The sequence below is a fragment of the Eubacterium sp. BL-380-WT-2B genome (assembly GCF_009696115.1).
Lineage (GTDB): Bacteria > Bacillota > Clostridia > Eubacteriales > Eubacteriaceae > Eubacterium > Eubacterium callanderi.
Map to the genome: position 1 here is coordinate 1 of NZ_VUMP01000011.1, position 111225 is coordinate 111225.

Sequence of the window (111225 nt, forward strand, 5' to 3'; positions counted from 1 at the left end):
ACAGCCGCGGCTCCTTCACCGAGTTCATAAGAACCCCCGACCGGGGCCAGGTATCCATCAACATCTCAAAGCCCGGCATCACCAAAGGCCAGCATTGGCACCACACCAAAAACGAAAAGTTTCTGGTCGTGAGGGGAAAAGGACAGATCCAGTTCCGGAAAGTCATCAACGACCAGGAAGATGGAGAAAAAATGAAAAGAGAATCTGTCATCAGCTATCACGTCACCGGTGACAAGCTCGAAGTCATCGACATTCCCACAGGCTATACCCATAACATCATCAACGAAGGCGAAGAGGACATGATCACCGTCATGTGGGCCAGCGAAGCCTTCGACCCCAAAAAACCTGACACCTATTTTTTAGAAGTGTAAAGACCAAAAAAAGAAGTATAAAAGTAAGTTTAGCTCAACAGAAACAAATAAAAAAGAAAGCAAAAAGAAAAGATGGAAAAACTCAAACTCATGACCATTTTAGGCACACGGCCCGAGATCATAAGACTCTCCGCCACCATCAAAAAATGTGATCAGTACTTTAACCATATCCTCGTCCATACCGGGCAGAACTGGGACTACACCCTAAACCAGGTCTTCTTTGAAAACCTGGGCCTGAGAGCCCCCGACCACTACCTGGACAGCGTGGGCAAAGACCTGGGCGAGACCATGGGAGGCATCATCGCCAAGTCCTATGACATCCTGAAAAAAGAAAAGCCCGACGCCCTGTTAGTCCTCGGTGACACCAACTCCGCCCTGTCCGCCATCAGCGCCAAGCGCCTCAAGATCCCCATCTTCCACATGGAAGCCGGCAACCGGTGCTGGGACTGGAACGTGCCCGAAATGGTCAACCGCACCATCGTGGACCACATCGCCGACATCAACCTGCCCTACACCGAGCACTCCAGACGCTATCTCCTAAGCGAAGGCATGGACGGAAAGACTATCTTCGTGACCGGCAGCCCCATGCGCGAAGTGCTCAGAGACCATGAGCAGGAGATTGAGCAATCAAATGTCCTGAAAGAATTAAACTTAAAGCCTAAAGGATACTTCCTGCTCTCCGCCCACCGGGAAGAGAACATTGACAATGAAGACAACTTTATGTCCCTCATGGAAGCCGTCAACCATATCGCCGAAAAGTATCAGAAGCCTGTCATCTACTCCACCCACCCGCGGAGCCAGAAGATCATCAAAAAAAGAAACTTCAAGTTTCATCCCCTGGTCACTAACATGAAACCCTTCGGCTTCTTCGACTATAACAAGCTTCAGAAGAACGCCTACTGCGTGCTCTCCGATTCCGGCACCCTGTCCGAGGAGAGCGCCATGCTGGATTTCCCAGGGGTACTCATCAGAACATCCACTGAGCGCCCAGAAGTCTTAGACAAAGGGACCATCGTCATCGGCGGAATCACCGGAAGAGAAGTGGAGCAGGCCGTGGAGCTGGCGGTACAGATGGATGAAAACCAGGAAGAGACCGTGATGGCCGAGGATTATGCGGACACCAACGTGAGTGTGAAGGTGGTGAAGGTGATCCAGAGTTATGCGGGGATTGTGAAGAAGACGACATGGAAAAAATAGGAGAAAACATAAATGTTCTGGTAATCAGTAATAATTGTTTTAGTAAAACCAAAAATAATGGCAAAACGTTGGCATCTTTTTTTAGAGATTGGGATTCCATAAATATATCCCAGTTATACTTTAGTTCTGAGATACCTGATGATGAGTATTATATGAATTATTTTAGGATATCAGATAAAGATGTATTATACAACTGTATAACAAAAAGAAAAACTTGCGGCAAAAGAGTTGATTTAAAAAAGCAGGAAGCATATTCTCAAGATAAAAAAAAAATTATTGTAATCAATGAGTTAACACGTTTAATTAGAGAATATTTTTGGAGAAAATGTGAATGGGAAACGAAAGAATTAAATGATTGGATCTTATATAATCAGCCTAATATAGTGTTTTTTTGTGCAGGTGATTCGATTTTTGCATATAACATAGCGATGAGGATAGTAGATAAATATCATTTAAAATTAGCGATTTATTTTACAGATGATTATATTATATCAAAAAAATCAACTTCTCCCTTCTTTAAGGTGCGTAGAAGTTTATTAAAAGATAAAATGAGTGAGTCAATAAAAACTTGCGATGCATTTTTTACGATATCACCTAAAATGAGAGAAGCTTATAAAAAAGTATTTAATAAAGAAAGTCATTTGTTACTTAATTCCACAAATTTACATTCCGAAAATAAAAATGATCAATCTAAAGAAGATTTTATATTGGTTTATGCTGGAAATTTGTGCTATGGAAGAGAAAGAATTATAGCTTATTTAGCAAGAGCAATAAAGGAATATAATAATAAGTATTATCCTCGAAAAGTAAAACTAAAGATTTTTTCTGGTGAAAAAGTATCTAAAAAAACCATAAGAAGAATAACGGTAAATGATACTAGTGAATTTTGCGGATCGTTAGATAAAGATGAATTAAAAAAACAATTAAACAATTGTAATATGGTAGTTCATGTCGAATCCTTTTCAAAAAGAGAAAAAAATATAACGAGATTTTCACTTTCAACGAAAATTTCAGAATTAATGTCTTTAGAGAAGTGTATTTTAGCTATTGGACCTGAAGATATTGGGTCTATGGAGTATTTAGCTTCATCTGCATATTGTATAAATGATTTAAAATTTTTAAAACAAAAAATTGAGAATATTTTAAACAATACAGAAGAACAAAATATTTTAGCACATAAGGCATATAAAAAATATCTGACTGATTTAGAAAACAAAAAAAATGAATTTAAAACTCTTTTGACTAAAATAGTTAATTAAAAAATGAATAATAGGTTAAGGCGTGGTTTGATTGCCAATTTTTAATGTTTGTTTTACTAAAGGTTAAGATGGTTTTATTTGAGTGTAAATTAAGTGAAAATATATTAAAAATTGATTATTGAGTAGGGAAGTTTATATGAAGATATTATTTATAAATCATAGTAGCAATTTTATATACGGAGGGACGAAAAGCTTAGTCCAAATGTTAAATAATTTATATAAAGAGATAGAGTATGATTTAGTGTTACCAAAAAGTCTGAAAACTATTGATGAAACTCAAAATATTGAGGATTTTATAAAAAAAAGACCTGGAAAACTTTTTCGATGTTGGCTTCCCTATAAAAAATGCTATTTAAGTCATAAATCAATGTCTTTAAAAGGTAAAGTAGCTACTTCTATTCAAACGGCAATGTATTATTTAAATAAAACAAAAATAAATAAAATTATTAAAACTGGATCTTATGATATTATATATATTAATTCATTGATAATGTATCCGATTGTAGATAATAAAAATCGTTATTTTATACATATTAGAGAAATTTTTGAAGGAGATCATAGAGAGTATAGACATATTTTAAAAAAGCTAAAAAATGCGGTAGGTGTTATTTTTATTGACACCGGAACTGAAAAACCATTTATTGGTAAATTAAAAAATTATATTGTGCTAAATAATCCCTTTGATATGAGCGGTGTCATAGATATAGATGAAAATTTAGTGGAAGATGAACTCGGAATAAAGACAAAAGATAAAATTGTTTTTTCAGTGATTGGTATGATTACAGAAGGTAAAGGGATTGAGTTCATTATTAAGGTTTTTATGAAAATAAATAATCCGGATTTATTATTATTAATAGTAGGAAATGAAAAAAATAAATATGCACAAAATTGTATTAAAAATGCTAAGCGCGATAAAAGAATTAAATTTATTGGAGAGATCAAAGATATAAATAAAATTTATAAAATTACTGATTGTGTCTTAAGAGGTGATGAAAAATTTGGTATTGGAAGAACTATATATGAAGGATTATATTCTGGGTGTAATGTCATCTTACCAGGAGATAAAAATAAAGACACAATATTTGATGAAGAACTTTTTTTAAATAGAGTTGGATTTTATTCGCCACGGGACGAGGAAGAGTTATTTTTGAAAATAAATATGTTTGCATTTAAAGTTCGAGAGAGGAGTTGCAAATCCAATATAGATAAATATTTAAAGGGATGGAGTAATTATGTTTATTCAATCGAATAGTAGAAGTATTAGGAATGAAAAATATAAAGAGTTATTGGTTTTAGTTACGCTACTGTTTTCATTCGGTTTATTTATAATAGGAATTTTATATCAAAATTCCGTTTTGCTTTTTTATGCAATATTAGCTATATTTTTTCATAATATATTATATACATTTACAGGCAATAAAGTGCGAATTGTATTTTTAGCTTTTCATATAACATTTTTTACTTTTTTGTTAGGGAAACTAGTTTTTTCTTATTTTGGAGGTAAAGGATTTGGATTGATTTTTTCTGAGAAATCAATGGAAAACCATGTTTTTGTATTATTATTTATTAGTTTGGTATTTTTGTTGTTGGGGAATGTCTTAGCTTATAAAAAAGATTTTAATCTTTTGGTTAAAATAAGAGGGAATAGTATTGAAGCTGTAAAAAAAGTTCGAAAAGTCAGTAAAATTTTCTTTTTTATAGCCTACATCCCTTACTTTATCCGGTTATTTGAGAGAATCGTTTTTGTGAATAATAATCAATATATAGATTATTATTCAAGTTTTAAAAGTCATCTACCATCACTATTTGTAATGATATCTGAAATGGCAATGATCAGTTTTTTTGTATTTTTAGGGACAAAACCGTCTAAAAAAGAATGTAGGGTTCCAGTTTTTTTGTATTTGCTTTATGGAGTATGTTCACTTGGTTTTGGTCAAAGAAACATTTTTGTTCTTAATTTTTTAATAGTTTTAATTTATTATTTTTTAAGAAATTCTGAGGATAAAAAAGAAAAATGGTTAAGGAAAAAAAGTCTTTTGCTTTTTTTAGTGCTAATACCATTTATGATTAGCTTTTTAGAAATTTACTCCTACACCAGAGCAGGAATAAATACATATAATTATTCGATTACTAAAAATATTTCGGATTTCTTTGAATCACAAGGAGGAAGTATCCATATAATAGAATATGCTGAACATTTTAAAAAAAATTTTCCGACAGGAATTAAGTATACATTTGGACCCTTAGCGCTTATTTTTAAAAATAATGCACTTGTTTCAATGATTTTTTCAAGCAATATATACACGAATAATACGGTCGCAATGGCGTTAAATGGTGAGATTTTTGGACAAACAATTTCTTATTTAATCGATTCTAGAATTTATTTGTCAGGAGGAGGGTTTGGATCTTGCTATATTGCAGAAATATTCCATGATTTCAGTTATATAGGAGTAATTATAATTAATTTTGTTTATGGATTTTTAATTGAAAAAATTCCTGATGTATTGGCTAAGAGTAAAAATGTTTGGGTTTCAGCGATTTTTTTAATGTTTACCCATGGTATATTATATGCACCACGTGATTTAGCGTTGAATTTTTTATCAAGTACATTTACAATAATTAATTTATTAACGCTTCTTTTGATATATATAACAAGTAAAATAAGGTTTAAATATGAAAAATCTGAATAAAAAAAAGCGTTCTTTAGTTGTATTAACAAATTCTTTTCCTTATGGAGATGGAGAAAAATTTTTGGATACGGAAAAAATGTATTTTAAAGATCGGTTTGACGAAATATACTATTTACCATGTTGTTGTTTGCAAGAATTTTATTTACACAAACAAGAAAACACCCTCTTACCGGATAAACCCATTTTAAAATATTTAGAATTTTTCAGAGTACCTTTTAAAAGAGAGTTTTATAAGGAAATAAAATTTTTATTTAAAATGGGTAAACTTGAATTAAAAACCATAAAAAGCTTAGCTGCATATATCATTACAGGCAGCTATAACTTTCGATGTGTAAATAATAAATTAAAAAAATTAGAAATTAGCAGAAATGATTTGGTTTTTTATTCTTATTGGATGACTATTCCTGCGTATACGGCAACTCTTTTTAAAAGAGAATATAAAAATTGTAAATGTATAACAAGATGTCATGGAATAGATTTATATGAGTTTCGTCATCGGAAAAATTATTTACCATTACGGAGACATGTCTTTCAAAATTTAGATGAAATATATTGTATTTCATGTGATGGAATAAGATATCTAGAGGAAAAGTATCCAGAATTTAGAGAAAAGTTTAAATTATCAAGATTAGGGACGATCAATACTAATGACTTTAATAATAAACGAGGAAATAGAGATACTTTTAAAATCGTTTCTTGCTCAAGCGTCATAGAGATAAAACGCATTGATAGAATAATTGACGCGCTTTCTGAAATTAGAGAAGTTAATTTAGAATGGACTCATTTTGGAGACGGGAAACTTTTATGTCAGATACAAAATTATGCTGAAGAAAAACTTCCCGCAAATATAAGATATAATTTTATGGGGTTTTTTAGTAATACCGAAGTGATGGAATTTTATAAGACAAATGAATATGATCTTTTTATTAATACAAGCGAAACAGAAGGAATCCCTGTTTCGATTATGGAAGCGATGTCCTTTGGAATTCCAGTTGTCGCAACGGATGTTGGTGGTACAAAAGAAATTGTTATAGACCGATATAATGGAAGATTATTGAAAAAAAATTTTCAAATTCGAGAGCTTAACGACTTGATTTTTTTCTTTTTGGAAATGAATAAAATTACTTATCAACAGTATGCTCGAAATGCTTATTCTTTCTGGTTGAAATATTTTAATGCCGAAAGGAATTATAAAAAGTTTATAAGAGATATAAGTGAGAATAAATGTGAAAGTAGTAAGAATTAAAACTTTACTTCAAAAAGCGAATAAAAGAGGTTTTTTTCATATCGTTATAAGTTCTATAATTGTAAAAATAGTAAGCTTTTTATCAGCAATTTTCTTGCCTAGATTTTTATCCAAGTACGATTATGGTGTTCTAACATATATTGATACGATCCGAAATTATGTCCTGTTACTTAATGGGTTTGGAATTTCTACCGCAACACTTCGATATTGTGCTCAAGATGCAGAAGATTCAAGAAAAAAAGGATGGTTTATAACTACTTTAGCTATAGGAACAATCGTGGATTTAATATTGATTATTGTCAGCATTGTGTTTTTTGCTACGGTTCCTTTACAGTTTTCAGAAGCCAGAGAGCTTCTAATTTTATCATCTTTATTACCGATCTTTCTTTTCTTTTTTGAGGATATGCAGGTGTTTTTAAGAGCATGTTTTGAAAATGGAGCATATGCAATTGTTTCGTTAATATATTCTGTACTACTGGTATTGCTGCAAATTATTTTTGTTATCTTTTGGAACCTTAAAGGTGTTATTTTTGCACGCTATATTGCTACAATTGTATCTGTTATGATAACATGGCTATTTATAAAAAATTTAAAAACATATAAAAATACTATTCTTCTACCTGAAAAAGAAGAAATCATAAAAATAATTAAATTTGGTATTGTCATGATGTTTACAAATGCGGCTTCATTAATTATGCAGTTGAACGAAACATTTATTGTAAGTCTCGTTTTAAATAATGCAGAAACTTTAGCGGATTACAAAATAGCTACATATATATTGCAAATATCCTTACTTCTATTTCAGACTTTATTAATTTTTATTATGCCATATTTTATTAAACATATTGGTCAAAAACAATGGATTTGGAATAAATTCAAACAAATTTCATTTATAAATGCTTTAGTTATGATACCTTTACATGTTGTTTTAATTATTTTTTCAGCACCTATTATAAATTTTGCATTTGGGGAACAGTATGCATCGGCTACAGAAATCATGCAGGTTTTATTGGTTGCCTCACTTATACAAGCTGTTTTAAGGGGGATTCCGGGCAATATATTAGGAGGAATAGGCGATGAAAAGTTCAATTTTAAAGTAAATCTTATTTTTGTTGTCGTTCATTTTGTATTGGACTTATGGTCAGTAAAAACATATGGCATTATGGGAGCGGCAATGGCATTGGCGTGTGTATACTTTTTGTCGGGAACAATTACAATTATTCGTTTATATAAAATATGTCATTCAGTTTAAAAAGGAAAATCATAATGACGAAATTATCAAATAGGGACAGGCAATCAAATATTGAATTACTAAGAATAATTTGTTTATTTATGGTAATAGTTATTCATGTTTTTGGGTCCTCGATAGCAGCTGATAATGGATGGAGTATCAATAAAATGTGGATGTTGACATTTTATTCTTTTTCACGTGGAAGTGTAAATGTATTTATTATAATTAGCGGATACTTTTTGTTTAAAAAAGAAAAGAGAGGTATTCGTGATCTATTTAATAGAGTATTACTTCCTGTTTTACAGTATTTGCCAATGATTTTAATCGTAGTAATTGTTTTTTTCAATCTTAAAATGCATGAAATAGCAAAATTACTGTATTCTTTTATATCACTTACAGGTTTATTCTTCCATTTATGGTATTTAGTCGGTTATGTATTTATGTTTTTACTCATGCCATATATGAATATTATTATTAAAAAGATTAATAAAAAGCAGAGTTTGATACTCATTATTATTTTAGGGTCAATATTAATTTTTTTATCCAGCATTGATGATATAGTAGGCTTTCGACTTTTTTATGGATACACAGGAAGGTCTTTTACTGAGATAGGCGCCTTCAATATTGTCAATTTTGTTCCCTTATATTTTGTTGGTGCAACAATAGGCAAATATGAAATTAAGATTAGACATACTTTAATTAAATTTATCTTTGTAGGTATAATAGTTGTGTTATTAACATCTTTATATAGTAATGGGTATTTACCGGTAGCCTTTTTAAAAGCTTTTTTAACAAATTCTTTATTTGGAAGTGAATTTTTCTTTTTACGAAGCTATTCTGAAGTATAATAATATTTTTATTATTATGATGTCAATATATTTATTTTGCTTTTTTAAAGATATGCCTTTGAAATATTCTAAAAAAATTAATAAAATAGCAGGGTTTGTAGAGGGTGGATATATTACTCACACAACTATTTTATCAATATTATTTTTTTTGCTTTTAAACGGAGCGGCATTTTTTCCTTATTTTGGGAAGACAACAGATTCTATACCTTTACTGATAGCTATAAGTTTTATTACGTTTGGTACATCTATTGGCATTGATTATTTATATAGAGAAATTATAGTTAATAATACAATAAATAAATATTTTGAAAGGATAAAAAATAATGAAAAATAATATTTTGTCTGCTGTAGTGGATAGGGATATTAGCGTCGCCGTCATAGGCCTCGGCTACGTAGGTCTCCCCCTGGCCGTCGAAAAAGCCAAAGCCGGCTTCAAAACCATCGGCTTCGATGTTCAGGAAGAAAAAGTAAAAATGGTTAATGAAGGCCACAACTACATAGGTGATGTCATCGACGATGACTTAAAGGAATTAGTCAATACCGGAATGCTTTCTGCAACAACCGACTTTTATTTCATCAAAGACGCAGATTTTATCGCAATCTGCGTGCCAACACCCTTGGATGAATACCAGCAGCCGGACATCAGCTACGTCAAGTCATCAACGGAAGAAGTCGCCAAATATCTGAAAAAGGGAACCATGGTGGTGCTTGAATCGACGACCTATCCGGGGACAACGGAAGAACTGATCAAACCCATCCTCGAACAGGGTTCAGGTTTAAAATGCGGTGAAGATTTTTATTTAGGCTTTTCCCCGGAGCGGGTTGACCCAGGTAATGCTATTTATAAAACAAAGAACACGCCTAAGGTGGTTGGCGGTATTGGGAGAGACGCTACCGAGGTCATCGCGGCGATGTACCGGGCAGTGCTGGACGGCGACGTCTATGAAGTATCCTCGCCGGCCATCGCTGAGATGGAAAAGATTCTGGAGAACACTTACCGAAATGTCAATATTGGTTTAATCAATGAACTGGCCATCTTATGTGACCGCATGAAGATCAATATCTGGGAAGTGGTGGACGCGGCCAAGACAAAGCCTTATGGCTTCCAGGCCTTTTATCCAGGCCCGGGCCTGGGCGGGCATTGCATCCCGCTCGATCCCTATTATCTGTCGTGGAAGGCCCGTGAGTATGGCTTTCACACCTCCATGATTGAGAGTTCTATGATGATCAATGACCGGATGCCAGAGTACTGCATTGACCGGGCTTCGCGTATTTTAAACAGAGACAAAAAAGCCTTAAACGGCGCGAAGGTCCTTGCGCTTGGTGTGGCCTATAAACAGGATATTGACGACTACCGGGAGAGCCCGGCGTTAAAGGTCATTGAAAACTTTGAAAAAGTGGGGGCGCAGATTGATTTTTATGATCCCTTTATCCAGGAATATAAGTATAAAGGTAAAATTTACAAAGGAATTGAAAAGATCAATCCTGAAATTCTCAGAGGATATGACTTAATTGTCGTGACAGCATCGCACACAAATGTTGATTATGAGATGATTCAGCAGAATGCCAAAGCTATTTTTGACACAAAAAATGCGATGAAGAATGTCGAAAATCGCGATAACATTGAATTGTTGTAATAGATGAGTTTTAATAAAAACTATAATAAACAAACAGGAGTAAACCCATGAACTACGCACTCATCGGCTGCGGCCGCATCGCGACCAACCATATCACAGCCGTAATGAATAACAACCTGAACCTCGTGGCCGTTTGTGACGTGATCCCCGAGCACATGGAAAGCCTGCTGGCTAAGCACGGCCTCGAGAAAGACACCAGCATTGCGCGTTACACGGATTATAAGAAAATGATCGAAGAAAACGATCTGGACTTAATCGGCATTGCCACTGAAAGCGGCCTGCATGAGGAGATCGCTCTGTACTGTATCCACCACGGCATTCACGTGATCATCGAAAAGCCCATGGCCATGAGTATTGCCGGGGCTGACGCCATCATTAAAGCGGCCGAAGAAAACAACGTAAAAGTATCCGCCTGCCATCAGAACCGGTTTAACATCGCTGTCCAGAAAATGCGGGGCGCGGTGGAGGCAGGGCGCTTTGGCCGGATCTCCCACGGGTCCATCCATGTGCGCTGGAACCGAAATGAGGACTACTACACTCAGGCGCCCTGGCGCGGCACCTGGGCCCAGGACGGAGGCTGCCTGATGAACCAGTGCATTCACGGCATCGACCTGCTGCGCTGGATGATGGGGGATGCGATCGACACGGTTTACGGCGTGACCAGGCAGCAGCTTCATGATTATCTGGAGGCAGAGGACATGGGCATGGCCGTGGTCCAGTTTAAAAATGGTGCCGTGGCAACCGTTGAAGGCACCACCAACGTTTACCCCCAGAATCTGGAAGAGACCCTGTACCTCTTTGGAGAAAAGGGCACCGTGAAGCTTGGCGGCAAGTCCACCAACGCCATTGACGTCTGGGATCTGGCCGACGCCGATGATCATGAAAGCACTGAAAACAACGGCTTTCATGAAGCGACCAGCAATGTCTACGGCAACGGGCACACCAGCCTGTACCGGGATGTGATGGAAGCCATCGAGCAGGACCGGGCCCCCTATGTGGATGCCCAGGCCGGCAAAAACGCCCTGGAGCTGGTGCTGGCCATCTACCAGTCCGCGGCAGAGGGCAAGCCCGTGAAGCTGCCTTTGGATGCCTGCGCCAGCACCGACTTTATAGGAAGGTTTGAACGCTGATGGCCGATTATTTCGTACATGAAAGCAGTTACATCGATGATGAGGTCACCATTGGCAAGGGGACGAAAATCTGGCATTTCTGCCACATCCAAAGCGGCGCTGCCATCGGGGAGCGCTGCTCCTTTGGCCAGAACGTCAATGTTTCAAACCAGGTGAAAATTGGAAATGGCGTCAAGGTGCAGAACAATGTCTCCATCTACGAGGGTGTGGAGCTGGAAGACGCCGTATTCTGCGGCCCCTCCATGGTGTTTACCAACGACCAGACGCCCCGGGCTGAGTATCCCAAGGGAAGCGCCGGATATAAAAGGACTTTGGTTCAAAAAGGCGCTACCATCGGCGCCAACGCCACCATTGTCTGCGGCCATACCATTGGCCGCTATGCCCTCATCGCCGCAGGGGCAGTCGTCACCCGTGATGTGCCCGATCACGCCCTGATGGCAGGCGTTCCGGCCCAGCAGGTCGGCTGGGTCTGCGAGTGCGGTGCGGTTTTAGAGAAAGCCCTCAGTTGTCCAAAATGTGGACGCAGCTATATAGAGAACGAAAACGGATTAAGTGAGAAACAGAGGTAACCCATGCAATTCAGAGACCTGAAAACCCAATATCACCACCTGAAAAAAGACATCGACGCCGCCATCCAAACGGTGCTTGACAACACGAATTTCATCTCCGGCGCCCCCGTCACCGAGCTGGAGGAGCAGATGGCCGCCTACGTGGGCGTGAAACACTGCGAGACCTGCGGCAACGGCACTGACGCGTTATCCCTGGTGCTCATGGCCTGGGGCATCGGCCCGGGTGACGCGGTGTTCGTGCCGGATTTCACCTTTTTTGCCTCCGGCGAGGTCGTTGCCCACCAGGGCGCGGTGCCCGTGTTTGTGGACGTGGACGCGGACACCTTCAACCTGGACCCCGAAAGGCTGGAGGAGGCCATTAAGGCTGTGCTCAAGGAAGGCAGGCTTAAGCCAAAAGTGATCATCGCAGTGGATCTTTTTGGCCTGCCGGCCGATTATCCCAGGATACAGGCCATTGCGGATAAATATGGCCTCAAGGTGCTGGAGGACGGCGCCCAGGGCTTTGGTGGGGCCATTAACGGCAGACGGGCCTGCAGCTTTGGCGACGCGGCCACCACCTCCTTTTTCCCGGCCAAGCCTTTAGGCTGCTACGGCGACGGCGGCGCTGTCTTTACTGACGACGCAGAGTTGGCGGCCCTCATCCAGTCCTACAAGATTCATGGCAAGGGCAGCTTTAAGTACGACAACGTGCGCATCGGGGTCAACTCCCGGCTGGACACCCTCCAGGCCGCCATCCTTCAGGTCAAGCTCAGAGCCTTTGTCGATATGGAGCTGGAGGCAGTGAACGCTGTGGCGGCACAGTACACCGAGGCCTTGGGCGGCAGGGTCAAAACCCCGGCTGTTCCAGAAGGTTTTTCATCCAGCTGGGCCCAGTACACCATCACGCTGCCAGAGGTAGACCAGCGGGACGCCTTACAGGCAGCGCTAAAAGCCCAGGGGATTCCGACCATGGTCTATTATCCCAAGCCCATGCATGAGCAGACTGCTTTTGAGGACGTGCCCTTTACAAAAGGCAGCTGTCCAGTGACTGAATCGCTCTGTAAGCGGGTGCTGGCCCTGCCCATGCATCCTTACCTGACAGAAGAAAGTGCAGGCACAGTTGTTTCTGAAATAAAAAAATCATTGTAATCCCCACAACTTAACATGGTTTCCGGGACACATCCCAATCAACCGGTACGCGAAGCGTAAAAGCTTCGCGTACCGGTTTTTTTATTACTTTAAATCAGCGGCAAGGAGGATTTTATGTCGAAGTGCGCAGAGCCTGGCACGTTTGAGCTGGAGGTTTTGATTGAGGAGAATGAGGATTTTGGCACAGCTTTTGAGAAAACGAGGAGCAGGGTTTTAAAGGCGCTGCTCGCAGAGATTAAGGAACGGTTTGGATACTCGCCGGAGGTCTGCAAGACCAAGCTCCTGGAGGAATTTTTTTGTGAGAACATCATTGACTGGGCATCGGATGTGCTGGGAGCAAAAAAGTCTGGGCTGGATTGGAAACGTCCTCATACGTCTGGAGAGACTGATGAGCCCAAAAAATGCGGGAAGCGGCTGAATAAAAACGGGTTTGCCATCCGGATGCTCATCGACCTCATGGATCACATCCGCATCTTTCTGGTGCCGGTGCTGCTGTGCCCGGACTGTCAGGAGCGGCGGGCCCTGGACGAGGCCTTTAACGCCCAGTACTGCCACCGGATTCTGCCGGAGGAGATGGTCAAGGGGTGTCAGTATGCGTCAGAGGTCTATGAAGCCCTGATCTGCGAGGGTTTTGAGCAGCGGTATCGGGAGGTGGAGGTCTATTTCAGCGAGGAGCGGGCAGTGGCCGTCAAACGGGATTTCAGGAAAATGGCCGGCCAAGCCGAGGCCAGGCTGTCCGGGCCTCTATCGGAGCGGGTGATCCCATTGGATATCCGTCTTTGGCTGCGCAGAGGTGAGAAGCCCAGCTGGAAGGACCGTTTGTTAACAAGGCTTGCGCGGATGGTGGTTTGGGTAAGGGAGCTGGTGCGGCGCCCAGACGAGGCAGAGCCGGTCAAAAACTGGTACAGCCGGCTACGCCGGTTATGCTCGGATGAAAACGGAGACCCCTGTTGGTAAAAAATGATCCCAACAAAAGCAAATCCAACGCAAAGTAGATGGTTTCAGGGTTAAAACGGGAATATAATAATCCCAACGTCAGCGATAACAACCGCGGCGTTAATAAACAATGAGGAGGTACTGATTTAATGAAAGAACAATCGGTACAAAAGGGTTTTTCCAAAAAATCGGCATGGGAGGCTCTGGTTTCCTGCGGCCAAAATCAGAAAACCGAGCAAAAGGTAAACCGGGAGCAGTGCATGTGTCCGAACTGCTTTTACAGAGACATGGGTGAGGACGGGGGCTGCCTGTTCACCGCCACCCTCGAGAACCATGAGGGCCTGTGCATGAACTACCGGGGCGATACGGGCTGCTTTCCCTGGGCGCTGCACTACAGCGATGTGGATGAAGACAATGTGAAGGAACGGCTTTTTATCTGGCGCCACAAAGAGATCGGTGAGCTTGAGTGTATCCTGAAAGGCAAAAACCAGGCGCTTTTCAGCTGTGAAGGGCTGGCGGCGCTGATGGGGATTAAGTTTTTCGGCTTCCTGAAACGCTATTTTAACCTGCTGAAGCCTGTGCGGCTCCAGGTACCCGATGACACCTGCGCCGAGGGCTGCCGCGATGTTTTTTTTCTGGACTATCTGGGGCTGGAGCGCGCCCTGCTGCTGGAGACAGCCGTAAACCCGCGGCTGCGCTGGAAGCTCAGTGAGGAGCTGATGTTCGTCGGCGTCAATATCGAAAGGCTGCTCGGGGGAAATCAGGCCCTGCGGGTCGGCGTCGATGTGAAACTGGATTATGAATGGTAGGCCCTGTGATGAAAAGAGATTATTTACTCAAGCGCGTCTTTAAATTTGACGGCGTTACCAGCCTGCGCACACTGGTGATTGAATGGCCGGTTTACGACAAGCTGGGCGCGGCCATCCACGATGCCTTCGGAAACCCCGTCACCCGGCGGGATGTGGGCTTTGTGGGCAAGGACGCGGCGGATATTCTGGAGTACCGCAACGCCTCCCACGCCATCATGCGCCACGTGGCTCCCGGCGACCGTACGAAACGGACGGTCGTCGATGGCGCCGGGCGCAGCCAGAGAATGTGGGTCATCAATGAGCCGGGCCTTTACGGGCTCATCTTCAGCAGCAAAATGGAGGATGCCAGACGTCTGGGCGATTTTGTGAAGCGGGTGGTGCTGCCCTCCATCCAGCGCTACGGGGCCTATATGGAGCCCGAAGTGCTGGCGCAGGCCGAGACCGACGACGCGGCCAGAGACGCGCTGTTTGAGGCGCTGAGAAAGGAGAAAGCCCACAGCTGCGCCCTGCTGGACGAGCTGACCGAGGCCCAGCCTAAAATCGAATTTTACGACACCATCGGCGGCGCTGAGAATGCCTGCTCCATGGGCGACACGGCCAAAATGCTGGCCAATGCGGGCTTTTTAAACGAGGATAATGACTGTCCCCTTGGCCGGAACAACCTGTACCGCCTGCTGCGCCGCTGGGGTTACCTCTGCTCCCAGCCCAGCAGCTTTAACACGCCCTATGCCTGGTGCATGGCCAGAGGCTGGTTTAAGGTAAAAGAGAAGCGCCGCATCCTGGGCGGTGTTTCAGTGCTCGAGACCATGGTGCTGGTGACCGGCAGCGGCCAGGCCGAGCTTTTAAGGCTTTTCCACGAAAAGGCCCGTCTGGGAGAGGTGGCTGTCCATCCCTGCAGGTACCAGGCGCCGGCCCAGACCGGGCAGGTGTGATTGAATTACCTGACCGAGCTTCTGGCCTTTTACCACTGGCTTTCGGCCCATCCCATGCCCGGGCTGCTTCAGGCCTACTGGCATCTGCTCATGTATTTTAACAACAAGAGCGCCCTGCCCGATGTGTCCGGCGTCTGGCACTGGCCTGTAGCCTTCAAGGCGCCCAACTCCGTCATCATGGCCCGTCTTGGCCTTGATGACCGGCGCAAGGTCATGCGACAGAGAAGCAAACTCATTGAGGCCGGACGGGTGACCTATGAAAAGGACACCGGCAACCGGGCAGGCTGGTACCGCATGATCCCCTTTGACAAGGGCCTTGCGCCAGGATGGGCACAGCTCGAGAAACAAAAGCAGCCGACACAGGTGTGGACACAAACCAGTACCCAGAACGGACACACAGGCGGACTGTTTATAAACAATGCTTTAAACAATAAGCATGCGTCTCTATACAATCGTATTCCTGACGGCGGCGTGGCCCCCAGTCCGGAGGCAGCCATGGAAGCCATGAAGCGCAATGTGAACAGCGTATTTGGAACCGATATTTTTAAGCTTTACGAGGAATGAGGTGAAAGAATGAACCGATATGGCAGGGGCAGGCCAGTGGTAAAAACGCGCCGCCCCTATTACGCCCGCGCAGACTGCCGGGCAGGGCTGACGCTCTGGGCCCGAGACCCGGAGGATGCCGAGACCCAGTTTCAGGAATTTGCGGCCCAGGTGGAGGACCGCTTTCCGGAAATTGTTCTGGAGGTGCGAGAGCTCCGGGAGGAGGATGTTTTATTTTGAGAGGGGGCTTTATTTGCAGAAAAATAAAAAGACAGTGGATTACACCGCTTTGGACGCTTTGGTTAAACGCGGCCAGCAGGGAGACAAGACAGCCGTGGAAGCGCTGCTGATGGCTTTTAAACCCATGCTCTGGTCAGTGGTCAGCCGCTATGTCTACAACCGGGAGGAGCTCGAGGACGCGTACCAGGAGGCCTGCGCGGTGTTTGTTGAGGGGGTACGGGATTTTGCCCTGGACGCCAGGGTCTACTTCCAGACCTTTATGCAAGGGCGGCTGGTCCACTATTTTTTAAAAAGGCGGGAGGGGCGCTTCAGCACATCGCTTGCCGGGACCCTGTCCCTGGATATGCCGGTGGAGGGCGCCGATGGCGCCGTGGCCCTGGCCGAGCTGATCCTGGATGAAAAGGCCGATGTCGAGGGAGCCTGCGTGGCGGCAGAGCAGCAAAAGGCACTCCTGCGCGCCTACAGGAAGCTTTCACCCGGGCAGCGGGAGGTGCTGCGTTTTCAGTATCTGGAAAAAGGAACCCTCTCAGAGCTGGCAGCCCAGAAGGGGGTGAGCCCAGCCGCCATCACCCAGACCCATAAACGGGCTCTGGCAGCCCTGAAACGGCATTTATGACCGGTGTTAAAAAAATTTTTTAAAGAGGGGGTTAAAAATCGAGCCAAAACCGGATTGTATTAGTGTAAGGCAGCGATGCCAAAACGCAAATACAGGAGGTAAGAAAAATGGCAAGCATTCAGAAAAACACCGAGTCCATCGGGATGAAGATCACCGTCAACCATGGCGAAAGAGAGGGGAAGATCGTCAAATCCTCAAAAACCTACGGCGACATCAAGGAGAGCGTGACCGACGAGGCCTTTGTGGCCACCGCCAAGGCCATCGCCGGCATGCAGGAGCCCATCCGGGAAAAGCAGGTGAAGGTGACGGCGGAAGAACTGGTTGAAATCGCATAACGATTTCAACAATGGAGAATGAAGAATTGAGAATTGAGAATTAAAGGGCCAAACCGGCAGAGCCGGTTTGATTTTCATCAAAATCGCATCGCGATTTTGTTCCGAAATTCTCCATTCTGCATTCTCAATTCTCCATTAAAAAAGAATACAGGTAAACCAGAACCACAAAATTAAAAATAAGAAGGAGACTACAAAAATGCCAACAACCAGCAAAGATTTAACCATCACGTTCCAGCGGACAGATGGAAACCCGCACAAAATCACAATCCCGGATTACAGGGATGGGATCACCGACGCCGAGATCAAGACCGGGGCCCAAGCCATTGTGGACCAGGGCGCCTTTGAGCCCGACGGGTTTGCGCTGGCCAAGGTGGTCAGCGCGGTGAAGGTCGACACCACCAAAACCGAGGTGGTCATTGAGGAAACAGCTTAAAAAAAGGGGCGAAAGGCCCCTTTTTTAAATGGAGAATGAAGAATTGAGAATGGAGAATTATCGGTACAAATTCGCAAAGCGAATTTGATATAGATCAAATCGGCAAAGCCGATTTGGCCTTTTAATTCTCCATTCTCAATTAAATTAAAAAGGGAGAAACCATGAAAAACATTTATAAAACCATCAGTCAAAGATTCATCCTATCAGTCCTCCTCCTCGTTTCCTGCGTCTTTCTCATAGGTCTGAGCCTTAGGGAGGAGGAGGAGCCTGTGCCGACGGCGGAGCAGGCAGTGGGGGAGCCAGAGCAGGAGCTGCCCGCTGAGCCGGAAGCACCGGCCGGGGTGCCGGAGGACGCGCCGCCGCCCGCGGAGGAAGTGCCAGAGGCTGAAACACCAGTACTCATGGCCACTGCCCATTTTGCCATGGAGGAGTACCGCTGTGACTGCGGTGGCTACTGCGGCGGCTGGCCCTGTCCCATGAACCCCGCGCTCCTCGATAAGATTGAGGCCCTGCGCGGTGTTTTTGGACAGCCCGTGATCATTACCTCCGGTGTGCGCTGTGAGGCGCGCAACGCAGAGGTGGGCGGGGTGGCGTGGTCTTTTCACATGCGGGGCTGCGCCGCAGATCTTTACTGCCCCGGTGTGGCGGTGGGAGAGCTGGCCGGGGCGGCAAAGGATGTGGGCTTAAACGTCCTGCCTTATTATGCGCACGGTTATATTCATGTTGAAATTTAAAAATTTAGCGAAATGGAAAGCGATGTATTTTAAAAATCGCCTTAAACACAAGGCCTTTCCCAAAAGTGTGTATAAATGACACAAATGTCGTTTATTACATAATAAAATCAGAGCATTTAAAAAAGACTGTTCAAAAAATGAACAGTCTTTTTAGTATCAGTGAAATTTAAGGTCCCAGTTGCGCATTTCCTCACTCTTAAAGGCCACGCGGCCTCCAAGGGCCTCGTGAAGCTCTGCGAGCATCCGGGGCTTGTCCTGGTTCAGGGTACCGGACAGGTTGATATAGTTTGAGATATGGTTGGAACGGAATACCGAGCCGGGGCTGTCCAGGTGCTCCATCATCAGCAGGGTCTCCCGGGCCACCTCGATGGGGGTGAGCATCTGGAAATCACCGCGCTCTACCTCGGGGATCATGGGCGCCTGGCCTTCCAGCCGGAAGGTGAGCAGACCGATGTACTCGGGGTTCATAGCGTTCAGTGCTTCTGCCGTTTTGACTGCGTGCTCCTGCCAGCGGGCTTTGCCGCCAAGGCCGGAGATGGCCGTGACCGACAGCTTCATCCCCGCTTCACGCACCATCCGGCCGGCTTTTATGATCTCGGCGGCGGTCTCACCCTTGTTCACATGGGAGAGAATGGCGTCGCTGCCCGATTCCAGACCCATGTAAATCATCTTAAGCCCCAGGGCTCTGAGCCTTCTAAGCTGCTCCGGTGTCTTAATCAGGATACTTCTGGGCGAGCCGTAGCTGGTGACCCGGCCGCACTCCGGAAAGATTTCCTGGATGGCGCCCAGAATGGCCTCCAGATCCGAAAAACGGCGGACCAGGGCGTCCCCATCGGCCAGAAAAATCCTGTTTACAGGGCCATAGGCCTCCCGGGCCTGCTTCAGGTCCCCAATGACGTCCTCGAGAGGGGGGACATGGAAGCTTTTTTCTTTATACATATCGCAGAAACGGCATTTGTTATGGCTGCACCCCACGGTAGCCTGGATAATCAGGCTGTAGGCCTCGCTGGGCGGCCGGAATACGCGTCCTTCATAGCGCATGGCTGTCAACTCCTTTGCGTGCTAATTATTTTGTTTAAATAATTATAACACGCTTTTGCCAAAAAGGCCAGGCGAAACTTTGGTTTGCATTTTCTTTAAGGCTGTGTTAAAATTTATTAGTCCGAAACCGGACTAATTTGGTGAGGTGAAAAATGAAAGCGCAAGCGGTTGATAAAAAGTTTTTTAAGTTTGTCCTGCCCTCCATGTTTACCATGTTTTTAAGCGGGCTTTATACCATTGTAGACGGCTTTTTTGTGGGGCATGCTGTCGGTGATGTGGGCTTGGCGGGCATTGGCCTTGTATGGCCTATTACAGCGGTGCTCATCGCCCTGGGCATGGGCATCGGTGTCGGCGGCTCTGTGCTCATGTCCACAGCGCGGGGCGCGGGGTGTGACGAAAACGCCAACGCGGCCCGGGCCAATACCCTGATGCTGCTGGTGGCAGCCAGCGCGCTGCTCACCTTGTTCCTGGTCTTTATGAACCCAGTGCTCGTATATGCCCTGGGGGCAAGGGGCGAGGTGTACGACGCGGCCATGGCCTATATCCGGATCATTTCCATTGGCGGCAGCATGCAGATACTGGCCTCTGGCCTGATCCCCATGATCCGGAACAGCCACAAGACCATCCAGGCCATGGTGATCATGAGCACAGGTCTTGTCTGTAATATTATTCTGGACGCCTGCTTAACCATGGTGGTCCCCATGGGGCTGGCCGGCGCGGCGCTGGCCACCATTATCGCCCAGTCGCTGACAGTGGCCGGAAGCCTGATCTGCCTTTTCCGGGACCGGGAGCACCCTGTCCGCAGGCGCCATTTCCGGCTTCAAAAGCGGATGATGGTCAAGATGCTGAGAATTGGCGTGTCCCCCTTTGGCCTGTCGCTGATGCCGTCGGTGATCACGGTCTATAACAATCTGCAGTGCCTGGCCTACGGCGGTGATCTGGCAGTATCGGCCTACGCGGTCATCAATTATTTTATCGGCTCAGTCCTGCTGCTGCTGGAGGGCGTGGGTGAGGGCATGCAGCCCCTGATCAGCTATGCGAGCGGTGCCGGGGACTATGCGGCCATGAGGCGGCTGAAAAACAGAGGGCTGATGACTGTGCTCGTCTTTTCGGCGCTGTTTTTGATCGCCTGCGTGCCGGCAGTGGACCTGCTGCCCGGTTTTTTTGGCACCTCGGCCGGGACGGCGGCGGTCATCCGGTCAGCGCTGCCCATTTTGGGACTGGCCTTTCCGATGATGGGGCTGGGCAAGCTGTTCACCTCCTATTTTTATGCCTGCGGCGAGACGCTGTACTCCACCCTGCTGGTCTATCTGGACCCGGTACTGTTTACGCCGCTGTGCATTTTTATCCTGCCCAGGCTCTTTGGCCTCAAGGGGGTGTGGATGGCGCTGCCAGGCGCCCAGGCCCTGATCATGGCAGTGCTCGTGGTTCTGTGGGGGCTGCACAAAAGTACACTCAGAAGCAAGGAGGCAGAATATGCAGGATAGTATTCAGAACACGCTTAGAGCCTACTATGATTTCTGGTTCAGCTGCAACGCCCTGTACGAAAAATGGGCCAAGCGGCAGGGCATCACGGTCAATACCCTGTTTGTGATCTACACAGTGAACGCGTATCAGGAGACCTGTAACCAGCGGCTGATCTGCGAGAAGCTGATGCTGCCTAAGCAGACAGTGAACACCATCCTGGAAGCGCTGACCCGGAAAGGGATCGTCGAAAAAAAGGCCGACCCATCAGATAAACGCAACAAGCGTATTGCTTTTACCAAGACAGGTGCAGACTATGCGGGACAGCTGTTAAAAAGCCTGAGCGCTTTTGAGGAAAAGGCCCTGGGCACCATGACACAGGAGGAGCGGGAGGCCTTTACCCGCACCAGCCAGATCATGCTGGCGCGTCTGGAGGAGGCCCTCGGGACAGATTCTTGAAGGAACAGAGTGAAATTTTATCACACAGACAGCTCCAAAAATGATATAATGAAGCGAATACCTTCAAATGGAGAACAGAATGAGTGATAAAAAGCAAACAGTGCAGCCATGCAGCAAGCTGGTTCTGACCATTCTGATTCTGGCCATTGTTTTTCTGGAGGGGCTGGCCGCCTATGATTTTGTATCCGGCGGTGCCCTGGCCTATGAGAACTGGTCCAGAAGCTTCAGAGAGCTGGAGGAATTGACACAAGCCCGGGAGATTACCGTAACGGCCCGGAACGACATCCAGTCTTTTGGCCTTGACACGGCGGCAGAGGACTGTATTCTAAACTATATGACCCTGTATTTTGACAGTGTGGCCTCCCTGGAGGAACAGGACCTCACGGCCCTTTATGACACCGCAGAGGCATCGGCAGCCAAAGCCGCCGCCATCGACCAGACCGCGCTTTCCTACCTGATCGGGGTGAGAAAGCTGCAGCCAAACGACCTTAAAATGGATGCCTGCAGCATCGGCGTCACCTATGTAAACGCAGCCCCGCAGCCCGGCGGCGACGTGCAGATCGAGTTGTTGGAGGACCAGATCGTCAATTTTGCCTTTATCCCAGAGGTCGATGCCAGCAGCAGCGGCATCCGGCATCAGTTCACACTCCGGAAAAGCGGCGATGCCTACCGCATTGTGGCGCATGAAAAGGAGGAGGACGGCTACCTGCTCATCGAGGAATGCTTTGAACAGGAAACCGAGGGTGAAGGTCCCAAAAATGTCCAGGAGGTTCTGGACCAGATCCGGGATTCGCTGCTTGAAAACGCCAGGGCCGCGGTCGATTACCAGAACGCCCAGCGCTTTACAGCGGCAGACAGCCCGGCAGCCGATAAGCCCCACAGCCATCCCTATGACCGGGACGCGGCAGTGGCCTACGCCATGGAGTGGGTCGATCCCCTCACCGTAAAGCGCAACCCGGACTGGTTTCTCTATGACGGCTACGGCGGCAACTGCAATAATTTTATTTCGCAGTGCCTGTATGCGGGCGGCATCCCCATGGATTGGGACGGCTATGCCCAGTGGAAATGGTTTGACGATGAGGTGGATACCTGGAACCAGCCAAACGGCCGGTCGCCGGCGTGGGCAGGGGTCGATGAGTTCTATAACTACGCCGAAAACAACAGTGGCTTCGGCCTGGTGGCAGAGGTTCATCCAAACCTGTATACCGGCGAGCCCGGAGATGTCCTGCAATACGGCGCCACCGGCGAATGGCGGCACTCGGTGATCATCACCGATGTGATCTACGGCGAGGACGGCAGGGTTCAGGACTATCTGATCAATTCCAACACAACCGACAGAATCAGCTATCCGGCCAGCGCGTATGCCTACTATGATTTCAGGCTCATACACGTGCTGGGCTGGAATGATTAAAAAGACGGCCGTCCGAAACGGGCGGTCGTCTTTTGGCGTCAAAAAACGTTAGCCTTAGGAGGTAAAGCGTTCAGTAGAGGTTTGTTAATGGAGAACGAAGAATTGAGAATGGAGAATTACAGGAACAAAATGCCTGCGCATTTTGAGTTTAATTGCGGCCATAGGCCGCTGCTTTAATCGCTTTTTCGTTAGAAAAAGGGCACGTGAATTCTCCATTTTCCATTCTCAATTCTCCATTGAAATACCTTTTACTTGAACCTTAAATCAAACTTGCGATTTTTTTCACACGCCCGGCCGCGGGTCCTGTACAGCTTCTCCGATTTAAAGCTTGACAATTGAAAAGGATTAGCATATAATGTAAACAATTAATCATCAGTTTAAGGACTTGAGTCTAAGAGTTGTCCGTATTATACCTTGTTACACCGTGTAACGTCTGTTTGTTGTGCGATGAGGTATGATACGGATTTTTTATACCTAAAATTAGGAGGGATTGTTTTGGAAACGTCTAAACTGGAGCGGCTGCTCGCCGGCTCACGGATCATCCCGTCAGTCAATTCGGCCGAGGGCCTGAAATGTGTGCTCACAAAGACCAGCCTGCCCTGCGTCATGCTCAAGCTGGGGGATGTCAATACCCTGCCCAAAATTGTCAGGCTGATTCACCAGTATGGCCGCAAGGCAGTGGTGCACCAGGATTCCATCAAGGGGCTGGCCCGGGACCGCACCAGCATTGATTTTCTGTCAAAGCTGGGGGTGGATGCTGTCATCACCATGAAGCCCCAGTGTGTGCGGTGGATAAAGGAGGAAGAAATGCTCTCGATTCTGGGGCTGTTCCTCATTGATACCAACGCCATGGCCACAGGCGTCCAGAGCATTAATGAGAGCCGGCCCGACGCGGGGCTGGTCATGCCCATGACCATACCGGGCAGCATTTATGACGCCATCCTCCGCCAGATCCGGGTGCCGCTTCTGGCAGGCGGGCTGGGCATGGAGGAGGAGCTGGTGACAGCAGCTCTTGATAACGGCGCCCTGGCGGCGGCTGTCACCAAGCCGGCGCTGTGGCAGACCATTGGTTAATGAGCCTTCTGGGCTTAAAATATATTTTAGTGGAGGTAATCGAATGAAAAAAACTGTTTTGATTTTTGGGGATTCAAACACCTGGGGCTGGAAGCCCTCAAACGACATGATCAAGCCGCTGGAACGCTGGGATGACGATGTGCGCTGGCCAGGCGTGCTGCAGGCCGGCCTGGGGGACGGGTACAAGGTTATCGCCGATGGGCTCAACGGCCGCACCACGGTCTGGAACGACCCCATCGAGGAATACCGCTGCGGCAAGGACCAGATCATTCCAACCATGGATGCCCAGGCGCCCTTTGACATGATCATCATCTTTGTGGGCACCAATGACCTTAAGGTGCGCTACACCGTATCCCCGCAGGATATCGCCAACGGCGTGGGTATTCTGGTGGATAAGGCCCTGCATCAGGTCGGAGACTATACCGGCGAGCCCAAGGTGCTGCTGGTAGGCCCGCCGCCGCTGGGGCCAATCGCAGACGGCGTGTTCAAGTACATGTTTGCAGGGAACGAAGAAAAATCCAAGGATGTTGCCCAGTTCTATAAGGGCGTGGCCGAAGCCTACGGGGTCGAGTTCTTTGACGCTGGAACCGTTGTCAAGAGCAGCGACGAGGATGGGCTCCACCTTCAGGCAGACCAGCACGAGCTGCTTGGTAAAGCCATGGTAAAGGAAGTTAAACGCATTATCGGATAGTGAAAATAAAAAGCGGACAGGCCAGAGGGCCTGCCCGCTTTTGTGCTTTTACCGGGTCATATCATCAATGGATGGGTGGCTCGTGTGCTCACGGCTGTTGTGCTCACTGATGTTTACCGCCGCTTCTGAATTCAGGTCAATTTCTTCTGAAATCACATCCTCCACGTCCAGCTCTTTGGGACGCTCGGTTTTATCCTTGCGGTGCAGCTTGTTTTTTATCTTATCAAATTCGCCTGCAATGGTGTGTTTGGTCATTTTGTTTTCCTCCTCATAATAAACAGCATAAATGCCTTTCTGCTTCATTTATACCCAGGGTGGGGAGGGAGTATCAAAAAAGATGACCGCCCGTTTTGGACGGTCATCTTTTTGGTTATACGTGATCACTTCACAGCTTGCGCCACCCGTAAGTGCGCAGCTTTCGGATAAAGCTGTCGATATGGGAAGCGGCAAAACAGCCCGCGATGCCGGCAAAAATTAGTATTAAGAGTAAAATGATATCTGCCATAGTTTCCACCTTCTTTAAGCACAGCATATCACGTTGCGCGTGAAGGTGGTGTTAAGGCTTGGCGGATCGTATAAATATTTTATAAAGACGCGCTCTGGGGCCTTTATTTTTTGTCGTCCATCAGATTGAGCTCAGACATATAGGCGCTCTTGGTCGCCAGTTTTTCATCGGCTTCCTTCTGGAACTTGGTAACCGCTGTGACGGCTTTCTTAATCGGCATGAGCGTGCCGGCGCCGCCAATACAGCCGCCCGGACAGGCCATGCCCTCTAGCAGGTAGCCGTCACGTTTGCCGGCCTGGGCCAGCTTCAGCATTTTCTGGCATTCCTTCAGGCCCTCGGCGCGGTCGATCTTGACATCCACGTCCGGGTAGAGGTCATGGACTGCGTTGCAGATGGCGTCTGCCACACCACCGGCCACAGAGTAGCCGCGGCCAGCCGCGGTTGCGTCGTCCAGCCTGCCGTCATCCTCAAGGTCGCCGAACTCAATGCCCTTGGCCACGAACATACCCATGAGCTCCTCAAAGGTAATGACAAAGTCCACGTCGCTGCGGACACTCTTTCTGGAGGCCTCCAGCTTTTTAGCTGCGCAGGGGCCGATAAAGACAATCCGGGATTTGGGGTGTTCTTTTTTGATAATGCGGGCAGTGGCGACCATTGGGGTCAGCTCACCGGAAATGCAGTGGGCAATCTCCGGAAATTTGGTCTTGGCCATGACAGACCAGGACGGGCAGCAGGAGGTGCCGATAAAGGGATCGTCCCCCTTAACGACTTTGTTGACATAGTGGTGGGCCTCCTCAACAGCGCCCAGGTCAGCGCCCAGGGCCACCTCGACCACATCGGCAAAGCCCAGCGCCTTAATGGCTTCTTTGATCTTTTCTGGCGTTGCCAGAGGGCCAAACTGGCCTACAAAGGCCGGGGCGATCTCAGCGATGACCTCATCGCCCTCCTTGATGGCGTGGATCAGCTGAAAAATCTGGGTTTTATCTGCGATGGCGCCAAAGGGGCAGTTGACCAGGCACATGCCGCAGGAAACACACTTGTCATAATTGATCTTGGCGCGTCCCAGCTCGTCGCTCTCAATGGCGTCGACGCCGCAGGCCGCCGCGCAGGGCCGGTCATATTTTACGATGGCCTCGTAAGGGCAGGCCTCGCGGCAGCGCCCGCACCGCACGCATTTTTCCTTGTCAATATGGGATTTGCCATCCTTCATGTAGACGGCGTTTACCGGACAGACTGATACGCAGGGGTGTGCCAGACAGCCCCGGCAGTTGTCCGTCACCATAAAGGCTTTAGGCTCACAGGCGTCACAGGCAAAAGGAATAACATTGACCAGAGGTGGATCATAGACCTTTTCTGCGATGGCGCTTTCCTCCACATCTCTGGAGATGGGGGAGGGCTGATCGACCGGGTATAAGGGCAGGCCAATGGCGAGACGCAGGCGCTCACCGATAATGGCTCTTTCCTTAAAGACACTGTCGCGGTAGTTTGCGACCTCGCCCGGTATAATTTCAAAAGGGATTTCTTCCACTCTACTGGCGTAATCGCCGCCCTCATAGGCCATCTTGGCGATGGCGGCAAAAACCTGACGGCGGATTTTGGTCACAGGTGTGTAGATTCCTCTCATTTACAAATTCACTTCCTTCTTGATTATTTTGTCATTTCAAGAATTTGTGCCATAACAGTTTCCGTATTTGCCTTTTCGATCACAACATTTCCGACAGAAACAATAGGGGATTTCATTCCATGCTTTGCCTCGCCGATACATTTAACCGTTTCGATATAAATACCGCGTGAGAGCTCAAGGACATCCTTAACATCGTTCAGGCTTTCGATGGATTCGATGATGTCCATAGCGCCTTTCATCACACATTCTGTACAGACACAAACTGCTACTTTTAAATCTTCCATGTTTTCTCCCCCTGTTTGCTGGCCGCTGGAAAATGACGAAGGGCGTTGCGCCCTGTGTTTCGTCATTTATCATGGGCCAGCCGTTAAATTTAAGTTCGATTTTTATTAATTTTTAAAGCTGTGGATCGGAGCGGGAATTTTGCCGCCGCGGTTCACAAAGACAGAACAGTCATTGGGATTGACTGCCATGATGGGCGCGGTACCCAGCAGCCCGCCAAAGGAGGCAGACTCGCCAAGGCCCTTGCCGTATACCGGGATCAGGCGGACAGCGGTGGTTTTGGCGTTGATCATGCCAATGGCCGCTTCGTCAGCAATGATGCCGGAGATGGTCGCGGCAGGGGTATCGCCAGGAATGGCGATCATGTCAAGCCCGACTGAGCAGACACAGGTCATGGCTTCCAGCTTGTCAAGGGACAGCGCGCCCATGGAGGCCGCCTCAATCATGCCCTCGTCCTCACTGACAGGAATAAAAGCGCCGCTCAGGCCGCCAACAGAGGTGGAGGCCATGATGCCGCCCTTTTTAACCGCGTCGTTGAGCATGGCCAGCGCCGCGGTGGTTCCGTGGGCGCCGCAGTGTTCCAGTCCCATCTCCTCAAGAATGCGGGCAACCGAGTCGCCGATTTCGGGCGTTGGGGCCAGAGAGAGGTCCAGGATGCCAAAGGGGACGCCCAGGCGCTCTGCCACCGTGGTGCCCACAAGCTGGCCGGCGCGGGTGATCTTGAAGGCGGTTTTTTTAATGATCTCAGCCATCTCGTCAAAGCTGGCGTTCTGGTGTTTTTCAAGGGCTTTCTTGACAACGCCTGGTCCGCTGACACCCACGTGCAGCACGGTGTCCGGCTGGCCGATGCCGTGGTAGGCGCCTGCCATGAAGGGGTTGTCCTCGACCGCGTTGCAGAAGACCACCAGCTTGGCGCAGCCAATGGAGTCCTCATCGCGTGTGAGGTAAGCGGTCTGTTTGACAATCTCGCCCATCATTTTAACCGCATCCATGTTGATCCCTGTTTTGGTCGAGCCAAGGTTGACAGAGGAGCAGACACGTTCGGTGCAGGCCAGCGCTTCGGGAATGGAGTTGATCAGGTTGAGATCGCCCCGTGTAAAGCCCTTGGGCACCAGCGCAGAGAACCCGCCGATAAAGTTGACGCCGATTTCGTGGGCAGCTTTATCTAAGGTTTCGGCGTAGGCCACATAGTCGGTGTCGCTGCTGGCCCCCGCGATCAGCGAAATGGGCGTCACAGAGACACGTTTATTGACGATTGGAATGCCAAACTCGGTTTCGATGCGTTCGCCCTGGGATACCAGGTGCTCAGCCATTCGGGTGATTTTGTCGTAAATTTTGCGGCGGGCTTTTTCGCCGTCGGCGTCGATGCAGTCCATCAGAGAGATCCCCATGGTAATGGTTCGGATATCCAGATTTTCCTTCTCGATCATGCGGACGGTTTCGAGCACATCTTTAAACATTGCCATTGTGCCTCACCTCTTAAATGGAATGCATGGCATTAAAAATGTCTTCATGCTGAATGCGGATCGACATGCCGATGGTCTTGCTGAGCGCTTCCAGCTCTTCCTTAAGCTGCGCGAAATCGCAGGTCATCTTGGTGACATCCACCAGCATGATCATGGTGAAAAAGTCTTGCATAACCGTTTGGCTGATGTCCTCAATGTTGGCGTTGCTCTCTGCCAGAATTTTGGACACATTGTAAATAATTCCTGTGCGGTCCTTACCAATGACCGTAACTACTGCTCTCATTTATACACGTACTCCTTATCATTTAATGACGTTGAAAAATATGGGTGCTGACAAATTTTTAAATTTGTCAGCAGCATCAATCCCTACTATATTAAACTAAAAAAGCGCGCAGAACAAGGGGTAATGTGGGTTGAAACGGACTTCAGCTTAAGGAATACCCAAAAATCATTAAAATAAAGAGCAAAAGTAAATATTTAATTTTTTAAGATTGATGGTAATAACTTGTCCCTGGGTGGTGCATTGTGGTATAATGTGGGGAGAATTGGTGTAATGACCCAATAAAGTGGGGGATTTGTGGAAGAAAGGGTGGCGTTTGGCATGTTCTTTGGTGAATACGAGCATAATATTGACGACAAGGGCCGTCTGATCATCCCGTCCAAATTCAGGGAAGCGCTTGGCAAGGACTTTGTCATCACCAAGGGGCTTGACTGCTGCCTTTTTGTCTTTTCGACAGAAGAGTGGGAGATCTTTGTGAACAAGCTCAGGACCCTGCCCATCTCCGACAAGGATGCCCGGGATTTTACGCGTTTCTTTTTCAGCGGCGCCTCCGAGTGCGCGCTGGACAAGCAGGGGCGTATCTCCATTCCCGCGCCTCTCAGAAAGCATGCCCGGCTGGAAAAGGAAACCAAGATCATCGGCGTTTCCAACCGGCTTGAAATCTGGAACACAGAAAATTGGGACAACTACAACAATATGGACGTCAGCGATATTGCCGATAAAATGGCAGAGCTGGGAATCTAGCAGAAAGGAGGGAACCTTTGGAATTTTCACACACAACCGTGCTTTTGCACGAAACCGTTGACGGGCTGATGATCAGGCCGGACGGTACCTATGTCGACGGTACCCTGGGCGGCGGCGGCCATTCAGAGCTGATCTGCAAACGCCTGAGCGCAGACGGAACCCTGATCGGTATCGACCAGGACGATTTTGCTCTGGACTACGCGGGCAGACGTCTCGCGCCTTACGCGTGCCGCAAACAGCTTGTCAAAAATAATTTTGTTCATCTGAAAGAGGTGCTCGGGGAAGCCGGTGTCTCGCAGATCGACGGCATCATTTATGACCTGGGGGTTTCCTCCTTTCAGTTTGATGATGAAACCCGGGGCTTTTCCTACCACCATGACGGCCCACTGGACATGCGTATGGACAGCGGGGCAGAGCTGTCGGCCTATGAGGTCGTCAACGCTTATCCGCCGGAGCGCCTGAAAAAGGTGCTGCAGGTCTATGGGGAGGAGCGCTTTGCCGGCCGTATTGTAAACGCCATTATAAAGGAAAGAGAAACGAAGCCCATTGAGACCACTCTGGAGCTCAGCGAGCTCATCAAGGCCGCCTACCCGGCCAAAGAGCGCTTCAAAGAAAAGCATCCGGCGCGCAAAAGCTTCCAGGCCATCCGCCTGGAGGTCAACCATGAGCTGGACATTTTAGAGGATGCCTTTTCAGCGGGGATCGAAGCACTGAAGCCCGGAGGGCGTATGTGCATCATTACCTTCCATTCCCTTGAGGATCGGATCGTCAAGCATTTTTTTAAGGACAAGCAGAACCCCTGCACCTGTCCGCCGGAGTTCCCCGCCTGCGTGTGCGGGAAAAAGCCGGAAGTCAGGATTATTACGCGCAAGCCGGTGCTTCCCGCGCCGGAAGAGATCGAGGCCAACAGAAGGTCCAGAAGCGCTAAATTAAGAATTGCAGAAAAGCTATAGAACAAGGAGCAAAATCAAAATGGAGAACATGCAGAACAGTTGGGTTATTTCTGATACCATGAATTTGGATGCTGCTTCAGCCAGTGAAAGCCTGGGACGGACCAGCACCCGCAAAAAGTCATATAAAAAAGCTAAAAATAATGTAAAAGCCGCAAAAGCAGGCAATCGAAAACGCCGCGGCCGCGCCAAATCCAAGGAGCTTACCGGCTTATCTTACCTTATGATTGCAGCCGTGCTTATTTTTGTGGTCTGCATCGGCCTTTTGTTCCAGCAGTCCATGATTTCAGAGCTGAACGAGGAAGTGCGCACCATGCAGGCAGAACTTGAGGACAAGCAGGCAGTCAACGACAGTAAAAACGGGCAGATCATGGCCAGCACCGACGATCTGAGCGGTATTGAGGCCACAGCCAGAGGCTATGGCATGACCACGCCCACTGCCAGCCAGTATGTCTATGAAACCACCATGGAAAATACACAGAGAGCGTCAGCGGACACCCAGAGCGACAGTTGGCTCCGTTCGATTTTTAAATAATCGAGGGTGACAATGAGAGCGCGTAAGAAAAAAAAGAAAAATTTAAAGCAGTCCCGTATGTATTATGCAATTGTTATTTTAGCAGTTGCATTTTTAATACTTGTAATAAAACTGATGTATCTCCAGATTATCGACTCCACCGACCAGTACTCGCGTCAGGTGGACCAGCTGGTGGAGGAGGTGCCGTTAAAAGCCTCGAGGGGGAATATCTACGACCGCAATATGCGCATCCTGGTACAGGACTCCTCAGCCGCCGCCATCCACGTCATCCCGCTGGAGGTCAAGGAGCCCGAAAAGCTGGCAAAGGGGCTCAGTGAGAAGCTGAACCTTGATTACCAGGAGGTTCTGGACAAGGTCAACAAGACTGAGGATGACAAGGTTGAGGTGAAAAACGGGGTTAAAAAGGGTGACGGCGAGAAGGTCGTCGCTGGAATCCCTGAGGGTGTCAGCTTTTTGGATGGCACCGTCTACGCGGTGCCCGATGAGATCAAGGATCCCGATTCAGCCGCCCAGGTATTGGTGAGCGTGCTGGGCATGGATTATGACGACGCCCATGAAGTGCTGACCCGAAAGGAAAACAGCGCAGTGCTCATTGAGGGCAAGGTCGATAACACCCTGGCCCGAGAGATTAAAGAGGACCAGGCCATTAAAAATGAAAAAGGCGAGACAAAAAGCTATAACGGCATTGAGCTCATTGAGGATAAACGCCGCTATTACACCAACGGCAATTTTGCCTCCTATGTTTTAGGGTTCACCGGGCAGGACCATACCGGCCTTACCGGTGTCGAATCCTCCTACAATGACCAGCTGAAGGGTGACGACGGCATCATCTATTTCCAGAAGGATGCCCAGGGCAACCAGATCCCTTCGCAGACAAAGATCATCAAGGAGCCGACCCAGGGGAAGGATCTGACACTGACCATCGACAGCAACATTCAGATGCTGGCCGAGAGAGGGCTTAAATCCGCTGTTGAGGAATGGAAAGCCAAAAGCGGCACGGCCATTGTCATGGATACCAAAACCGGTGAGATCATCGCCATGGCCACCCAGCCGGATTACAATCTCAACGACCCTTATGCCATCAGCGATTACTACAGCTCAAAGCACGCGGGCGACCTTAAGGACAAATCCAAGGCCGACCAGCTCAGTGAAATGTGGAAAAACCCGGCGGTCAGCTTCATCTACGAGCCTGGTTCTACCTTTAAAGCTGTAACAGCGTCCAGCGCTCTTGAGGAAGGCGTGGTGACACCGGACACCAAGGTGTACTGCAGCGGCTCCATCAATATTAACGGCGTAACCGTCAACTGCACCGGCTCCCACGGCACACAGACCGTTTCAGAAGCCATTGCAAACTCCTGTAACCCAGGGCTGGTCCAGATCATTCAGAAGCTGGACCCGGCGTTGTTCTATCAGTATGTTTATAACTATGGCTTTGGCAAGCAGACAGGCATTGAGCTTCCAGGGGAGGAAGCCGGGATCATCAACCGTCCCTTTGACGGAAACGGCGAGATCAACCTTCTGGATTACGCCACCTTCTCCTTTGGCCAGGGCCTTGCCACCACACCCATTCAGCTGCTCTCAGCGCTGAACTGTGTTGTCAACAACGGCTATTATATGAACCCGACCATCATTGGAAAGGGGAGCAGCCAGCAGGAATATGTCAACAACCAGCTGAACGGCCCCAAACAGATCATTTCCTCCGACACCTCGGCGGAGATGCGCAATATCATGAAAAATGTTGTCGCTGAAAACTCGACCCTTGCCAGCCTGGCAGAGGGCTACAGCATTGGCGGCAAGACCGGTACAGCCGAAAAATTTGTGGACGGCGCTTACAACAGCACCTACTACGTCACCTCCTTTTTCTGTTACGCGCCGGTCGAGGACCCTCGCTACTCCATTCTTCTGGTGCTCGACGAGCCTGACCCCAGCGCCTTTGGGGGAACCAGTGCCGCGCCGACTGCCATCAATCTGATGAAGCAGGTTCTGGACTACATGGGCGGCCAGACCGACAGCGACACCCAGATCCAGCAGAACGCCATTACTGTGCCGGACCTGGTCGGCCAGGAAAAGGATTTTGCTGTTAAGATTCTGGAGGAAAAGGGCATCAAGTATAAGCTGGATGTAAAAGGCGATGGCGATACCGTCATTTCCCAGAGCTTCCCGGCCCAGAGTGTCTATGACCCCAATACAGAGCTGGTCCTGGAGATTGGCTCCCAGAGCAGTGAAAATGGCAATAAAGTAACAGTTCCGGACCTTAATGGCATGTCCATTCAGTCCGTCAACGAGATTGTCACCGGTCTTGGCCTCAACCTCAAGGTTACCGGCTCCGGTTTTGCCGCCGAGCAGTCTGTGGCGGCGGGAACCGCCGTGGATAAGGGCAGTGAGATCAGCGTGACTTTTAAACCTTAAAGCATAAAGTAAAGGCAGCGACGACCGTACGAAACGTACGGTCAACGGTGTAGCGCGGGACAAGCAATAGATTTTTTTAGGATGCCGCAAATCCCAGCACTCTTATCTCACAGCTTCGACAGCTTTGCCAAAAATATACCAATTTGTTTCTCAATGAAACTGTAGGCGCAGTTCGGTAAAGTACCCTGATTGCGCCATATACCATAATATCCATTGGAGGTTCACAGCTGCTCACCGGCGACCGCCCGTTTCGTACGGTCGTGACGCTTAAGCTTAAAATCATCATTGAAGAAGCAGGATTTTCTTGCTTCTTTTTGTCAATTTGTAAATAAAATATAAAATTGTTGGAACCTTGCCTGTGGTTTTGCTATAATAAGAAAGTATGTAAAAATTTCAGTTTGTCTTTGACAAAACAACAGGAGAAAGAAGATACTTAAATATGGAAAAAATTTCACTTGAACAACTGGTGAAAATCACAGAAGGCCGGCTCATCCAGACAGGAACAACCGACTGGATCAGCGGCGCGGCCATCGATAGCCGTAAAATCGAAGAAAATGATCTTTTTATCCCCATTAAGGGTGAAAAGGCAGATGGACACTGTTTCATCAAAATCGCAGCTGAAAAAGGCTGTTCAACAAGCTTTACAGAGACAGAAGCTCTGGATTTTCCAGAGGGGATCAGCGTCGTTCTGGTCGAATCCTGCCTGGAAGCCATGAAGGCCCTGGCGAAGTACAACCGGGAGCGCTATGATATACCGGTCATCGCCGTTACCGGCAGCAGCGGAAAGACCACAACCAAGGACCTCATCGCTTCAGTGTTGTCCCAGAAATACAAGACCCTGAAAACCCAGGGGAATTTCAATAATGAATACGGCATCCCCCAGACACTCTTTAACTTACAGCCAGAGCACGAAATCGCCGTGATCGAGATGGGCATGGACCATCTCGATGATATCCGTAAATCCATCGGTGAGGTCAGACCCCATATCAGCGTCATTACCAATATCGGCACAGCCCATATCGAAATCCTGAAAACCCAGGACAACATCCTGGCCGCCAAAAAAGAGATCTTCGAGACCATGGGTCCCGGCGACATTGCGCTGCTCAACGGGGATGATGTGTATTTAAATAAGATCAAAGAGGATGAAGAACCCTTCTCGGTTGTCCGGGTGGGGATTAAAGGTGAGGATCTGTCACTTAAGGCAGAACAGGTCGATTCCTCCGCTCAGGGCATCCGCTTTGTAGCAGATGGCGAACACTTCCACTTCGCTTATCCTGGCATTCACAATGTTTACAACTGCCTGACCGCCATCTGGCTCGGCAGATATTATCAGATGACCCATGAAGAGATTCAGCGCGGGCTCGACGCCTTTAAACCAAGCGGCAACCGCATGGATATCGTCAGGGTAAGAGAGGCCACGGTCATTAACGATTCCTATAACGCCAACCCCGACGCCATGAAGGCAGCTCTCGATATGCTGTGGGATATGGGGAAAAGCTGCCGCAGGCTCGCGGTGCTCGGCGATATGCTGGAAATGGGCGAGATGGCTGAAAGCGGGCACCTCGAGATCGGTGCTTACGCGGCAGAGAAGGCCGATGTGCTCATTGCGGTGGGACCGGAATCAAAAGCCTACATCAAGGGGGCAGGCGCCAGCCTGGCAGATGAACGATGCTTCTGGACTGCCGACGCAGAGGGCGCTGGAAAGCTGCTGAGAAAGCTTATGGCGCCGGGAGACGTGATTCTCATCAAGGCCTCCAGGGGCGTGCATCTGGAAAAAACACTAAAAATGATTCAGGAGTAAAGGAAGAGGAAACAAGGAAAAGATGGATACTTTAAAAATTTCAATTGTCAGTTTATTAGTCGCATTTATCATTGTCTGGCTCGCCATGCCGAGAGTCCTGCCGATTCTGCACCGGCTGCACTTCGGACAGGCCATCCGCGAGGAAGGCCCGCAGAGCCATATGAAAAAATCCGGCACCCCCACCATGGGCGGCCTTGTCATCCAGGGCGCTGTCCTCATCGCTGTTGTGATCATCAGTTTATTTACTAAAAAATGGGACTTTTTCCCATTGATCGTGATGGTGGCCTTTGGTGCCATTGGCTTTATTGATGATTTTATCAAGGTTTCAAAGAAGCACAACCTGGGGCTGCGTGCCTGGCAGAAGCTGGTGCTCCAGTTTGTGGCGGCCCTGGCCGTTGCCCTTTACGCGGCATGGACACCCGCCATCGGCACAGAGCTAGTCATTCCGTTTATGGGTACCACCGTTGATTTCGGTATCTGGTATGTTCCTTTTACCTTTTTCGCTGTCGTGGCAGTGACCAACGCCGTCAACCTGACCGACGGCCTTGACGGCCTCGCTTCCGGCGTTACAGCCATTGTGTGTCTTTTCTTCCTGGCCATGTCTGTGGCCCTGAATCAGGTCAGCACCGCTGTTTTCAGCGGGGCAGTGATTGGCGCGTGCCTTGGCTTCCTGCGCTATAACTCAAACCCGGCCGAGATTTTTATGGGCGATACAGGCTCCATGGCTCTGGGCGGCGCGGTCATTGTGATGGCCATCATTACACGGATGCAGATATTTGTGCTGATCGCAGGTCTGCTTTATGTGATTGAGGCCCTGTCGGTGGTTATTCAGGTGGGCTATTTCAAGCTGACTCACGGCAAGCGCTTCTTTAAAATGGCGCCGATCCACCATCACTTTGAGCTGAAGGGCTGGAGTGAGACCCGGGTCGTCACCGTTTTCTGGATCGTTACGGCAGTCTTTGTGGCACTGGCATTTTTATGTTTATAATTTAGGAGGCGTAAGTACAATTGAGTGAGAAGATTTTAGTGATAGGGGCTGCCCGCAGCGGTGTGGCGGTTTCAAAGCTTTTAATGGATTGCGGCAAGAGCGTAATACTGACCGATAATCGTCCTGAGGACGTGGTTCTGGCAGAGTTTCCCCAGGTGCGGGAGACCTTGGCAGAGCTTGAGGAAAAGGGCATCAAAACCATTTTTGGCAGACAGATCGATACCAGGGTTATCAATGAGATTGACCGTGTGGTCACAAGCCCGGGCGTGCCGTTAACCATTCCAATCATTGCCGAGGCATACCGCTGCGGCGTTCCTGTTATCGGCGAAGCTGAGCTGGCGTACTGTATGACAAAGGCCCCCTTTGTAGCCATCACCGGCACCAATGGCAAAACCACCACCACCACACTCACGGGTGAGATCTTTAAAAACAGCGGCCGGAAAACCTACACGGTGGGCAACATCGGAGACCCCATCAGCAACTATGTGATGGAAGCAGCGCCCGAGGATGTTTTTGTGGCAGAGATCAGCGCGTTTCAGCTTGAGACCATCAATAAATTCCGGCCAGTCGCTTCGGCCATTTTAAACCTGTCGCCAGACCATATGGACCGGTATGGCACCATGGAAAATTACATTGCCGCCAAGGCCCGCATTTTTGAAAACCAGCGCGGCGAGGACTTTCTGGTGCTCAACGCCGATGACGAGCAGGTCTGTGAGCTGGGCCGCCAGGCACAGTGCCGGAAGTACTATTTCAGCCTGGATAAAAAGGTGGCACAGGGCGCCTATGCCATGGACGGCGGTATTTTTATCAATGACAATGAATCGGTCATTCCCATCTGCCGCATCGAGGAAATGGGCATAAAGGGCCCTCACAACGTACAGAACGCTCTTGCGGCCACAGTGCTTGCTTATTTTATGGGCGTGGACGTGGTCAGCATCGCAGAGACGCTGAAGTCCTTTGGCGGGGTCGAACACCGGCAGGAATTTGTGGCGACCATCGGTGGCGTGGATTATATCAACGATTCCAAGGGCACCAATACCAACGCGGCCATCGTGGCACTGAACGCCATGACCAAACCGGTCATCCTCATCGCCGGGGGCTACGATAAAAAGGAAGATTACAGCGAATTTATCGAAGTGGTCTGTAAAAAGGTGAAACGCATGGTGCTAGTCGGAGCGACCGCGCCGCAGATCGAGGCGGCAGCCGAGAGCCAGGGCTATTACAGCACCGTGCGTGTGGGCGATTATGACGAGGCGGTCAAAGTCGCCTCGGAGTGTGCCGCTCCCGGCGATGTGGTGCTGCTGTCACCGGCCTGTGCCAGCTGGGATATGTTTGACAATTTTGAAATCAGAGGACAGGTCTTTAAGGATTTAGTGAAGCGAATCGGGAGTAACTGATGAAAAAAGGAAAAGTAGACAGGCCGTTTGTCATCGCTCTGTTGATTTTGGTAGGCTTTGGCCTCCTGATGGTCTTTAGCGCCAGCATGTATTCTTCAACAGTCGACGGCAGCAAGGGCTACTCGCTCTTTCTCAAGCAATTTGGGTTTGTGGCGCTGGGGCTCGTTGTAATGGGCTTTATGAGTAATATCGATTATCGCAAATACAATCATAAGAAAATCAGCATGATTTTGCTGGGCGTGACGGTCTTTCTGCTGCTCCTTGTATTGATGCCGGGCATCGGGGTAGAGGTCAATGATGCCAGGCGGTGGCTGAATGTCGGCATCGGCCAGTTCCAGCCCTCAGAGCTCGCAAAGGTCACAGGCATTCTCTACCTTTCCTCACTGCTCGCGCGGGAGCCGGAGGTACTAAACGGGAGCACCTGGGAATTTACAAAGCAGTGTATAGCGCCGATTTTCCTGATCTGCGGCATCACCGCCATTGAGCCCTCGCTGAGCGCGGCCATGGCCATTGGCTTTGGTATGGTGGCAGTGCTCTATTTTGCAGGGGTGCGCTTTAAACGCTTTGCGCCTTACGCGGCAGTCGGCGTGGCAGGCGTCGTTGTGCTGATGATCATCGAGCCCTGGCGCCTGGAACGCTTTAATGTATTCTTGGGCCGCGGGAGCGTTGACTATCAGATCACCCAGTCACTCTTAGCCATTGGGACTGGCGGCATTTTTGGACAGGGGCTGGGCAATGGCAAGCAGAAATTTCTGTTCCTGCCAGAGCTCCAGAATGACTTTATTTTCGCCAATATCGGCGAGGAGTTCGGCCTTATCGGCTGTGTCTTTGTTCTGGGTCTTTTCGCCTTTATTATCTGGCGGGGCTTCAAAATTGCCAACACGTCGCCGGACCGGTTCGGTTACCTTTACACCAGCAGCGTCATGCTGCTGCTGGGCTTTCAGGTGTTTGTAAACGTGGGGGTCGCCACCTCGGTCATCCCGGTTACCGGGATGGCGCTGCCCTTTGTCAGCGCTGGCGGTACCTCGATGGTGGTGCTCTTTGCCATGCTGGGGCCCATACTCAATATTTCAAGGCAGGCGGACCTGCGTAAAAGGAAAGGGAGAAGAAAATGAAAATATTAGTAGCGGCCGGCGGCACCGGAGGCCATATCTATCCGGGCCTGGCCATTGCGGATAAACTAAAAGAGCGCCTGCCTGGTGCCGAGATCCTTTTTATTGGCTCCCAGGTGGGCATGGAAAAAAACATTGTGCCCAAGGAGGGCTATCCCATTGAGTACATCCGCGTCCGCGGTTTTGAACGTGAGCTGTCGCTGGAAACGCTGGCGGCGGTCAAGGGGATCTTTGACGGCATCTCAGATTCAAAAAAGGTTTTGAAAAGGCATCAGCCGGACCTGGTGGTAGGGACCGGCGGCTTCACCTGCGGCCCGCTGCTTCTCGAGGCAGCAAAGCGGGGCATTCCCACCATGATCCACGAGCAGAACGCCTACCCGGGCAAGACCAATCGGATGCTGGGGAAAAGGGTGGACCGTGTGGCCATCAGCTTTAAAGAGGCCGCCGAGTATTTTCCGGAGGACAAGACCTTTCTGGCAGGCAACCCGGTGCGCGACGTGTTTAAACAGACAGACCGCAATGCCCTCAGAGATAAGCTTGGCCTGAAGGAGAACCAGCGTCTGGTCGTCATCATGGGCGGCAGCCAGGGGGCAGGGAGCATCAACAATGCGGCCGCTTCGTTTATCGCCCGGAATGCAGATAACCCGGAGATGGTTGTCTATCACCTGACCGGGAGAGGACAGTACGATAAAGTCCTAGAAAAATTAAAGGAAAATGGTGTAAAATTAGATGATTGCCGTAATATAAACGTATTAGCCTACAGCAATGATGTCCACACCCTTATCGGCGCAGGAGATTTAGTTGTCAGCCGTTCTGGGGCCATGTCGGTGGCTGAGATTGCCGCGGTGGGCATTCCATCCATTTTGGTGCCCTACCCAATGGCCGCCGGAAACCATCAGGAATTCAATGCCCGTGTTATTACCGATAACGGCGGCGGTATCCTGATCCATGACGCCGAGCTGACCCCGGACCTGCTGGCCGAAACCATTCCGGCCCTGCTCCGGGATGAAAAGGGGCTTGAGAAAATGCGGAGGGCCACAAAAGAACGGGCAATACTGGACGCAGGTGACCGGATTTGTGCAGAAGCTTTGAAGCTGATCAAATAAATTGAACAAAAACAAATAAAAAGGGTGACAAAAACCGGTAAATGGTGATAAAATGGATGAAAAGCTGCAAAGACGTAAAAAATTAAAAAAAAATAAAAGGAAAAGACTGCTAAAATATGTTACACTATTAGTGGTTGCTGTTTCTATTTTATTTGTCTTTATTTTTGTCATGGCAAGCGCCATTTCCGCCGGTGTGTTTAACATCAAGCATATTGAAGTAATTGGGAATGAAGTTGTCGATAGCGAAACAATTGTAGAAACTTCAGGAATCAATGAAGGTGAGAGCATTTTTTGGGTAGATTTAAATAAGGCTCATTATAATATTGAGGAACTCATAAATGTTGAAAAGCTGGAGATTACAAAAGTCATGCCGGACAAAATCGTGATCAGGGTAAAGGAAGCACCGGCAATCTGCGCGGTTAACTATGACGGCAAGATCAATTATATCAACCGTGAGGGGCTTCTGGTTGAGCGCAGCGAGTACCTGCGAAAAACGGATATCCCCATTGTTACGGGCTTCACGGATATTACCATTGATAAAATCGGGCATCCGGTCACCTTCAATCCGGACTGGAAGTTTGACACAGTCATGGAGATTCTGAAGACCTTTCAGAATGACGGAAACCTTGCGAAGATTTCGGAAGTGGGTATTACGGAAAATAATACTTATCGGATCATTACAAAAAATAATGTGGTTATGACCGTGTCGGATCTGGATAACTTTAAAGGCTCTTATGATTATATCAATACGGTTTTTGCCGAGAACAAGAGCAATCTGGACATCAATCTGACCACTGGCGGTAACAAACCGATTCTGAAACCAAGATAAACTGAGGTGAAGGCTTGAAGCGAAAAGGCAGTTTGGCGATTGCGCTAATATGTATTTTTGTGGGTGTTTTGATTATCCTTCAGATGAAAACAGTCGACCAGTTGGGCGGGACGGTTGATTCCGAGCGCGCCGGCGACCTGGCTGCTGAGGTAAAAGCCCTTGAAAACAAAAATGACGAGCTGAACAACCAGCTCGAGGATCTCGAAAAACAGCTGGCAAACTATGAATCGGATGCCGCTGGAACCGATGATGTCATAAAGAAAAAACAGAAGGAAATGGAAAAGGAACGCGTGCTTGCAGGTGTGACGGATGTGACGGGCTCAGGCCTGGTCATCACCATTGATACCGACAGCACAGATTACGACGCTTCCCTCTATTCCAAAAGCTCCGATCTGCTGCTCTCACTGGTAAACGAGCTGAACGCAGCAGGTGCCGAAGCCATTTCCATCAATGGCGAGCGTTTGATTAATACTTCGGAGATCCGCCAGGCGGGCTCCTATATTAATATTAACCGTAACAAATACGGTGCACCCTTTGAGGTGAAAGTCATTGGCAATCCTCAGGATCTGTCCGCTGCCATCAAAATGCGGGCTGGTGTTGTGGATGTCATGCAGTCCAATAAGCTGAAGGTTTCTATTTCACAGGAAGACAATGTTCTGGTAAAGGCCTACAGCGGTGTGATTGACTTTAAGTATGCCAAGCCGGCCTCAGGCAGTGGGGCCAGTGAATAGCGGTGGGCTATGAAGAATATAAGTGAAAAAGCCATGAACCGGATACTGGTTTTGGTCTTTCTGGTGGTTGGCATCGGAATGGCTCTGATCGTTAAGGAGATTGGCTCAAAAGACATTCCGGCCCAGCGTACCTTTGTCAACGCGAAAACCCTGTACAATCAGGAGCTTGAGGAGGATAACCTCAAGGTCAAAAATGAGGAGCTTGGCAAAAAAATAGCAGCTGAGCAAAAAAGACTCGACACCTACGAGGAGGCCCGGAGGGCCATCGAGGATGAAGGGTCAGTGGTCGATACTGTCGGCCAATATCTGGATGCAGAGCTCGAAAACTATAAAATGGCAGACGGTTCTGTGCCGATCCAGGGACCTGGCATTGTCATCACGCTGGAAGACAGCGACAAAGCCATCGAACCTGGAGAAAATCCCAATAAATACCTGGTGCATAACTCAGATGTACTGGCAGTCATCAACGAACTGAAGGCAGCCGGCGCAGAGGGAATCCAGCTCAATAAAATGCGCGTGACAAGCAGCAGCAACATCGACTGCGGCGGCGCGGTCATAAATGTGGATGATGAGATTTCCTCACCTCCATTTGTGATTGAAGCCATTGGAGACCCTGAATCCATGTATATTTACTTAAATTCTGATGAAAGTGTTATTCAACTGTTGAAATATTGGGAAATAAAGGTTAATATAGAAAAGTCAGAATATTTACTACTCAACAAAAGTAATAAACTGTAATTTGATTTTTTGCAGAGAAACGGGGACAACGATGCTATATCCATTAATAGGGCTGCTTGCAGGGCTTTTAATCGGTGTTGTTTTGCCTTTTGAAATACCGCTGGCATATTCATCCTATCTCTCAATCGCGATACTCGCTTCGCTGAATTCAGTATTTGGCGGCATTCAGGCAGACCTGGAAGGAAAATTTGACCAGAAACTGTTTATCACCGGTTTTTTTGGCAACACCATTTTAGCGGCGCTGCTGACCTATATCGGTGACAGGGTAGGAATTCCAATTTATTACGCAGCAATCTTTTATTTTGGAACCAGCCTGTTTTCAAATTTTGCGAAGATCCGGCGTTATTATTTCCGGTCTGGCAGCAAAGAATCAGATCCTAAAGCGATTTCAAAGGAGCAGAAGCATGGTCATTCAACCGGCCATAAGGCTGAGCCTATAGAAATAATACATTCCACGACCGATGATTTGGACGAGACAGAGGACTATGAGGAAGAAGACTACGATGCCGTCGAGCTTGACGAGAACGGCTACCGCGGAGACGCTTCCGACGAGGATGAAGTCTTTGAAGATGATGAAGAACTGGATGAAGAACAAAAAAATGATGATAAAAAACAAACTAAGAGTTTCTTACGTGAAATAGAGGAGGAAGAAAAGTGATTGAATTAGATGGCTACAATGATAATTTTGCGAGAATTCGTGTAATTGGTGTTGGCGGCGGCGGGAACAATGCCGTTAACCGCATGATCGAATCCGGTCTGAAGGGTGTTGACTTCATATCCATCAATACTGATAATCAGGCATTAGCCCTGACCCTGGCTGAAAAACGCCTTCAGATTGGTGAAAAGACCACCGGCGGTCTTGGTGCAGGCGGTAACCCGGAAATGGGTCAGAAGTCTGCGGAAGAAAGCCGTGATGCCATTGCAGATTTAATTCAGGAAACAGATCTGTTATTTATCACTGCTGGTATGGGCGGCGGAACCGGTTCCGGTGCTGCGCCGATCATTGCAAAAATTGCCCGTGAAATGGGAATCCTGACCATTGGTGTTGTCACCAAGCCGTTCTCTTTTGAAGGCCGGGTCCGTATGCGCAACGCTCAGATTGCCAGTGATTTCCTTCAGGACAATGTCGATGCGCTGGTGACCATTCCAAATGACCGCCTGTTAAGAATGGCGGATAAGACCACTTCTTTAAGAGACGCTTTCAAACTGGCAGATGATGTCTTATTACAGGGTGTTAAGAGTATTTCTGACCTGATCTCTATGCCGGGTCTCGTAAGCCTTGACTTTGCTGATGTTAAGACCATCATGAAGGATGCTGGTCTGGCGCACATGGGCGTTGGCCGTGCCTCCGGTGAAAACCGTGCCGAAGAAGCAGCAAAAGAAGCAATCTTAAGTCCGCTTCTGGAAACCGAAATCGACGGTGCTACCGGCGTGCTCTTAAATATTACTGCAGGCGAAGACCTGTCACTCTTTGAAGTGGACAGAGCCGCTACCATTGCGAGAGAAGCTTCTGACGAAGACGCCAACGTTATCTTTGGTGCGACCATTGATGAAAGCTTTGGCGACGAAATCCAGATTACGGTTATCGCCACTGGTTTTTTACCGGCAGAAGAAGTGGAAGCTAAAAAAGCTGCTATTCTGAACAGCGCAAATGCTGCTGCTGCAAATACAACTGCTAAGCCTGAAACCAAAACAACCAGCGGTGCTGGCGAATTTGCGATTCCTGGATTTTTAAGCAACGAAGACTAAGGTGTCTGAATGAAGTGTCCCTTTTGTGATTATGACGAAAGCAAAGTAGTTGATTCACGACCTGTTGAAGAAGGCACTATGATTCGTAGAAGAAGGGAATGCATCCGATGCGCCAAAAGGTTTACAACCTATGAGCGGATTGAAAACATTCCCTTGATCGTTGTTAAAAAGGGCGGCCAGCGTGTCCCCTTTGATAAAAATAAAATTTTGAACGGGATGATCAAAGCCTGTGAAAAACGTCCGGTCCCCATCGACAACATCCAGCGTGTTGTTGACTTGATGGAGAAGGAGCTTTATCAGGTTGAAGATAAAGAGGTGGAATCATCCTATATTGGAGAGCGCGTTATGGATGCGCTTAAGGATATCGATCAGGTGGCCTACGTTCGTTTTGCATCAGTTTATCGTGAGTTTAAGGATGTCGAGTCCTTTATGGATGAACTGAACCGCCTAATGTCTGAACGCTGAAGGCGTGGAGTAGTGAATGAAATTTTTTGAAAAAACCATTGCGTCCAAAGAGATTTATAATGGACGTATCTTAAATTTAAAGGTCGACGAAGTCGAGCTTCCGGATGGAGGGACCTCTTTCCGGGAACTGGTAGACCACAAACAGGGTGTCGGTATTCTGCCTGTCAGAGGCAACCGGATTATTTTTGTGCGCCAGTTTAGAAAGGCCATCGAAAAAGTGATCCTGGAGATACCGGCAGGTCTGGTTGAAGTGGGTGAAGATCCAAAAGAGGCAGCAGTGCGGGAGCTGCAGGAGGAAATTGGCCTGAAGCCCCTGGATTTGCACTTTTTAGGAGAAATGTGGCCCTCGCCGGGATTTACCAATGAAGTGACCACTTTATTTATGGCGTCTCAATTTGTTATTGAGCCGAGAAAACAGGATGATGATGAATTCATCGAAATTGTCGAAATGCCTATACGGACAGTCCGGGCGCTTTACCTTAAGGGGAAGTTTTCAGACGCAAAGACTGCCTGTGTTTTAGGTCGCTTTTTTTCTCTTATGTAAATAAAATCATCGAGGTGGTCTTTTATCATCTGTGTCGCACACAGGATAACAGATCACTTTTCTTATTATTTGTAACAAATAAATTAAAGCTTTTAAGGAGAAACTGAATGACAGAAAATTTTGTATTTTCCGGTCATGACACAGTAGCGTTAGCGCAGAAATACGGCACGCCGCTTTATGTTATGAGCGAAGATATTTTAAGAGCCAACATCAACCGTATTAAGGACGCCTTTGAATCAGCAGGCGCGGTCTATGATGTGAACTATGCCGGCAAAACCTTTTTAAATATGGGAATGTGCCGGATTATTGAAAGTGAGGGCATCTCTCTGGATGTGGCCTCAGGCGGAGAACTCTATACGGCTGTGAAAAGTGGTTTTAATCCTGCCCGTATCTGCTTTCATGGGAGCAATAAAAACCAGGCCGAGCTGGAAATGGCGCTTGGCTACAAGGTAGGCCGTATCGTCATCGACAGTGAATGGGAGCTGGAGCGGCTGCAGCTTTTGACTGAGGAGCTTGAGCAGCCTGTCAAGGTGCTGTTTCGGGTGTCTCCCGGAATCGAAGCCCATACCCATGAGCTCATACAGACTGGGAAGCTTGACTCCAAATTTGGCCTGCCATTGAGCCAGGCCCGTGAGATTATCGGCCGCACAAAAGAAATGAACTATGTGGAGACTGTCGGCATTCACTGCCACATCGGCTCTCAGATTGCAGATGAAAAGCCTTTCTTACTGGCTTCGGAAGTCATGCTCGATCTTTATAAGGCATTGCTCTCCGATGGCCTTAATCTGACTGAGATTAATCTGGGCGGCGGCTTTGGTATTCCTTACTTGAAGGAAGATCCCAGTTTTGATGTTACCAGTTATATTCCTAAAATGGTCGACCATATGCGTGAGATGGCTGAGCAGAGAGAGGTTCCGATGCCTAAAATCGTGGTAGAGCCTGGCCGTTCAGTGGCTGCTCCGGCGGGCATTACCTTATATACAGTGGGGACCGTCAAAGAAATCCCGGGACTCAAAAAGTACGTGAGTGTTGACGGGGGTATGGCAGATAATCCTCGCCCGGCGCTTTACGGTGCGGACTATGATGCTGTGATCTGTAATAAGCCACAGGATGAAGCATTGATGGAAGAGGTAACAGTCAGCGGTAAAGCGTGTGAGACAGATACTTTAATTAAATCCATTAAGCTGCCGTCTCCCCAGCCAGGCGATACGCTGGCAGTGCTTCATACAGGCGCCTATAATTATTCGATGGCCAGCAACTATAATCGTTTTAGAAGGCCGGCTGTTATCCTTTTGAAGGGCGATCAGTCAGCAGTCCTGGTTGAACGTGAAAGCTTTGAGGATCTGGTCAAAAATGACAGGATTCCCTCCTGGCTAGAGGACTGATTATGTTTAGTGCGAGCTATTTTATCAACCTGCTGCTGAGCCTGCCCGGCATCTTAGTCGCCATTTCTTTTCACGAAATGGCTCACGGCTATGCGGCGGACGCCATGGGCGATCCAACCCCGAAGCTGGCGGGACGCCTGACTGTTAATCCCCTTAAGCACATTGACCCCATCGGTTTTATCAGTATGCTGCTTTTTCGTTTTGGCTGGGCAAAGCCTGTGCCGGTTAATCCGAATAATTTTAAAAACCATCGGAAGGGAATCATTGTTGTCAGTCTGGCGGGCTGCTTCACAAACCTTTTGTTAGGGTTTATTTCGCTCATTGCGATCTACGCGGTTTCGCCTTTTGCCAACGTGTATCTGCTGCAGATTCTGCAGTATCTGTACCTGTATAACCTGATGTTTGCAGTCTTTAACCTCATTCCCATTCCACCCCTCGACGGGTCGCAGATTCTGGCTGAGTTTTTGCCTTATAACGCAAAACAGAAGTTCTACCAGTTTTCACGTTATGGGATGATCATTCTGCTGCTGCTGGTTGTATTTAATGTGTTTGGTCTGATTATTACACCCATCATCAACGGGATCGATGGGTTATTCAGAATGATATTAAACCCACTTTTTTTAATGCTTTGGTCATAAAATGAATAGTTATGAAGTCAGTTTAGAGAAATTTGAAGGTCCTCTGGACCTTCTCATTCATTTAATTCAAAAAAACAAAATTGATATTTACGATATTCCCATCGCAGAAATCACAAACCAGTATCTGGCCCATATTGAGAAATGGCGTGAACTGGATATGGAGGTTGCCAGCGAGTTTGTGGTTATGGCTTCCAAGCTTTTGGAGATTAAATCCAGAATGCTTCTGCCAAGAGCAAAGGATGAGGAAGAGGACGAAGAAGACCTGAAAGAGAAGCTGGTACGGCAGCTTATAGAGTATAAAATCTTTAAAAATATCAGCACTTATCTGGAAGAACGGGAGTGCGCGGAGCTTCATGCCGTCTATAAGGATCCGGAATATATCCCAGTTATGACCCAGGACGCCGAGGTTGAGATCAACCCTGAGGATATTTTTAAAGCATACTCCAACATATTTTCCCTATACAACGATGAGATTGAGTTCAAAGATTTTTCTCAGGAGATTGTAAGGGAAGTTTTTACTGTAGAGGAAAAAATTGAGTACATCGAGCACCAGTTTGAGCTCAATCGCTCTGGAGAACTCCATTTTTCAGAGCTGTTCAGAAAAAAAGTCAGCCGGGGAGAAGTTGTTGTAACCTTTCTGGCGCTTTTGGAGATGTATAAAATTAATAACATACGGCTTTTTCAGAACCGTGTATTTCAGGAAATTATCATCAGACAGAGGACAGAGGAATAAATGCAGGAACTTTCAAAGAGTAATAAAAAGCGTCTAAAGGGAATCATCGAAGGCATCCTTTTTGCCGCCGGTGAGCCCGTCGCGCTGCGTGAGCTTGAAAAGGCGATGGAGCTGGACGGGAACACCATTCAGGCCCTTATGTCAGAACTGGAAAAGGACTATGGCAGTGTGGAACGAGGGCTTCGCCTAGTGCAGGTCAATCACACATGGCAGCTGTCCACAAAGCCTGAACATTACGATTTTATCCGTCAGGTACTGGGGCAGCAGGAGGCCACAGGGCTGTCCAAGGCGGCTCTTGAGACGCTTTCGATCATTGCCTACCGCCAGCCGATTACCCGGATCGATATTGATAATCTGAGAGGGGTCAGCTCCAACAGTTCTGTTCAGCGGCTCCTTGACCGGGGGCTGATCAAGGAGGCTGGCAGGATGGAAGCGCCGGGTCGGCCGATTCTCTATAAAACAACCCCCGCCTTTTTAAAGACCGTTCATTTGAAGCATATCGAGGATTTGCCGGCTTTTGAGCAGTTTGCTGAGGGAGAACAGCAGAAAATCGATATCTCCGCTTCTATGGCGGAAAATATGGAAATAAACACAGTTGAGGAATTGAATTGAGATTACAGAAATATATGGCCCAGTGTGGCGTTGCTTCAAGACGTAAATCCGAAGAGATGATTGCCGCAGGCAGGGTATGTGTCAACGGTGAGGCAGTGCTGACACCAGGGCTTCAGGTAGACCCGGAAGCCGACACGGTTACAGTGGATGGCAAAACCATCGCGGAGGATAAAAAAATTTATGTGCTGCTGAACAAGCCAAAAGGTGTGGTTTCTACCTCGGCAGACCGCCACACCGACCAGACCGTGATGGATCTGCTGCCCATTAAGGAGCGGCTGTTTACTGTGGGGCGGCTGGATAAGGATACGGAGGGGCTGCTGATTTTAACCAATGACGGAGACCTTACCTTCAGGCTGACACACCCCAGCCATGAGTTTAACAAAATTTATGAAGGGCTGGTAAAGGGGATCCCCAGTGCCGGGGAGCTGAGGCTTTTTGCTGAAGGTGTCCAGATCGAGGATGATGACCATACGCTGCATACCACTGCGCCCGCTTCTGTGCAGGTGTTAAAGACTTACAGAAGCACAGCCCTGCTTGAAATGACGATTCATGAGGGGAGGAAGCGCCAGATTCGTAAAATGTGCGCGGCAATCGGCCATCCCGTCATTCACCTTAAGCGGACAGCCATTGGCAGTATTACCTTAAAAGGGTTAAAAGCGGGTGAATGGCGTTATCTTACTGAGGAAGAAATACGTTATCTGAGGGGAGAAAAAGATGATTAAAATTGTGATTCCTAAAAGTTTTGAGGTGGTCGCCCCTTATTTTAAGGAGCCCGAACACAGACGGAGCCTTTATATGACAGCCATGGATGACGAAGCGCTTCTTGCTGTTGCCCGTTTTATGGCAAAAGGTGAAACAGCAGAGATCTATGATATTTTAAATATTAAGCCGGAGGTGCCAATGGCGGTGCTGGACGGTTTGATCCGCACCACGCTGTTTCAGGCGGCTGAGCTTGGGTGTGAAGCCTGCAGGGTCTACAATGTGCCGAAGACACTGAAGGCGTATTTTGAAGGCCATCAATTTAAGGACTGCGGTGAGTACATCGGCCATGACGCTTATGTCGATGAATTTTTTAAGCCGTGTCCGGGGTGTGCCGGTGCCGTCGATTAGTGAATTCAGAAGAGTGACCCTGCTGGCAGGAGCCCTGATGGCCGGGCACTTATGCGTGGGAGACTCCGCTGTCGACGCGACCGCCGGGACAGGCGCAGATACCTGCCTGCTGGCCCGTAGTGTAGGGGCGTCTGGAAAGGTCTATGCCTTTGATGTCCAGGAAGAAGCCCTGAAAGAAACCGAGCAGCGCCTGTCGGATGAGGGGTTAAGAGACCGGGTGCTTCTTTTTCACAAGGGTCATGAAACAATGGGCAGTATACCAGAACTTTGTCAGGACTCTAAGATAATGGGGATTATGTTTAATTTAGGGTATCTGCCTCATGGAGACAGAGAAATTGTTACAAAGACAGATACCACACTGGCAGCTCTTGAAACCAGTGTAACCCTGCTGGCGCCAAAGGGGCTGATGACGCTTTGCCTGTACCGGCATCCAGCCGGACTGGAGGAGAGCATGGCCGTTGAAAAATGGTGCGCGCAGCTTGGAGCTGGTTTTAATGTGCACAAACTTGAGACAATCAATAAAAATAATCCGCCTTATTTAATTTTGGCGGAAAAGACAAAATGAGGCAGATAACGGAAATGAATCAATCATCGGATACGAAACAAGACAGCAAACCGGAACTAAGGGATATTTTTGCAGAGATTAAGGAGCGCTATAAAGGCCTGAGCAAGAGCCATAAAAAAATCGCAGCTTTTGTGATGAAAAATTATGAAAAGGCTCCGGATATGTCCGCCATCAAGGTGGCGCAGCATGTCAAGGTCAGTGAAGCGACGGTTGTGCGCTTTGCGCTGTCTTTAGGCTATGAAGGCTACCCTGAGTTCAGAAAGGCCCTTAAAAATGAAATAAACAGTAAATTGACGACCGTTGAGCGCATCAACATGACGCTGGGTGACGAGGAAAAAGAAAAGCTGATGCAGCGCTCTGTGGCCGCGGTGCTCAAGAGTGATATCAACAGCATCAACGGAACCCTTGAATCCTTTGACTATGAAGCGCTCAGGCAATGCGTCGACCTGATCCGCGGCGCAGGCAAGGTGGTCATTATCGGTTTCCGAACCACCAGTCTGCTGACCGAGCATCTTGGCTATTACCTGAACCTGATCCTGGATGATGTCCGGGTAATCAATCACGGTGTAACAGACATATATGAGCATTTGATCAAAATTGGTGAGGGTGACGTGGTCATTGCCATGAGCTTCCCGCGATATGCGCAGAAAACCTATGAGGCTGTAGAATTTCTTAAAAACCGGGGTCCTAAGATCATCACCATATCAGATAACGAGCACGCGCCCATCAATGAGTTTGCCGATCACAAGCTCATTGCCAAGAGTAATGTCTACTCCTTCGTGGATTCTCTGGTGGCGCCGTTAAGCCTGATTAACGCGCTGGTAGTGGCCGTCGGTTTTAAAAATATCAAGGAGACAAAACAGACCTTTAACGAGCTCGAAGAAATCTGGAAAGAACATTATATTTACACCGGTGACGAGTTTGTCAAGGATTTATAGGAGAGAAAATGAAAAAAACAGCCATTATCGGCGGCGGACCGGCAGGGATGGCCGCAGCCATTGCCGCGCTGCGCTCAGGCCAGCAGGCAGACCTTTATGACCAGAATGAAAAGCTGGGCAAAAAGCTGTACATTACCGGCAAAGGCCGGTGCAATCTGACCAATCACTGTGATATCAGTGAATTTTTTGACAGCATTGTCACCAACAAGAATTTCCTTTATTCAGCCCTCTATACCTTTACCAATGACGCGCTCATGGATTTGATGGAAGAAAACGGCTGTCCCCTTAAAATTGAGCGGGGCGAGCGGGTCTTTCCAAAGAGTGACAAGTCCAGCGATGTCATTAAAACCTACAGGAAAATTCTGGAGCGCGAAGGGGCACAGGTTTTCCTGAACCAGCGCATTGCCGCCATCGAGACAATAAAGGGCGATGATGGGGCAAGGGTTACAGGTATCCGTTTTGAAAATGGAAGAATCGAAAACTATGATCGGGTCATCCTAGCCACCGGCGGCAGAAGCTATATCTCAACAGGTTCTGACGGCTCCGGCTTTAAAATAGCCAGAGCGCTCGGGCACCGGGTAACACCGCTGAGGCCGTCACTGGTGGGTGTTAATACCCAGGAGGCATGGGTGCCGGAGCTGCAGGGCCTCTCCCTTCGCAATGTGGGGCTGACCATGAAACAGGGCAGGAAAAAGATCCGCCAAGAGGCAGGGGAGATGCTCTTCACCCATTTTGGTGTTTCCGGTCCGCTGGTACTTACCATGAGTGCTTTTATGAAGCCGCCATATGAGGACTATACATTGACCATTGATTTGAAGCCTGCTCTCAGCATGGAACAGATGGATGCGCGGCTGCAGCGTGACTTTGAAAAATACCATAACAAGCATTTTATTAACGGTTTAGTTGATTTATTACCTTCAAAAATGATTCCGGTTATGGTAAAATGTTCAGGGATTCCAGAAGATAAAAAGGTGAATCAGATCACGCGGGAGGAACGCAGGCATCTGGCAGAGCTTTTTAAAGGGCTGGTGCTCCACGTGACCTCGCTTCAGGATATCAATACCGCCATTATCACCTCTGGCGGAGTGGACGTCAAAGAGATCGACCCGGGCACCATGGAATCAAAACTTGTCCGGGGGCTTTATTTTGCCGGCGAAATGATTGACGTCGACGCCCTGACCGGAGGATTTAACATACAGATTGCCGCCAGTACCGGATGGCTGGCAGGCTTATCGGGAGAAGATTGAGGAGAGCTTTATGCAAATTGCGATTGACGGCCCCGCCGGGGCAGGAAAAAGTACCATTGCGAAAATAATTGCAAAGGAATTGGGTATTCTTTATTTAGATACTGGCGCCATGTACCGTGCCATCACCTATGGTGTCTGGAAAAATAAAATGGATTTTTCGGATCAGAAAGCCATCGCCAAATTTACAAAAGAGAACACCATCGATTTTAAAGGGAAAGATGTTTATCTGAGCGGAGAGAAGGTTACAGAAGAGATCCGCCTGCCCTTTGTCAGCAGGCACACGTCAGATGTTGCCTGTATTGGTGAAGTCCGCAGACTGCTGGTCGGCCAGCAGCAGAGCATTGCAGGCAGCCATTCTGTTATTATGGACGGCAGAGATATCGGATCTGTTGTGCTTCCAGAGGCAGACTATAAGTTTTATCTGGATGCCAGCATTGATGAACGCGCCAGACGGCGCGCCATTGAGCAGCAGTCCAGGGGAATCGATCAGGATTTTGACAGTATCCGTGAAAGTATTGCGGTTCGCGATTACAATGACAGCCACCGTGATGAAGGGCCGCTGGTCTGTACAGAGGATGCCATTGTGGTCGATACGACAGGCAAAAGCATCGATGAAGTCTGCCAGGTAATCTTAGATAATATCCGGGGAGGAAAGGCCCATGTTTTATAGATTCGGAAGAGCCCTTATCAAGCTTTTAAACCTTATTCTGTATAACATCCATGTGGAAGGGGAAGAAAACATCCCGGAGACAGGCGGAGTTGTCCTTTGCCCCAATCATATCAGTAATTATGACCCTCTGGCAGTGGCGACCCATATGAAGCGCCAGGTGCATTTTATGGCCAAGGCCGAGCTTTATAAAAATTTTATTGTCAGAAAGGTGCTGCTTGCCGTGGGCACCATTCCAGTCGACAGGGGAAAGGTTTCATTGGAAACACTAAAGGAATCCTTAAGAGTTCTCAAAAATGGTGAGATTCTGGGCATTTTCCCGGAGGGGACCCGTGTAAAAAACGGCGAACGCAGGAAACCAATGGAAGGTTTCGTGGTGTTTGCCCTAAAAACCAAGTCTCCCATCCTGCCGGTACATATTGAAGGTGAATACAAATTTAGAGGTAAAATAAACATAAAATTCGGAAAACCCATTGAATTAAACGAATATTATGGAAAAAAAGTGAAACCTGAAGAAATGTCAAAAATAAGTGAAAAAATTATGGACATTGTCTATGATTTACAATAAAATAATGGAGATAGACTATGCAGATTATCATTGCCGATAAGGCAGGCTACTGCTTCGGAATTGAAAATGCCATGAAAATGGTCGAGGATACTCTGGCAAACCACCAGAATCAATCAATCTATACCCTGGGGGATATATCCCATAACCGTCAGGAAATGGATCGGCTGATCGGCCGAGGGGTTGTCAAGGCGGAGACCATCGATGAAATAGACCATGGCTGCGTCATCATTCGTTCTCACGGTGTGGGGAAGGATGTGATTGAGGCGGCTGAGGCCAAGGGCCTTGAAATTGTCAACGCAACATGTCCTTTTGTGAGGGCGATGCAGAAAAAAGTTGAGGATTACTACGAAAAGGGCTACCAGATTGTCATTGTCGGCAATCGGGATCACCCGGAGGTCGTTGGCGCTACAGGCTGGTGCAATAACGAAGCAATTGTTATAAACGACATAAAAAGTGTAGAAAATTTAAAAAAATATGATAAAATATGTGTAGTGGCGCAGACGACGATCATTGAGGCTAATTTCAACAAAATTACAGAAGCCCTGAAGTCAAAAGCGGATGAAATTGTTATATTTAATACTATTTGCAGTGCAACAGCTGAAAGACAAGCGGCTGCGGCAGAAACTGCAAAGGTAGTAGAATATATGATCGTAATAGGCGGATATCATAGTTCCAATACCCAAAAATTATTAGATATCTGTAAGACCTATTGCAAAAACACTTGTCATATAGAAACAGCCGGAGAATTAGACCCTAATGAGATTAAGAAGTATCAAACCATCGGAATCACAGCGGGCGCATCAACACCGGATTGGATCGTTAAGGAGGTAACGGAAAGTATGGAAGAAAACAAATTGGAACAAGAACAAACTCAAGAGGTGGTTCAGGAAACAGAAGCTGCTAAAGTGCAGACAGCAAACGAAATTGCAGACGCTAATTTCGATTTCGCAGCTGAAATTGAAGAATCCCTCAAACCAATCAGAAAGGGTGCCCCAGTAGAAGGTGAAGTAATTCACATTGACAATGATGAAGTTATTTTGAATATTGGATACAAGGCAGATGCAGTCATTAAGAAGAATGACTTCACATGGAAACATGATGAAGAACTGGCAGACCTTGTCAAACTTGGTGATAAAGTCAATGCTATTGTGACCGACTTAAATGACGGTTCTGGCAGTGTTAAATTGTCTAAGATCAAATATGACAATCAGGCAGTTCAGCGTCAGTTAGCAGAAGCCTTTGAAAATAAAACTGTTTTAGAAGGTAAAGTAAAAGGCGTATCGGGCAGTGGTCTCATTGTTGATATCGGGTTTACAGATATCTTCATGCCAGCATCCCAGTATCATGTGCGTTATGTCAAAGATCTTGAATCTTTAATCGGCGAAGACGTTAAAGGTATCATCATTGACTACAATGCAAAGAGAAGAAGAGCCATCTTATCACAGAAGGTTATTCTTGAAAAAGAAATCAAAGAAAAACAGGCTGCTTTAAGAGAAGCCAAAGAAAAACGTTTTGACGAGCTTGAAGTCGGCGATATCGTGGGCGGTACCGTTAAAACCATCACTAACTTTGGTATCTTCGTAGACTTAAACGGAATTGATGGTTTTGTACACCGTTCTGATTTAACCTGGGAAAGAGCTAACGAACCAAAAGACCTGGTAGAAAAAGGTCAGGAAATCGAAGCAAAGGTTATTTCCAAGAACGACGAAGACAAGAAGATCAAACTGAGCGTTAAGGCTCTTAAAGAAAGACCTTGGGAAGAATTCGTTAAAAACTATAAAGTGGATGACGAAGTTGAAGTTAAGATCACAAACGTACTGGATTTTGGTGCTTTCGCTGAAATTCTGCCAGGCGTTGAGGGCTTAATCCACGTTTCTGAAATCAGCTATGATCGAGTAGAATCTGTTGCAGCTGTTCTGAAACCAGGCGATGTTGTTAAGGTTAAAATCATTGGTATCAATACTGAAAAAGAAAAAATCAGCCTGAGCATCAAAGCAACCTTAGAAGCACCTGAAAGACCTGCAAGACAGAAAAAATCAGATTCTTCTTATGAAAGATCCTCTTCACCAAGATCTGACGCGCCAAGAAGAAGACCACAACAGAATAAGAATAAAACTGTTTATGAAGAATCAGCTAATGTAACCTTAGGTGATGCTTTTGGTAATCTTTTTGAAGGTCTGTCATTCGATGACGAAGACGACGATAAATAAGCAATAAGAACATAAGCCTCTCTGGAAAACCGGAGAGGTTTTTTTCTGGTTAGGGCTTTTTATTAACAGGGCCTTAGTATATAATAGTACTATGGAATTTTTTGATAACATGAATAAAGTGGAGGAGAAAGACTTTGGGAGGAATTTTTGGAGTTGTATCTAAAAAAGACTGTGTAGAAGATTTATTTTTCGGAACAGATTATCATTCACATTTGGGAACCCGCAGAGGAGGCATGGCCGTCTACGATCATGAAGAAGGCTTTGACCGGGCGATTCATAATATAGAGAATTCACCCTTCCGTACAAAGTTTGAACGCGATGTACAGGAAATGAAAGGCCAGATCGGTATTGGCTGTATCAGTGACAGCGACCCGCAGCCGCTTATTGTCCGCGCGCATTACGGCAATTTTGTATTGACCACCGTTTGCCGGATTAACAACGCCGATGATATTGTGGAGCGGGTATTGTCCAAGCACCGTGCCCATTTTATGGAAATGAGCAGTGGAAAGGTAAATGCCACTGAACTGGTCGCTTCAATCATTGCCGCCAGGGATAACCTTCTGGATGGGATTAAAGCAGCACAGGAAATGGTGGATGGTTCCCTGACCATGCTCATTATGACGAAGGACGGCATTTACGCGTCCAGAGACCGCCTGGGGAGAACGCCTCTGATTATCGGTAAGAGGGATGATGGTTATTGTGCGTCCTTTGAATCCTTTGCTTATCAAAACCTTGGCTACAGTGACGCTTATGAGCTGGGACCAAATGAAATAGTTTATATTACAGCTGACGGATATGAGACGGTATCGCCGGCAGGTAAGGAGATGAAAATCTGCGCCTTCCTGTGGACTTATTACGGTTACCCAACCTCCACCTATGAGGGGGTAAATGTGGAGGCAATGCGCTACCGCTGTGGCGAAGCTCTGGCAAAACGTGACACCGATGTGCCAGTTGATTCAGTCGCCGGGGTTCCGGATTCCGGAATTGCACATGCCATCGGCTATGCCAACGAGTCAGGCATTCCGTTTTCAAGACCGCTGATTAAGTACACCCCCACCTGGCCAAGAAGCTTTATGCCGCCAACACAGAGCATGCGGCATCTTATCGCTAAGATGAAGCTTATTTCAGTCGATGCCCTGATCAGGGATAAAAGACTTTTGTTTATTGATGACTCCATTGTGCGCGGAACGCAGATGAGTGATACCGCCAGCCACCTGTTTAACAACGGTGCCAGGGAGGTGCATGTCCGCTCAGCCTGTCCGCCGATTATGTATGGCTGCAAGTACCTGAATTTTTCGCGTTCAACGTCAGAATATGATTTGATCACCCGCCGTATTATCCGTGAACGTGAGGGAGATAATGACGCAGAGGTCGTAGCAGATTATGCAGACCAGAATTCTCAGAATCATAAGGAAATGGTTGACACGATCTGTAAGCGGCTTAAATTTACTTCACTCAAATATCATGAGCTGGAGGATATGATCGAGTCCATCGGTATCGATCCCTGTAAGGTCTGTACCTATTGCTGGAACGGTAAGGAATAGCGATCATGCTTTCCCAGATTCACAGCTGCAGCCTTTTAGGGATTGAGGGTCAGATTGTTACAGTAGAGATTGATGTACTAAACGGCCTGCCCTCCTATGTGCTGGTGGGACTTCCAGACACGGGCGTTAAGGAGTCGAAGGAGCGGGTTTACTCTGCCCTGAAAAACAGCGGCTACAGCTATCCGATGAAAAAAATCACCATCAATCTGGCGCCGGCAGACCTTAAGAAGGAAGGCCCGGCCTATGATCTGCCCATCGCTCTTGGGCTTCTGATGGCTTCGGAGCAGTTGGAGCCCGTTGATATTGAAAGCTATGTAATCTTGGGAGAGCTCTCTCTGAGCGGTGAGATTAAGGCGATCAATGGTATTCTGCCCATGGTCCTGGCCGCACGGGATCATGGCTTTAAAAAAATCATGATCCCTTCGGCGAACCAGTATGAAGCAGCGGTGGTTGAGGGAATTGAAATTCTTCCTGTGGTGAGTGTGGCAGAGGCGGCAGCGCATCTGTCCGGTGAGTGCTGTAAAGCACCCTGCACGGTGAACATTGACGCGTTGTTCAAAAGAACCAACACGCACAACTGTGAGACAGACTTCTCAGAGATACGGGGACAGGAGCACGCAAAGAGGGCCTTTGAAATTGCCGCCGCAGGCGCTCATAATCTTTTGCTGAGCGGGCCGCCTGGAGCAGGAAAATCGATGATGGCAAAGGCATTCCCGTCAATTCTGCCGGATATGACAGTAGAGGAGACGCTGGAAGTCACGAAGATTTATTCAGTGGCCGGGCTTCTGCGCGATGCGCAGGTAATGACCGAAAGGCCTTTCCGTTCACCGCACCACACCATTTCAAACATCTCACTGATTGGTGGGGGACGAATCCCTAAGCCGGGTGAGGTATCTCTGGCGCACCTGGGCGTATTGTTTTTGGACGAACTGCCAGAATTTAAAAAGAGCGCGCTGGAGGTTTTGAGGCAGCCCATTGAAGACCAGCAGGTCACCATTTCAAGAGTCAACGCTTCGCTGACCTATCCGGCCTCATTTATGATGATTGCCAGTATGAACCCCTGTCCCTGCGGTTATTACGGTGATCCAACCCATGAATGCCGCTGCAGTACCAGTGAGATACACCGTTATGCCGGGAAAATATCCGGGCCACTTTTGGATAGAATTGATATAAAAATTGAAGTACCGGCCATGGATTTTGACGCGCTTGAGACAGCACCAAAAGGTGAGAGCTCTGCGGATATCAAAGTTCGGGTAAATGCGGCACGCGCTGTGCAAAACAGGCGATATGGTGAGGAGAAGGGTCTTTACTTCAATGCCCAGCTTTCACCGAGGCATATCGAAAAGTATTGTGAGCTCGGAATGCCTGAAAAGCAGCTCATGGAAAAGATTTATAAGAAAATGAATCTCAGCGCCAGAGGATACCACCGTATTCTCAAGCTGGCCAGAACCATTGCAGATTTGGAAGGCGCTGTCGAAATAAAGGCTGCCCATCTGTCAGAGGCAGTACAATACCGAAGTTTTAGTCCCGAAGGATAATTAAAAAGGCGAGTGTCCAGAACCGTTCTGGATACTCACCTTTTTTTATCGCGTCCTGTAAACCAGGCTGGCAAAATCTTTGACTGGCATCGGTTTTGCAAAATAATATCCCTGAATAATATCACAGCCGATTTTTTTCAAAAAGTCGATCTGCTCCTGTGTCTCGACCCCCTCGGCTACTACCTTAATATCGAGCGAATGGGCCATCTGGATAACACTCTCCACAACTTTTTCTCCTCGGTGTGACAGCGTCGTCTCGTTGAAAAATTCTTTGTCCATTTTTAAGACATCCACAGGCAGCTCCTTTAACAGATTCAATGAGGAGTAGCCAGTTCCAAAATCATCAATCGAGATCTTAAACCCAAAGTCATTAAGCGCCTTAAAAACAGAAGCGAGCACGTCAATATTGTCAAAAACTGCACTTTCAGTTACCTCAAGCTCCAAACAGCTTGGCGGCACGTCATATTTTCTGACAACAGCCATAAGATTCTCAGCAAAATCGGAATGGCTTAAGTGCTTTCTGGAGAAATTAACAGATATCAGCAGCGGTGCCAACCCCTGATCCATCCAAATACGCTGCTGTTTACAGATGGATTCAAACATAAAGAAATCCAGTTTAATGACAAAATTGTTTTTTTCAAAGAGAGGAATAAACTCGGCTGGCGGTATCAGTCCTTTTTCAGGGTGAAGCCAGCGGACCAGGGCCTCAGCGCCAACGGGCTGTAAGGTTTTAAGAGAGTACTTAGGCTGAAGATAGACATTAAACTGTTTTGAGGCCAGCGCCTCATCCATCTGATTTTCGATTTTTCTTTCCCGAAGAATCTGATTGCGCATAACGGTGTCAAAATAAGCAATACCATTGCCGTTGGCACCTTTAATGGATTTACGAGCCATATCCGCCCGGTCATACATATGGTTAACCGTGAGGTGGTCCTCCTGAACCAGATAAACACCAAAAGACAGGGTAAAGGGAATATCAAAATCCTGGCAGGCCAGCTGCTCTCTTAAGGAATTCAAGCGGTCAGTTAGAGCCTCAGTGGTTTTATAGTGAAGCAGAAGCGCAAAATCATCAGAGGCGACACGGCAAAAAGTTTCTTTGCTACCCAGATGGCTGGCGATGGTTTCAGACATGGCGGCCAGCAGCCGGTTACCACTTTGAAAACCATAAAGATCATTTATAGCCTTGAATTTATCAATGTCGAAGCTGACGATTGCGTATTGAAGATGCTCCTTTCCTCCTAACCAGTGCTCACTGTCAAGAATAAACCGGTTAAAATTGGAAAAGCCTGTAATGTCATCCGTATAAGCCATGCGTTTAAGCTCACGGCGGCTCTTTCTCTGATGGATTTCAATATATACGATCAGGGCAGTAAAGAAAAACAGAATAACACCCCAGGTTAAAAGGGTCGATTGAATAATCTGGCTGGATTTTTCTGAGACGACGCTTTTGGGGACTACAATTAATACATTCCAATTATTGGTATCTACTGGAGCGATGCTGAAATAGTAAGGCTCCCCGTTATGACGGTATTCTGCAACACAGGTCTCGCGGGAATCCAGAGCCTCCAGCACTTTGTTACGCGTTTTATCATCTGAGTAGCTGAGCTCCGTAATAGTTTCGATATCCTGGTTACTGCCGGGATGATTAGAACGGATGATGATGTCTCCGCTATCGTTTATGATATAGGAATAGCCTTTGCCGTCAAAGCTTGTTACGGAGAGAACGTTGCTGTATTGGCTGATGGCGTTGGTCGCGAAGAGTACGCCGAGCGCATTACCGCCTGAACGGATTGGCGCGGCATAGACCGTGATGGGTTCTCCGCCGAATTTATCCGTCAGAATACCAGAAACAACGGTTTCGCCTTCTAACGCTTTATAAAAATAATTCCGGTCAGAAAAATCTTCATCGTAACCGTCGGTCGTATGGGCGATACCGTCAGGGGTGATGATTCCCATGCGTTTAAAAGAATTGCGGTCATTCTCCTGTTTCAAAACAGGAAGGGCGCCCAGAATATTGTCCGGCGAATCATTGCCGATGTAGGTGGCGATTGCATCCAGCGTATTAAAGTCACCCCGCAGCCGATTCTGGATGGTGTTGGCAGACTGCTGGGACAGCTCTTTTAGTGTGGTTTGAGTTTCGGACTCTAAAAAATGGTCCAGATAGGAGGTGTAGACATAAGCGATAATGACGATCATAAATATCAGCAGCAGCGCGGCGAGAATGGGCCGCCATATTTTTGATTTTAACCCACGGTCATTCATGTAGTATCTCTTTTCTATGCGATTACTTTTTTATATTATACCATAGTCGAAAGCACTAAAAAAGGAGGGCGGCAAAAAAGAAAAGAATCAAATAAAAAGGGATAGATATGCAAAAGAGGGTGTTTTAAGAAGAAAGTTAAAAATATACAACATTAATGTCAAGATATGTGTTATGATAAAGTATCATATTTTTTAAAAGGGGAATTGATATGGAAAGGGATCTGTTCTGGATATGGCTGATGTCGTTGACCGATCTTGGAAATAAGCGCAAGCTAAAGCTGTTAGAATATTTTGAGACACCAGAAAAAATATACAATGCTGATGAGAAAAGCCTGATGGCTTCTGGTGCGGTTAAGGAAAAAGACTGTAAATATATCCGAAGCCAGCAGCATTTGTACCTTGCCACAAAGGCTAAAGGCTTTATGGAACGCCATGGAATTGGCCTTATAACCATTGAAAACAGCCTTTATCCGAAAAGACTTAAAAATATTTATGATCCGCCAGTCGGGCTGTTTGCAAAGGGCAATCTTGATCTATTGGACCGCCCGATGTATTTGGGAATCGTAGGCTCTCGAAAAGCGTCGCCGGCAGGCCTTAAGCAGGCCCGTAAACTGGCAGAAGCCTTTTCCGATATGGGGATTACCATAGTCAGCGGACTGGCAGAGGGCGTCGATGGCGAGAGCCATTTGGGCAGCTGCAATAGGATCGGCTCAACCATTGCCGTCATGGGGACTGGTATCAATGTATGCTATCCCGAGAAGCATAAAGTCCTTTACAAAAAGATCGTCCACAACGGGCTGATCCTCACAGAGTTTTTCATGGATGAATCGCCATTAAAATTTCATTTTCCAAGAAGGAACCGGATCATCAGCGGCCTGTGCGACGGCCTGTTAGTGGTAGAGGCCCGGGAAAAGAGCGGCGCTCTGATTACAGCAGACTTTGCACTGGAGCAGGGAAAAAATGTTTACGCTGTGCCCGGTGATATTACCCGTTATCAGAGTGCGGGCAGTAACCAGCTTATCAAGGAAGGCGCAAAGGTAGTAACAGAACCTGAGGATGTGCTGGAGGATTATGTGGACATGCTGCCTCAGGATATTGAGAGCTTCCATAATCCCATCAGTCTCGAGCGAGCCGCTGAGGGAATAGAGGACCCGGAACAGAAAAAAATATTAAATTATGTTGCCGGGGGATACACGACGGTAGATGAACTGGTAGCGGTGTATGGAATGGGTATTGGGGCTGTCAATGGCGCCCTTTCGATGCTGGAGCTTGACGATCGTGTTAAAGTAGAATATGGAAAGGTATATATTCTTTAGAGAGAAACCTTATGGGTTTCTGTATTCAAAATTTGAAAAAAAAGGATTCCTTTGTTATAATGAAGCTTGTTTGACTTTTATCATACATAATAAAAACAAGTTATAACGGTAAAATATATATTGAAGGAGGAATACAATGGCAAAAAATCTCGTCATTGTTGAATCACCCGCAAAAGCTAAGACGATAAAAAAATATCTGCCTAAGGGCTACGAAGTGCAAGCAACCATGGGACATGTGATTGACCTGCCCAAAAGCCGGATCGGGATTGACATCGAAGATCACTTTAAACCCGATTATATCAAGATCAGGGGAAAAGGTGAACTGCTGAAAAAAATTAAGAAGGAAGCCAACAAGGCAGATAACGTCCTGCTGGCAACGGACCCCGACCGCGAGGGCGAGGCCATTTCATGGCATGTAGCCAATTTTTTGGGCATTGACCTGGATACCAAGTGCCGGATCGAATTCCATGAAATCACCAAGAGAGCGGTGAACGCCGCCATTGAAAACAAGCGCGCGGTGGATATGGACCTTGTGGACTCCCAACAGGCTAGAAGAATCCTTGACCGGCTTGTCGGCTATTCCCTGAGCCCATTTTTATGGAAAAAAGTAAAGAAGGGACTCAGTGGCGGACGTGTCCAGTCGGTTGTCACCCGTATTATTGTGGACAGGGAAGAGGAAATTGCGGCCTTTGTCCCTGAAGAGTACTGGGGACTTGACCTGGAGCTTAAAAAGGATAAGGATAAAAACATCTTTTTATCCCGTTTCTATTCAGAAGACGGAAAAAAGAAAACCATCAAGAATGCCGAAGAAGCAGCCCGTCTGGAGCAGGTAGTACTGCATAACCCCATTACGGTTGCCGGGGTTAAAAAGCGTGTGCGCAAACAGAAGCCGCCGCTTCCCTTTACCACCAGTACCCTGCAGCAGGAAGCTTACAAGGTTTTGGGCTTTACGACACAGCGCACCATGCGCATTGCTCAGCAGCTTTACGAAGGGGTCGAGGTAGCAGGCAAAGGCCTGGTCGGTTTGATTTCTTATATCCGTACCGACTCCACACGTTTGGCGGATGAAGCCATCGCAGAAGCAAAAGACTTTATCCAAACGAACTACGGTCCAGATTATCAGCAGAGCTCTGCGAAAAAGACCGTGAAAAAGAAAAATGTCCAGGATGCCCATGAAGGGATCCGTCCTTCATCGGTTTTTAACCTGCCGGAGGAAGTGCGCGATTCCCTCGAAAAGGACCAGTATAAGCTGTACAAGCTTATCTGGGACCGTATGGTTGCCAGCCAGATGGCAGATGCTGAGTATTACGTAACCGATGTGGATGTAGCCTGTGCAAATCTGCTCTTTAAAACAAAGGGCGAGATCATGAAATTCAAAGGCTTCACGGCCGTGTACCGCACAGCCAGCTCAGCAGAGAAGGAAGAAGCAAACCGTCTGCCAGAGTTTGAGGATAACGAGGAACTAAACCTTGTTAAAATCAATAAAGAACAGAAATTTACCAAGCCACCGGCACGCTACACGGAAGCCTCGCTGGTAAAAATTCTCGAAGAAAAGGGGATTGGCAGGCCGAGCACCTATGCGCCAACCATCGCCACCATCAAAAGCAGGGACTATGTTGAGGTAGTGGAAAAGCACTTTGTGCCCACGGAGCTGGGGATTACCGTTACTCACCTTATGAAGGAATATTTTGAGGATATTGTCAATCTGACCTTTACCGCAGAGATGGAAGAGAAGCTGGATAAGGTAGCCGATGGCGAAACGGACTGGGTTAAGCTTCTGGAAAGCTTTTATGGTGGCTTTAAAAAAGAACTGGAGCATGCTCAGGAGGCGGCGGCAGAGGTTACCATCGCAGACCCTGAATCCGATGAGATCTGTGAGCTCTGCGGACGCAGAATGGTCATCAAAAAGGGCAAATACGGCAAATTTTTAGCCTGTCCCGGTTTCCCGGACTGCAAGAATACCAAGCCCTATTTTGAAAAAACCGGTGGTATCTGTCCAGAATGCGGCGGAGACCTTGTCAAGCGTACCTCTAAAAAGGGACGTACCTTTTATTCCTGCTCAAATTACCCGAACTGTGAGTATATGAGCTGGGATATGCCAGTGGCCGAAAAATGTCCGGAATGCGGGCAGACCATGTTCCAGAAAGGTCTGGGTAAACGAAAAAAAGTTTACTGCGCCAAATGCGGTTTTGAAAAATCAGCGGATCAGCAATAGAAAATACGCATAAGACTGATGACCGTCCGTTTCGGACGGTCGTCATTTATATACAGATTTAAGTATTCATTGCTAAAATGACCTATTAGATTAAATATATAATGAAATGAGGAATAAAAAATGTTTCATGCAACAACAATCGTTGGTGTAAGACACAATGGCGAGGTTGCCATTGCCGGTGACGGCCAGGTGACAATGGGTGAAACGACCATTATGAAGGCAACTGCCAAGAAAGTCAGAAAAATTTACAATGATCAGGTGCTGGTCGGCTTTGCGGGATCAGTGGCAGATGCTTTTACACTGTGTGAACGATTTGAACACAAAATTGAACAGTACAACGGGAACCTGCAGCGTGCCGCGGTTGAGCTGGCAAAAGACTGGCGCCAGGATAAGGCGCTGCGCAAGCTGGAAGCTCTTTTGATTGTTATGGATAAAAAAGAAACGCTGGTGCTTTCTGGCAGCGGTGAGGTCATTGAGCCGGATGACGACATTGCCGCCATTGGTTCCGGCGGCAACTATGCGCTTTCTGCCGCCAGAGCTTTAAAACGCCATTCCAATTTAAGCGCAAAGGAAATCGCGCACGAATCCCTTAAGATCGCGTCTGAAATCTGTGTCTACACGAATGATAATATCCGTGTCGAAGAATTAGAATAAATTTGAGGTAAAATTTATGGAAATGAAAGATTTAACGCCTAAAAAAATTGTCGAAGAGCTGAACCGCTATATTATTGGCCAGGAACCGGCAAAAAAGGCGGTGGCGGTAGCCCTGAGAAACCGCTATCGCAGAAGCCTTTTATCAGAGGAAATGCGGGATGAGTTCACACCAAAGAACATTATTATGATGGGGCCTACCGGTGTCGGTAAGACCGAGATCGCAAGACGGATTGCCAAGCTGGTGTCTGCGCCCTTTATTAAAGTAGAGGCGACTAAATTTACAGAAGTGGGATACGTTGGCCGCGATGTGGAATCCATGGTGCGAGACCTGGTAACCACCTCCATCCGTAAGGTACAGCAGGAAAAAATGAAGGAAGTTTATGAACAGGCCGAAGAACGGGCGAATAAACTGATTCTGGATATTCTGGTACCCATGAAAAAGAAAAAGGAAACCATTAAGACACCCTTCGATATTTTTATGAAGAGTAATAAACAGCCAGCCCAGCCAGAGGCACCGGATCCGGCTAAGGAAGCTGAAAAAGCTGAAAAAGAAAAGAATCTCCAGATTAAACGGGAAGCCATTGCACAGGACCTGGCCGATGGCAAAATGGAGGACGAGGTTATCGAGATCGAGGTGGAGGATGACGGCTCCAAAACCATTGGTGTCATGGCGGGGATGAATGATGATATGAGCATTAACATCAATGATATTCTCGGCGATTTTCTTCCATCCAAGAAGAAAAAACGTCATGTTAAGGTCAAGGACGCGCGCAAGATCTTCACAAACCAGGAAGCACAGAAATTGATCGACATGGATGAGGTCAAGGAAATCGGCCTGCGTGAAGCGGAGCAGAATGGGATTATTTTCATTGATGAAATTGACAAGATTATCGGGAACGGCAACAACAACGGACCGGATGTCTCACGCGAGGGTGTGCAGCGGGATATTCTGCCCATCGTTGAGGGCAGCACCATCACCACAAAATACGGTCCGGTGAAAACCGACTTTATTCTGTTTATTGGTGCAGGCGCTTTTCATGTGGCTAAAATATCCGATATGATTCCTGAGCTGCAGGGGCGTTTCCCGATCACCGTCGAGCTGGACAGCCTGACAGAGGAGGATTTTAAACAAATTCTTACTCAGCCTGAAAACTCAGCCATCCGCCAATATCAGGAGCTCTTAAAAACAGAGGATGTCGATTTGGTTTTTGAGGGCGACGCCATCGAAACATTGGCGCAGATTGCCTTTGCTCAGAACGAGGAACAGGAAAATATTGGCGCCAGACGGCTGCACACTGTCCTTGAAAAGCTGCTTGAGGAAGTATCCTTCTATGCGTCCGATTATGATGCGGACACCTTTGTGGTCAATAAAGAATACGTCAACTCTGTATTTAAACCGGCAGAGCGTGAACGCAGCTATTCCAGATTTTTGCTTTAAAAAATTAAGAAAAAACACTTGCTACTGCCCTGTAATTATGTTATTATAGGGCAGTATGTTGTTATTACACACATTTTTCGAGGAATGGCAGGTGCCTGCGGAGCAGGTGGGCCGAGTCCGGAGAGAAAAATGGAGGAAAAACCTAAGGAGGAATTATTATGGCAGCAGTAACAATGAAACAATTATTAGAAGCGGGTGTACATTTTGGTCACCAGACCAGAAGATGGAACCCTAAAATGGCCCCTTACATTTTCACTGAAAGAAATGGTATCTACATCATCGACTTACAGCAGACAGTGAAAAAAATCGATGTTGCCTGTAACTTCGTTAAAGAAGTAGCAGCAAACGGCGAAAGCATTTTATTCGTTGGTACCAAAAAACAGGCTCAGACCAGCATCGAAAAGGAAGCCAAAAGAAGTGGAAGCTTCTGCGTTAACCACCGTTGGTTAGGTGGTACCTTAACAAACTTCACCACCATCAGCAAACGTATCGAACGCTTAAAAGAATTAAAAGCGATGGAAGAAGATGGAACTTTTGAACTGTTACCGAAAAAAGAAGTTATTAAATTAAAAAGAGAACGTGAAAAACTGCAGAAATTCTTAGGCGGCATTGAAGACATGAAAGAAATGCCTGGCGCTATGATCGTTATCGACAGCAAGAAAGAAAGAATTGCCATTGCAGAAGCACATAAACTGGGTATTCCAATTGTTAGTATTGTCGATACCAACTGTGACCCAGATGAAATTGACTACGTTATTCCTGGAAATGACGATGCGATCCGCGCCGTTGCTTTAATCCTTGGCGTATTAGCAGATGCGATTATTGAAGGAAAGCAGGGTGAACAGTTTGAAGAAGCTGTCGTAGAAGAAACTGTTGTAGCCGAAGATGCTTCCGGCGACGTCGTTGTAGAAGAAGTAGTAGAAGTAACTGCTGAATAAGCGGTTTGACATTTGATTAGAGGAGGATACAGACGTGGACGCTAAATTAGTTAAAGAATTAAGAGAAAAAAGCGGCGCAGGCATGATGGACTGCAAAAAAGCTTTGGTTGCTACCGACGGTGACATCCAAAAAGCAATGGAATACTTGAGAGAACAGGGCTTAGCCGCTACCAATAAAAAAGCTGGCCGTGTAGCTGCTGAAGGTGTTGTAGAATCATACATCCATATGGGCGGTAAAATCGGCGTTTTGGTAGAAATCAACTGTGAGACAGATTTTGTTGCTAAAACTGATGGCTTCAAAGCTTTCGCTAAAGATGTTGCAATGCATATTGCCGCTGCGAACCCAACCTATGTTTCTAAAGAAGAAGTTCCGGAAGCGGAAGTTGAACATGAAAAAGAAATCCTGAAACATCAGGCGTTAAATGAAGGCAAGCCAGAAAAAATTGTCGACAAAATGGTTGAAGGCCGTATCGGTAAATTTTATAAAGAAATTTGCCTGTTAGAACAGCCTTTTGTTAAAAATCCAGACATCACCATTGAAGATCTTGTAAAAGAACAGATCATGGCAATCGGTGAAAATGTAAAAATCAGACGTTTTGCCCGTTTCCAGTTAGGCGAAGGTATTGAAAAGAAACAGGAAAACTTTGCAGAAGAAGTAGCTGCACAGATGAAATAAAGAATAATAAATATGAAAAAAGGCATGTTGTGAGAGCGGCATGCCTTTTTTGTTTTATGAAAGTATTATGTGGTGCAGATCGGGGAATCATGTGCTTTAAAAACAATGGATATGAGAGCTTAATGTTAATAAACTTTTAATAATTTCTTTATCAGCAGGTTAGAAAGGTTCGGTACAATAAGGACAGCAAAATAATGGAGGCTGTCAATGACTGAGAAAAATCGTGTAAAAGGACTTTCTGAAAAAGAAGTAATCCAGCGCGTGCAGGAGGGTAAGCAGAATCTGACCCAAAGTGCCATGACTAAAACAACGGGTGAGATCATCAGACAAAATGTTTTTACCATGTTTAATCTTATGAATTTATTGATTGCCATTGCACTTTTCTGTGTTGGTGCTTACAGCAATATGCTGTTTATTGGAATCATCATCTTAAATATGGCAATTGGTATTGCACAGGAGTTTAAAGCTAAGAAAACAGTCGAAAAGCTATCGCTGCTTTCAGCTCCTTCTGTCACAGTGCTGCGTGATGGAGAAGAAAAAACGATCGCGACGGAAGAGGTTGTTCAGGATGATATAATGGCATTGACCGCAGGACAGCAGATTTGCTGTGATGGAGAGGTTCTTTCTGGTGATATGGAGGTAAACGAGGCACTCCTGACAGGGGAGGCGGACGCAATTGGAAAGGGAATTGGCGATAAGCTGATGTCTGGCAGCAGTGTGGTCAGCGGACGGTGTCTGGCGAAGGTCATTCATGTTGGGAATGATAATTATGCGGCTAAAATTGCGCAAGAGGCAAAACAGGCAAAGGAACAAAGCTCTGAGCTGATGCAGTCCATGCGTAAGGTAACCCGCATTACCAGCCTGTTTATTATTCCCTTGGGGATTATCTTGTTTTTGGAAGCTTTTATTTTGCGGAGCGATCCGCTTTTTACTTCGGTAGTGTCCACCGCGGCCGGCCTGTTGGGGATGCTTCCAAAGGGGTTAGTGCTGCTGATCAGTGTATCGCTGGCTGGCGGTGTCATTAAGCTGGCAAAAGATCAAATCTTGATTCAGGATATGTTTTCTTTGGAAGCTTTGTCTCACGTAGACGTACTGTGCCTTGATAAAACCGGTACGTTAACGGAGGGGAGGATGGAAGTGGAAAGTGTACAGATTTTTGAAAACGTACTTGCCAGGGAAGTGAAACTTGAGCCGTTGATGGGCTCTTTCTTGAAATACAGTAATGATAACAACGCGACTTTTCAGGCCCTAAAGGAGTACTTTAAAGAGAACAGCACCTTTACTGTGTACTCAAGAGTTGCGTTTTCCTCCGAAAGAAAGTGGGCTGCAATGACCTTTAAAGAAGGGGTCACATTTGTTATTGGAGCACCGGAAAAAGTGTTGCAGGGAGAAATGCCGGATGCGATGAAGTCGGAGATAAAAAGAGGGAGAAGAGTGCTTGTCGCCAGCGTCACAGAGGATGTAATTAAAAGCCAGACAAATTTATCCGAAACGAAGCTGACTCCCATAGCTGGGATTGTCATCCGGGACTGCATACGCCAGAGTGCACCCAAAATTTTAAGCTATTTTAGAAAACAGGGCGTCACGGTTAAAGTAATATCCGGTGATAATCCGGTGACGGTATCTATGGTTGCGAAGGATGCCCGGCTAAAGAACTATGACGAAGCGATTGACATGATGACTGTAAGTGAAGATGCGGATTTTAGAAAAATCGCAGAAAAGTATACGGTGTTTGGAAGAACAACACCGCAGCAGAAAAAGAAGTTGGTTCAGGCATTAAAGGCAGAGGGGCATTCTGTGGCAATGACGGGAGATGGTGTCAATGACCTTCTGGCATTGAAGGAGGCTGACTGCTCTATTGCCATGGGAAATGGAAGTGATGCAGCCAGACAAGCCGCGCAGGTGGTTCTGCTGAAATCTGATTTTTCAGCGCTGCCAGGGCTTTTATTGGAAGGGCGGCGTGTGGTAAATAATGTTACCCGCGCAGCAGGTGTCTTTTTTATCAAAACGATTTATTCGGTGGTCATGACGCTCATCTGTGTACTGGCTAATATTCCCTTTCCTTTCCTTCCGATTCAGATTACATTGATCGACGCTGCTATAGAGGCTTACCCTTCGTTTGCAACAGCTTTTGAAGCAGATGGACGGAGAATCAGGAAAAAATTTCTGCCGGCAGCATTGCGAAGCGCCTTGCCAAATGCTGCGGCCATTATTATGGCATTTCTACTGATTAATTTTATATCAGGTATAGGTCTGTTCGAAATCGGGATGATTGAGAAAACAACAATACTTTATTTTATATCGGGTCTTATCAGTATGCAGGCTGTGGTGAAAAATAATATTCCATTTACAAAGCTTCGGTTGTTTGTAATGATCACGATGGCAGCAGGGTATTTTGGCGCAGTTTTTTTGTTCAGCCATCAGTTGGGGCTGGAAATGGCTTTGAATACTGGAGCCATTCTCCTGCTCGGTGCTGTGTTGGTGATTGCCTTTGGTATAGAACGTCTTTTGACAAAGTGTGTGAGAAATTATGACAGAAGAAAGATGACTGTTGATGGACGGCTTTCTCTGAATGTACACAGCACACTTCAAAAAGAAGATCAGTGATAATGACTTGAGCTGCTTTCGTTAATTTTTTGTGAAAGAAGCTTGACGCAGGCAGCTGTTTTAAGCTATAATAGATATGTTCATTATGACTGTATATTAGACAGTTCATGATTGTGTCGGCTCTTTGGCATAAAGGTAGGCCGACACAAACGGTACCTGAATAGATTTGTGATAAAGAGCACGCGAGTGTTCTTTTTTTACAGTTTGGGTTATTCCTGAGCTTCTCTTGAAAAACAGGAGGTTCTGAGGTATAATCAAACTAAGAATAGAAGGGGGATTATATGGAGACGAAATACAAAAGAATTATTATCAAGCTGAGCGGCGAAGCCCTGTCTGGTAAGGTTGGCTTTGGCATTGATCCACCGACGGTACAGCGCATCTGTGAATCTGTCAAAGAAGTTTTTGAACAGGATGTTGAGATCGCGATTGTTGTAGGCGGAGGCAATTTCTGGAGAGGCCGTTTTGGCGAGGGAATGGATAAATCTACCGCAGATTATATGGGGATGCTTTCCACTGTTATTAACGCGCTGGCGCTTCAGGATGTTTTGGAACAGATGGGCGTACCGGTAAGAGTACAGACTGCCATTGAAATGAAGGAAGTGGCTGAACCTTATATACGCCGTAAAGCCGTCAGACATCTGGAAAAGAAACGCGTAGTTATCTTTGCGGCAGGCACAGGCAATCCGTTCTTTACGACGGATACCACAGCGGCGTTGCGTGCAGCAGAGGTAGATGCAGAGATGATCCTTTTGGCCAAGAGTGTGGACGCGGTCTACGACTCTGATCCAGAGGTGAATCCAGACGCTAAAAAATATGATCGCCTGACCTACATTGACGTTATTAACCAGGGATTAAAGGTTATGGATTCCACAGCTATCACCCTGTGTATGGATAATAAAATACCAATCCTTGTTTTCGGTTTGGATCAGCCGGAAAATATTTTGAAAGCCGTTCGCGGCGAAATCATCGGAACAATTATCGAGGAGGCAGAATAATGTTAAACGAAATTAAAGACAGAGCCAATGACAAAATGCAGAAAGCCCTGAATAACCTAAATGAGAGCTTGGGAGGTCTGAGAGCAGGCCGTGCGAACCCCCATATTCTGGATAAGGTTACGGTTGATTATTACGGTGCGGCGACAGCCATCAACCAGCTGGCAAGTGTGGCAGTGCCTGAAGCGCGTATGATTACCATTCAGCCTTATGACAGCACCTCGATCTCTGCGATCGAAAAGGCTATTTTGACCGCCGATCTGGGCTTCAATCCATCTAACGATGGCAAAATCATTCGTCTGATCGTGCCGGAGCTGACGGAAGAACGCCGTAAAGAGCTGGTTAAGTTAACCAAGAAGTACGGTGAAGAATGTAAAGTTGCCATGCGTAACATACGCCGTAAAGCTGTACAGGATCTGAAAGACGCTGAAAAGGAAGGTCTGATCAGTGAGGATGAACTGCACCAGGGCGAAAAAGAAATTCAGAAGCTGACCGATGATGAAGTGAAAAACATCGAGGGTGTGCTGAAGGAAAAAGAAGCGGAAATCATGGCAGTGTAGCCAGAAATGATTTGATTGTCAACTGAAACCATCTCGGTTTTGTTTGTGAAACTAAATAAGCCTTTCACAAGAGTGGGGAAACCCACTCTTGTGTATTTTCTGAAGCTTATTAAAATCTAGGAGAATATATGAAGAAACAATCCAAGGAGTCAATGCTGGAGGAGCTTATAGCACCTGTGGTAGAAGCTGAGGGCTATGAGTGTGTTGATGTTACCTTTGAAAAAGCCGGAAAGGACTGGGTGTTAACGACCTATATTGATGGATCGAACGGTATTGGGCTGGATGACTGCGAAGTGGTCAGCCGTAAGCTCAGTGACCTGATGGATGAAAAAGACCCCATTGAGCAGAGCTATCTGTTAGAGGTTTCGTCTCCGGGAATTGACCGTCCTTTAAAAAAGGAAAAAGATTTTGCCCGCAATATGGATAAACGCATTGTGGTCAGTTTCTACGCACCGGTAAATGGCAGCAAACAGTTAAGCGGTATCCTTAAAGGATACAATGGTGTAACGCTGACCCTACAGCTTGACTCTGAAGAAATGATGGAGCTGGAAATGTCTGCTGTTTCCAAGGTTGCTCCGGAAATTGAATTTTAGGAAGGCGAATCGTTATGAATGCAGAATTTATGAGAGCTCTTGATGCTTTAGAAGCAGAAAAGAACATTGATAAGGAGGAACTGATTGACGCTATTGAGGTGTCCATCGAATCCGCCTACAAAAAAAACTATGGCAATGTCCAGGATGTGGACGTAAAGCTCGACCGTGATACGGGAGAGATTACCGTCTATGCAACACGCGATATTGTCGAGGATGTCGAAAATCTGGAAACACAGATATCTCTTGAAGAAGCGCGTGAAATTGATCCGACCTATGAAGTTGGAGATGTCTACCGTAAAGTCATTACCCCAAGAGATTTTGGACGTATAGCAGCTCAGAATGCAAAACAGCTTATTGTCCAGCGAATCAAGGAAGCTGAACGCAACATGGTCTATAACGAATACCTGGAACGCCAGGAGGAAGTAATGACGGGAATTATCAACCGTATTGAACGCGGCAATGTGTTCGTGGATATTGGAAACAGCGAGGGCTGCATGCCGCCAATGGAACAGGTTCCCGGAGAAAAATACTACCCTGGACAGCGTTTAAAGGTTTATTTGCTCATGGTGCGCAAGACCACCAAGGGGCCGCAGCTCAGATTGTCCAGAACCCATCCGGGTCTGGTGAAGCGGCTCTTTGAGACCGAGGTGCCGGAAATTTATGATGGCATTGTGGATATTGTGTCCATTTCCAGAGAAGCAGGGTCAAGAACCAAGATTGCCGTTAAGGCCAATGATTCGTCCGTTGATCCAGTTGGGGCTTGTGTTGGCCAAAAGGGGATACGGGTTCAGAATATTATTAACGAGCTCAACGGTGAAAAGATTGACATCATCAAATACAGCGATGATGTGCGAGAATACCTGTCTAATGCCCTGAGTCCTGCAAAGATTTACCGCATCCTGCCCAATAAAACCGAAAAGACCGCCATTGCGGTGGTCGATGATTTTCAATTATCCCTGGCCATTGGTAAAGAGGGACAGAACGTCCGTCTGGCAGCCAAACTGGCATCCTGGAAAATTGATATCAAGAGCAAAAGCGACTATGAACGTATGCTGGCAGAAAATCCAGACTTCGATGCGGACTATACAAATGCGGGAGAAGAAGAGGATATTCTGGATGAGCTGAAAAATGAGCTGGATGAGGTACTGGACATTCAGATTGATGAAGATAATGCCGAAAGCCTTGATAATGTACTGGACGACCTGGTAATGACGGACGAATTAGAGGATCTGGATGACTTTTTTGAATAAGTAAAGATTTATCCGGTATCTCTGTGATATAATATTATAATGTGTGCAGGAGGAAGCAATGAAAAAAATGCCCGTAAGAACCTGCGTGGTTTGTCATTCGAAAATTGAAAAGAAAAATCTACTGCGTATTGTCTGCAATAAAGACAATGAAATATTCTATGATCCAACGGGAAAAGCCAATGGACGGGGAGCCTACATCTGTGACGATCCCAAATGTCTGGACGCTTTTCTGAGTAAAAATATTCTTGAAAAAGCTTTTAAACGGCCAATCGACAAAGAGACCGTCGAAGAAGTGCGTCAAAAAATAAAAGAACAGCTGTCATAGGCCATAACGGCAGATGAAAAATACAGCTATGGAGAGATCTATGAACAAATAAAAACAATTGAAGGGAGGAATTATATGTCAAAGTTAAGAGTTTATCAATTAGCAAGTGAGTATGACGTTCCAAGTAAGGAATTTGTCGATATCTTAAACAAACATAATATTCCCGTGAAAAATCACATGAGTGTGTTAACAGAACAACAGGTAACTGATTTCAGAAAAGAATACAAAAAGGGTGAAGATACCAAAGTGCAGCCAAAAGCAGCACCTAAAGCAGCGGCGCCAAAACAGGAGACAAAGGCCCAGAAGCCTCAGCAGCCCAAACAGGAAAGCAAGCCACAGTCTAAAGCACAGCCGAAGCCTCAGCAGCAGGAGCGCAAACCACAGCAGTCGAAGCCTCAGCAGCAGGAAAGAAAACCGCAGCAAAGGGACAGCAGCGCATCCCAGAACCGCCGCCCGGCAGATGGCCAGAAAAATGGGAACAACGGCCAGAGTCCGCAAAAGAGAAATACCGGAGGACAGGGGAACAGCGGCAGCAATAATAACAACCGTCCCAATAACGCCAAAGGCCAGACTGTGCCTAATAACAGCAAGCCAGACCGCAAAAATAAAAACCAGAAAAGAAATAATAATAACAATAACCAGTCTGCTAAGGTCAGAGACCACAGCAAAAAAGGGAAAACAGCCCGCAGCGTTTACAAAAAGATGAAGGATGAAAAGAAGACCGAAAAGCTGAAAAATCAGGTTTTTGAGATTCCTGAATTGGTAACCGTTGGAGAGCTGGCCGAAATTCTGGATATTGGCGCGACCGAAATTATTAAGATTTTAATGATGTCGGGTACTATGGCAACCATTAACCAGCAGATTGATTATGAAACCGCAGAAATTGTGGCCTCAGAGCTGGGGTATGAAGTTAAAGCTGTTAAAATGGAGGATGTCGTCACCAAAATTCTGGAAGAATATGACGAAGAAGATACCGGAAACGAAGTTAAACGTCCGCCGGTTGTTACTGTTATGGGTCACGTTGACCACGGTAAGACCTCCCTCCTAGACCGTATCCGCAAAGCAAATGTTACAGCCGGTGAAGCTGGTGGGATTACCCAGCACATCGGTGCATACACTGTTACCATAAATGGTGAGTCAATTACTTTTATCGATACACCTGGCCATGAGGCCTTTACCGCCATGCGCTCCAGAGGGGCGCAGATGACTGATATTGCCATCCTAGTGGTAGCGGCTGACGATGGTGTCATGCCGCAGACGGTAGAAGCGATCAACCATGTCAAGGCAGCCGGTGTCCCAATCATTGTTGCGATTAACAAGATTGATAAAGAAGGCGCCAATCCCGAACGTGTTAAACAGGAATTAACAGAACATAACCTGGTAGTTGAAGAGTGGGGCGGCGATGTTATCGCAGTGCCGGTTTCAGCCAAGAAAGGTGAAAATATTGATACACTGCTCGAAATGGTTCTGCTGGTTTCAGAAATGGGCGAATTAACCGCAGACCCTAAGCGTGCCGCCCGCGGAAGCGTTATTGAAGCCCAGGTTAAAAAAGGAAAAGGCGCGACCGCCAGTCTTTTGGTACAGCAGGGTACACTGCACGTTGGAGATTCCATCATATCCGGTATGACCTATGGTAAGGTTCGTACCATGATTGACGATAAGGGCAAGCGAATTAAGAAAGCTGGTCCATCCACTCCGGTTGAAATTTCTGGTTTGTCGGATATCCCTGTGGCAGGGGATGACTTTATCGTGCTCGAAAATGAAAAAGAAGCACGACAGTTGGCGGAAAAACGCCGTGAAATGGAAAAGGATGCCCGTCAGGCTAAGATGCGGCTGTCTCTGGATGACCTGTTTACGAAGATTCAGGAAGGGCAGATTCAGGATATCAATATTATTATCAAGGCCGATGTTCAGGGTTCCATTGAAGCCATTAAGCAGTCACTTGAAAAACTGAACACAGATGATGTGCGCATTAATGTGATCCACGGCGCCGTTGGTGCAGTGAACGAGACAGATGTTATGCTGGCGTCTACCTCTAATGCGATCATCATTGGTTTTAATGTGCGTCCGGATAAAAACGCGCTGGCAGCTGCGGAAACGGAAGAAGTCGATATCCGTCTGTACCGCGTTATCTATGATGCGATCGAAGATGTCAAAAAAGCGATGGAAGGGATGCTGGCGCCGGAATTTGTCGAAAAAGTTACCGGGAATGCCGAAGTCCGTGAAGTCTTCAAGATACCGAATGGCAGCATGATTGCCGGTTCCTATGTCACTGACGGTAAAATATCCAGAAATGATGAGGTTCGGATCATTCGTGACGGCATTGTCGTGTTTGAAGGTGAAATCTCATCCTTAAGGCGTTTTAAGGATGATGTTAAAGAGGTTGCCAGCGGGTACGAATGTGGTATCGGTATTGATAAATACAATGATATCAAGCTTGGCGACGTCATTGAGACCTTTGTCATGGAAGCCGTGGCAAGAGAACTGTAAAATAAAGGGGGTGCTATTATGGCATCACATCGAATAGAAAAAATTAATGGTCAGATTCAGCGTGAGCTGAGTCTGATTATTCAGCAGAAAATGAAGGACAGCCGTTTTAACCGTGACACGCTTAGTATTACCCACGTCAAAGCGGCGCCAGATCTCAAAACAGCGACTGTTTATGTCGGTATTTTCGGAACATCTGAGGAAAAGGAAGAAGTTCTGGGCCTCTTAGATAATGCAAAAGGCTTTTTGAGGGCAAATCTTGGGAAGGTGCTTAAGGTCCACTCGATTCCGGCGCTTACTTTCAAATTGGATGATTCTGTAGAGTACGGCATGCATATTGACAGTATTTTAGCAAGTCTGAAAAAAAACAAAGGAGCATCTGAGGATGAAGAAGGTACCGACAGAGATTCTTGATTGTATAAAAGAGAATCAGAGCTTTTTGATTCTCGTGCATAATAAACCCGATGGCGATGCCATCGGGTCTGCTATTGCCCTTGGAAAGGGCCTGAAAGCCCTGGGGAAGAACGTCGATTATTACATCGAAACGCCTTTGGAGGATAAGCTTCAGTTCTTTAGCGAGAGCCGTTATTTTGAAGATGAGCTTCAGGATGAATATGATGTTGTGGCTTTCTTAGACTGTTCAACAATGGAATATGCGTTTAAACCCGTCCCGATGGTGGATGCCCGGACCACTGTGGTCATTGACCATCATGCCACTAATCAGGGTTATGGCGACATCAATTTTTTAGAGATAACGGCCGCCACTGCCGAGCTGGTTTTCCGTATTTTGGATGCTTTGGGCGTTGAGCTGGACCCTGAGATGGTCGAGGCTGTTTTTACCGGTATCTCTACCGATACCGGCAGCTTTCAGTTTTCCAATGTCACCGCCGATACGCATCAGATTTTAAGCCGCCTTTATGAAAAGCGTGATAATTTTGCGGTGTTGTCCAAGCGCCTTCACAGCGAGAAAAATTATGCTCAAATGAAGCTTTATGGTAAAGCCGTAGACTCGTTGCAGTTGTATGAAGATAATACCCTGGCATGGATCTTTTTAAGTTATGCTGATATTTGTAAATACGGCGGCCCTGTCCAGATAACAGATGATGTTGCCAACATTGGCATGAATATTATCGGTGTTCAGCTCTCTGCAACAGTGAAAGAGGTAGAGTGTGGTATTTACCGTGTCTCGCTCCGTTCAAAAACACCGTTTAAAATTGATGTCTCATTGATTGCCCGTAAATACGGAGGAGGAGGCCACATGCGCGCCGCAGGATTTACCTTTAAAGGAGACCTGAAAGCGCTGAAAAAAGAATTGATCGAATTGATCGAGTACTATAGGAAGCATGAAGAAGATATATGAGTGAGCTAAACGGTTATCTCAATATTTATAAGGAAAAGGGAATGACATCGCACGATGTTGTTTTTAAAGCCCGGCAGATATTACACACTAAAAAGATCGGGCACACTGGGACCCTGGACCCAAACGCCCAGGGAGTGCTTGTTTTATGCGTAGGTAAAGCCACTAAAGCGGTGGAATATTTAAATGACCTGGATAAGGTTTATGAGGCGGAAATTCTTTTTGGTCAGGAAACCGATACCTGTGACTGCACAGGGACAGTAACTGCAGAGGCGCCAGTAAGCTTTACCAGAGAAGAATTTTTAAAGGCGCTGGAATTTTTTAAGGGTGACAGCATGCAGGTGCCGCCCATTTATTCAGCCTTGAAAATCAACGGGCGCAAGCTTTATGACTACGCAAGAGCGGGTGAGAAGGTGGAGATACCGCCGCGACCCATACAGATCAGCCGGATAGAAGCAATAGAGACGGATGAATTACCGTATAAGGCCCGGTTTATTGTAGAATGCTCTAAAGGCACATATATCCGTTCCCTTTGTCGTGATATTGGTAAAAAATTAGGGACGGTGGCTTGTATGGGGGATCTTTATCGTAAAAGAGTTGGGGATTTTAGGATTGAGAATGCGCTGCATTTATCCCAGCTTAAGAATTTGATGCTGGTTGGCCGTGCCCAGGGATTTTTCCATGAGCCGGAGTATGCGCTCGAAAAATTCAGAATGGTAACAGCCAACAGACAGGGCAGCCGTTTTTTGAGGAGCGGCAACCGTTTGTATCAGTGGAATGCCATAGAAGATTTCGAGAGTTATGAAGACAGCGAAATCCTGCGTCTTTACGACCAGGAAGAATTTGTAGGTATTGGCCGGTTTTGCGCCGGCGAGGAACCCTATGTTCAGCCGATTAAAATGTTTTAGGGAGAATAACCATGAATACCGAAATTAATCCAAATGAAAAAATTGTGTTGGCTCTTGGCTTTTTTGATGGTGTGCACTTGGGGCATCAGGAGCTTATCAATGCCACCATCAAAAAGGCAAGAGAACTGAATTGCGCCAGTGGAGTCATGACCTTTGCTGAACATCCACTGACGCATATTTTTCCAGCCTACTCACCGTGGCTTATTACCACGAATGAAGAAAAAGTTCAGGTTATGAAAGATCTGGGGATTGATTATGTTTTTCTGAATCCTTTTAATGACCAGCTAATGTGTTACAGTCCAAAAGCCTTTATACGGGACTACCTGCTGCAGAAATATAATGTTGCTCATATTGTGGTCGGCTTTAACTATAGCTTTGGCTTTAAAGGTGAAGGGGATATTCAGATGCTCACAGAGTTTGGAAAACGCTTTAATTTTGGCGTGACCGTTATTCCGCCGTGTATTATCGATGGACAATCGGTCAGCAGTACCCTGATCCGGGAGCTTATCGGTACCGGAAAAGTAAATGAGGTATCAACCTTTTTAGGGCGGGATTACAGCATTGAGGGAACCATTGTAAAAGGGAAGGGGCTTGGGCATACCTTTGATATTCCCACCGCCAACTTGAAAATGAAAGAAAAAGTCATTCTTCCCAGCAGCGGCGTCTATTATACAAAAATAAAGGTGCGTGGCCAGGAACACGATGGCCTTACGAATTTAGGGTTTAATCCTACTTTTGAAAAACATCCCTACAGTATTGAGACCTACATTTATGATTTTGATGAGAATATTTATGGGGATTACGTCACTCTTACTTTTAAAGAGAGAATTCGTGGTGAAATCAAGTTTGATAATCTCGGCGATCTGGTCGCCCAGATCAAAAGTGACATCCGTAATATCCATACGCGCTACAGGAAGTAGGGATAAAAGGGTGACCGTCCGTTTCGGACGGTCACCCTTTTATGTTGCAAGAAATCATTCACTTTTCATGCGGTCTAAAATCTGTGCACAATCGTAATCGGTAATCAGCACATTAATATAACCGCCGTTGATGGCGCCTGAAATGGCAACAGGCTTATCAACGCCGCCGCAGACACCAATGGAGTATTTAGTATTTTTGAGCACGCCCAGGTCAATGGACATCATTTTTTCGTTATATTCAAATTTATCAATATTGCCGTTTTCGTCATAAAAAACCATACAGATATCACCACACATTTTCTGTTCACGAATTTCTTCAAACATTTCCGGGGTAAAGTAACCTGTTTTTATAATAGTAGAATTGCTGGTAGGGGCACCGATACCCAAAATTGCGATATCCATACGCTTAGCCTTTTTAAAGACGCGTTGAATACTGTTTTCTTTCATCAACTCAATTTTTGTATTTTTTCTGGAAATCATGGCAGGAGCGTGAAGCGGATAGTAAATGCCTCCAAAGGCACGCGCCATGGATTCAGCAATATAGTTGCTGTGCAGTTCGGTAGCTACAGTGCCAATGCCGCCAATCAAAGGGACAAAGGTAAGATTTGAGTGGTAGGAATTGTTGGCGTGCGGCGCAATCTGTGCGACCGTGGTTCCCATGGTGACGCCAATGACGTCGCCATCACGTATTATCCGGGAAAGATACTGAGCGGCGGCCTTACCCATCAACGCTTTAGTTTCGGCTGTATCCTCCAGAGTTTCTACAATGAAAACTTCTTTTAAATCATATTTTTCTTCTAACAACTGCTCCAGCTGAAAGTATTTACGTCCATTGGTGTCCGATACCGTAATGGTAACAATGCCATGTTCTCTGGCGGCGCTCAACAGCTTAGAGATGGTAGGGCGAGAAATAGATAACTTATTGGCAATGTCCTGCTGGCTCATATTTTTATTATAGTACATATCGCTGACGCGCAGCATCATGCGTTCATCCTCAATAATATTTTTTTTCATTAAAAAACTCCTCTATATCTATATATCTGTTAGTATGAATTTTAACATAGCTTTCTTAGAAAAACCATTTTTTTTCGTTATAATTTAACAAATGTTTTAAATAGAATAAATGATAAAACAGAAAAAACAAAAATTAAAATAATTAAAAGCGTTAAAACAAAAATATGAAATTGTTTTTCAAATGTTCTTATTAATAAAAAAATGGTTTTTGACTTCTGAAAAATAAAGCGTTGGGGTTGAAAAAACCTTTAAAAAAAGGGCTTTAAGGCTTTTTGTTAGAGTGGTAAAAAAATAAAAAAGAAACAAATGTAAAAAACAAACATATCTTCTTAAAAAAATCACAGAGGAAGATTTAAGATTTGACAAAAAATAAAAAACGCATATAATCATAGGTGAGAAAGAACAAAAAAGGCTTGCAGGAACATATGTTATAGAAAATAAAGGAGAGCTCACCTTTTGCCTGTTTAGCGGCGAATACCGCCAGCTTTTATTCTATGGAGGGATGAATTATGTTAGTAACATCAAAGGAATTGTTTAAAAAAGCCCAAGAGCAGCATTTTGCAATACCAGCAGCTAATTTTATTGACTTGGAATCGCTGAAATGGCATGTAGAGGTAGCCGAAAGGCTGGGACTTCCTCTTATTCTGGCTTTGGCAGAAAGCCATCTGGGGGATGACATTAATCTGGAGGACGCGGCTCTTGTCGGTAAAAAATATGCTGAAGCTGCAAAAGTTCCAGTAGTTTTACATCTGGATCATGGTGCGACGCCAGAACTCATTAAAAGAGCCATTGATCTGGGTTTTTCTTCAGTTATGATTGATGCTTCGATGGAAAGCTTTGATGTTAATGCTGCCAGAACAAAAGAAATTATTGACTATGCTCATCCAAGGGGTGTGGTGGTAGAGGCTGAAATTGGACATGTAGGGGCTGGGGAAAATTATGAGAATCATGACGAGACAGACTCAAAGTATACTACAGTAGAAGATGCTGAAAACTTTATTAAAGCTACAAATGTCGACTCTCTGGCGATTTCAATCGGGACAGCCCATGGTATGTATAAGGGGATTCCCGAAATTAACTTTGACCGTTTGAGAGAAATAGCGGCGGCTGTGAATACACCATTAGTTCTTCATGGCGGCTCCTCGTCGGGAGATAAAAACTTAAACAAATGCGCAGTGAGTGGCATTGCCAAGATCAATATTTTTTCTGATTTTCTGGCCGGCGCTATGGAAAGTCTGAATGAACAAAAGCCAGATAATTACCTGGATGTTAAGAAGGCTTCTAAAGAGGGGATGCAGAAAACCCTTGAGCATTATTATGGTATTTTTGAGACAAAAGCAGTGGAGGTATAAACAATGAGAAAAGTGAGAACACCTTTTTTGATCGTCAATCCAAAGTCCTATCTCTATGGCGAAAAAAGCCTGGAATTAGCTAAAGCCGCCGACAGGGTAGCAGAAGATACTGGAGTTGAAATTTTTTTCACCTGTCCTTTTGCGGATATTCGTTACATTGCTGAAAACACTAAAAATATTATTGTGACGGCTCAGTATATGGAATCACTGCGCCCTGGAAGAGGGATGGGACACGTGCTGCCGGAATCATTGAAAGCAGCGGGAGCAGAAGCGGTATTTTTAAACCACGCCGAGAACAGCTGTACAGTGGCAGAACTGTATGCGACCATGAATCGGGCAAAAGAACTTGAAATGATTACAGTGGTCTGTGCGGATTCGGTTGTGGAATCAAGGGCGATTGCAGAAATGAAGCCGAATATTTTGCTGTCTGAACCAACGGATCTTATCGGTACGGGAGAGACGGCGGATGATAGCTACGTTCTGGAAACGACTGAACAGATCCATGCTGTGAATCCGGAAATTTTGATCATGATCGCCTCTGGAGTTAATTCTCCAGAAGATGTTTATAATATTATTAAGCTGGGCGCAGACGGGACAGGTGCGACCTCCGGCATTATAGGAGCGCCTGATCCTGCGCGGATGGTCCGCGAAATGGCAGAGGCCATGGCTAAGGCGGATAAAGAAAAGAAAGGGGAACAATGCAATGAAAATGTATAAAGAACAAATTGAACTGGAGTCTCACGGCGGCAGACCCACTTATTTTGACATCACACCACAGTTGAAAAAAATTATTCAAGAGAGCGGTATTAAAGATGGTATCTGTGCTGTCTCCTCGCCGCATACTACCTGCGCTGTCTTTTTTGAGGAGTTTGTCCACGATTATACCGAAGAAGGTGATGAATTTTTACAAGTCGATTTAAACAATGGGCTTAATAAAATTTTCCCCAGGCATGAAACAGCAGAACAATATCTTTATCCCGGTGAGGAGCATTATCGAGAGGTCGAATCCTGGCCGAATGCCGAAACCTATCTGCCGGGAGGCGACCGGACGCAGCTTTTTAATTGTGACGCCCATCTGAAAGCAACGATCATTGGCTCAAGTGAAGTTTTTGATGTAGAAAACGGAAATCTTGGCGTTGGTGTGACGGGATATGCTTATTTTGTTGATTTTGACTGCTCGCGCCCCAGACCAAGAAAATGTAAGGTCTGCATTATTGGCGAATAATTTTTAATATAATATAAAAAATGCTGTACTCTCTATTTTTAATGAGAATATAGCATTTTTTTTGTTTTAGGAAAAGAAAAGTTAGGAACAAAAATAATATAGATCATTTTTTATTTTTGTAAACTATTTGCGATTGTTAAACAAATAACATCATAAAATTATCATTTGTAAATTATAAAAACGTAATCTAAAATGATATTATTTTAACGAATGAAACAAATAAAGCACAAGAAAACGAATACAATTCGCTAAATCAAGCCAAAGTTATATAAAATTTAATATCAAAGATCACAAGGATGATTTCAATATCTGATTGACATTTACAAATGTGCGTTATATAATGCGATTAAAGCCAAGAACAAAAGACAAAAATAGAAGCATTCAGACTAAAAAATTAAAATAAGGGGAAAAGGAAAATGCAAAGAAATTTATTGTTTTTAATTGTATTTGCGTTGATGGCACTTCAGATGGTACTCAGCTTGTTTCAGATAAAGCGCTACCAGCGTGAACTGGGCAAGTTAAGAGGAACCGGTACCATTGGTATTGGACATACGAAAGGGGGGCTGAAGGCAGGACAAATTTTGATTGTGTCTTATAGCAGGCGTAAAGATCAGGTAGTGGCTTACCGTCAGATGAAAGGGCTTACCATTTTTGCAGGGTTTAAGACAAACGAAGCCATTCTTGGAAAATGTCTGTCAGATTTGAAAGATATTGGTTTGAAAGAAGATGCCCGGGAATTCCGGCGTAGAAGGCGGAAGCATCCTTATGACCCAGAAGAGATGTCTAAAAAAAAGGGGGCACTCATTCAGGCGGTAGAGGCCATCGAAAGAAGACTTGCTGTGGAAGATACGCAAACAGAGAATAAAAAACGGATGCTCGAATGCACTGGACAACTCACGGCAAAGGAATCAATGTAAATAATACGCTGTATGTAAAATGTTGATGATCCGTTTACATATCAGCAATTATTAAAAAAAGAAAAGAACGAGGAGGTAATTATGGAATTCTTATCAAATTTAGCTACTGCATTTATTGGGCTGTTTCAAATCGGGGGTGAACAGTTTGTAGGGTACATCACCGGAATCATTCCAACACTTGTCTGTTTGATCACAGCAGTCAATGCTCTGATCGCAATCATCGGTCAGGACAAGGTCGATAAGCTGGGAATTATCTGCAGCAAAAACTTTTTACTCAGATACACGCTGCTGCCGATCCTGTCAATGTTTTTCCTGTGCAACCCAATGGCCTACACAATGGGACGTTTTCTGGATGAAAAATACAAACCCGCATTTTATGATGCGGCAGTGTCTTTCTGTCATCCAATCACAGGTTTGTTTCCGCATGCTAATGCTGGTGAATACTTTGTTTACGGCGGGATTGCGGCAGGACTCACAACCCTAGGCAAGGATCTTGGCCCACTGGCAATCCGCTACTTTATTGTCGGCGTTATCGTAATATTGATCCGTGGGATTATCTGCGAGCGATTGACCATTAAGTTTATGAAAAAGGGGGAAAACGCAAATGTATAAAGCCGTTAAAGTATCAAGGGGTTCTTCAGGCTGGGGTGGCCCGCTGGTGATCCAGCCAACCGAAAAGCGTAATAAAATTGTATCTGTTACAGGTGGCGGTATCGACCCGCTCACTAAAAGAATCGCTGAGCTGACAGGAGCGACTGCTGTTGATGGCTTCTCAACAGGTGTTCCTGATGATGAATTTGCATGCGTTGTCATTGACTGCGGCGGTACAGCCCGATGCGGTGTTTACCCTAAAAAGCAGATACCGACCATTAACATCACTTCAGTAGGACAGAGCGGTCCGCTGGCTAAATTTATCACCGAAGATATCTATGTATCGGGGGTAAAGCCTGAGACCATTCAGCTGGCCGATGGCTCTGAAGCACCAATTGCCACTGAAAAAACCATACAACAGGAAAAACAGAAGAAAGAAGAAAGCAAAAATAAGAAAAGCGATAAGGGTGACAAGAAAGAAAGCATTATCGTACGTCTTGGTAAAGGTGTTGGCGGCGTTGTTGGCAAATTCTTTCAGGCAGGCCGTGACACCATCGATATGGTTATCCGTAATATCCTTCCTTTTATGGCCTTTGTTGCCATGCTTATCGGGATTATCCAAGGAACCGGTCTTGGCGACTGGATCGCAAACACCATTTCACCGCTTGCAAATACACTGCCAGGCTTGTTGGTTATCTGTATTATCTGCGCCATACCAATTATTTCCCCAATTATCGGACCAGGCGCTGTCATTGCTCAGGTAGTCGGTGTTTTAATTGGTCAGCAGATTGGTGTAGGCGCCATCAATCCTTCACTGGCATTGCCAGCACTCTTTGCCATTGACGCACAGGTAGGCTGTGATTTTGTACCAGTCGGCCTTTCCCTTGGTGAAGCAGAGCCGGAAACCATTGATGCCGGTGTACCAGCCGTACTGTTTGAGCGCTTGATCACAGGCCCTGTGGCTGTTCTGATCGCTTATGCTTTCAGTATTGGTTTATATTAAAAGGCAGAGATGAAATGGACTATAAAAGCACTGTAACAACCATTGGGCCGCTGGTAGAGGAAATGGCGGAAGAAGGAAATTTTATAATCGTATTTAATGAAAATGCACCAGAATCTCTTGCAGAGATGTCTGTTCTTCACACTATCTGTGATATGGATCAGGAAATTAAGCCAGGAGATGTGGTCATTTTTGGAAACAACCAATATATTGTTACCGCAGTGGGTGAGGAAGCAAACCACACTTTAAAAGCGATGGGGCACTGCTCTTTTAAATTTACAGGCCAAGAGGCTGTGGAACTTCCTGGACAGATTGAACTGTCTGGCGGTGATCTGCCAGAAATAAAGCCTGGAGATCAGTTTGAAATTCTATTCACTTAATATGACAGTGGAGAGCAGACTCATTAAGCTGTCGGATAAAAATCGTTCAACAAATTTTTAATATAGAAAGAGGTATTTAAAATGATTAACATGATGTACAAGCTTCAGAAGTTGGAAGACGAAGGTAAACCAATTAAGGCCAGTATCGTTGGCGCAGGCCAGATGGGCTGCGGTATGGCCGCTCAGATGACAGTTATGAAAGGGATGGATCCGGTAGTTGTGGTTGACGTTGTGCTTGAAAATGCAAAACGTGCGTATCTGGATTCCGGTTATAAAGAAGGCGAAGACTTTGTAGAAGCGGAAACAGTTGAAGAAGCTAATAAGCTTCTGGCAGAAGGCAAGTTTATTGTTACAAAAAATAATGAAATCGCAACAAAATGTGACATTATCGATTGTGCTGTCGACGCAACCGGCGTGCCGGAAGTTGGTGCCAAGGTTGCAATGGACGCCATCAACGCCGGTAAACATATCTGTATGTTAAATGTTGAAACTGACGTGTGCATCGGCCATCTTTTATATAAACTGGCCAACAACGCAGGTGTTGTCTACACTGGTTCCGCAGGAGACGAACCAGGTGCTGTTGTTGAAATGTATGATTATGCAAAAGGCCTCGGATTTGATGTCAAGGTTGTTGGTAAAGGTAAAAACAATCCTCTGGCTCTGGAGTGCACACCAGAAACCGTTGCAGAAATCGCAAAAGAGAAAGGCGCTTCTCCAAAAATGATTTGTGCCTTCAAGGATGGCACTAAAACCATGGTCGAGATGACTGCAATGGCCAATGCCACAGGCTTTGTACCAGATGTTACCGGTGCACATGGCGCCGAAAGCGATGTTGCCCACCTGAATGATGTGTTAAGCCTTAAGAGCGAAGGACGCGGTGGTGTGTTAGACAATTATGGTGTCATTGAATATATCAATGGCGTGGCGCCTGGTGTGTTTGTAATTATCGGAACAGATCAGCCGGATATTGCTGCAGAGCTGACTTATCTGAGTATGGGGCCTGGACCAAATTATACACTGTACCGTCCGTATCACTTAACTTCTTTAGAAACACCAATGTCTGTAGCAAAGGCCTGCATAGATCATGAACCGACGATTGTACCGCGCTGCGGCCGTGTGGCTGAAACCATTGCTGTCGCTAAAAAGGATATGAAAGCTGGAGAAATGCTGGATGGCATCGGCGGGTATACCATTCGGGGAACCTTCATGGCTGCCTCAGAAGCCGACAGACAGAACGCACTGCCGATGGGGCTTGTCGACAAAAAAACACAGCTGGTCCATGATAAAAAGGCCGGTGAAGTGATTACCTATGACGATGTTGTACTGAACAATGATAACCTGATTGTACAACTGCGCAAATTACAGGACGAATTATTTATCTAACCTTTACCCCTTGCCTGGACAGGATGTGGAGACAGCAAGCACTTCACACTTGTCTGGGCACTTTTTAAAAAAGGAGAAAACAAAATGCATACACAAAAACTGACGGTCGTTAACCCTACCGGCCTGCACGCGCGTCCAGCAGCAGAGTTCTGTAAGATCGCTGGGACCTATCAATCAAAAATTAGCCTTAAACGCCTGGGAGAAAACGAAAAAGAAGGAAACGGAAAGTCTGTGATCGCTGTTATGGCTATGGGACTGCCAAAAGGCTGTGAGATCGAAATCAGCGCAGAAGGCGAGGATGAATACGCAGCGGTTGAGGCTCTGGCAGAGTTAGTCAGAGGCGGATTTGGTGAAATATAAACAAGTAACGCCGTTAAACAGAAAGTTTTGTTTGACGGCTTTTTTATTTTCAGGTCAATTTTAGGATATGTGATATAATTAAAAATACAATATTAAATTCGAAAGGGTGAAGGATCATGCAGAAAGTTTATGATTTTTTGAAAAAGTGTAACACCTACTATCTGGCTACAACAGATGGTGACCAGCCAAGGGTTCGCCCGTTTGGGACGATTGATCTTTTTGATGGCAAGCTCTATATTCAGACAGGAAAAGTAAAGGACGTTTCAAAGCAGATATTGAAAAATCCCAAAATAGAGATATGTGCTTTTGACGGTCAAAAATGGCTGAGAGTACAGGCGATTGCTGTAGAAGATGGCCGTGTGGAGGCCAGACAGCATATGCTAGACGGTTATCCAGAGTTGCAGAATATGTATTCTGCGACTGATGACAATACCCAGGTGTTTTACCTGAAAGACGCTACTGCGACATTCTCCTCATTTACGGAAGAACCGGAGATCATTACATTTTAATCAGCAAAAGCCCAGACCAGTAAAAACCGGTTCTGGGCTTTATTGTATTTTTCTAGCTGCTTTATTTACATTCAAAAGCTGCTAAGATATAATGAACTATAAAGATGAGGTGATTAAAAATGTTAGAGGCACTTGTATCCTTTTTTATTGAGCTGGATGAAGATAAGGTTGTTATAACCATACAACGTCTGATAAAGGCGGGAATCGAAAAGAAAAAAGTCGTGGAAGCACTGAATAAGGCTTTGGATATCATCGGAAAAAAGTACGAGACTGGTGAGTATACTTTATCGGATTTAATGATGGCGGGTATCCTCTATGAACAGGTAATGGAGATGGATTGTATTGATATTTCAAAATCCATTGAAAAGTCAGCGTTGAAAAATGGGATGATCGTTATTGGAACGATTGAGAGTGATATGCACGATATTGGAAAATCACTGTTTAAAAGTGTTGCATCCACTTCGGGGTTCCAGGTTATTGATCTTGGCGTGAATGTAAAGCCTGAAGTTTTCTGCCAGAAGATAAAAGAGCTTAACCCCGACATTGTGGGGATCAGCGCGGTGCTTACTGGTGCGATCAGCCATCTGCGGAAAGCAATTGACGCCATTACACAGCAGGGGCTGAGAGAACAGGTGAAGATTATTATTGGCGGTAGCGTAGTGGATGCCGCTGTCTGTAAGGAAGTAGGCGCAGACGGTTTTACGGATGATGCGATTCAGGGTGTCGAAATATGTCAAAAGTGGATGAACAGTGATGGGTGAATATACAAAGTATACGGAAATTATAGAGAACATTAAACAGAAGATACAAAGTAATATTTATAAGTCGAATGAACTGCTTCCCTCAGAAAAGGAGCTGTGTACTGAGTACAGTGTAAGCCGGCGAACCGTCCGGAGAGCGATTATGGAGCTTGTGGAGGATGGTTATTTATATACAGTCCCGGGAAAAGGGACCTTTGTACATGTTTTAAACAAGGATAATTATGAAGTTAACTTTAGACTTGAAGATATTATCTGTAAGGGATTTGATAAGTCAGAGCTATATGAAGCCACTATTCTTTCGCCGGATGTCTACCTTGTTTATAATTTGCAGGTGGCACCGACAGATAAGGTTTTGCGAATTCAGTCCCAGCTAAAAAGAGGCGATCAGATTGTGGCTTTTGATGTTAAAAATATCCCGTATTTCTTGGGAATCCCCCTGAAGGAAGAAAATCTGAATTATAATAGTTTGAGAGATATCTTGAAAAATAAAATTTCTCAGTATGAAATGACAGAGGAAATCTATTTGACCTCAATAATGGCGGATGATTTTTTATGTAGCGTTATGCAGGTGGAAGCTTCAGAGCCTTTGATGGTTTTGGATATTATCATCCGTGACCGTGATAAAATCCCATTGGGATGGAATAAAATTTATATAAAATGGAATGAAAGTGAAATTAAAGGGGTATCGGTTTGACAGTGAACAATCATTTTACAGCCTATGAGCTTATTGCAAGTGATATCCGTGAAAAAATTGAAGAAAATATTTTTAAACCTGAGCAGCGTCTGCCCTCGGTACTTGAGCTATGCAGTGAATATAATGCCAGCGATTCTACGATTCGAAAAAGTCTGGATATTTTGAAAAAAGAAGGCTATATTTACAGCAAAAAACGCGTTGGTGTTTTTGTAAGTTCTATTGAGGAAAAACGCTTTATTCTTAAGTTTAATGAATTCAGCAATTTAAAAGAGCCAGTCACGGCTTCTAAACTGTTAATGTTTAAGAAAGGACCAGATAATAAAGAAGCAAAGGACACGAGATTTTACCATAAAAAATATATTGAGTGTCATCGTATTTACGAAGCGGGAGCGTTTCCGGTGTTGTATAAAGTCGATTATATTCTGTACAATGCTCATATGCGCCTGGAAAGTATTAATGCTGAAAAATGGATGGGAGAGATGGATCTTGTGATGGACAGCCCTGCAATTTATAAACAACTTGCATTGAGAATCGAGATGGGTGAAGAGAAAATTCGCCAAGCTATGGTTTTGGCAGAAGAGAGTATCCTTTATAAAATCAGGCGTGAATATTACACTGAAAAGAAGTCATTTGTGGGTTTGAGCGAAATTTATGTCGCAAATCATGACTTAAAACTACAGATTCATGAAAAATAGGGTTGACAGAAATGTTAAATCTTGATATATTCTATGTGTAATATGTACAACATAAAAAACAAACACGATTTAATGTGTTTGTTTTTTTGAAAGCTTTCTGTGTGCTACATGTACAACTTAATATCGCGATGTTTTAAAAAATGATTTTATTTTAAAGGAGGGCTCTTTGACAAATCGATTATAATAGTTGTTGAAGGGGAGACTATGAAACCATACGAACGATTTATTTCTAAGAAGAATATTCAGACGATTCACGAAGAAAGTGTAAAAATTTTAAGTGAAATCGGAGTTAAATTTGAACATGAAAGGGCTATTGAACTTTTTAAAAAGCATGGCGCAAAGGTTGATGGGGATATTGTTTTTATTGACGAAGCTCTGTTAAACAATTCTTTGGAAAAGGTGCCGGAAAGTTTTGAAGTGAATATAGGCGATGGCAAGACCATCAATCTTGGCGGAGGATCGAAGGTACGCATGCCGGCAATGGGAAATATTTATATTTCAGAAAAAGGTAAAATACGCAAGATGGATAATAAGGACACCATTAATCAATTCAAACTTGCGGATACCAGCCCGGTCGTCAATGTCGGTTATCTAAATTATCTTCCAGATTTAAAAGGATTCACAACAGAGCAAAAAATGTTTTATTTGATTGCTATGTCTCTGAAGTATTGTAACCAGCGCAATATTATGTTAAAGGTGGATACCTTCCACATGCCTGAGAACCGTTCGGTTCGCGAGGTTACTCAGGAAGGCTACCAGCTTGTCAAGCGATTTTATGGCATTGATGGGTACGTAGCCCTTGGCGATATTAACCCGATTTCGCCATTAACATATGACCATGATCCCATTGAAAAGCTATTAGGTATCTGTGCAGAAAACCAGCCAATCTGGATTTGTCCATGCGCTATGCCGATGATGACTGCACCGGCATCGGTTGCTTCAATGGTTGCTCAGACAAATGCCGAGATTCTAGCAGGATTGACGCTTATACAGCTCATTAATCCTGGAACGCCAGTTTTATATGGAAATACTTCAGGCTCGACAAACCTTCGTACTATTCAGCTAAGTATTGGTGCGCCAGAGACCGCGCTTGTCAGCTATGCCACAGCAGGGCTTGCTGAATATTATAACCTGCCATTCAGAACTGGTGGCGGTTTGAGTGACGCTAAGGATATGGATATGCAGGCCGGCTTAGAATCAATGCTGATGATTCAGACAACAGAAGAGTGCAATCCTGATTTGGTCATGCACAGCTGTGGTACGATTGGATCATTCAATGTCATTAGCTTTGAAAAATTTTTGGTAGATGAGGAAATTTGGGATTATGTCAGGCGCCTAATAAAAGGCGTGGATACCAATGAAAAGAAACTTTGTTTCAAAGATCTTCAAAAAGCCGGGCCGCGTGGAACCTTTGTAACTGGAAGAACACCGAAAATGTATCGGGAAGAGTTTGTTTTACCTAAATATCTGAATAAGGACGACCCCAATCAATGGCAGGCACAGGGAGGGACACCGCTGCGTGATACTCTTGAAGAAGCTGTTAGAAGCCGTATTGACAGCTATAGTCCGCCGGAGATGACCAAAGAACAAAATGAGCTTTTAATGCCATATCTGCCAGAAGCTTATAAGGAAAGAATTTAACAGGACAAAGAGGTTAAGTATGTGCGCTGAAAAAAATTACTTTGAAAAAAATGGGAACCTTCATGAAGAGTCAAAAGCTCTTTTGAAGAAAAACGGTCTGCCATTAGAAGATACAAAATTGGCAGACTGGTTTAGAAAAAGAGGGTTTACAGTAGAGGAAGGAAGAATAAAGTTTAAGGATTACGAAATTGAGCATGCTCTCAAATTATGCCCGTCGGTGATCCAGCTGAAAACAGATGCCTCTGACTTAGCCATTGGAGGATTAAAAAAATATTATGGATTTACAGGTACACCAAAATTATTTTTAAACAACAACGCACATACTTTTCATAAAGAAGATGGTATTGATATTTTTAAGCTGGTCGATACCAGCCGTATCATTGATTTTTTAGCGTGTTATCCTTGGTTTTCAAGTCATTGGGACCAAGTCGAACAAATAGCTTTTTTACTTAAATACAGCAATAACCCCTTGGTTGTTTTTCCAGGAAGATGTGATAATAAAACGGGTTTGTATGAATCACTCAAATTCATTGGGGACTATTTTGAACAAAGAAATGAGTACCAGCTGGCTGTTCCATTGGAGGTCTATGACGACAGAGCTGTTACGTGGAGACAGATGGAGTGTTTGGACTGTATAACCGGGTTTCACCAGGCAGTTTTATTGAGAATTCACAGCACTGTAAAAAAGAATGAGTTGATAACAGAAGAAGCGCTTTGTGCCCGGATTAATACTGTAGCTCTGGGTTACTGCTGTATTATTCAAAGGCTTTTTGCAGGACATGCTGTGATCTTTACATTATCTAACCAGATATCCTGCAGTCATAGTAGTAAAGGAATTGTAAACATTGCGAGTAAAAATATTTTAAGGATGGCAGCGCAGGTGTGGAGGTATTACCAAGTGCCGTTTATGATGAATAATCTTCCTTTTAGGGCACAGAAGATGGATGCTGTTGCTGGTATTGAAGCCATGACGCATTACCGGGAGATGTTTGACGATCTTCAAAGCGATATGATGGGATTCTCATTGGGCAGTCTTGATCATGAGAAAATATTTAGTCTTGAAAAGTATCTGATAGATGAAGAAATTATTGAAATGTTGGCGCGATTGTACCGTGGAATAGATTGCTCAGAGGAAACAAGCTGTTATGATGCTATAAAGAATGCCGGCCCCAGAGGAAGCTACTTTAACACCCGTATGCTTAAAGTTATTAAAAAAGAATTTTATGACAGCCGTTATCTAAATAAAGAATCACTTGGAAATTGGCGTTCCGAGACTGAACAGGATTTGATCGGTTATGTGGGGAAAGCTGTTCAAAAAAGATTGAATACTTATGTCCCACCAGAGGTTACGAGAGAAAAAAGAATACTTTTGGACAAATACCTGAGAGATGAGGACAATTGTATGACTCAATTTCAGAATATAAAAATTTAGAGGAGAAAATTATGGAATTATCAAAAGGGAAGAGGAATTTTCTGGTTGTATTGATCAGTTTTATGGTCGGGATTATTTACTTTATTCCATACATTCGTTTTACGTTTTATGATCAAACAATTGCTGCGTTTCAGCTTACCAATATGGAGCTTGGCAATTTAGGGGCGGTCTACGGACTTGTTGCGTTGTTTTGTTATCCAATTAGCGGTTTTTTGGCAGAAAAGTTTAGTCCTAAATTTTTATTGGCGGCGTCTTTTGTCGGAACAGCGGCGATGACTTTCTGGCAGGCAAGTTTTCCAAGCTATGGTGCATTGCTTGTTATCTATGTATTGTTTGCTTTTTTTACAACTGCAACACTGTGGTCGCCATATATTGCGGTATTAAGAAATCTTGGGACTGAAGAAGAACAAGGCAAGCTTTTTGGGATCAGTGAGGCTATGCGCGGTATTGTCTCTACGGTAACCGGTTTTGTATTTGTCTGGATACTCAGTCTTTTTGCCGATGCGGTCGGCGGTTTTAGGGCTATTTTAATTATCGGGGCAATTGTTTATATTATTTTTGCAGCTTTAGCCATCATTTTTCTGCCTAAAAATGTTTCACGCGATGTAAAAGAGACCGAAGATAAAAAGGAAAAGGGGAGTATCCTGAAAGCTTTGAAGCTGCCAGGTGTCTGGTTGATGGGACTTTTCATTTTTAGCTGTTATTCCATTATCGCTGCGGGCATTAATTATCTGGGAACGTATACCACACAGATTTTAGGTGTCTCAGCCTCTGTATCCAGCAGTCTGGCAATTATCCGCAGCTATGTCTTAACGGTTGTGGCAGGCATTGGGGCTGGAATTATCGCAGACAAGTTTAAATCACGATTGATCTTTCTGGTTTATGTTCTGATCGCGATTATCGTTTGTGCTGTAGCAACACCATTTTTGTCTAATCTCGCTACTATAGCAATCATCGTCACTATGATTTTATCATTAATGTATTTTATGATGAAATCCGTCTATTTTTCCATTATGGGAGAAAGCGGTATCCCTGTGGCCATGACTGGTATTGCCAGTGGTATTGTATCGTTTATTGGTTTTATTCCAGACGCTTTTATTACCTCTCTGATGGGATCATGGCTTGATAAAGACCCTGTAACAGGTTTTAATATGATTTTTGCTTGGATTGCAATTTGGGGTGTAATTGCAATTGTTTTGGCACTTGTTATCTATAAAAGAGGAAAAAAAGACCACCAGATTCTTGAAAAATGATCGAATTAAAAAAGCGGCTCAACTATTTGGCCGCTTTTTTCTTTAGGAGGAAACAATGAAGCATCAAAAGATTAATTTAATAGTTTTTCTGCCAGCTGTGTTGCTTTTCTGCGCCTGTATTTTATTAGCTTTCTTAGACAATTCGGCGTTTATAAGTTTAACCAGCACTTTGTATACGTGGATATTGGATGAATTCGGATGGTTGTTTTTACTGACAGCTTTGGTAGTTTTTCTGATATGTATCGGTTTGTATTTTTCTCCCTTTGGAAAAATAGTCATAGGTGGAAAAGAGGCCAAACCAATGATGTCTGTTTGGAATTGGTTCAGTATTACGCTTTGTACCACTGTGGCTTCGGGCATTGTATTCTGGGGAGCGGCTGAGCCCGTACAGCATATTCTTAATCCTCCGGTATCCAGCGGTATTGTGGCGTTGACTCCAGAGGCTTCGCTATTTGCCATGGCAGCAGTTTTCAGACATTGGACTCTTCTGCCCTATGGGCTTTACACAATTTTGGCGGTTGTTTTTGCATTTGTTTATTATAATATGCGACAGCCTTTTTCTTTGGGCTCTGTCATTGCCCCGCTTATTCCAGAAAAAGGCAGAAGCGGAGTGAGCAGGGCAGTGGATTTTGTCTGTGTTTTTGCACTGGTCACCGGTCTTGCCGCCTCGCTGGCTTCAGGCGTGCTCAGTATTAACGGAGGGCTCAGTAAGCTGTTCGGCATTGATTCAAATGTAATAGTATGGGGAATTATCATTCTGGTGATCGGAGGTATGACCATCATTGCTGCAGTTACAGGGATCACTCGCGGTATAAAATACCTGTCAAATATAAATGTGGCGATGTACATTGTGATACTGGGGTTTATACTCCTGTTTGGGGGGACCGTTTTTATTTTCAGTTTTGGCATTGAAAGCATAGGGGAGTTTATAACTACCTTCTTCAGCGGTACACTGTTTACTGGTACGGCCGAGGGTGACCCATGGGCCAAAAACTGGACGATGTTTTATTTGGGTAACTGGATGGCATGGGCGCCAGTGACGGCAGTCTTCCTGGGAAGAATTAGATATGGACGCCGAGTAAAGGATGTGATCGCAATGAACCTTTTTGTCACCGCTTTATTTAGTATTGTATGGTTTATGATTATCTCTGGAGCAACGGTCAATCAGCTGATGAATAACCCTGCTTCGGGCCTTATTAATGCATATAATGCCGGGTATGAAAATGTAATTTATCAGTTGTTTAAAAATTTGCCTTTAAGCCAGATTTTTATTCCATTGTATTTGGCAGCGGTTTTGATTTCATTCGTAACCGCAGCCGATTCTACCACAATGGCCATTGCAGGCATTTGCAGTAAGGGAATCGCACCGGATTCGCCGGAGCCACCAACCTATTTGATTGCGGTTTGGGGTGTTATTGTAGCGGTGGTAACCTGGATTATGATGTCGGTAGGAGAAGGCATTACCGGCGTTAAGATGCTTTCAAATATTGGAGGCCTTCCAGCCATGTTTTTGATTATTCTTGTGGTGATCAGTGTAATAATCATTTCGATACATCCAGAGAGATATAATCTTGTTGATAAAAACAATACAATTGATGAAAAGCATAAAATGAATTGATTTGTACGATGAACCTGTTTTTTAACGTGGTGCGGATAAGAGTGTCATATCCCCCACAGCATAAGCCGTATAGGGCGTTTCCAGACAATAACCAAGGCTCTCGGCAAGGCGCAGGGATTCTGGGCTGACTGCGTCCCAGCTTGGACAGCGGTTTTGCTGCAGACATTCTAAAATAAGGCGTGAGCCTACAATCCGCGCCAGCCCCTGTCTTCGGTAAGGCTGTTTGGTATCGATTTGGATTTCGATACCATTGTCGTAATAAGTATAGGAGGAAGCACCTGCGATGATTTCATGGTTTTTAATGATTACAAAGCCAAGGCCGTTTTGTGTATAGTCCTGAGGGTCTTTAAACTGAGAGCATAAATCTCTGGACCAGTCCTCGCTTTGAAGTGTACTGTAAAGCGAACCGTCAATTTGACAAATTTCGCAGTCCTGAGGAAGCGCTGTGAGATTAGCCCGCAGCTGTTCCTGATCAAAAGCTTCGGGTTCTTTTTTAAAAGCATAGCGCGTAAATTTTTCGTATTGCCCGTTATAGGCAGATTCGATTAATGGATGCCAGTTTTCCTGGCGTGCGACTAAAGTAATAACAGGAACTTTGCTGGGATCGGGAATGTTTCTAATGAGTTCTGGATTGGGTATACCGGCAAAAAAACAGAAATCACCGATTGATATCTGAGCGGACTGAGGGTTATCGGGATCATCTGCAAAGGCCTGGCCAAGATGCCCTTGAAGGCAGGACCATACTGGTGTTTCATTCCAGCCTTCAAATAATGAAGAAATACACCACAGATTTTTTTTCGAAATTGCGTACAAAGCGATCCTCCTGATAATGTAAGATTTAAAAAATCAGCCAGGAGCATAGTCCCCCGGCTTTGTAGTAGCAAAATTATTTTTTAAAGGCTCTGTCCAAAAGCAAGAACCTGTTCCAGCCAGCCGCTTCCCAAAATATCATCCTTTTTCCAGACGTCAGAAGCGATAAAAACACCCTTGTCCTGCCATTTCAAATAATCAGCAGTTAATTTATAGCTGTCAATAGCGGGAAGAAAATCCTTTAGATCACTGCTGGCGCCAGTCATCAGCAGGACAGATTTTTTACCTGCCAGGGGCATCGTCTGATGACCCCTGCAAAAAGCGTACATTCGGTCGATGACGGCCTTTAGCTGGGTCGTCATATTGAAAAAATACAGCGGGGATACCAGCACAACCATGTCTGCAGCCAGAAGCATTGGGTAAATTTTCCAAAAATCATCCTTTTGAACGCAGGGGGCGTCAGGCTCGGCATAGCATTGTTCGCAAGCCAGACATCCGTTTATTTTCATGTGACCAGCAGAAATCATTGTAACCACATGGCCATTTTGCTGAAGGCCCTGTGCAAAGGCGCGGGCCAGCAGTTCGCTGTTACCGCCTTTTCTGGGACTGGACGAAATAATTAAAATTTTCATGTTTAACCTCCTGATAACGTGAACAACCATTGAGTAAAATTATAATCCAGTGTGATAATAAAAGCAATGGAAACCTGATAAATCATGGTGTGAATTTTAAGGCTTTCAGAGAGCGTAAAAGTGTTAATCATAAACAGTATACTTGTCAAAACTACTTGTGTTTCATAATAATATATTTTATAATAAAATATAAAATGAACAAGCGTAGACGGATTATTTGCTATGGGAAACAGAAATTGAAAAGTGATGTAAAAAATACAGAGCAGATCATACGGCTGAGGACAGTATACTTGTCAAAGAATGATTTAAGACACCTTAACCGGTATGGATGCTGATGTGAGCAGGCCGGAAATATGAAACAGCTTTCAGAGGTGTTAAAGTGAATGCAGAAAAGGCGCCATGTGCTGAACGGAGGAGAACACCTTGAACGATAATGAAAAAATTATTTTAATAGCAGATGATATTGAGCTGAACAGAGCGATCATTGCTGAGATTTTCAATAAAAACTACCGGATAATAGAGGTCGAAAACGGAAGGAAGGTGCTGGACGCCATTGCTGTACACGGCCGTGCCATTAAAATGGTGCTTTTAGATATTATCATGCCGGAAATGGATGGTTATGAGGTTTTACAGGCTATGGCTGGGAATGGATGGCTGAAGCAGATACCAGTGATCATTATCACTTCGGACTCATCGGAAAAGGTTGCATTGCGGTGCTATAATCTGGGAGTTTCTGATATGGTCAAGAAGCCCTTTAATCCAGAAATAGTAAGACGGCGTGTGGAAAATGTCATTGAGCTTTACGCGCATAAATTTGACCTTGAAACTATGATTAAAAAGCAAATTACAACCATGGAGGAACAGGAAGCCCGTTTAAACCAGGCCAATAGTTTTGTCATTGATGCCTTAAGCACAGTTATTGAGTTCAGGAGTGGCGAGTCCGGACAGCATATCCAGCGTATGCGTGGTCTCACGCGTTATTTAACCAATAATCTGGTCCACCTGTATCCGGAGTATGATATGGAACCAGCCATGGTAGAGGCCGTAGCCAGTGCGGCGACGATGCATGATATCGGGAAAATTGCCATACCAGATTCTGTCCTGCTAAAGCCCGGCAAATTAACCGATAAAGAATTTGAAGTAATGAAGACCCATACCATAAGGGGCTGTGAGATTCTTGAAACGCTGGACTATACCCAGGATGAGGATTATTTTAAACTGTGTTATGAAATCTGTCGTTATCATCATGAAAGATGGGATGGCAAAGGGTATCCTGAAGGCCTACGGGAAGACGAAATTCCCATATGGGCACAGATTGTTTCATTGGCAGATGTTTATGATGCCCTGACCAGTGAAAGGGTTTATAAGCCACCTTACAGTCATGAACAGGCAGTGACGATGATTTTAAACGGAGAGTGCGGTGTTTTTAACCCTAAGCTGATAGCATGCTTTAAGGAATGTGTTAACCATATTCGCGATAATCTGGATGAAAATACAGAGAAAACCGCAGGGGAGGGATTGGTACCGTATCGTCCATCCTCCCATGTCAAGCCGCTCAGGCTGACGGATATTGAAGAGATGGATACCATTTCTGAACGTGTGATGTGGCTTTTGGAGGTTGAACAGGAAAAATATCGGGTCCTGTCTGAAATGTCAGGTGAGATTATTTTTGATTATAATCTTTTAAGTGACCGTATCGAATTTTCAGAAAAGGCCAGTGATATATTTGATATGGACACTCAAATCGAACATTTTATAAAACGGATACAGGAAAGTGGGTTTATAGAGCAGGAACAGTTTAAAGAATTGATCGACAGCATTAAAAAAATTACACCAGAGCAGCCTTTTTTTCGTCAGGAACTGCGGCTTAAATTGAAAGATAGCAGTTATGAATGGTATGAACTGTATGCCAACGCTATTTTTGACAGTGATATGGGGCGTTGTATCAGCATTTTGGGTAAGATTACCAACATACATGAGCGTAAAAAACGCAGTGATCTGTTATATCAGCAGGCAAATACGGACCCATTGACAGGCCTTTTTAATCGGAATGCTCTAAATAAGCATATCTATGCGGTTCTGGCAGATCCAGTACTAAAAAATGCGGCAGTCATGATCATTGATCTGGATAATTTTAAGGCTGTAAATGACAATTTTGGACATTTATACGGCGATGGGGTATTGAAGGAGATCAGCAGAGAAATTCGAGAGAGAGTAAGGGAGACAGATATAATAGGACGCATTGGAGGAGATGAATTTGTGGTTTTTATGGAGAATTACGGAGATGAAAGTGTACTGGAAAAAAGAGCCGAGGCTTTCTGCCGTGCTCTGAGAAAACGCTACGAGGAAGATGATGTCGAATGCGCTATTTCCGGGAGTATTGGAATCGCATGTTTTCCAAGAGACGGAAAGACATATGATGAATTACTCGTCAAAGCTGATCAGGCACTATATTATATTAAAAAAGAACATAAAAACGATTATGCGTTTTATCGTGACGAGATTCGCCAGACCCATTTTCATTCTGTTTTATCAGAAGTAGATGCGTAGGAGGATGAAAGACAAAAAAGAACGGTAAGCCGTTCTTTTTTTGATGCTTTTGATTCTATGGCATTGCTGGATTTTGAAAATAAAGTATGTTAGAATGAAAAAAAGGAGGAGTTCTATGGCAGCAGAAAAAAGTCAACAGCGGATGATATATCATTTTCTTTTAAGACAGATCAAGATGGGCAACTATAAGAGCGGTGACCGTTTTCCAACGGTTAAGGAGATCGCCGGTCATTTTAACGTATCCTACTGTCCGGCACAGATAGCCCTGAAAACATTGGAAAAGGATGGCTATGTCCGGCTGAGTAAGGGAAGAACAGCAGAAATAATATGGCAGCCGGATGAAAAGACTGAAGAAGCGCTGGACTTTGAAGAGCGCAGAGAGGTGCTAAGGGACCTTTATGAAGGCCTCTGCCACCTTTCACCCTTATTCAGGCTGCAGGGATTAAGTCTGATGGACAAGGAACCGCTTGCTGAACTGGAACAGTTGCTTGCCAGTGATCAGGAGCCGCTGTTGTTCAGTTTATATAAGGGATTCGAAGATTCTTTAAAGCCTATGAAAAATCAGATGCTAATGTATTTATTTACGGATATTGATGCTTTTGTGGGAACTGCGCTCGTGGACCGGATGAAACGTGTTAATGATGGACAGGGCGACAGGGCTCTGGAAAAAGTGAGGAAATATTTACTTAATGCTATCCGCTGTATTAAAAAACAGGAATATAAAAACAGCTTTGAGCAGCTTTTAGAATTAAGCGGGTATTTTAAAGATTTTTTTGATTTTGACCAGAAGGAGATCTGCCAGAAGAGAGAGGCTGAAGCTTTTTCCTGGGAACCTCAGAAGGGACGTAAGCGGTACTGTGATGATATCGCAATTGATCTGATCTGTAAAATTAACCAAGGCGTATATCCGGTAGACAGCTATTTGCCACAGGGCAGACTATTGGCGGATATCTATCACGTATCGCCCATTACCATGCGCCGAACCATTAATATTTTAAATGAATTGGGCGTAGCTAAAAATATCAATGGCATTGGGACAAAAGTGATCTTTCCGGGAGATCAGACTATTTTATATAAAATGAAGGATATGACAATGGACAGAAATCTGATTCAGTTTTTAGAAGCCCTGCAGATTTTAGCCATCACCGGTGAATCTGTCGTATTTCATACCTTTCCATTCTTTAACGAGGCCGCCATTAAGAAAATCAGAGGAGCCTTAAAATTAAAAGGTGATGAGCGGTCAAAGGTACAGACCTTTGCGGCCTGTTTACAGGCTATTGTCCACTGCGCGCCATTTGCGGCCATAAGGGAGATATACAGTAAGCTGACCCTTATGACATTAAAGGGCAGTGTTCTGCGGCTGGAGAGCACTGGAGATGAAGGCATTGCATGGTGGCCGGAAATGGCTGAACAGTTTGAAAACAGCCTTGATAATAAAGACGCGGCCTTGTTTTCCAAAACGCTTTTTGATTTGTTCCACAGGAGTTTCTGCTCGACCCGGGAGACATTGTGTGAAATTGGCGTTAAACAGGCAGCTTCAGTTGCCGTTCCGCTTATTTTCAACTAGGAAAAAGAGATCCATGGTATTTTATGGCTGCTTACCGGTAAAGTGAAAGATCGAGCGCGTCTGATATAAAACGCATGGCTTTTTGCCCTCGAACACTGTTGCCAATCGGGTCAAGCCTGGGACTGAAAGCAGAGAGCGCCAGCTGTCCGGGCACTACCGCCAGCAGGCCTCCACCTACACCGCTTTTCCCAGGAAGCCCTACGGTATAGGCGAAATCGCCGGAAGCACCATAGAGACCTTCCATGGTCATCTCGGCAAAAATATGAGGTAAAAATTCAGGATTTATTATGGCTTTTCCAGTGATTGGATTTACACCGCCATTGGCCAGTGTAGAACCCATAACCGCCAGATCCTTACAGGTTATGGCGATAGAGCATTGCTTTGTATAAATATCGCAGGTGGAATCTGGATCGTCATAAAGCGTGCCGTAGCTTGACATGAGCCAGGCAATGCCTTTATTATGACTGTTGGTGGGAGCTTCGGAGGTATATACAGCGTCCATCACTTCGAGGCTGTGGCCGGCAAATTGACTGTAACCATCCAGAATTTTCTGCCATTTTTCATCGGCGTTGGCGGCTGGCAGCAGGCTGACAGTGGCCATAGCGCCAGCGTTTACCAGTGGTGAAAGCGGCTTGCCCCGGTGTAGCTCCAGTGCCATTACAGAGTTAAAGGGAAGTCCTGTCGGGTCTGCGCCTACCTTTTTTAACATTTCTTGAGCGCCGACAGCTTCCATGACAAGCGCCATGGAAAAGACCTTGGAGATGGATTCAATGGCAAAAGGATAGCTGCTGTCGCCTGTCTCAAGGACTGTGCCATCTGCTGTTACAGCGGTCAGCCCAAACAGATTTGATGGAACCTTTGCCAGAGCAGGAATATAGGAAGCGTTGGCGCCAGACTGATCACTTTCTGCGGTGCTGTGAGCCTGCTTGAGAACAGCTTCAAGTTTCTTAGTATCAATAATGTTTTTCTGCATGATTTAAACCTCACTTTCTAAGATGCTATATACCCACACGATTCAAAAAAGAAAAGGAAGATAAAGTGTTTATATTTCAGGAAAAGGGTATCTATTAAAAAGAGCATACAACCTCTTACTTAAAAATTTTACTCTCCCCAAATTTTCCCTGAGCAGGTTCTGGAACAAAGTATCCGGAACCTGTTTTTTTATACGCTGATGCATAATAAAAAAGCCCCGTACGGGGCTTTTAACTATTTGTAATATTTATCCAGAATAGTAATGATTTCCTCAATCTTAATATTACGGTCTTCCTTGCTGCCATTTTCAAAGGCATCCGTTACACAGTGATGCATATGCTGTTCGAGAATCTGCAGGTTGGCCTTCTTCAGAAGGGCCTGCACTGCCAGTACCTGTTTAGAGATATCAATGCAATAGCGGCCTTCCTCAAGCATTTTAATAATACCGTCCATCTGGCCTCTGGCCGTTTTTAAAAGATTGAGCTCCTTGGTGCGGTCAATTCCTTCCATGGTTTTACTCGGTAATGACAGAGGCCGGGTAGCCTGCTTCATCCAGTGCGTCACACAGCATTTTGTTGGTAACAGCATCTGTTACATCCATGGTAGCTTGGGCGTATTCCAGAGAAACCTGAACATTTGAAACGCCGTCAATGGCGTTCAAGGTGTCTTCAACGCGTTTTACGCAGTGCTTGCAGCTCATGTCATTTACGTGTAATTTTTTAGTCATAGTTGTTCCTTCTTTCTGTGATTCCGTTACCGAATCACTGGTATTAAATTGATTATTGACAACCGTCACATCAGTATGGGCAGACGGCAGGTCATTCACAGGAATAAATTTGGGCTTAAAGCCTTTCAGAGAAAGTGCGTTCAGCACAACGGATACAGAGCTCAAGCTCATGGCCGCTGCGGCAAACATTGGGTTCAGCTTGAGGCCAAAGGGGAGGTAAAGAATCCCAGCGGCCAAAGGAATGCCAATGGTGTTGTAAATAAAAGCCCAGAACAGGTTTTGCTTGATATTTCGAATCGTCGCTTTGCTCAGTTGTATCGCTGCTACAATCTGTAAAAGATCATTCTGCATAAGGATAACATCAGCAGACTCAATGGCCACATCGGTTCCGTTGCCGATGGCAATACCGATATCGCTTTGTGCCAGGGCAGGAGCATCATTGATGCCGTCTCCGACCATAATCACCTGTTTGCCTTCAGTCTGAAGTTTTTTAATCAGGTCAGCCTTTTCCTCTGGCAGAACGTTAGCGATAACGTGATCAATATTGATTTTTGAGCCGATGGCCCGGGCAGTCCGTTCATTGTCACCGGTCAGCATATATACCTGAGTACCCATAGCCTTGAGCTGAGCGATGGCATTGGCTGAATTTTCTTTAAGCGTATCGGCAACGGCGATTATGCCAATCAGTTCACTGCCCTCACCAATAAAAAGAGGTGTTTTGCCAGCGTCAGAAAGCGTATTGTAAAGCTCGGTCTGTGTACTCGGATCAATTCCGGAGCCTTTCATGAGCTTTTGGTTGCCGATGGTAATAAAACGGGTATCCACAGTACCTTCAACGCCGAGGCCGGGAATCGCATTGAAGTCGGACACATCCCGCAGCGCAATACCCCGCTCATTGGCGCCCTCTACAATGGCTTCACTGAGCGGATGTTCGGATTTGGCTTCGATGGAAGCAACCAGCTGAAGCAGTGTTTCTTCATCTGTATTACCTAAAGGGACAATATCTGTGATGGATGGTTTGCCAATGGTGATGGTGCCGGTTTTATCAAAAACAACGGCATCCGCTTTTCCAAGGGTTTCAAGGGCAGGACCATTTTTAAAAAGAATGCCCTGCTCAGCACCTTTTCCGGTGCCTACCATAATGGCTGTCGGCGTTGCTAGGCCAAGAGCACAGGGACATGAGATAACGAGCACTGAAATCCCCATGGACAGGGCAAAGGAGAATTCATAGCCAAGAAGGAGCCAGACGATAAAGGATAAGGCTGCAATGCCCATAACAGCCGGTACAAAATAACGGCTGATCTGGTCGGCAATCTTGGCGATCGGGGCTTTAGAGGACAGAGCCTCTTCTACCAGATGGATAATCTTGCTGAGTGTGGTATCGTCACCGATTTTTGTGGCACGAAACTTAAAAGCACCGGTTTTGTTAATACTGCCACAGATAACGTGGTCGCCGGTTTCCTTTTCCACTGGAATACTTTCGCCGGTAAGCAATGACTCATCCACGCTGGAATGGCCGGAAATAATCTCACCATCCACTGGAATACGGTCGCCGGGTTTAATGACGACTGTGTCGCCCAGGCGCACATCATCAATGGGAATTTCGACTTCTGAATTGCCGCGTTCTACGAGAGCGGTATCCGGCGCCAGGGCAATGAGCTTTTCAATGGCCTGCGAGGTTTTTCCTTTAGCGCGTGCTTCCATATATTTTCCCAGGGTGATAAGGGTTAAGATAACTGCGGTCCCTTCAAAATAAATCTCGTGGGCAAAGTGATGTACCATGGTCATATCACCGTAAGAGTAGCCCCAAGCCAACGGGTACAATACATAAATACCGTAGAGGAAAGAAGCGCTGGTGCCAACGGCTACCAGAGAGTCCATATTTGGAATGCGTTTCCAGAGGGCTTTGAAACCATCTTTGTAAAAATGTGCGCCCATATAAACAACAGGCAGGGTTAAAAGCATCTGAGTAATTGTGTTGACCAAGCGATTCATATCACCGTCCAAAAAAGCAGGAATGGGCAGCCCTACCATGGGGCCCATAGAGAGATAGAATAAAGGAATGGTGAAAACCAATGAAATTATGAGCCGGGTCTGAAGCTCTTTCATTTGCTTTTGGGCATTTTCACCGGCGGTGTTCCTGACAGTGCTTTTACCGGACGCAGAAGCTTCCTGCTCGGGCACCGCGCCATAACCGATTTTTTCGATGGCGGAAACAATGGCAGGAGCCTGAACAGAACTGTCATTGTAAGTTACGGTCAGGTTTTCTGTGGCGTAATTAACCACTGCATCCTCAACGCCGTCCATTTTATTTACAGTTCGTTCGATGGCAGCAGCGCAGGCTGTACAGGACATCCCTTCTATTTTAAAATTTTTCTTCATATAATAACCTCCAGACGACACCCCTAGTGGGGTGGGGTATGTTTATATAATATAACAATTTATGAGAATGGTCAAGTTCTTTTCAAAAAAATTCTTACCCGATTATGATTAATCTTAACAAAAACTTTAAAAATATGCTATTTATTCAGACAATCTTGACAGCCCGTTAAGCTGGTTCAGAGTTATAGTTGAATCTCGTGAGCTGTTATAAATTTCAATTTTTTTGATGAAAACGCAAAGCAATGCTTAATACTTGTTTATATTTTGTAAAATTTTCAATGAATGTTTGACGAACAAGTAAAAAATTGCTATGATAATACTAAGCTAAAGTAAATCAAAATGCAGTGTAGAGATATTTTGATAAAAACAGTGTAATATTATAATACTGCTTAAAATGATCAAAGGAGTTGGTAAAGTGAAACTGCAAGCAAATAAAGCCTACGTCATTATGGCGCAGGAAAAGACGTTGGCTCTCGGAATTGAAAATGGCTCGGCTGAGAATGGTGCACTTATAAAATTACAGGAGGCTTCTCAAACAGGAGCAGACAGCCAGAAATGGACAGTGAAATACGTAGATGGTGAATGGTTTAAGCTTATCAATAAACATTCGGGAAAGGCACTGGATCTGTGTATGCTGGGAACAGTAAACGGTACCTGGGTACAGCAGTGGGAATCCGTTGATACGGACAGTCAGCTTTGGACATTAGAAGAAACGGCTGAAGGCAGCTGTCTGATCAGGTCGCAGCGCGCTGGTATCTATCTTGACATTGCGATGGGGGCGGCTGTACCAGGCGCACAGATGCAGATTTGGGAAAAAACTGGGAGTGCCAATCAGGTATGGCATTTTTCACCGACTCAGCTTGATGAGGCAGTAAAACCAGATGAAAAGGCGGCTTCTGAAGCAGCGCCACGAAAAAAAACAACCGCGCGAAAAGCCACTGCGGCAAAAAAAACAGCTTCATCTGGAGCTAAGAAAACAACTGCGGTAAAGGAGAAGGCCATATCAGAAACGGCTGAAAAGGTAACGGTCTCCAAGACAACCGCTGCCAGAAAAACAACGGCATCCAAAAAATCCGCAAAGAAAACTGCGACCACCTCAAAAGCCAGTACATCTAGAAAGGCTGAAACAATACAAGCCGCCCCAGAACCAGCTAAAAAGACAACACGGAAAACACCCTCCACCGCAGCTAAAAAAGTTGATAATGAAGCATGAATTTTTAATGAATGACTTCAAACCACCAGTTTAATTTTGGTGGTTTTTTTATACTTAAAAGTTCCGATTGTTCTAAAAAAAATAGTCGTTTCTGAGAATAAAAGCTTGCTATTTCTCTAAATGTACGATAAAATATTATTATGTCATATAATAAAACAGTATTGTATCTTAAATAAAACACTGTGCAAAGTTTATCAAAGAACAGCTGCCTTTAATCGTTCTTTAGATAAACAGAAGTGTTGAAACCAAGCATTCGGTATAATTAATCAATAAAGGAGTATCAGAAATGTACACGATTAAGGTCAACGGAGTTATACATGAGGTTGAACAGGATAAAAAGCTCATGCGCTTTTTAAGAGATGATTTGAGATTAACCTCAGTGAAGGATGGCTGTAGTGAAGGGGCCTGTGGTACCTGTACGATTATCATCGACGGAAAAGCTACCCGATCCTGTATACCCATGGTATCTAAAATGGCAGATAAGGAAATTATCACGGTAGAAGGCCTTACAGAGCGTGAAAAAGAAGTTTACAGTTATGCCTTTGCAAAAGCAGGCGCTGTGCAGTGTGGTTTTTGTATACCGGGCATGGTAATGTCAGGAAAGGCGCTCATTGATGTTAATCCGGACCCAACGCGTTTGGAGGTAATAAACGCTATTAAAAATAATATATGCCGCTGTACCGGCTATAAGAAAATTGTTGATGGTGTCCTGTTAGCTGCTAAAATTTTCAGAGAGAATCTTCCTGTAAATGAAGAAGTCGGCGAGGTCACTGTCGGCCAGGCCATGTTGCGTGTGGATGCCAGAGAAAAGGTGTTGGGAACAGGTGAATATCCGGATGATCTTTATCTGGACGGTATGATCTATGGCAGCGCTGTGCGGGCAGAATATCCGAGAGCCCGTGTGCTGGCCGTTCATACGGATGAAGCGAAAGCGTTGCCGGGCGTGATTGGTATTTTTACAGCGGAGGATATTCCGGGAAGCGTTAAAGTTGGGCACCTTAAGCAGGACTGGGATACAATGATTCCTGTTGGTAAAACAACGCACTATATCGGTGATGCGATTTGTCTGGTAGCGGCGGAAACACCAGAAATTTTGGAAGAGGCTAAAAAGCTGGTAAGGGTTGAGTATGAACAGCTTGAAGGTGTCTTTGATCCGTGTGAGGCGATGAAGGAGGACGCTCCTTTAGTGCATGAGGGCAGTGAAACTAACATTTTGGCACATGAGCACCTGGTACGTGGGAATGCGGATGAGGTTATTGCCCGTTCAAAATATAAGGTTACACGCCATTATGAAACACCGTGGACCGAGCATGCTTTCCTGGAACCGGAAACAGCTGTGGCAATGCCCTTTGACGGTGACGGTGTCTTTATCTATTCAACAGACCAGGGAACCTATGATACTCAGCATGAGTGCATGGCAATGTTGGGGCTGCCTCCCGAAAAAGTTATTGTAGAAAATAAGCTGGTTGGCGGCGGCTTTGGAGGGAAGGAAGACGTATCGGTCCAGCATCATGCTGCGCTGATTGCTTATCTGACCAAACGGACTGTCAAGGTCAAGCTTTCGCGGAAGGAAAGTATTATGATTCACCCTAAACGCCATCCGTTTTATATGGATGTCACATCTGCCTGCGATGAAGAAGGACGATTGACGGCGTTAAAGGCAGTAGTCGTGTCCGATACAGGCGCTTATGCTTCTTTGGGAGGACCGGTACTCCAGCGGGCCTGTACACACGCTGCCGGACCTTATAATTTCCAGACCATTGATATAGATGGTAAAGCCGTCTATACGAATAACCCGCCAGCTGGCGCTTTCAGGGGTTTTGGGGTAACTCAGACCTGCTTTGCCTCTGAGATGAACCTTAACCTTTTGGCTGAAATGGTGGGAATCACACCATGGGAAATCCGTTACCGCAACGCAGTGCGGCCGGGTGAGGTGCTTCCAAACGGACAGATTGCCGATCCGGCAACAGGGATTGCCGAAACATTAGAAGCCGTTAAGGAAATTTACAACAGTGAAAAATACGTGGGTATTGGCTGTGCGATGAAAAATGCCGGAGTCGGCGTGGGTCTTCCAGACTGGGGACGCTGCCGCCTTCTGGTAAAGGACGGACACGTCGAGATACATGCAGGAGCTTCCTGTATTGGCCAGGGGCTGGGTACCGTGTTAACGCAGGTGCTTTCTGAAACCGCAGGCCTTACTCTGGACCAGATTGCCTATATGCCGCCGAATACAGCGAATGCACCGGACTCTGGCACAACCTCTGGTTCCAGGCAGACATTGGTAACCGGTGAAGCCTGTAGACGGGCAGCGGAGGATTTGAAGGCGGCAATGAAAGATAAAACACTGGCTGAGCTTGAAGGACAGGATTTTATGGGAGAGTATCTAGCAAAAACAGACGCTATGGGTACACCTGTGCCAAACCCGGTTTCTCATGTAGCCTACGGCTATGCGACGCAGATGTGCGTACTGAATGAAGATGGCTCCATTAAAAAAATGGTTGCGGCTCATGATGTGGGCAAGGCTGTAAACCCTACCAGCGTAGAGGGGCAAATCGAAGGCGGTGTGGTCATGGGGATGGGCTATGCGCTTACGGAGCAGTATGAGCTGGATCACGGCATTCCAAAGTCAAAATTTGGTACACTTGGCCTTTTTAAGGCAGATAAAGTGCCGGAACTTGACAGTATCGTTGTTGAAAAACCAGGCATTGATGTGGCTTATGGTGCCATTGGTATTGGTGAGATTACCTCTATACCGACAGCTCCGGCCATTGCGGATGCATACTATCGTTTAAACGGCGAATTTCAGACGGTTTTACCGCTGAAAAATACGCCCTATGAGAAAAAGAAGAAAAAGTAATGATCAGATACATCAAAAAAAGCCAACAAAATGATCTGAACCCCAAAAGTTAGACAAAAGAATTAAATCAAGCAGCTTCGAGGGCTTGCTTCCTGTGAACAGCAGGAGGTAAGCCCTTTAGCTTGGCTTTGATACGACGGTTATTGTAGTAGTCAAGG

At 45.7% G+C, this 111225-nt stretch carries 108 protein-coding genes and 2 pseudogenes; 95 read left to right on the forward strand and 15 right to left on the reverse strand.

The window, feature by feature from the left end; translation table 11 throughout:
* From FYJ53_RS19240 to FYJ53_RS19340, 21 genes and pseudogenes are all read left to right on the forward strand, one after another.
* Positions 1-371: pseudogene (locus FYJ53_RS19240) on the forward strand (capsular polysaccharide biosynthesis protein CapF); the annotation flags it as partial.
* Positions 372-443: 72 nt separating this feature from the next.
* Positions 444-1568 carry a non-hydrolyzing UDP-N-acetylglucosamine 2-epimerase gene (gene wecB / locus FYJ53_RS19245; RefSeq protein WP_148429973.1) on the forward strand — a complete coding sequence of 375 codons (1125 nt, stop codon included), beginning with the start codon at positions 444-446 and terminating at the stop codon, positions 1566-1568.
* On the forward strand, positions 1556-2827 hold the full coding sequence (locus FYJ53_RS19250; protein WP_148429974.1) for a glycosyltransferase family 4 protein: 1272 nt from the start codon (positions 1556-1558) through the stop codon (positions 2825-2827). The genes wecB and FYJ53_RS19250 overlap by 13 nt, the downstream gene beginning before the upstream one ends.
* 136 nt (positions 2828-2963) lie before the next feature.
* Positions 2964-4079: a glycosyltransferase gene (locus FYJ53_RS19255; RefSeq protein WP_148429976.1), complete on the forward strand. Its 1116-nt coding sequence runs from the start codon at positions 2964-2966 to the stop codon at positions 4077-4079.
* Positions 4060-5517, forward strand: coding sequence for an O-antigen polysaccharide polymerase Wzy family protein (locus FYJ53_RS19260; protein WP_148429978.1), 1458 nt, complete (start codon positions 4060-4062; stop codon positions 5515-5517). Before FYJ53_RS19255 ends, FYJ53_RS19260 begins: the two co-directional genes overlap by 20 nt.
* Positions 5501-6763, forward strand: a complete 1263-nt coding sequence (locus FYJ53_RS19265; RefSeq protein WP_148429979.1) for a glycosyltransferase — start codon at positions 5501-5503, stop codon at positions 6761-6763. The genes FYJ53_RS19260 and FYJ53_RS19265 overlap by 17 nt, the downstream gene beginning before the upstream one ends.
* Positions 6744-8015, forward strand: coding sequence for an oligosaccharide flippase family protein (locus FYJ53_RS19270; protein ID WP_154557681.1), 1272 nt, complete (start codon positions 6744-6746; stop codon positions 8013-8015). The genes FYJ53_RS19265 and FYJ53_RS19270 overlap by 20 nt, the downstream gene beginning before the upstream one ends.
* Positions 8016-8029: 14 nt before the next feature.
* The gene (locus FYJ53_RS19275) at positions 8030-8842 is read left to right on the forward strand and encodes an acyltransferase family protein (protein ID WP_187367985.1); all 813 of its coding nucleotides are present in this window, start codon (positions 8030-8032) and stop codon (positions 8840-8842) included.
* Between the two features lie 58 nt (positions 8843-8900).
* Entirely contained in the window at positions 8901-9176 is a 276-nt protein-coding gene (locus FYJ53_RS19280; RefSeq protein WP_148429984.1) for a hypothetical protein, read from the forward strand.
* The gene (locus FYJ53_RS19285) at positions 9166-10479 is read left to right on the forward strand and encodes a nucleotide sugar dehydrogenase (RefSeq protein ID WP_148429985.1); all 1314 of its coding nucleotides are present in this window, start codon (positions 9166-9168) and stop codon (positions 10477-10479) included. Before FYJ53_RS19280 ends, FYJ53_RS19285 begins: the two co-directional genes overlap by 11 nt.
* Positions 10480-10526: 47 nt before the next feature.
* Positions 10527-11609: a Gfo/Idh/MocA family protein gene (locus tag FYJ53_RS19290; protein WP_148429987.1), complete on the forward strand. Its 1083-nt coding sequence runs from the start codon at positions 10527-10529 to the stop codon at positions 11607-11609.
* Entirely contained in the window at positions 11609-12178 is a 570-nt protein-coding gene (locus FYJ53_RS19295) for an acyltransferase (RefSeq protein WP_148429989.1), read from the forward strand. The genes FYJ53_RS19290 and FYJ53_RS19295 overlap by 1 nt, the downstream gene beginning before the upstream one ends.
* Positions 12179-12181: 3 nt before the next feature.
* Positions 12182-13306, forward strand: coding sequence for a DegT/DnrJ/EryC1/StrS aminotransferase family protein (locus FYJ53_RS19300; protein WP_148429991.1), 1125 nt, complete (start codon positions 12182-12184; stop codon positions 13304-13306).
* Between the two features lie 114 nt (positions 13307-13420).
* Entirely contained in the window at positions 13421-14263 is an 843-nt protein-coding gene (locus FYJ53_RS19305; RefSeq protein ID WP_148429993.1) for a hypothetical protein, read from the forward strand.
* A gap of 128 nt (positions 14264-14391) precedes the next feature.
* Complete coding sequence (locus FYJ53_RS19310) at positions 14392-15051, forward strand: hypothetical protein (RefSeq protein ID WP_148429995.1); 660 nt, start codon at positions 14392-14394, stop codon at positions 15049-15051.
* Between the two features lie 8 nt (positions 15052-15059).
* Positions 15060-15983: a phage antirepressor KilAC domain-containing protein gene (locus FYJ53_RS19315; protein ID WP_187367986.1), complete on the forward strand. Its 924-nt coding sequence runs from the start codon at positions 15060-15062 to the stop codon at positions 15981-15983.
* The gene (locus FYJ53_RS19320; RefSeq protein ID WP_148429998.1) at positions 15984-16547 is read left to right on the forward strand and encodes a restriction endonuclease subunit S; all 564 of its coding nucleotides are present in this window, start codon (positions 15984-15986) and stop codon (positions 16545-16547) included.
* A 9-nt stretch (positions 16548-16556) separates the two neighbouring features.
* Positions 16557-16766: a hypothetical protein gene (locus tag FYJ53_RS19325; protein ID WP_148430000.1), complete on the forward strand. Its 210-nt coding sequence runs from the start codon at positions 16557-16559 to the stop codon at positions 16764-16766.
* Between the two features lie 13 nt (positions 16767-16779).
* The gene (locus FYJ53_RS19330; RefSeq protein WP_187367987.1) at positions 16780-17382 is read left to right on the forward strand and encodes an RNA polymerase sigma factor; all 603 of its coding nucleotides are present in this window, start codon (positions 16780-16782) and stop codon (positions 17380-17382) included.
* 107 nt (positions 17383-17489) lie between these two features.
* Positions 17490-17717 carry a hypothetical protein gene (locus tag FYJ53_RS19335; RefSeq protein WP_148430003.1) on the forward strand — a complete coding sequence of 76 codons (228 nt, stop codon included), beginning with the start codon at positions 17490-17492 and terminating at the stop codon, positions 17715-17717.
* Between the two features lie 196 nt (positions 17718-17913).
* The gene (locus FYJ53_RS19340) at positions 17914-18150 is read left to right on the forward strand and encodes a DUF2922 domain-containing protein (RefSeq protein ID WP_038351382.1); all 237 of its coding nucleotides are present in this window, start codon (positions 17914-17916) and stop codon (positions 18148-18150) included.
* Here the strand turns inward: FYJ53_RS19340 and FYJ53_RS21250 are convergent.
* On the reverse strand, positions 18147-18341 hold the full coding sequence (locus FYJ53_RS21250) for a hypothetical protein (protein WP_187367993.1): 195 nt from the start codon (positions 18339-18341) through the stop codon (positions 18147-18149). The genes FYJ53_RS19340 and FYJ53_RS21250 overlap by 4 nt on opposite strands.
* Between FYJ53_RS21250 and FYJ53_RS19345 the strand changes: the two genes are divergently transcribed.
* Positions 18312-18884, forward strand: coding sequence for a D-Ala-D-Ala carboxypeptidase family metallohydrolase (locus FYJ53_RS19345; protein WP_148430005.1), 573 nt, complete (start codon positions 18312-18314; stop codon positions 18882-18884). The two genes, FYJ53_RS21250 and FYJ53_RS19345, sit on opposite strands and share 30 nt — an antisense overlap.
* A 156-nt stretch (positions 18885-19040) precedes the next feature.
* On the opposite strand, the gene FYJ53_RS19350 is transcribed toward FYJ53_RS19345, so the two are convergent.
* Positions 19041-19925: a radical SAM protein gene (locus FYJ53_RS19350; RefSeq protein WP_013380850.1), complete on the reverse strand. Its 885-nt coding sequence runs from the start codon at positions 19923-19925 to the stop codon at positions 19041-19043.
* 152 nt (positions 19926-20077) lie between these two features.
* On the opposite strand from FYJ53_RS19350, the gene FYJ53_RS19355 reads away from it, so the two are divergent.
* The 5 genes from FYJ53_RS19355 to FYJ53_RS19375 all read left to right on the forward strand — a co-directional run bounded on the left by FYJ53_RS19355 (position 20078) and on the right by FYJ53_RS19375 (position 25024).
* The gene (locus tag FYJ53_RS19355) at positions 20078-21412 is read left to right on the forward strand and encodes an MATE family efflux transporter (protein ID WP_013380849.1); all 1335 of its coding nucleotides are present in this window, start codon (positions 20078-20080) and stop codon (positions 21410-21412) included.
* Positions 21402-21848 carry a MarR family winged helix-turn-helix transcriptional regulator gene (locus FYJ53_RS19360; protein ID WP_013380848.1) on the forward strand — a complete coding sequence of 149 codons (447 nt, stop codon included), beginning with the start codon at positions 21402-21404 and terminating at the stop codon, positions 21846-21848. Before FYJ53_RS19355 ends, FYJ53_RS19360 begins: the two co-directional genes overlap by 11 nt.
* Positions 21849-21927: 79 nt before the next feature.
* Positions 21928-23259 carry an amidase domain-containing protein gene (locus FYJ53_RS19365; RefSeq protein ID WP_013380847.1) on the forward strand — a complete coding sequence of 444 codons (1332 nt, stop codon included), beginning with the start codon at positions 21928-21930 and terminating at the stop codon, positions 23257-23259.
* Between the two features lie 495 nt (positions 23260-23754).
* Positions 23755-24333: a glycerol-3-phosphate responsive antiterminator gene (locus FYJ53_RS19370; protein ID WP_013380845.1), complete on the forward strand. Its 579-nt coding sequence runs from the start codon at positions 23755-23757 to the stop codon at positions 24331-24333.
* A 43-nt stretch (positions 24334-24376) separates the two neighbouring features.
* Positions 24377-25024 carry an SGNH/GDSL hydrolase family protein gene (locus tag FYJ53_RS19375; RefSeq protein WP_013380844.1) on the forward strand — a complete coding sequence of 216 codons (648 nt, stop codon included), beginning with the start codon at positions 24377-24379 and terminating at the stop codon, positions 25022-25024.
* Between the two features lie 48 nt (positions 25025-25072).
* Here FYJ53_RS19375 and FYJ53_RS19380 read toward each other — a convergent pair whose 3' ends face one another.
* The 5 genes from FYJ53_RS19380 to FYJ53_RS19400 all read right to left on the reverse strand — a co-directional run bounded on the left by FYJ53_RS19380 (position 25073) and on the right by FYJ53_RS19400 (position 29184).
* Positions 25073-25279: a hypothetical protein gene (locus FYJ53_RS19380; RefSeq protein WP_041689882.1), complete on the reverse strand. Its 207-nt coding sequence runs from the start codon at positions 25277-25279 to the stop codon at positions 25073-25075.
* A gap of 353 nt (positions 25280-25632) precedes the next feature.
* On the reverse strand, positions 25633-27153 hold the full coding sequence (locus FYJ53_RS19385) for a 4Fe-4S dicluster domain-containing protein (RefSeq protein ID WP_013380841.1): 1521 nt from the start codon (positions 27151-27153) through the stop codon (positions 25633-25635).
* A gap of 23 nt (positions 27154-27176) precedes the next feature.
* The gene (locus FYJ53_RS19390) at positions 27177-27437 is read right to left on the reverse strand and encodes an NAD(P)H-dependent oxidoreductase subunit E (RefSeq protein WP_013380840.1); all 261 of its coding nucleotides are present in this window, start codon (positions 27435-27437) and stop codon (positions 27177-27179) included.
* 105 nt (positions 27438-27542) lie between these two features.
* The gene (locus FYJ53_RS19395; RefSeq protein ID WP_013380839.1) at positions 27543-28901 is read right to left on the reverse strand and encodes a PFL family protein; all 1359 of its coding nucleotides are present in this window, start codon (positions 28899-28901) and stop codon (positions 27543-27545) included.
* Positions 28902-28914: 13 nt separating this feature from the next.
* Positions 28915-29184, reverse strand: coding sequence for an ACT domain-containing protein (locus tag FYJ53_RS19400; RefSeq protein WP_013380838.1), 270 nt, complete (start codon positions 29182-29184; stop codon positions 28915-28917).
* A 318-nt stretch (positions 29185-29502) separates the two neighbouring features.
* On the opposite strand from FYJ53_RS19400, the gene mraZ reads away from it, so the two are divergent.
* The 30 genes and pseudogenes from mraZ to FYJ53_RS19550 all read left to right on the forward strand — a co-directional run bounded on the left by mraZ (position 29503) and on the right by FYJ53_RS19550 (position 59034).
* Entirely contained in the window at positions 29503-29925 is a 423-nt protein-coding gene (gene mraZ, locus FYJ53_RS19405) for a division/cell wall cluster transcriptional repressor MraZ (protein ID WP_013380837.1), read from the forward strand.
* Positions 29926-29942: 17 nt separating this feature from the next.
* Positions 29943-30878, forward strand: coding sequence for a 16S rRNA (cytosine(1402)-N(4))-methyltransferase RsmH (gene rsmH, locus FYJ53_RS19410; RefSeq protein WP_013380836.1), 936 nt, complete (start codon positions 29943-29945; stop codon positions 30876-30878).
* A gap of 19 nt (positions 30879-30897) precedes the next feature.
* On the forward strand, positions 30898-31410 hold the full coding sequence (locus tag FYJ53_RS19415) for a hypothetical protein (RefSeq protein WP_073383277.1): 513 nt from the start codon (positions 30898-30900) through the stop codon (positions 31408-31410).
* A 57-nt stretch (positions 31411-31467) separates the two neighbouring features.
* The gene (locus FYJ53_RS19420; protein WP_227930314.1) at positions 31468-33819 is read left to right on the forward strand and encodes a penicillin-binding transpeptidase domain-containing protein; all 2352 of its coding nucleotides are present in this window, start codon (positions 31468-31470) and stop codon (positions 33817-33819) included.
* Between the two features lie 439 nt (positions 33820-34258).
* Positions 34259-35620 carry a UDP-N-acetylmuramoyl-tripeptide--D-alanyl-D-alanine ligase gene (gene murF / locus FYJ53_RS19425; protein WP_013380833.1) on the forward strand — a complete coding sequence of 454 codons (1362 nt, stop codon included), beginning with the start codon at positions 34259-34261 and terminating at the stop codon, positions 35618-35620.
* Between the two features lie 22 nt (positions 35621-35642).
* Positions 35643-36608, forward strand: coding sequence for a phospho-N-acetylmuramoyl-pentapeptide-transferase (gene mraY / locus FYJ53_RS19430; protein WP_013380832.1), 966 nt, complete (start codon positions 35643-35645; stop codon positions 36606-36608).
* Positions 36609-36628: 20 nt separating this feature from the next.
* The gene (gene murD, locus FYJ53_RS19435; RefSeq protein ID WP_013380831.1) at positions 36629-38005 is read left to right on the forward strand and encodes a UDP-N-acetylmuramoyl-L-alanine--D-glutamate ligase; all 1377 of its coding nucleotides are present in this window, start codon (positions 36629-36631) and stop codon (positions 38003-38005) included.
* Positions 38005-39120 carry a putative lipid II flippase FtsW gene (gene ftsW / locus FYJ53_RS19440; RefSeq protein WP_154557682.1) on the forward strand — a complete coding sequence of 372 codons (1116 nt, stop codon included), beginning with the start codon at positions 38005-38007 and terminating at the stop codon, positions 39118-39120. Before murD ends, ftsW begins: the two co-directional genes overlap by 1 nt.
* Positions 39117-40223 carry an undecaprenyldiphospho-muramoylpentapeptide beta-N-acetylglucosaminyltransferase gene (murG, locus tag FYJ53_RS19445; RefSeq protein WP_013380829.1) on the forward strand — a complete coding sequence of 369 codons (1107 nt, stop codon included), beginning with the start codon at positions 39117-39119 and terminating at the stop codon, positions 40221-40223. The genes ftsW and murG overlap by 4 nt, the downstream gene beginning before the upstream one ends.
* A gap of 52 nt (positions 40224-40275) precedes the next feature.
* The gene (locus FYJ53_RS19450) at positions 40276-41052 is read left to right on the forward strand and encodes a cell division protein FtsQ/DivIB (protein WP_013380828.1); all 777 of its coding nucleotides are present in this window, start codon (positions 40276-40278) and stop codon (positions 41050-41052) included.
* Between the two features lie 32 nt (positions 41053-41084).
* Positions 41085-41783 (forward strand): DUF881 domain-containing protein, encoded by a 699-nt coding sequence (locus tag FYJ53_RS19455; protein ID WP_154557683.1) that lies wholly within the window; start codon positions 41085-41087, stop codon positions 41781-41783.
* Positions 41784-41792: 9 nt separating this feature from the next.
* The gene (locus FYJ53_RS19460) at positions 41793-42521 is read left to right on the forward strand and encodes a DUF881 domain-containing protein (RefSeq protein WP_013380826.1); all 729 of its coding nucleotides are present in this window, start codon (positions 41793-41795) and stop codon (positions 42519-42521) included.
* A 31-nt stretch (positions 42522-42552) separates the two neighbouring features.
* Positions 42553-42864, forward strand: a pseudogene (locus FYJ53_RS21560) (small basic family protein); the annotation flags it as partial.
* Between the two features lie 311 nt (positions 42865-43175).
* Positions 43176-44270, forward strand: coding sequence for a cell division protein FtsZ (ftsZ, locus tag FYJ53_RS19470; protein WP_090412843.1), 1095 nt, complete (start codon positions 43176-43178; stop codon positions 44268-44270).
* A gap of 9 nt (positions 44271-44279) precedes the next feature.
* On the forward strand, positions 44280-44735 hold the full coding sequence (gene nrdR / locus FYJ53_RS19475) for a transcriptional regulator NrdR (protein ID WP_038351403.1): 456 nt from the start codon (positions 44280-44282) through the stop codon (positions 44733-44735).
* Between the two features lie 16 nt (positions 44736-44751).
* Positions 44752-45279 carry an NUDIX hydrolase gene (locus FYJ53_RS19480; protein ID WP_070081243.1) on the forward strand — a complete coding sequence of 176 codons (528 nt, stop codon included), beginning with the start codon at positions 44752-44754 and terminating at the stop codon, positions 45277-45279.
* A gap of 107 nt (positions 45280-45386) precedes the next feature.
* A complete protein-coding gene (lysA, locus tag FYJ53_RS19485; RefSeq protein ID WP_148430010.1) occupies positions 45387-46664 on the forward strand; it encodes a diaminopimelate decarboxylase in 1278 nt (425 codons plus the stop codon).
* A gap of 2 nt (positions 46665-46666) precedes the next feature.
* A complete protein-coding gene (locus FYJ53_RS19490; RefSeq protein WP_013380819.1) occupies positions 46667-47302 on the forward strand; it encodes a site-2 protease family protein in 636 nt (211 codons plus the stop codon).
* A 1-nt stretch (position 47303) separates the two neighbouring features.
* Positions 47304-48035 carry a ScpA family protein gene (locus FYJ53_RS19495; protein WP_013380818.1) on the forward strand — a complete coding sequence of 244 codons (732 nt, stop codon included), beginning with the start codon at positions 47304-47306 and terminating at the stop codon, positions 48033-48035.
* Positions 48036-48647 (forward strand): SMC-Scp complex subunit ScpB, encoded by a 612-nt coding sequence (scpB, locus tag FYJ53_RS19500; protein WP_013380817.1) that lies wholly within the window; start codon positions 48036-48038, stop codon positions 48645-48647. It abuts the gene before it with no gap.
* A complete protein-coding gene (locus tag FYJ53_RS19505) occupies positions 48644-49369 on the forward strand; it encodes a pseudouridine synthase (protein ID WP_195840282.1) in 726 nt (241 codons plus the stop codon). The genes scpB and FYJ53_RS19505 overlap by 4 nt, the downstream gene beginning before the upstream one ends.
* Entirely contained in the window at positions 49362-49757 is a 396-nt protein-coding gene (locus FYJ53_RS19510; protein WP_013380815.1) for a hypothetical protein, read from the forward strand. Before FYJ53_RS19505 ends, FYJ53_RS19510 begins: the two co-directional genes overlap by 8 nt.
* Positions 49711-50322, forward strand: a complete 612-nt coding sequence (locus tag FYJ53_RS19515) for a class I SAM-dependent methyltransferase (protein ID WP_187367988.1) — start codon at positions 49711-49713, stop codon at positions 50320-50322. Before FYJ53_RS19510 ends, FYJ53_RS19515 begins: the two co-directional genes overlap by 47 nt.
* Positions 50323-50336: 14 nt before the next feature.
* Entirely contained in the window at positions 50337-51260 is a 924-nt protein-coding gene (locus FYJ53_RS19520; RefSeq protein ID WP_227930313.1) for a MurR/RpiR family transcriptional regulator, read from the forward strand.
* Positions 51261-51268: 8 nt separating this feature from the next.
* Complete coding sequence (locus tag FYJ53_RS19525) at positions 51269-52507, forward strand: NAD(P)/FAD-dependent oxidoreductase (RefSeq protein WP_148430015.1); 1239 nt, start codon at positions 51269-51271, stop codon at positions 52505-52507.
* A 10-nt stretch (positions 52508-52517) separates the two neighbouring features.
* On the forward strand, positions 52518-53177 hold the full coding sequence (cmk, locus tag FYJ53_RS19530; protein WP_148430017.1) for a (d)CMP kinase: 660 nt from the start codon (positions 52518-52520) through the stop codon (positions 53175-53177).
* Entirely contained in the window at positions 53167-53742 is a 576-nt protein-coding gene (locus FYJ53_RS19535; RefSeq protein ID WP_090412819.1) for a 1-acyl-sn-glycerol-3-phosphate acyltransferase, read from the forward strand. The genes cmk and FYJ53_RS19535 overlap by 11 nt, the downstream gene beginning before the upstream one ends.
* Positions 53743-53759: 17 nt before the next feature.
* Complete coding sequence (locus tag FYJ53_RS19540; RefSeq protein WP_090412815.1) at positions 53760-55952, forward strand: bifunctional 4-hydroxy-3-methylbut-2-enyl diphosphate reductase/30S ribosomal protein S1; 2193 nt, start codon at positions 53760-53762, stop codon at positions 55950-55952.
* A gap of 134 nt (positions 55953-56086) precedes the next feature.
* Positions 56087-57496: an amidophosphoribosyltransferase gene (locus tag FYJ53_RS19545; RefSeq protein ID WP_090412812.1), complete on the forward strand. Its 1410-nt coding sequence runs from the start codon at positions 56087-56089 to the stop codon at positions 57494-57496.
* Between the two features lie 5 nt (positions 57497-57501).
* Positions 57502-59034, forward strand: coding sequence for a YifB family Mg chelatase-like AAA ATPase (locus FYJ53_RS19550; protein ID WP_148430018.1), 1533 nt, complete (start codon positions 57502-57504; stop codon positions 59032-59034).
* A 45-nt stretch (positions 59035-59079) separates the two neighbouring features.
* Here FYJ53_RS19550 and FYJ53_RS19555 read toward each other — a convergent pair whose 3' ends face one another.
* Positions 59080-61296, reverse strand: coding sequence for an EAL domain-containing protein (locus tag FYJ53_RS19555; protein WP_148430020.1), 2217 nt, complete (start codon positions 61294-61296; stop codon positions 59080-59082).
* 209 nt (positions 61297-61505) lie between these two features.
* Between FYJ53_RS19555 and dprA the strand changes: the two genes are divergently transcribed.
* From dprA to FYJ53_RS19640, 17 genes are all read left to right on the forward strand, one after another.
* Positions 61506-62612, forward strand: coding sequence for a DNA-processing protein DprA (gene dprA, locus FYJ53_RS19560; protein ID WP_148430022.1), 1107 nt, complete (start codon positions 61506-61508; stop codon positions 62610-62612).
* A 136-nt stretch (positions 62613-62748) separates the two neighbouring features.
* Positions 62749-64827, forward strand: a complete 2079-nt coding sequence (gene topA, locus FYJ53_RS19565; protein ID WP_148430023.1) for a type I DNA topoisomerase — start codon at positions 62749-62751, stop codon at positions 64825-64827.
* Positions 64828-64947: 120 nt separating this feature from the next.
* Positions 64948-65481 (forward strand): ATP-dependent protease subunit HslV, encoded by a 534-nt coding sequence (gene hslV / locus FYJ53_RS19570; protein ID WP_013380803.1) that lies wholly within the window; start codon positions 64948-64950, stop codon positions 65479-65481.
* 22 nt (positions 65482-65503) lie between these two features.
* Positions 65504-66919 (forward strand): ATP-dependent protease ATPase subunit HslU, encoded by a 1416-nt coding sequence (gene hslU, locus FYJ53_RS19575; protein ID WP_207707267.1) that lies wholly within the window; start codon positions 65504-65506, stop codon positions 66917-66919.
* Between the two features lie 158 nt (positions 66920-67077).
* Entirely contained in the window at positions 67078-67857 is a 780-nt protein-coding gene (gene rpsB / locus FYJ53_RS19580) for a 30S ribosomal protein S2 (protein ID WP_013380801.1), read from the forward strand.
* Positions 67858-67891: 34 nt separating this feature from the next.
* Positions 67892-68533 carry a translation elongation factor Ts gene (gene tsf / locus FYJ53_RS19585; protein ID WP_013380800.1) on the forward strand — a complete coding sequence of 214 codons (642 nt, stop codon included), beginning with the start codon at positions 67892-67894 and terminating at the stop codon, positions 68531-68533.
* Positions 68534-68740: 207 nt separating this feature from the next.
* Entirely contained in the window at positions 68741-71140 is a 2400-nt protein-coding gene (locus FYJ53_RS19590) for a cation-translocating P-type ATPase (protein ID WP_148430027.1), read from the forward strand.
* A 281-nt stretch (positions 71141-71421) separates the two neighbouring features.
* Positions 71422-72135 (forward strand): UMP kinase, encoded by a 714-nt coding sequence (gene pyrH, locus FYJ53_RS19595; protein ID WP_148430029.1) that lies wholly within the window; start codon positions 71422-71424, stop codon positions 72133-72135.
* Positions 72135-72692: a ribosome recycling factor gene (gene frr / locus FYJ53_RS19600; protein ID WP_013380784.1), complete on the forward strand. Its 558-nt coding sequence runs from the start codon at positions 72135-72137 to the stop codon at positions 72690-72692. The genes pyrH and frr overlap by 1 nt, the downstream gene beginning before the upstream one ends.
* Positions 72693-72820: 128 nt before the next feature.
* Positions 72821-73285, forward strand: a complete 465-nt coding sequence (gene rimP, locus FYJ53_RS19605; protein WP_148430030.1) for a ribosome maturation factor RimP — start codon at positions 72821-72823, stop codon at positions 73283-73285.
* A gap of 14 nt (positions 73286-73299) precedes the next feature.
* On the forward strand, positions 73300-74535 hold the full coding sequence (gene nusA / locus FYJ53_RS19610; protein ID WP_013380782.1) for a transcription termination factor NusA: 1236 nt from the start codon (positions 73300-73302) through the stop codon (positions 74533-74535).
* Positions 74536-74593: 58 nt separating this feature from the next.
* Positions 74594-74860, forward strand: coding sequence for an RNase P modulator RnpM (gene rnpM, locus FYJ53_RS19615; protein WP_013380781.1), 267 nt, complete (start codon positions 74594-74596; stop codon positions 74858-74860).
* A 75-nt stretch (positions 74861-74935) separates the two neighbouring features.
* Positions 74936-77350: a translation initiation factor IF-2 gene (gene infB, locus FYJ53_RS19620; protein WP_148430032.1), complete on the forward strand. Its 2415-nt coding sequence runs from the start codon at positions 74936-74938 to the stop codon at positions 77348-77350.
* Positions 77351-77368: 18 nt separating this feature from the next.
* Positions 77369-77761, forward strand: a complete 393-nt coding sequence (gene rbfA, locus FYJ53_RS19625; RefSeq protein ID WP_148430034.1) for a 30S ribosome-binding factor RbfA — start codon at positions 77369-77371, stop codon at positions 77759-77761.
* A complete protein-coding gene (locus FYJ53_RS19630) occupies positions 77733-78707 on the forward strand; it encodes a bifunctional oligoribonuclease/PAP phosphatase NrnA (RefSeq protein ID WP_148430036.1) in 975 nt (324 codons plus the stop codon). Before rbfA ends, FYJ53_RS19630 begins: the two co-directional genes overlap by 29 nt.
* Positions 78704-79612, forward strand: coding sequence for a tRNA pseudouridine(55) synthase TruB (truB, locus tag FYJ53_RS19635; RefSeq protein ID WP_013380777.1), 909 nt, complete (start codon positions 78704-78706; stop codon positions 79610-79612). The genes FYJ53_RS19630 and truB overlap by 4 nt, the downstream gene beginning before the upstream one ends.
* Before the next feature lie 11 nt (positions 79613-79623).
* Complete coding sequence (locus FYJ53_RS19640) at positions 79624-80532, forward strand: bifunctional riboflavin kinase/FAD synthetase (protein ID WP_148430038.1); 909 nt, start codon at positions 79624-79626, stop codon at positions 80530-80532.
* Positions 80533-80586: 54 nt separating this feature from the next.
* On the opposite strand, the gene FYJ53_RS19645 is transcribed toward FYJ53_RS19640, so the two are convergent.
* Positions 80587-81546, reverse strand: a complete 960-nt coding sequence (locus FYJ53_RS19645) for a sugar-binding transcriptional regulator (protein WP_013380775.1) — start codon at positions 81544-81546, stop codon at positions 80587-80589.
* Between the two features lie 509 nt (positions 81547-82055).
* Between FYJ53_RS19645 and FYJ53_RS19650 the strand changes: the two genes are divergently transcribed.
* The 17 genes from FYJ53_RS19650 to FYJ53_RS19730 all read left to right on the forward strand — a co-directional run bounded on the left by FYJ53_RS19650 (position 82056) and on the right by FYJ53_RS19730 (position 97357).
* Positions 82056-82898, forward strand: coding sequence for a class II fructose-bisphosphate aldolase (locus FYJ53_RS19650; protein ID WP_148430039.1), 843 nt, complete (start codon positions 82056-82058; stop codon positions 82896-82898).
* A gap of 3 nt (positions 82899-82901) precedes the next feature.
* Positions 82902-83615: a triose-phosphate isomerase gene (locus tag FYJ53_RS19655; protein WP_148430041.1), complete on the forward strand. Its 714-nt coding sequence runs from the start codon at positions 82902-82904 to the stop codon at positions 83613-83615.
* On the forward strand, positions 83602-84123 hold the full coding sequence (locus FYJ53_RS19660) for a YjbQ family protein (RefSeq protein ID WP_013380771.1): 522 nt from the start codon (positions 83602-83604) through the stop codon (positions 84121-84123). Before FYJ53_RS19655 ends, FYJ53_RS19660 begins: the two co-directional genes overlap by 14 nt.
* Positions 84124-84539: 416 nt before the next feature.
* A complete protein-coding gene (locus tag FYJ53_RS19665) occupies positions 84540-85040 on the forward strand; it encodes a transcriptional regulator GutM (protein WP_148430043.1) in 501 nt (166 codons plus the stop codon).
* Positions 85041-85121: 81 nt separating this feature from the next.
* On the forward strand, positions 85122-85652 hold the full coding sequence (locus FYJ53_RS19670) for a PTS glucitol/sorbitol transporter subunit IIC (RefSeq protein ID WP_013380768.1): 531 nt from the start codon (positions 85122-85124) through the stop codon (positions 85650-85652).
* Positions 85645-86634, forward strand: a complete 990-nt coding sequence (locus FYJ53_RS19675; RefSeq protein WP_148430045.1) for a PTS glucitol/sorbitol transporter subunit IIB — start codon at positions 85645-85647, stop codon at positions 86632-86634. Before FYJ53_RS19670 ends, FYJ53_RS19675 begins: the two co-directional genes overlap by 8 nt.
* Before the next feature lie 14 nt (positions 86635-86648).
* Positions 86649-87011: a PTS glucitol/sorbitol transporter subunit IIA gene (locus FYJ53_RS19680; protein ID WP_090412781.1), complete on the forward strand. Its 363-nt coding sequence runs from the start codon at positions 86649-86651 to the stop codon at positions 87009-87011.
* 81 nt (positions 87012-87092) lie between these two features.
* A complete protein-coding gene (locus FYJ53_RS19685) occupies positions 87093-88394 on the forward strand; it encodes an NAD(P)H-dependent oxidoreductase (RefSeq protein WP_013380765.1) in 1302 nt (433 codons plus the stop codon).
* 84 nt (positions 88395-88478) lie between these two features.
* Positions 88479-88754 (forward strand): HPr family phosphocarrier protein, encoded by a 276-nt coding sequence (locus tag FYJ53_RS19690; RefSeq protein WP_013380764.1) that lies wholly within the window; start codon positions 88479-88481, stop codon positions 88752-88754.
* A gap of 116 nt (positions 88755-88870) precedes the next feature.
* Positions 88871-89263 (forward strand): pyridoxamine 5'-phosphate oxidase family protein, encoded by a 393-nt coding sequence (locus FYJ53_RS19695; RefSeq protein WP_148430049.1) that lies wholly within the window; start codon positions 88871-88873, stop codon positions 89261-89263.
* Between the two features lie 119 nt (positions 89264-89382).
* Positions 89383-90024 (forward strand): B12-binding domain-containing protein, encoded by a 642-nt coding sequence (locus FYJ53_RS19700; protein ID WP_148430050.1) that lies wholly within the window; start codon positions 89383-89385, stop codon positions 90022-90024.
* Positions 90017-90718 carry a GntR family transcriptional regulator gene (locus tag FYJ53_RS21735; RefSeq protein WP_187367989.1) on the forward strand — a complete coding sequence of 234 codons (702 nt, stop codon included), beginning with the start codon at positions 90017-90019 and terminating at the stop codon, positions 90716-90718. The genes FYJ53_RS19700 and FYJ53_RS21735 overlap by 8 nt, the downstream gene beginning before the upstream one ends.
* Before the next feature lie 2 nt (positions 90719-90720).
* Positions 90721-91413 (forward strand): GntR family transcriptional regulator, encoded by a 693-nt coding sequence (locus tag FYJ53_RS19710; RefSeq protein WP_227930317.1) that lies wholly within the window; start codon positions 90721-90723, stop codon positions 91411-91413.
* Positions 91414-91617: 204 nt separating this feature from the next.
* Complete coding sequence (locus tag FYJ53_RS19715; protein WP_148430054.1) at positions 91618-93054, forward strand: trimethylamine methyltransferase family protein; 1437 nt, start codon at positions 91618-91620, stop codon at positions 93052-93054.
* A gap of 19 nt (positions 93055-93073) precedes the next feature.
* Positions 93074-94486: a trimethylamine methyltransferase family protein gene (locus FYJ53_RS19720; RefSeq protein ID WP_148430056.1), complete on the forward strand. Its 1413-nt coding sequence runs from the start codon at positions 93074-93076 to the stop codon at positions 94484-94486.
* A gap of 11 nt (positions 94487-94497) precedes the next feature.
* Complete coding sequence (locus FYJ53_RS19725) at positions 94498-95739, forward strand: MFS transporter (protein WP_148430057.1); 1242 nt, start codon at positions 94498-94500, stop codon at positions 95737-95739.
* A gap of 55 nt (positions 95740-95794) precedes the next feature.
* A complete protein-coding gene (locus FYJ53_RS19730) occupies positions 95795-97357 on the forward strand; it encodes a BCCT family transporter (protein ID WP_154557685.1) in 1563 nt (520 codons plus the stop codon).
* A 21-nt stretch (positions 97358-97378) separates the two neighbouring features.
* Here the strand turns inward: FYJ53_RS19730 and FYJ53_RS19735 are convergent, their stop codons facing one another.
* A complete protein-coding gene (locus FYJ53_RS19735) occupies positions 97379-98170 on the reverse strand; it encodes a GNAT family N-acetyltransferase (RefSeq protein WP_227930312.1) in 792 nt (263 codons plus the stop codon).
* A gap of 80 nt (positions 98171-98250) precedes the next feature.
* Positions 98251-98799 (reverse strand): flavodoxin family protein, encoded by a 549-nt coding sequence (locus FYJ53_RS19740; protein WP_187367990.1) that lies wholly within the window; start codon positions 98797-98799, stop codon positions 98251-98253.
* Between the two features lie 423 nt (positions 98800-99222).
* Here FYJ53_RS19740 and FYJ53_RS19745 point away from each other — a divergent pair, with 423 nt between their 5' ends.
* A complete protein-coding gene (locus tag FYJ53_RS19745; protein WP_148430063.1) occupies positions 99223-101349 on the forward strand; it encodes a diguanylate cyclase in 2127 nt (708 codons plus the stop codon).
* 115 nt (positions 101350-101464) lie between these two features.
* Positions 101465-102916 (forward strand): GntR family transcriptional regulator, encoded by a 1452-nt coding sequence (locus FYJ53_RS19750; RefSeq protein ID WP_187367991.1) that lies wholly within the window; start codon positions 101465-101467, stop codon positions 102914-102916.
* 31 nt (positions 102917-102947) lie between these two features.
* Here FYJ53_RS19750 and glsA read toward each other — a convergent pair whose 3' ends face one another.
* The 3 genes from glsA to FYJ53_RS19765 all read right to left on the reverse strand — a co-directional run bounded on the left by glsA (position 102948) and on the right by FYJ53_RS19765 (position 106997).
* Positions 102948-103889, reverse strand: coding sequence for a glutaminase A (gene glsA / locus FYJ53_RS19755; protein WP_148430067.1), 942 nt, complete (start codon positions 103887-103889; stop codon positions 102948-102950).
* A 233-nt stretch (positions 103890-104122) separates the two neighbouring features.
* Positions 104123-104398: a metal-sensing transcriptional repressor gene (locus tag FYJ53_RS19760; RefSeq protein WP_013380756.1), complete on the reverse strand. Its 276-nt coding sequence runs from the start codon at positions 104396-104398 to the stop codon at positions 104123-104125.
* A gap of 4 nt (positions 104399-104402) precedes the next feature.
* Complete coding sequence (locus FYJ53_RS19765; protein WP_154557686.1) at positions 104403-106997, reverse strand: heavy metal translocating P-type ATPase; 2595 nt, start codon at positions 106995-106997, stop codon at positions 104403-104405.
* Between the two features lie 415 nt (positions 106998-107412).
* On the opposite strand from FYJ53_RS19765, the gene FYJ53_RS19770 reads away from it, so the two are divergent.
* A complete protein-coding gene (locus FYJ53_RS19770) occupies positions 107413-108210 on the forward strand; it encodes an RICIN domain-containing protein (RefSeq protein WP_187367992.1) in 798 nt (265 codons plus the stop codon).
* A gap of 286 nt (positions 108211-108496) precedes the next feature.
* Positions 108497-111067: a selenium-dependent xanthine dehydrogenase gene (xdh, locus tag FYJ53_RS19775; RefSeq protein WP_090412767.1), complete on the forward strand. Its 2571-nt coding sequence runs from the start codon at positions 108497-108499 to the stop codon at positions 111065-111067.
* 67 nt (positions 111068-111134) lie between these two features.
* Here xdh and FYJ53_RS21935 read toward each other — a convergent pair.
* Positions 111135-111225: IS3 family transposase (locus FYJ53_RS21935; protein WP_369522214.1), on the reverse strand; the 91-nt coding region annotated here is incomplete at its 5' end.

Bases quoted from the DNA above. Each gene is read 5' to 3' on its own strand.
- rbfA (WP_148430034.1), top strand. From the start codon at position 77,369: ATGGCATCACATCGAATAGAAAAAATTAATGGTCAGATTCAGCGTGAG.
- dprA (WP_148430022.1), top strand. From the start codon at position 61,506: ATGGAAAGGGATCTGTTCTGGATATGGCTGATGTCGTTGACCGATCTT.
- FYJ53_RS19515 (WP_187367988.1), top strand. From the start codon at position 49,711: ATGAATTTTTTAAGCCGTGTCCGGGGTGTGCCGGTGCCGTCGATTAGT.
- FYJ53_RS19385 (WP_013380841.1), bottom strand. From the start codon at position 27,153: ATGAGAGGAATCTACACACCTGTGACCAAAATCCGCCGTCAGGTTTTT.
- FYJ53_RS19765 (WP_154557686.1), bottom strand. From the start codon at position 106,997: ATGAAGAAAAATTTTAAAATAGAAGGGATGTCCTGTACAGCCTGCGCT.
- FYJ53_RS19490 (WP_013380819.1), top strand. From the start codon at position 46,667: ATGTTTAGTGCGAGCTATTTTATCAACCTGCTGCTGAGCCTGCCCGGC.
- scpB (WP_013380817.1), top strand. From the start codon at position 48,036: ATGCAGGAACTTTCAAAGAGTAATAAAAAGCGTCTAAAGGGAATCATC.
- topA (WP_148430023.1), top strand. From the start codon at position 62,749: ATGGCAAAAAATCTCGTCATTGTTGAATCACCCGCAAAAGCTAAGACG.
- FYJ53_RS19645 (WP_013380775.1), bottom strand. From the start codon at position 81,546: ATGAAAAAAAATATTATTGAGGATGAACGCATGATGCTGCGCGTCAGC.
- murF (WP_013380833.1), top strand. From the start codon at position 34,259: ATGGAAAAAATTTCACTTGAACAACTGGTGAAAATCACAGAAGGCCGG.
- FYJ53_RS19550 (WP_148430018.1), top strand. From the start codon at position 57,502: ATGCTTTCCCAGATTCACAGCTGCAGCCTTTTAGGGATTGAGGGTCAG.
- FYJ53_RS19650 (WP_148430039.1), top strand. From the start codon at position 82,056: ATGTTAGTAACATCAAAGGAATTGTTTAAAAAAGCCCAAGAGCAGCAT.
- FYJ53_RS19290 (WP_148429987.1), top strand. From the start codon at position 10,527: ATGAACTACGCACTCATCGGCTGCGGCCGCATCGCGACCAACCATATC.
- lysA (WP_148430010.1), top strand. From the start codon at position 45,387: ATGACAGAAAATTTTGTATTTTCCGGTCATGACACAGTAGCGTTAGCG.
- infB (WP_148430032.1), top strand. From the start codon at position 74,936: ATGTCAAAGTTAAGAGTTTATCAATTAGCAAGTGAGTATGACGTTCCA.
- FYJ53_RS19715 (WP_148430054.1), top strand. From the start codon at position 91,618: ATGAAACCATACGAACGATTTATTTCTAAGAAGAATATTCAGACGATT.
- FYJ53_RS19555 (WP_148430020.1), bottom strand. From the start codon at position 61,296: ATGAATGACCGTGGGTTAAAATCAAAAATATGGCGGCCCATTCTCGCC.
- FYJ53_RS19680 (WP_090412781.1), top strand. From the start codon at position 86,649: ATGGACTATAAAAGCACTGTAACAACCATTGGGCCGCTGGTAGAGGAA.
- FYJ53_RS19325 (WP_148430000.1), top strand. From the start codon at position 16,557: ATGAACCGATATGGCAGGGGCAGGCCAGTGGTAAAAACGCGCCGCCCC.
- FYJ53_RS19335 (WP_148430003.1), top strand. From the start codon at position 17,490: ATGGCAAGCATTCAGAAAAACACCGAGTCCATCGGGATGAAGATCACC.
- nusA (WP_013380782.1), top strand. From the start codon at position 73,300: ATGAATGCAGAATTTATGAGAGCTCTTGATGCTTTAGAAGCAGAAAAG.
- FYJ53_RS19460 (WP_013380826.1), top strand. From the start codon at position 41,793: ATGAAGAATATAAGTGAAAAAGCCATGAACCGGATACTGGTTTTGGTC.
- FYJ53_RS19700 (WP_148430050.1), top strand. From the start codon at position 89,383: ATGTTAGAGGCACTTGTATCCTTTTTTATTGAGCTGGATGAAGATAAG.
- ftsW (WP_154557682.1), top strand. From the start codon at position 38,005: ATGAAAAAAGGAAAAGTAGACAGGCCGTTTGTCATCGCTCTGTTGATT.
- cmk (WP_148430017.1), top strand. From the start codon at position 52,518: ATGCAAATTGCGATTGACGGCCCCGCCGGGGCAGGAAAAAGTACCATT.
- FYJ53_RS19345 (WP_148430005.1), top strand. From the start codon at position 18,312: ATGAAAAACATTTATAAAACCATCAGTCAAAGATTCATCCTATCAGTC.
- FYJ53_RS19365 (WP_013380847.1), top strand. From the start codon at position 21,928: ATGAGTGATAAAAAGCAAACAGTGCAGCCATGCAGCAAGCTGGTTCTG.
- FYJ53_RS19250 (WP_148429974.1), top strand. From the start codon at position 1,556: ATGGAAAAAATAGGAGAAAACATAAATGTTCTGGTAATCAGTAATAAT.
- FYJ53_RS19380 (WP_041689882.1), bottom strand. From the start codon at position 25,279: ATGACCAAACACACCATTGCAGGCGAATTTGATAAGATAAAAAACAAG.
- mraY (WP_013380832.1), top strand. From the start codon at position 35,643: ATGGATACTTTAAAAATTTCAATTGTCAGTTTATTAGTCGCATTTATC.
- FYJ53_RS19265 (WP_148429979.1), top strand. From the start codon at position 5,501: ATGAAAAATCTGAATAAAAAAAAGCGTTCTTTAGTTGTATTAACAAAT.
- FYJ53_RS19630 (WP_148430036.1), top strand. From the start codon at position 77,733: ATGAAGAAGGTACCGACAGAGATTCTTGATTGTATAAAAGAGAATCAG.
- FYJ53_RS19535 (WP_090412819.1), top strand. From the start codon at position 53,167: ATGTTTTATAGATTCGGAAGAGCCCTTATCAAGCTTTTAAACCTTATT.
- murG (WP_013380829.1), top strand. From the start codon at position 39,117: ATGAAAATATTAGTAGCGGCCGGCGGCACCGGAGGCCATATCTATCCG.
- FYJ53_RS19760 (WP_013380756.1), bottom strand. From the start codon at position 104,398: ATGGAAGGAATTGACCGCACCAAGGAGCTCAATCTTTTAAAAACGGCC.
- rpsB (WP_013380801.1), top strand. From the start codon at position 67,078: ATGGCAGCAGTAACAATGAAACAATTATTAGAAGCGGGTGTACATTTT.
- rimP (WP_148430030.1), top strand. From the start codon at position 72,821: ATGAAGAAACAATCCAAGGAGTCAATGCTGGAGGAGCTTATAGCACCT.
- FYJ53_RS19740 (WP_187367990.1), bottom strand. From the start codon at position 98,799: ATGAAAATTTTAATTATTTCGTCCAGTCCCAGAAAAGGCGGTAACAGC.
- FYJ53_RS19400 (WP_013380838.1), bottom strand. From the start codon at position 29,184: ATGAGAGCAGTAGTTACGGTCATTGGTAAGGACCGCACAGGAATTATT.
- FYJ53_RS19670 (WP_013380768.1), top strand. From the start codon at position 85,122: ATGGAATTCTTATCAAATTTAGCTACTGCATTTATTGGGCTGTTTCAA.
- FYJ53_RS19675 (WP_148430045.1), top strand. From the start codon at position 85,645: ATGTATAAAGCCGTTAAAGTATCAAGGGGTTCTTCAGGCTGGGGTGGC.
- FYJ53_RS19510 (WP_013380815.1), top strand. From the start codon at position 49,362: ATGATTAAAATTGTGATTCCTAAAAGTTTTGAGGTGGTCGCCCCTTAT.
- pyrH (WP_148430029.1), top strand. From the start codon at position 71,422: ATGGAGACGAAATACAAAAGAATTATTATCAAGCTGAGCGGCGAAGCC.
- FYJ53_RS19310 (WP_148429995.1), top strand. From the start codon at position 14,392: ATGAAAGAACAATCGGTACAAAAGGGTTTTTCCAAAAAATCGGCATGG.
- FYJ53_RS19520 (WP_227930313.1), top strand. From the start codon at position 50,337: ATGAATCAATCATCGGATACGAAACAAGACAGCAAACCGGAACTAAGG.
- FYJ53_RS19285 (WP_148429985.1), top strand. From the start codon at position 9,166: ATGAAAAATAATATTTTGTCTGCTGTAGTGGATAGGGATATTAGCGTC.
- FYJ53_RS19420 (WP_227930314.1), top strand. From the start codon at position 31,468: ATGTATTATGCAATTGTTATTTTAGCAGTTGCATTTTTAATACTTGTA.
- FYJ53_RS19660 (WP_013380771.1), top strand. From the start codon at position 83,602: ATGAAAATGTATAAAGAACAAATTGAACTGGAGTCTCACGGCGGCAGA.
- frr (WP_013380784.1), top strand. From the start codon at position 72,135: ATGTTAAACGAAATTAAAGACAGAGCCAATGACAAAATGCAGAAAGCC.
- FYJ53_RS19640 (WP_148430038.1), top strand. From the start codon at position 79,624: ATGAATACCGAAATTAATCCAAATGAAAAAATTGTGTTGGCTCTTGGC.
- FYJ53_RS19725 (WP_148430057.1), top strand. From the start codon at position 94,498: ATGGAATTATCAAAAGGGAAGAGGAATTTTCTGGTTGTATTGATCAGT.
- FYJ53_RS19495 (WP_013380818.1), top strand. From the start codon at position 47,304: ATGAATAGTTATGAAGTCAGTTTAGAGAAATTTGAAGGTCCTCTGGAC.
- glsA (WP_148430067.1), bottom strand. From the start codon at position 103,889: ATGCAGAAAAACATTATTGATACTAAGAAACTTGAAGCTGTTCTCAAG.
- FYJ53_RS19350 (WP_013380850.1), bottom strand. From the start codon at position 19,925: ATGCGCTATGAAGGACGCGTATTCCGGCCGCCCAGCGAGGCCTACAGC.
- FYJ53_RS19355 (WP_013380849.1), top strand. From the start codon at position 20,078: ATGAAAGCGCAAGCGGTTGATAAAAAGTTTTTTAAGTTTGTCCTGCCC.
- FYJ53_RS19450 (WP_013380828.1), top strand. From the start codon at position 40,276: ATGGATGAAAAGCTGCAAAGACGTAAAAAATTAAAAAAAAATAAAAGG.
- hslV (WP_013380803.1), top strand. From the start codon at position 64,948: ATGTTTCATGCAACAACAATCGTTGGTGTAAGACACAATGGCGAGGTT.
- FYJ53_RS19295 (WP_148429989.1), top strand. From the start codon at position 11,609: ATGGCCGATTATTTCGTACATGAAAGCAGTTACATCGATGATGAGGTC.
- wecB (WP_148429973.1), top strand. From the start codon at position 444: ATGGAAAAACTCAAACTCATGACCATTTTAGGCACACGGCCCGAGATC.
- FYJ53_RS19255 (WP_148429976.1), top strand. From the start codon at position 2,964: ATGAAGATATTATTTATAAATCATAGTAGCAATTTTATATACGGAGGG.
- truB (WP_013380777.1), top strand. From the start codon at position 78,704: ATGAGTGAGCTAAACGGTTATCTCAATATTTATAAGGAAAAGGGAATG.
- FYJ53_RS19665 (WP_148430043.1), top strand. From the start codon at position 84,540: ATGCAAAGAAATTTATTGTTTTTAATTGTATTTGCGTTGATGGCACTT.
- FYJ53_RS19685 (WP_013380765.1), top strand. From the start codon at position 87,093: ATGATTAACATGATGTACAAGCTTCAGAAGTTGGAAGACGAAGGTAAA.
- FYJ53_RS19590 (WP_148430027.1), top strand. From the start codon at position 68,741: ATGACTGAGAAAAATCGTGTAAAAGGACTTTCTGAAAAAGAAGTAATC.
- FYJ53_RS19305 (WP_148429993.1), top strand. From the start codon at position 13,421: ATGTCGAAGTGCGCAGAGCCTGGCACGTTTGAGCTGGAGGTTTTGATT.
- FYJ53_RS19525 (WP_148430015.1), top strand. From the start codon at position 51,269: ATGAAAAAAACAGCCATTATCGGCGGCGGACCGGCAGGGATGGCCGCA.
- FYJ53_RS21735 (WP_187367989.1), top strand. From the start codon at position 90,017: ATGGGTGAATATACAAAGTATACGGAAATTATAGAGAACATTAAACAG.
- FYJ53_RS19695 (WP_148430049.1), top strand. From the start codon at position 88,871: ATGCAGAAAGTTTATGATTTTTTGAAAAAGTGTAACACCTACTATCTG.
- hslU (WP_207707267.1), top strand. From the start codon at position 65,504: ATGAAAGATTTAACGCCTAAAAAAATTGTCGAAGAGCTGAACCGCTAT.
- FYJ53_RS19275 (WP_187367985.1), top strand. From the start codon at position 8,030: ATGACGAAATTATCAAATAGGGACAGGCAATCAAATATTGAATTACTA.
- rnpM (WP_013380781.1), top strand. From the start codon at position 74,594: ATGAAAAAAATGCCCGTAAGAACCTGCGTGGTTTGTCATTCGAAAATT.
- FYJ53_RS19750 (WP_187367991.1), top strand. From the start codon at position 101,465: ATGGCAGCAGAAAAAAGTCAACAGCGGATGATATATCATTTTCTTTTA.
- FYJ53_RS19360 (WP_013380848.1), top strand. From the start codon at position 21,402: ATGCAGGATAGTATTCAGAACACGCTTAGAGCCTACTATGATTTCTGG.
- FYJ53_RS19390 (WP_013380840.1), bottom strand. From the start codon at position 27,437: ATGGAAGATTTAAAAGTAGCAGTTTGTGTCTGTACAGAATGTGTGATG.
- FYJ53_RS19730 (WP_154557685.1), top strand. From the start codon at position 95,795: ATGAAGCATCAAAAGATTAATTTAATAGTTTTTCTGCCAGCTGTGTTG.
- FYJ53_RS19375 (WP_013380844.1), top strand. From the start codon at position 24,377: ATGAAAAAAACTGTTTTGATTTTTGGGGATTCAAACACCTGGGGCTGG.
- FYJ53_RS19720 (WP_148430056.1), top strand. From the start codon at position 93,074: ATGTGCGCTGAAAAAAATTACTTTGAAAAAAATGGGAACCTTCATGAA.
- nrdR (WP_038351403.1), top strand. From the start codon at position 44,280: ATGAAGTGTCCCTTTTGTGATTATGACGAAAGCAAAGTAGTTGATTCA.
- mraZ (WP_013380837.1), top strand. From the start codon at position 29,503: ATGTTCTTTGGTGAATACGAGCATAATATTGACGACAAGGGCCGTCTG.
- FYJ53_RS19415 (WP_073383277.1), top strand. From the start codon at position 30,898: ATGGAGAACATGCAGAACAGTTGGGTTATTTCTGATACCATGAATTTG.
- xdh (WP_090412767.1), top strand. From the start codon at position 108,497: ATGTACACGATTAAGGTCAACGGAGTTATACATGAGGTTGAACAGGAT.
- FYJ53_RS19690 (WP_013380764.1), top strand. From the start codon at position 88,479: ATGCATACACAAAAACTGACGGTCGTTAACCCTACCGGCCTGCACGCG.
- FYJ53_RS19540 (WP_090412815.1), top strand. From the start codon at position 53,760: ATGCAGATTATCATTGCCGATAAGGCAGGCTACTGCTTCGGAATTGAA.
- FYJ53_RS19395 (WP_013380839.1), bottom strand. From the start codon at position 28,901: ATGGCAATGTTTAAAGATGTGCTCGAAACCGTCCGCATGATCGAGAAG.
- FYJ53_RS19260 (WP_148429978.1), top strand. From the start codon at position 4,060: ATGTTTATTCAATCGAATAGTAGAAGTATTAGGAATGAAAAATATAAA.
- FYJ53_RS19315 (WP_187367986.1), top strand. From the start codon at position 15,060: ATGAAAAGAGATTATTTACTCAAGCGCGTCTTTAAATTTGACGGCGTT.
- FYJ53_RS19340 (WP_038351382.1), top strand. From the start codon at position 17,914: ATGCCAACAACCAGCAAAGATTTAACCATCACGTTCCAGCGGACAGAT.
- FYJ53_RS19655 (WP_148430041.1), top strand. From the start codon at position 82,902: ATGAGAAAAGTGAGAACACCTTTTTTGATCGTCAATCCAAAGTCCTAT.
- FYJ53_RS19480 (WP_070081243.1), top strand. From the start codon at position 44,752: ATGAAATTTTTTGAAAAAACCATTGCGTCCAAAGAGATTTATAATGGA.
- FYJ53_RS19300 (WP_148429991.1), top strand. From the start codon at position 12,182: ATGCAATTCAGAGACCTGAAAACCCAATATCACCACCTGAAAAAAGAC.